Origin of the sequence: Pseudomonas sp. H3(2019) (assembly GCF_007713465.1) — a bacterium.
Taxonomy (GTDB): domain Bacteria; phylum Pseudomonadota; class Gammaproteobacteria; order Pseudomonadales; family Pseudomonadaceae; genus Aquipseudomonas.
The window spans coordinates 288,358-403,700 of sequence record NZ_VMSG01000002.1; the positions used below are offsets into that span (position 1 = coordinate 288,358).

General features: G+C 57.9%; 94 protein-coding genes, 1 tRNA gene and 3 pseudogenes (2 of these 98 only partly in view). 44 read left to right on the forward strand and 54 right to left on the reverse strand.

The annotated features are described in order from the left end of the window. The 5 genes from FPT12_RS03550 to FPT12_RS03570 form a co-directional block, all read right to left on the reverse strand. On the reverse strand, nt 1-10,544 hold the 5' portion of the coding sequence (locus tag FPT12_RS03550; RefSeq protein WP_145014668.1) for a non-ribosomal peptide synthetase. It extends 2,077 nt beyond the left edge of the window; only the first 10,544 of its 12,621 coding nucleotides appear in the window; the start codon lies at nt 10,542-10,544; its stop codon lies beyond the left edge, outside the window. Between the two features lie 397 nt (nt 10,545-10,941). After that, nucleotides 10,942-11,304, reverse strand: a complete 363-nt coding sequence (locus tag FPT12_RS03555) for a nuclear transport factor 2 family protein (RefSeq protein WP_145014669.1) — start codon at nt 11,302-11,304, stop codon at nt 10,942-10,944. A gap of 13 nt (nt 11,305-11,317) precedes the next feature. Continuing rightward, nucleotides 11,318-11,758: an SRPBCC domain-containing protein gene (locus tag FPT12_RS03560; RefSeq protein ID WP_145014670.1), complete on the reverse strand. Its 441-nt coding sequence runs from the start codon at nt 11,756-11,758 to the stop codon at nt 11,318-11,320. Between the two features lie 13 nt (nt 11,759-11,771). After that, a complete protein-coding gene (locus FPT12_RS03565; protein ID WP_145014671.1) occupies nt 11,772-12,656 on the reverse strand; it encodes a DUF6039 family protein in 885 nt (294 codons plus the stop codon). 29 nt (nt 12,657-12,685) lie between these two features. Then, a complete protein-coding gene (locus FPT12_RS03570; protein WP_145014672.1) occupies nt 12,686-13,603 on the reverse strand; it encodes a DUF6039 family protein in 918 nt (305 codons plus the stop codon). Nucleotides 13,604-13,908: 305 nt separating this feature from the next. On the opposite strand from FPT12_RS03570, the gene FPT12_RS03575 reads away from it, so the two are divergent. The 3 genes from FPT12_RS03575 to meaB are packed head-to-tail and all read left to right on the forward strand — an operon-like array spanning nt 13,909 to nt 17,796. Next, complete coding sequence (locus tag FPT12_RS03575; RefSeq protein WP_145014673.1) at nt 13,909-14,667, forward strand: SDR family NAD(P)-dependent oxidoreductase; 759 nt, start codon at nt 13,909-13,911, stop codon at nt 14,665-14,667. Nucleotides 14,668-14,684: 17 nt separating this feature from the next. Further along, entirely contained in the window at nt 14,685-16,835 is a 2,151-nt protein-coding gene (gene scpA / locus FPT12_RS03580) for a methylmalonyl-CoA mutase (protein ID WP_145014674.1), read from the forward strand. Beyond that, nucleotides 16,828-17,796, forward strand: a complete 969-nt coding sequence (gene meaB / locus FPT12_RS03585; protein ID WP_145014675.1) for a methylmalonyl Co-A mutase-associated GTPase MeaB — start codon at nt 16,828-16,830, stop codon at nt 17,794-17,796. Before scpA ends, meaB begins: the two co-directional genes overlap by 8 nt. A gap of 146 nt (nt 17,797-17,942) precedes the next feature. On the opposite strand, the gene FPT12_RS03590 is transcribed toward meaB, so the two are convergent. The 5 genes from FPT12_RS03590 to FPT12_RS03610 are packed head-to-tail and all read right to left on the reverse strand — an operon-like array spanning nt 17,943 to nt 26,669. Continuing rightward, nucleotides 17,943-21,035 (reverse strand): efflux RND transporter permease subunit, encoded by a 3,093-nt coding sequence (locus FPT12_RS03590; protein ID WP_145014676.1) that lies wholly within the window; start codon nt 21,033-21,035, stop codon nt 17,943-17,945. A gap of 8 nt (nt 21,036-21,043) precedes the next feature. Further along, a complete protein-coding gene (locus tag FPT12_RS03595) occupies nt 21,044-22,177 on the reverse strand; it encodes an efflux RND transporter periplasmic adaptor subunit (RefSeq protein ID WP_145014677.1) in 1,134 nt (377 codons plus the stop codon). 16 nt (nt 22,178-22,193) lie between these two features. Then, nucleotides 22,194-23,642 (reverse strand): efflux transporter outer membrane subunit, encoded by a 1,449-nt coding sequence (locus FPT12_RS03600; RefSeq protein ID WP_256676595.1) that lies wholly within the window; start codon nt 23,640-23,642, stop codon nt 22,194-22,196. After that, complete coding sequence (gene fabD / locus FPT12_RS03605; RefSeq protein ID WP_218570711.1) at nt 23,635-25,914, reverse strand: ACP S-malonyltransferase; 2,280 nt, start codon at nt 25,912-25,914, stop codon at nt 23,635-23,637. Before fabD ends, FPT12_RS03600 begins: the two co-directional genes overlap by 8 nt. Continuing rightward, nucleotides 25,896-26,669 (reverse strand): enoyl-CoA hydratase/isomerase, encoded by a 774-nt coding sequence (locus FPT12_RS03610; protein ID WP_145014679.1) that lies wholly within the window; start codon nt 26,667-26,669, stop codon nt 25,896-25,898. The genes fabD and FPT12_RS03610 overlap by 19 nt, the downstream gene beginning before the upstream one ends. A gap of 170 nt (nt 26,670-26,839) precedes the next feature. Between FPT12_RS03610 and FPT12_RS03615 the strand changes: the two genes are divergently transcribed. Next, a complete protein-coding gene (locus FPT12_RS03615) occupies nt 26,840-27,583 on the forward strand; it encodes a 4'-phosphopantetheinyl transferase superfamily protein (protein ID WP_145014680.1) in 744 nt (247 codons plus the stop codon). Nucleotides 27,584-27,605: 22 nt separating this feature from the next. Continuing rightward, nucleotides 27,606-28,325 (forward strand): hypothetical protein, encoded by a 720-nt coding sequence (locus FPT12_RS03620; RefSeq protein WP_145014681.1) that lies wholly within the window; start codon nt 27,606-27,608, stop codon nt 28,323-28,325. 7 nt (nt 28,326-28,332) lie between these two features. Here FPT12_RS03620 and FPT12_RS03625 read toward each other — a convergent pair whose 3' ends face one another. From FPT12_RS03625 to FPT12_RS03670, 9 genes and pseudogenes are all read right to left on the reverse strand, one after another. After that, entirely contained in the window at nt 28,333-29,865 is a 1,533-nt protein-coding gene (locus tag FPT12_RS03625) for an amino acid adenylation domain-containing protein (protein ID WP_145014682.1), read from the reverse strand. Between the two features lie 17 nt (nt 29,866-29,882). Next, nucleotides 29,883-30,560: a Crp/Fnr family transcriptional regulator gene (locus FPT12_RS03630; RefSeq protein WP_145014683.1), complete on the reverse strand. Its 678-nt coding sequence runs from the start codon at nt 30,558-30,560 to the stop codon at nt 29,883-29,885. 557 nt (nt 30,561-31,117) lie between these two features. Further along, nucleotides 31,118-31,394, reverse strand: a pseudogene (locus FPT12_RS03635) (IS630 family transposase); the annotation flags it as partial. Nucleotides 31,395-31,821: 427 nt separating this feature from the next. Next, nucleotides 31,822-31,897 (reverse strand) — tRNA-Gly (locus FPT12_RS03645). Nucleotides 31,898-31,960: 63 nt separating this feature from the next. Continuing rightward, a complete protein-coding gene (gene pgsA, locus FPT12_RS03650; protein WP_123583870.1) occupies nt 31,961-32,521 on the reverse strand; it encodes a CDP-diacylglycerol--glycerol-3-phosphate 3-phosphatidyltransferase in 561 nt (186 codons plus the stop codon). Between the two features lie 33 nt (nt 32,522-32,554). Next, nucleotides 32,555-34,378, reverse strand: coding sequence for an excinuclease ABC subunit UvrC (gene uvrC, locus FPT12_RS03655; RefSeq protein ID WP_145014684.1), 1,824 nt, complete (start codon nt 34,376-34,378; stop codon nt 32,555-32,557). 2 nt (nt 34,379-34,380) lie between these two features. Next, nucleotides 34,381-35,022: a UvrY/SirA/GacA family response regulator transcription factor gene (uvrY, locus tag FPT12_RS03660; RefSeq protein WP_019690936.1), complete on the reverse strand. Its 642-nt coding sequence runs from the start codon at nt 35,020-35,022 to the stop codon at nt 34,381-34,383. Between the two features lie 135 nt (nt 35,023-35,157). Then, entirely contained in the window at nt 35,158-35,592 is a 435-nt protein-coding gene (locus tag FPT12_RS03665) for a GNAT family N-acetyltransferase (protein WP_145014685.1), read from the reverse strand. A gap of 9 nt (nt 35,593-35,601) precedes the next feature. Then, complete coding sequence (locus FPT12_RS03670; protein ID WP_145014686.1) at nt 35,602-36,360, reverse strand: carbon-nitrogen hydrolase family protein; 759 nt, start codon at nt 36,358-36,360, stop codon at nt 35,602-35,604. Between the two features lie 626 nt (nt 36,361-36,986). Between FPT12_RS03670 and FPT12_RS03675 the strand changes: the two genes are divergently transcribed. After that, the gene (locus FPT12_RS03675) at nt 36,987-38,078 is read left to right on the forward strand and encodes a 3-deoxy-7-phosphoheptulonate synthase (protein WP_145014687.1); all 1,092 of its coding nucleotides are present in this window, start codon (nt 36,987-36,989) and stop codon (nt 38,076-38,078) included. Nucleotides 38,079-38,161: 83 nt separating this feature from the next. Here the strand turns inward: FPT12_RS03675 and FPT12_RS03680 are convergent, their stop codons facing one another. Then, a complete protein-coding gene (locus tag FPT12_RS03680) occupies nt 38,162-39,286 on the reverse strand; it encodes a hypothetical protein (protein WP_256676587.1) in 1,125 nt (374 codons plus the stop codon). A gap of 344 nt (nt 39,287-39,630) precedes the next feature. Between FPT12_RS03680 and FPT12_RS03685 the strand changes: the two genes are divergently transcribed. The 10 genes from FPT12_RS03685 (at nt 39,631) to FPT12_RS03730 (ending at nt 52,543) form a co-directional block, all read left to right on the forward strand. Then, entirely contained in the window at nt 39,631-40,512 is an 882-nt protein-coding gene (locus FPT12_RS03685; protein WP_145014688.1) for a triacylglycerol lipase, read from the forward strand. Nucleotides 40,513-40,643: 131 nt separating this feature from the next. Further along, complete coding sequence (locus tag FPT12_RS03690; protein WP_100939307.1) at nt 40,644-40,925, forward strand: peptidylprolyl isomerase; 282 nt, start codon at nt 40,644-40,646, stop codon at nt 40,923-40,925. 137 nt (nt 40,926-41,062) lie between these two features. Further along, a complete protein-coding gene (locus tag FPT12_RS03695; protein ID WP_145014689.1) occupies nt 41,063-42,931 on the forward strand; it encodes an extracellular solute-binding protein in 1,869 nt (622 codons plus the stop codon). Next, nucleotides 42,931-43,989, forward strand: a complete 1,059-nt coding sequence (locus FPT12_RS03700) for a microcin C ABC transporter permease YejB (RefSeq protein WP_145014690.1) — start codon at nt 42,931-42,933, stop codon at nt 43,987-43,989. Before FPT12_RS03695 ends, FPT12_RS03700 begins: the two co-directional genes overlap by 1 nt. After that, a complete protein-coding gene (locus FPT12_RS03705; RefSeq protein WP_145014691.1) occupies nt 43,989-45,011 on the forward strand; it encodes an ABC transporter permease in 1,023 nt (340 codons plus the stop codon). Before FPT12_RS03700 ends, FPT12_RS03705 begins: the two co-directional genes overlap by 1 nt. 27 nt (nt 45,012-45,038) lie before the next feature. After that, nucleotides 45,039-46,619, forward strand: coding sequence for an ABC transporter ATP-binding protein (locus FPT12_RS03710; RefSeq protein ID WP_145014692.1), 1,581 nt, complete (start codon nt 45,039-45,041; stop codon nt 46,617-46,619). 46 nt (nt 46,620-46,665) lie between these two features. Beyond that, a complete protein-coding gene (locus tag FPT12_RS03715) occupies nt 46,666-48,081 on the forward strand; it encodes a sigma-54-dependent Fis family transcriptional regulator (RefSeq protein ID WP_145014693.1) in 1,416 nt (471 codons plus the stop codon). 252 nt (nt 48,082-48,333) lie between these two features. Continuing rightward, on the forward strand, nt 48,334-49,725 hold the full coding sequence (locus FPT12_RS03720; protein ID WP_145014694.1) for a GntP family permease: 1,392 nt from the start codon (nt 48,334-48,336) through the stop codon (nt 49,723-49,725). Between the two features lie 7 nt (nt 49,726-49,732). After that, nucleotides 49,733-50,506 (forward strand): 3-hydroxybutyrate dehydrogenase, encoded by a 774-nt coding sequence (locus tag FPT12_RS03725; RefSeq protein ID WP_145014695.1) that lies wholly within the window; start codon nt 49,733-49,735, stop codon nt 50,504-50,506. 81 nt (nt 50,507-50,587) lie between these two features. Continuing rightward, nucleotides 50,588-52,543 (forward strand): acetoacetate--CoA ligase, encoded by a 1,956-nt coding sequence (locus FPT12_RS03730; protein ID WP_145014696.1) that lies wholly within the window; start codon nt 50,588-50,590, stop codon nt 52,541-52,543. Nucleotides 52,544-52,562: 19 nt separating this feature from the next. Here the strand turns inward: FPT12_RS03730 and FPT12_RS03735 are convergent, their stop codons facing one another. Then, nucleotides 52,563-53,681 (reverse strand): PilT/PilU family type 4a pilus ATPase, encoded by a 1,119-nt coding sequence (locus FPT12_RS03735; RefSeq protein ID WP_145014769.1) that lies wholly within the window; start codon nt 53,679-53,681, stop codon nt 52,563-52,565. Between the two features lie 144 nt (nt 53,682-53,825). On the opposite strand from FPT12_RS03735, the gene FPT12_RS03740 reads away from it, so the two are divergent. Both FPT12_RS03740 and FPT12_RS03745 read left to right on the forward strand, forming a co-directional pair. Beyond that, nucleotides 53,826-56,363: a PAS domain-containing protein gene (locus FPT12_RS03740; protein ID WP_145014697.1), complete on the forward strand. Its 2,538-nt coding sequence runs from the start codon at nt 53,826-53,828 to the stop codon at nt 56,361-56,363. Between the two features lie 52 nt (nt 56,364-56,415). Next, complete coding sequence (locus FPT12_RS03745) at nt 56,416-56,691, forward strand: peptidylprolyl isomerase (protein ID WP_019690952.1); 276 nt, start codon at nt 56,416-56,418, stop codon at nt 56,689-56,691. On the opposite strand, the gene FPT12_RS03750 is transcribed toward FPT12_RS03745, so the two are convergent. From FPT12_RS03750 to FPT12_RS03785, 8 genes are all read right to left on the reverse strand, one after another. Next, the gene (locus FPT12_RS03750; protein WP_145014698.1) at nt 56,679-57,632 is read right to left on the reverse strand and encodes a sugar kinase; all 954 of its coding nucleotides are present in this window, start codon (nt 57,630-57,632) and stop codon (nt 56,679-56,681) included. The two genes, FPT12_RS03745 and FPT12_RS03750, sit on opposite strands and share 13 nt — an antisense overlap. Nucleotides 57,633-57,777: 145 nt before the next feature. Further along, nucleotides 57,778-58,995 (reverse strand): amino acid deaminase, encoded by a 1,218-nt coding sequence (locus FPT12_RS03755; RefSeq protein WP_145014699.1) that lies wholly within the window; start codon nt 58,993-58,995, stop codon nt 57,778-57,780. A 37-nt stretch (nt 58,996-59,032) separates the two neighbouring features. Beyond that, complete coding sequence (locus FPT12_RS03760; protein WP_145014700.1) at nt 59,033-59,797, reverse strand: IclR family transcriptional regulator; 765 nt, start codon at nt 59,795-59,797, stop codon at nt 59,033-59,035. A 131-nt stretch (nt 59,798-59,928) separates the two neighbouring features. Then, complete coding sequence (locus FPT12_RS03765; RefSeq protein ID WP_145014701.1) at nt 59,929-60,315, reverse strand: RidA family protein; 387 nt, start codon at nt 60,313-60,315, stop codon at nt 59,929-59,931. A gap of 29 nt (nt 60,316-60,344) precedes the next feature. Then, nucleotides 60,345-61,142: an amino acid ABC transporter ATP-binding protein gene (locus FPT12_RS03770; RefSeq protein ID WP_145014702.1), complete on the reverse strand. Its 798-nt coding sequence runs from the start codon at nt 61,140-61,142 to the stop codon at nt 60,345-60,347. After that, nucleotides 61,139-61,801 (reverse strand): amino acid ABC transporter permease, encoded by a 663-nt coding sequence (locus FPT12_RS03775; RefSeq protein WP_145014703.1) that lies wholly within the window; start codon nt 61,799-61,801, stop codon nt 61,139-61,141. Before FPT12_RS03775 ends, FPT12_RS03770 begins: the two co-directional genes overlap by 4 nt. A gap of 10 nt (nt 61,802-61,811) precedes the next feature. Beyond that, complete coding sequence (locus tag FPT12_RS03780) at nt 61,812-62,474, reverse strand: amino acid ABC transporter permease (RefSeq protein ID WP_054596802.1); 663 nt, start codon at nt 62,472-62,474, stop codon at nt 61,812-61,814. A gap of 53 nt (nt 62,475-62,527) precedes the next feature. After that, on the reverse strand, nt 62,528-63,376 hold the full coding sequence (locus FPT12_RS03785) for a transporter substrate-binding domain-containing protein (RefSeq protein ID WP_145014704.1): 849 nt from the start codon (nt 63,374-63,376) through the stop codon (nt 62,528-62,530). 359 nt (nt 63,377-63,735) lie between these two features. Here FPT12_RS03785 and FPT12_RS03790 point away from each other — a divergent pair, with 359 nt between their 5' ends. The 6 genes from FPT12_RS03790 (at nt 63,736) to FPT12_RS03815 (ending at nt 73,800) form a co-directional block, all read left to right on the forward strand. Then, nucleotides 63,736-64,188, forward strand: a complete 453-nt coding sequence (locus FPT12_RS03790) for a co-chaperone YbbN (RefSeq protein ID WP_145014705.1) — start codon at nt 63,736-63,738, stop codon at nt 64,186-64,188. 116 nt (nt 64,189-64,304) lie between these two features. Then, the gene (gene wecB / locus FPT12_RS03795) at nt 64,305-65,456 is read left to right on the forward strand and encodes a non-hydrolyzing UDP-N-acetylglucosamine 2-epimerase (protein ID WP_145014706.1); all 1,152 of its coding nucleotides are present in this window, start codon (nt 64,305-64,307) and stop codon (nt 65,454-65,456) included. Then, nucleotides 65,453-67,627: a cyclic di-3',5'-guanylate-activated glycosyltransferase NrfB gene (gene nrfB, locus FPT12_RS03800; RefSeq protein WP_145014707.1), complete on the forward strand. Its 2,175-nt coding sequence runs from the start codon at nt 65,453-65,455 to the stop codon at nt 67,625-67,627. The genes wecB and nrfB overlap by 4 nt, the downstream gene beginning before the upstream one ends. Beyond that, nucleotides 67,624-70,785, forward strand: a complete 3,162-nt coding sequence (locus tag FPT12_RS03805; RefSeq protein ID WP_145014708.1) for a phage receptor — start codon at nt 67,624-67,626, stop codon at nt 70,783-70,785. Before nrfB ends, FPT12_RS03805 begins: the two co-directional genes overlap by 4 nt. Continuing rightward, nucleotides 70,785-71,654 (forward strand): DUF4434 family protein, encoded by an 870-nt coding sequence (locus FPT12_RS03810; protein WP_145014709.1) that lies wholly within the window; start codon nt 70,785-70,787, stop codon nt 71,652-71,654. Before FPT12_RS03805 ends, FPT12_RS03810 begins: the two co-directional genes overlap by 1 nt. A gap of 121 nt (nt 71,655-71,775) precedes the next feature. Then, complete coding sequence (locus tag FPT12_RS03815) at nt 71,776-73,800, forward strand: hypothetical protein (RefSeq protein ID WP_145014710.1); 2,025 nt, start codon at nt 71,776-71,778, stop codon at nt 73,798-73,800. Nucleotides 73,801-73,870: 70 nt separating this feature from the next. Here the strand turns inward: FPT12_RS03815 and FPT12_RS03820 are convergent, their stop codons facing one another. The 4 genes from FPT12_RS03820 to FPT12_RS03835 all read right to left on the reverse strand — a co-directional run bounded on the left by FPT12_RS03820 (nt 73,871) and on the right by FPT12_RS03835 (nt 76,255). Beyond that, nucleotides 73,871-74,308 carry a DUF3995 domain-containing protein gene (locus FPT12_RS03820; protein ID WP_145014711.1) on the reverse strand — a complete coding sequence of 146 codons (438 nt, stop codon included), beginning with the start codon at nt 74,306-74,308 and terminating at the stop codon, nt 73,871-73,873. 139 nt (nt 74,309-74,447) lie between these two features. Continuing rightward, nucleotides 74,448-75,461: an ABC transporter substrate-binding protein gene (locus FPT12_RS03825; RefSeq protein WP_145014712.1), complete on the reverse strand. Its 1,014-nt coding sequence runs from the start codon at nt 75,459-75,461 to the stop codon at nt 74,448-74,450. A gap of 119 nt (nt 75,462-75,580) precedes the next feature. Next, entirely contained in the window at nt 75,581-75,784 is a 204-nt protein-coding gene (locus tag FPT12_RS03830; RefSeq protein ID WP_123583364.1) for a hypothetical protein, read from the reverse strand. Then, on the reverse strand, nt 75,785-76,255 hold the full coding sequence (locus FPT12_RS03835; protein WP_371922481.1) for a hypothetical protein: 471 nt from the start codon (nt 76,253-76,255) through the stop codon (nt 75,785-75,787). It lies immediately after the preceding gene. On the opposite strand from FPT12_RS03835, the gene FPT12_RS27585 reads away from it, so the two are divergent. From FPT12_RS27585 to FPT12_RS03845, 3 genes are all read left to right on the forward strand, one after another. After that, a complete protein-coding gene (locus FPT12_RS27585) occupies nt 76,229-76,393 on the forward strand; it encodes a hypothetical protein (RefSeq protein WP_019691004.1) in 165 nt (54 codons plus the stop codon). The genes FPT12_RS03835 and FPT12_RS27585 overlap by 27 nt on opposite strands. Before the next feature lie 273 nt (nt 76,394-76,666). Further along, a complete protein-coding gene (locus tag FPT12_RS03840) occupies nt 76,667-76,858 on the forward strand; it encodes a hypothetical protein (RefSeq protein WP_145014713.1) in 192 nt (63 codons plus the stop codon). Between the two features lie 159 nt (nt 76,859-77,017). Then, nucleotides 77,018-77,248, forward strand: a complete 231-nt coding sequence (locus FPT12_RS03845) for a hypothetical protein (protein WP_145014714.1) — start codon at nt 77,018-77,020, stop codon at nt 77,246-77,248. A gap of 129 nt (nt 77,249-77,377) precedes the next feature. Here FPT12_RS03845 and FPT12_RS03850 read toward each other — a convergent pair whose 3' ends face one another. From FPT12_RS03850 to FPT12_RS03860, 3 genes are all read right to left on the reverse strand, one after another. Continuing rightward, nucleotides 77,378-77,956 carry a hypothetical protein gene (locus FPT12_RS03850; protein WP_145014715.1) on the reverse strand — a complete coding sequence of 193 codons (579 nt, stop codon included), beginning with the start codon at nt 77,954-77,956 and terminating at the stop codon, nt 77,378-77,380. Then, on the reverse strand, nt 77,949-78,560 hold the full coding sequence (locus FPT12_RS03855; protein WP_371922486.1) for a hypothetical protein: 612 nt from the start codon (nt 78,558-78,560) through the stop codon (nt 77,949-77,951). Before FPT12_RS03855 ends, FPT12_RS03850 begins: the two co-directional genes overlap by 8 nt. Nucleotides 78,561-79,055: 495 nt before the next feature. Beyond that, nucleotides 79,056-79,460 (reverse strand): TraR/DksA C4-type zinc finger protein, encoded by a 405-nt coding sequence (locus FPT12_RS03860; protein WP_019691009.1) that lies wholly within the window; start codon nt 79,458-79,460, stop codon nt 79,056-79,058. Between the two features lie 466 nt (nt 79,461-79,926). On the opposite strand from FPT12_RS03860, the gene FPT12_RS03865 reads away from it, so the two are divergent. Continuing rightward, nucleotides 79,927-80,847, forward strand: a complete 921-nt coding sequence (locus FPT12_RS03865; protein ID WP_054596731.1) for a MurR/RpiR family transcriptional regulator — start codon at nt 79,927-79,929, stop codon at nt 80,845-80,847. Here FPT12_RS03865 and FPT12_RS03870 read toward each other — a convergent pair. Continuing rightward, a complete protein-coding gene (locus FPT12_RS03870) occupies nt 80,820-81,722 on the reverse strand; it encodes a patatin-like phospholipase family protein (protein ID WP_145014717.1) in 903 nt (300 codons plus the stop codon). The genes FPT12_RS03865 and FPT12_RS03870 overlap by 28 nt on opposite strands. Before the next feature lie 132 nt (nt 81,723-81,854). On the opposite strand from FPT12_RS03870, the gene FPT12_RS03875 reads away from it, so the two are divergent. After that, the gene (locus FPT12_RS03875) at nt 81,855-82,466 is read left to right on the forward strand and encodes a glutathione S-transferase (protein ID WP_145014718.1); all 612 of its coding nucleotides are present in this window, start codon (nt 81,855-81,857) and stop codon (nt 82,464-82,466) included. A 191-nt stretch (nt 82,467-82,657) separates the two neighbouring features. Here FPT12_RS03875 and FPT12_RS03880 read toward each other — a convergent pair whose 3' ends face one another. Continuing rightward, nucleotides 82,658-83,725, reverse strand: a complete 1,068-nt coding sequence (locus FPT12_RS03880; RefSeq protein WP_145014719.1) for a diguanylate cyclase — start codon at nt 83,723-83,725, stop codon at nt 82,658-82,660. Between the two features lie 243 nt (nt 83,726-83,968). Here FPT12_RS03880 and glcD point away from each other — a divergent pair, with 243 nt between their 5' ends. The 6 genes and pseudogenes from glcD to FPT12_RS03910 all read left to right on the forward strand — a co-directional run. Continuing rightward, the gene (gene glcD, locus FPT12_RS03885; protein ID WP_145014720.1) at nt 83,969-85,468 is read left to right on the forward strand and encodes a glycolate oxidase subunit GlcD; all 1,500 of its coding nucleotides are present in this window, start codon (nt 83,969-83,971) and stop codon (nt 85,466-85,468) included. Further along, nucleotides 85,468-86,526: a glycolate oxidase subunit GlcE gene (gene glcE, locus FPT12_RS03890; RefSeq protein WP_145014721.1), complete on the forward strand. Its 1,059-nt coding sequence runs from the start codon at nt 85,468-85,470 to the stop codon at nt 86,524-86,526. Before glcD ends, glcE begins: the two co-directional genes overlap by 1 nt. A gap of 3 nt (nt 86,527-86,529) precedes the next feature. Next, nucleotides 86,530-87,747, forward strand: a complete 1,218-nt coding sequence (gene glcF / locus FPT12_RS03895; RefSeq protein WP_145014722.1) for a glycolate oxidase subunit GlcF — start codon at nt 86,530-86,532, stop codon at nt 87,745-87,747. Nucleotides 87,748-87,857: 110 nt separating this feature from the next. Next, complete coding sequence (locus tag FPT12_RS03900; RefSeq protein ID WP_145014723.1) at nt 87,858-89,255, forward strand: VOC family protein; 1,398 nt, start codon at nt 87,858-87,860, stop codon at nt 89,253-89,255. Between the two features lie 143 nt (nt 89,256-89,398). Further along, nucleotides 89,399-89,965, forward strand: coding sequence for a MepB family protein (locus FPT12_RS03905; RefSeq protein ID WP_256676590.1), 567 nt, complete (start codon nt 89,399-89,401; stop codon nt 89,963-89,965). A gap of 205 nt (nt 89,966-90,170) precedes the next feature. Then, nucleotides 90,171-90,362: pseudogene (locus tag FPT12_RS03910) on the forward strand (DUF6124 family protein); the annotation flags it as partial. A gap of 212 nt (nt 90,363-90,574) precedes the next feature. Here FPT12_RS03910 and FPT12_RS03915 read toward each other — a convergent pair. Together FPT12_RS03915 and FPT12_RS03920 are read right to left on the reverse strand one after the other, a co-directional pair. Further along, nucleotides 90,575-90,895 carry a plastocyanin/azurin family copper-binding protein gene (locus FPT12_RS03915; protein ID WP_145014724.1) on the reverse strand — a complete coding sequence of 107 codons (321 nt, stop codon included), beginning with the start codon at nt 90,893-90,895 and terminating at the stop codon, nt 90,575-90,577. A gap of 13 nt (nt 90,896-90,908) precedes the next feature. Then, nucleotides 90,909-91,880 (reverse strand): metallophosphoesterase, encoded by a 972-nt coding sequence (locus FPT12_RS03920; protein WP_054596721.1) that lies wholly within the window; start codon nt 91,878-91,880, stop codon nt 90,909-90,911. A 148-nt stretch (nt 91,881-92,028) separates the two neighbouring features. Here FPT12_RS03920 and FPT12_RS03925 point away from each other — a divergent pair, with 148 nt between their 5' ends. Beyond that, complete coding sequence (locus FPT12_RS03925) at nt 92,029-92,541, forward strand: sigma-70 family RNA polymerase sigma factor (protein ID WP_103315170.1); 513 nt, start codon at nt 92,029-92,031, stop codon at nt 92,539-92,541. Then, nucleotides 92,534-93,292 carry an anti-sigma factor gene (locus FPT12_RS03930; protein ID WP_145014725.1) on the forward strand — a complete coding sequence of 253 codons (759 nt, stop codon included), beginning with the start codon at nt 92,534-92,536 and terminating at the stop codon, nt 93,290-93,292. The genes FPT12_RS03925 and FPT12_RS03930 overlap by 8 nt, the downstream gene beginning before the upstream one ends. A 303-nt stretch (nt 93,293-93,595) precedes the next feature. Here the strand turns inward: FPT12_RS03930 and FPT12_RS03935 are convergent, their stop codons facing one another. From FPT12_RS03935 to FPT12_RS03950, 4 genes are all read right to left on the reverse strand, one after another. Then, the gene (locus tag FPT12_RS03935; RefSeq protein WP_145014726.1) at nt 93,596-94,669 is read right to left on the reverse strand and encodes a lipocalin-like domain-containing protein; all 1,074 of its coding nucleotides are present in this window, start codon (nt 94,667-94,669) and stop codon (nt 93,596-93,598) included. Then, nucleotides 94,659-97,136 carry an FtsX-like permease family protein gene (locus tag FPT12_RS03940; protein ID WP_145014727.1) on the reverse strand — a complete coding sequence of 826 codons (2,478 nt, stop codon included), beginning with the start codon at nt 97,134-97,136 and terminating at the stop codon, nt 94,659-94,661. Before FPT12_RS03940 ends, FPT12_RS03935 begins: the two co-directional genes overlap by 11 nt. A gap of 1 nt (nt 97,137) precedes the next feature. Next, nucleotides 97,138-97,806: an ABC transporter ATP-binding protein gene (locus FPT12_RS03945; protein WP_145014728.1), complete on the reverse strand. Its 669-nt coding sequence runs from the start codon at nt 97,804-97,806 to the stop codon at nt 97,138-97,140. 142 nt (nt 97,807-97,948) lie between these two features. Beyond that, a complete protein-coding gene (locus tag FPT12_RS03950; protein ID WP_371922483.1) occupies nt 97,949-98,152 on the reverse strand; it encodes a hypothetical protein in 204 nt (67 codons plus the stop codon). Nucleotides 98,153-98,658: 506 nt separating this feature from the next. Here FPT12_RS03950 and FPT12_RS03955 point away from each other — a divergent pair. The 5 genes from FPT12_RS03955 to FPT12_RS03975 all read left to right on the forward strand — a co-directional run bounded on the left by FPT12_RS03955 (nt 98,659) and on the right by FPT12_RS03975 (nt 103,729). Beyond that, entirely contained in the window at nt 98,659-98,946 is a 288-nt protein-coding gene (locus FPT12_RS03955; protein WP_145014729.1) for a hypothetical protein, read from the forward strand. 34 nt (nt 98,947-98,980) lie between these two features. After that, complete coding sequence (locus FPT12_RS03960) at nt 98,981-100,402, forward strand: undecaprenyl-phosphate glucose phosphotransferase (RefSeq protein WP_145014771.1); 1,422 nt, start codon at nt 98,981-98,983, stop codon at nt 100,400-100,402. A gap of 34 nt (nt 100,403-100,436) precedes the next feature. After that, nucleotides 100,437-101,579, forward strand: a complete 1,143-nt coding sequence (locus FPT12_RS03965) for a hypothetical protein (RefSeq protein ID WP_145014730.1) — start codon at nt 100,437-100,439, stop codon at nt 101,577-101,579. Between the two features lie 83 nt (nt 101,580-101,662). Further along, a complete protein-coding gene (locus FPT12_RS03970) occupies nt 101,663-102,769 on the forward strand; it encodes a glycosyltransferase 61 family protein (protein ID WP_145014772.1) in 1,107 nt (368 codons plus the stop codon). Between the two features lie 459 nt (nt 102,770-103,228). Next, entirely contained in the window at nt 103,229-103,729 is a 501-nt protein-coding gene (locus FPT12_RS03975) for a hypothetical protein (RefSeq protein ID WP_145014731.1), read from the forward strand. A 2-nt stretch (nt 103,730-103,731) separates the two neighbouring features. Here FPT12_RS03975 and FPT12_RS03980 read toward each other — a convergent pair. The 10 genes and pseudogenes from FPT12_RS03980 to FPT12_RS04025 all read right to left on the reverse strand — a co-directional run. Next, nucleotides 103,732-103,863 (reverse strand): annotated as a pseudogene (locus FPT12_RS03980) (transposase); the annotation flags it as partial. Then, entirely contained in the window at nt 103,862-104,614 is a 753-nt protein-coding gene (locus tag FPT12_RS03985; protein ID WP_145014732.1) for a WecB/TagA/CpsF family glycosyltransferase, read from the reverse strand. The gene FPT12_RS03985 and the pseudogene FPT12_RS03980, both read right to left, overlap by 2 nt. After that, a complete protein-coding gene (locus FPT12_RS03990) occupies nt 104,614-105,801 on the reverse strand; it encodes a glycosyltransferase family 2 protein (protein ID WP_145014733.1) in 1,188 nt (395 codons plus the stop codon). The genes FPT12_RS03985 and FPT12_RS03990 overlap by 1 nt, the downstream gene beginning before the upstream one ends. Then, nucleotides 105,798-107,000: a glycosyltransferase family 4 protein gene (locus tag FPT12_RS03995; protein WP_145014734.1), complete on the reverse strand. Its 1,203-nt coding sequence runs from the start codon at nt 106,998-107,000 to the stop codon at nt 105,798-105,800. Before FPT12_RS03995 ends, FPT12_RS03990 begins: the two co-directional genes overlap by 4 nt. Nucleotides 107,001-107,258: 258 nt before the next feature. Then, entirely contained in the window at nt 107,259-108,194 is a 936-nt protein-coding gene (locus FPT12_RS04000) for a DUF535 family protein (RefSeq protein WP_145014735.1), read from the reverse strand. A gap of 7 nt (nt 108,195-108,201) precedes the next feature. Further along, a complete protein-coding gene (locus tag FPT12_RS04005; RefSeq protein ID WP_145014736.1) occupies nt 108,202-109,179 on the reverse strand; it encodes a glycosyltransferase family 2 protein in 978 nt (325 codons plus the stop codon). 49 nt (nt 109,180-109,228) lie between these two features. After that, a complete protein-coding gene (locus FPT12_RS04010) occupies nt 109,229-109,753 on the reverse strand; it encodes a serine O-acetyltransferase (protein WP_145014737.1) in 525 nt (174 codons plus the stop codon). Nucleotides 109,754-109,761: 8 nt separating this feature from the next. Further along, nucleotides 109,762-110,718, reverse strand: a complete 957-nt coding sequence (locus FPT12_RS04015) for a glycosyltransferase family 2 protein (RefSeq protein WP_145014738.1) — start codon at nt 110,716-110,718, stop codon at nt 109,762-109,764. A 93-nt stretch (nt 110,719-110,811) separates the two neighbouring features. After that, nucleotides 110,812-111,903, reverse strand: a complete 1,092-nt coding sequence (locus FPT12_RS04020; protein ID WP_145014739.1) for a glycosyltransferase family 4 protein — start codon at nt 111,901-111,903, stop codon at nt 110,812-110,814. A gap of 127 nt (nt 111,904-112,030) precedes the next feature. After that, nucleotides 112,031-113,407, reverse strand: coding sequence for an oligosaccharide flippase family protein (locus FPT12_RS04025; protein ID WP_145014740.1), 1,377 nt, complete (start codon nt 113,405-113,407; stop codon nt 112,031-112,033). Nucleotides 113,408-113,503: 96 nt separating this feature from the next. Here FPT12_RS04025 and FPT12_RS04030 point away from each other — a divergent pair, with 96 nt between their 5' ends. Continuing rightward, nucleotides 113,504-115,030, forward strand: a complete 1,527-nt coding sequence (locus FPT12_RS04030; RefSeq protein ID WP_145014741.1) for an O-antigen ligase — start codon at nt 113,504-113,506, stop codon at nt 115,028-115,030. Between the two features lie 5 nt (nt 115,031-115,035). Next, nucleotides 115,036-115,343, forward strand: the beginning of a protein-coding gene (locus FPT12_RS04035) for a cellulase family glycosylhydrolase (RefSeq protein WP_145014742.1). Its footprint extends 2,371 nt past the window's final position; the window shows 308 of its 2,679 coding nt (coding positions 1-308); it begins with the start codon at nt 115,036-115,038; its stop codon lies off the right edge, out of view.

Here is a 115,343-nt window from a genome sequence, read left to right on the forward strand (position 1 = left end):
CGATCCATGCAGACATTGGCGGCGGCATAGTCGCTGACACCCGCACCCAATGCCCCGACGACAGCGCTGATGGAGGAAAACGCCAGGAAAAACTCCAGACGATCCGGCGTGCACGCCTCGGCCAAACAGCACAGCCCGGTGAACTTGGGCGCGAATGAAGACTCGATTTGCGCCGGGGTCTTGTGCACGAATGCCGGACGGCCTTGCGAACCGTTGCCAGCGCAATGAATAACCCCACGAATCTCGCCAAGCGAACGACGCACGTCCGCCAGAAAGGATTGCAACCGCTGAACGTCGGTCAAGATCGACGCCGCCGTCATGACTTGTGCACCCGCAGCCTCCAGGGCACGGACATTGGCAACAGCCTCACGCTGCCAGGTTGGCAAGTCGGGATCATCCCAGCCGGCGCGCGGCGGCAATGCCCGCGAGCCGATCAATGCCAGCTTGCGCGCGCCGCGCCGCGCCCATTCGAGCGCGATCATCGCTCCCAGGCCACGCAGGCCGCCGGTGATCAGATAGACCGCATCCGGGTCGAGACGGTAGGTCTCGGCGGAAACGGGAGCAATCGGCTTCAAGTACGGCACATAACGCTGACCGTGCCGGTAGCACACTTCGACCGACTGGCGCACGTCATGCCATTCAGTCAGCAATGCCTGGATCTCTTGCCCGCCGTCCGGATCCAGGTCGATGGTGCGCAGCGTGATTTTCTTATGCTCGGCGGCCAACGTTTTGATGAAGGAAGCCATCTGCACCCCCAGCAAATTACTGGCTTCGCCCTGCACGGAGTGCAACCCGTTGCTGGCATGCATCACCCGTAGCAACTGGCCGGCAGGCGCTGTCACCATCACCTGTTGCAGCAGTGCGAGGCGATCCAGCCAGCTGTTCGATGCCTGTCCGGCGTCCAGGTCGCAAAGGTCGATCCAGCCTGCAATGGGGACCTGGCTCCGTATCAGCTCAGCCAGTTGCGTCCGGGTACGCTCGATGCCGACGGCCCTGTCCGCGTCACCGCTCTGTACGTCGATGCCTAACACGCTTGCCGTCTGAGGGCCTAGCCGCTCCACCAGACGTCGAGCCATGTCCAGGCTGCCTTCAGAGGCCAGGCAGACGATGCGCCCGGTCAACAGCGGTGCCATACCAGCGCCGCCAACCTCTTGCCGCCAGGCCTGCGCAAACAGTGGCATGTCATCAGTCAACGGCTGCGCCGCTATGGGCGCCGCCTGCGGCGCCAGCCAGCAACGTTGCTGCGCGAACGGATAAATCGGCAGAGATGTCAGCCCGCAACGCACAGGGCGCTGCAGTTGGCTCCAGTCGGCCTCACCACCCGCCACCCAATAGCGCGCCAGCTGCCGCAGGGCGGCCCGGTCGCTCGCCAGTTCAGGACAGGACGATGCCGGTTCACGAGCATCGTCGGCATTGGCGCTCAGCCAGGCCGACGGTCTGTCTTGCAGGAACGCCTCCAGCTCGTCGCGCAGTTGCGCAACGCTATCGACCACCAGAGCCAGCCGGTGCTTCATTGGCTCCCGGCCGATTTGTGCGGTGTAAGCAAGATCTGCCAGGCGTTGCGGTAGATCGAGTATCTCCAACCAGTGGCCGGCCAGGCGGCGCAACGCATCCGAGGTCTTGGCCGATATCAGGATCAACTGCGGCGCGTCATCGTTCATACCGACCGTTTCAACTGCGTCGAAGGACTCTACGATCAAGTGACCATTCGCCCCACCCGCCCCGAACGAACTGATGCCGGCGCGTCGCGGTGCACCGCCTTGCGTGATCCAGTCCGCGCTCAAGCGCTGCAGGCGGAATGGAGCGCTTTCCCAGGCGATGTTCGGGTTGAGTGCTTGCGCATGTAACGAGCAGGCAAACCGCCGATGCTTCATCTGCAACACCAACTTGGTCAGCCCGGCAATGCCGGCGGCGGCTTCCAGGTGGCCAATCTGCGACTTCACGGAGCCGATCGCGCACGCACCGGCTGCCAGGCCGGAACCCTCGAAGGCATAGGTCAGCCCGTTGATTTCCACCGGGTCGCCAAGCGCCGTGCCGGTGCCATGCGCCTCTATGTAGGAAATACTGCCGGACTCAACCTGCGCGTCTTGCAGTGCGCTGCGGATCAGGCGAGCGTGGGCCAGCGGATTAGGCACCATGTAGCCATTGGTTCGGCCACCATGGTTGATCGCACTCCCCTTGATAACCGCATGAATACGGTCGCCATCGGCCAGGGCTGCGTGCAACGGCTTGAGCAATACGGCGCCCGCGCCTTCCCCGGGAATGAACCCGTCGCCGCCGGCACCGAAGCTACGGCAACGGTGGTCGCTGGATACCATCTTCAGCCGATCGAGGGCAATGTACTTGTCCGGGTGCAGGCTCAGATTGACCCCGCCTGCCAGCGCGACCGCGCACTCGCCACGACGCAGGCTTTGAATCGCCAGGTGAATGGCCGTCAGTGAAGACGAGCACATTGTATCGACGGTCAGGCTCGGCCCTTGCGCGCCGAGGAAGTAGGACACCCGGTTGGCGATGTCGGCAAGCGCAGAGCCGGATGACACAGGCCCTCCGCGCAGCGTCTGCTCCACCCCGAAGTAGTGATACTCGCTGTACATCGAACCGACGAAAACCCCGCACCCAGCTTCATGGGCGCGACGCAAACGCTCTGCTCCGTAGCCGGCATCTTCCAGGGTGTGCCACATGACCTGCATGAACAAACGGGTCTGTGGGTCGAGCAGATCCGCGTCACGCGGAGAAATGTTGAAGAACAGCGGATCGAACAGATCGACCCGATCCAGAAAGCCTCCCCACATCAGCTCGACAGGCCAACCTGTCTCGGTGCGCTCTGGCGGAAGTTGCCGGATGCAATCGGTGCCAGCCTCGAGATTGGCCCAGAACCGGTTGAGGTTATCGGCGCCGGGGTAACGCCCGGCGATGCCGATGATCGCGATATCCAAGTCGGGACGCTGTCCCGCGTCACTCACCGGCCCAGTCGCCGGTGCCGTGTCCAAATGCCGCCGCAAGGCCTGCCCATGTCGATCGCTCAACGCCCGGGCTACCGAGCGCAGATCGGCATGTTCGAATAGCAATGTCTTGGAAACGCCGCCAAGATCGCGTGTCAGCATCGCGTTGATGTCGGTCACGATCAGCGACGACAACCCCAGGTGTTCGAGGGGCTGCTCGGCACGCACGCGCTCGACCGGCAAGCCGGAACATTCGGCATACAGGCCGCACAGGTAGCGCTCAGCGGCGGCCTGCACATCGTGGGGCGCCTCCGTGTGTTCATCAGCGGCCTTGGATCGCTCGGCATGGTCCAGCCAGTGGCTATCGCCTGAGAACGGGTATGTCGGCAGTGACACGCGCCGAGGCGGTCGTCCCTGCCATAGGTTTTCCCAGTCAACCCGCGTGCCGGTAAGCCAGCGCGCGCAGACTTCGTGCGGATGTACGGGAGCGACGGCCTCGTCAGGCTGGTCCGTTTCAACGTGTCCAAGTGCATAAGCGGCATCGTCCCGGCGCTGCAAATAGGCCGTGAGCCCGCGCCGCAGATCCGACAGGGTGCGGCAACGCAATAGAAGACGATGGCCCATATCGACACGCCCTGTCTGCAGGGTATAGGCAAGCGCGTCCAGGGGCGTTTCGATTTCGTTCGCCAACTGCTCCAACACTGCCTGGGCCAAGCTATCCAACTGTGCCACGCTGGCAGCGGACAATGGCACGGCCAGCATTTCATCCCCCAGCCTCGACAACCCGCCTTCGCTGCGCGTACTCGGTGCCGCGCGCAACAGCGCAAAAGCATGGGTACCTGATGCCCCCACGGCGTTGATCAGCGCGGTGTGCCCCGACCAACGCTCGACCTGTTCGGCGACACGCAAAATGCTCCCCTGCAAGGCGCTCAGCCTGTGCGCAGGATCAGCCAACAGCGTGGGGGCGACCTCACCATGGCGCATCTGCAGCAGTACCTTGATCACCTGCGCCATTCCGGCTGCCGCCTCAAGGTGACCGATATTCGGTTTGAGCGTGCCAATGGTCAGCTCGCGCCCACGCGTCGAGAACACCTGCTCCAGCGCTTCAAGTTCGGCACTGTCGGCGATGCTGGCCCCGGCCGCCGCGCACTCGACATAATCGACCTCTTGCACGCTGACACCCGCGCCGTCGAGTAACGCACTCAACGAACCGGCCAACGCGGCCGAATCAGGTGCGCCGTAACGCGCCACCTTGCCTGCATGCACGACATGGCAAGCGTCCAGCAAGGCATAGGTGTGATCATTCCCGAGTTGCGCCGCAGCCTGCGGACGCAGCAAAACAGCGCTGCATCCCTCTCCTGGCGTCCACCCCGAGGCCTCACCATCGAACGCACAGGGGACGCTCTGCCCAGACAACAGGTTCAGCCCTGTCAACAGCCCTGCGTGATACGGATGAGCAATCAGATTGACCGCTGCCACGATTGCGGCATCGCATTGCCCGCTGTCCAGGCTGTTCTTCGCCAATTGCAGCGCGCTCAACGAAGACGAACACGAGGTATTGACGGCCAGGCTCGGACCGTTGAAATCGAAGAAATGCGAAATGCGGTTGGCTATATCGGAAGCCGAGCCCGCCACCGCAGCCAACCCGCTATCACGCCATGTGTCGGCGCCCTGCTGCTGGTAGTCGTGCCACATCACCGCCACAAAGACACCGACCCTGGGCGCCTGGTTGCGCAATGACCGGGCGGTATGACCCGCATCCTCCAGGCATGCCCACACCGTTTGCAGCAACAGTCGGGTCTGTGGATCAAGTGTTTTGGCCTCGCGGGGCGAAACATGGAAAAGCGCGTGATCGAACTGATCGATCCTGTTTATGAAGCCTCCCTGCAAATCGGGAAACTGCGCTGCCCATTCGCGTGTACTCGGCACGGAGCCGATCGCGCGTCGACCGTCGCGCAAGCATTGCCACAGCTTGTCAGGCGTATCGGCGCAAGCAAATTGCCCCGCCATACCGATAATCGCCACCGGTGCGGTGATAGTGGTCGATGCCGGCGAGGCCGCGGGTGCCGCCTCCCCGAACCATGGCACGGCATGACCGCCACCCGGCGTCCTCGCCATGCTTCCTCCCAGGAACCCATACAGGAACCCATGGGACTCGCTCAGGCAGAAAGCTGCGCGCAAGGCATCAACATCCATCGCGCCTATGCCACACAGACCAATGCGGCTGTCAACCTGTCCCATGCTCAACAGCTGGGCCATATGCCCGGCTTCCAGCTGCAGATAGCGTTGGCTCTGGTCGCCGTACAGCGGCTCGATTCCCTTGCTTTCGCCAATCAGGAACAGGCCGATGGCGGCGCGATCGTACAAGGGCCGGTTATAGTAGAAATGCTGCTCGCGGTTCAGTCCGTGGGCATCGTCGACGCGCACCAACCGATGTTGCAGCGGATGGTAGTAGTACCCCCCCTCCTCCAGCCCGGTCACTGCGCCAGCTTTGACGTGCAGATAGGTCTGCACCGCGTAGGTGCTACCAGCCGAAGCATACAAGGAGGCCTTACCGTCATCGCGGCTGACCGTGCGCAACAGGCCCAGCAGACGGCTCATATCCTCAAGTGCGATGGGCGCCGCGCCGAACTCCCGATGGCTGGCACGCCAGTCATAGTAGTCATCATGCAGCACCCTTTCCGGCAGAGCGACGGACGATAAGGCCGCAGCGCAGACACGCAGATTCTGTTGGCGCGCCTTGAACTCAGACACGGCCCCGGCGTCAAGCAGGTCAACCGCAACCGGTTTCTGCGCAGGGCCGACCGCAGCATCGCCACGCGGATCGTGAGCCGGCACCGGTGTTGGAACGGGCTCCGCAATCGGCCCGGACAGCAAGCCATGCAACACTCGCGCAATGCCTTCCACACTCGCATGGGCCACCAACGCAGAAACCGGTACGCGGGTTCCGTACTGTCGCTGCAAGGCGTTCGAAACCTGAATCATGGTGAATGAAGACGCCCCCAGATCCCACAAGTCGGCACTGTGGGCCACAACCGTCAGCGACAACTGCTCGGCGAATAGACCTTCAAGCACCGTGCGTAAGGTCTCCTCGCTCGGTCCAGTCTGTGCAATCGGCTGTGCCGTCACGGGTGAGGCGTCCTCTTCCCGCGGAATCGGCCAGGGCAGTGCTGCGCGATCGACCTTACCGTTCGAAGTGCATGGCAGCGCATCGATGAAGCAGATGAAGTTGGGCACCATATAGACGGGCAAAGTCTTTGCGACATGTTCGCGCAGCGTTTTGACGCCCGGTCGCTCCGACCTGGCAATGACATAGGCCACCAGCTTCCGATCCCCGGTATGGTCGTCTCGAGCCAGTGTCAGTGCCTCCTTGACGCCAGGGTGCGAGCGCAACTGGAAGTCGATCTCTTCCAGCTCGACCCGATTACCACGAATTTTGACCTGACCGTCGATGCGGCCGATGAAGGTCAGGTTGCCGTCTGGCAGATAGGCTGCGCGGTCGCCTGTGCGGTATAGCCGCTGGCCAGGAGTGCGGCTGTAAGGGTCGGGAATGAAGCTTGCCGCAGTCAGCGTCGAGCGTCTCCAATAGCCCACGCTCAGACAATCACCGCCAATAAACAGGTCGCCCTCTACGCCCACTGGACAGGGGTCGAGTGCATCATCCAGTACGTGGTAGCGCGAATTGTCGATCGGCACGCCATAGGGAATGCTGCGCCAGGTCGGATCGATCGCACCGACGTGAAAGTAATTCGACCACACAGTGGCTTCAGTTGCGCCGCCCAGGTTGATAATCCGCGCATATGGGAAAACGCCACGCACCTCATCGGGCAAACTCAGCGGGGTAAAATCGCCGCTCAGGAATACCACCCGAAGATGGCCGCCCTCCCCGGTCATCCGGGTCTGCGTCAACAGTGGGCTGAGTTGATGCAACGCTGCCGGCGATGAGTTCCAGAAACTGATCGGGTGGCGTAGCAGAATATCCATCAACAGCCCGGGATCCTTACGCTCGCAAACGTCTGCAATGTAAAGCCCGGCACCGCAGCCCAGAAGCCCGAACAGATCGAAGACCGACAGATCGAACCCGAGAGAGGCTACCGCCAGACCGACGTCGTCCGGCCCGAAGGCAAAGTTCTTGTTTGCCCAATTGAGCAGGTTGAGCAGAGCCTTGTGCGCGACCAGCACGCCTTTGGGTTTTCCGGTACTGCCCGAGGTATAGATAATGTAGGCAGAGCTGTCCACGCGTGCCGTGCGCTGCGGATCACGCTGCGCACGCGAGTCATCGCCTGGGCATGTCTGCCCTAACCCGAACACCCGGCATGGCAGCCCGGCGGTGTCCGGTCCATCGAGTGACTCAACGATCATGTGCCGCGCACCGGCATCGCTAAGGATGGTCTCCATTCGCTCCTTGGGCAGGCCGGGATCAAGCGGCAGGTAGGCGCCGCCCGCCTTGTGCACCGCCAGCACTGCAGCGACCATCAACGGACTTGGCTGCACGCTGATGGCCACAAGCACTTCAGGACCGACGCCTGCGTCTTTCAATTGCCAGGCGATGTAGTTGGCGAAGCGATTGAGTTCGGCGAAATTCATATCGCCATGCTTGCCCCGCAACGCGATGGCCAGCGGGCGGATTCGCGCTTGCGACTCAATGAACTGATAAGGCAGAAGGTCTGTTTCGTAGGCCGCCTCTGTATCGTTCCAGGCATACAGAATGGTTTCGCGTTCCGATTGACTCATGCCTGTACATGCTGCTTCGGCGCCCACATGCTCCCAGTCGTCAGCGCAAGCCAGCGTCTCGATCAAGTGCTGGTATTCAGCGAACATGGTGCGTAACTGTCCGGCTTCGAAATCGCCCTCCACCGCATCCCAATAAAAATGCAGCGTGTCCGACTCCAGCACGCTGATGGCGTCAAGCGACACATCTGGCGTATAGGTGATCCACGGTCCGACACTCACCTCGGTAGGCACGTCTGGCAACTGCCCGTCAAAAATGCCGGTGTAAACCACCGGTAAAGCGAAAGCATCGTCTCGCCGATGCTTCATGACCTTCTTGCGCAGCTCCGCCAGCCCCGATGCAGACACCAAGGGCGGCTCTGCATTGAAGTCCGCCTGATGCCGCCGTGCGCGTTCAAGCAGAGAACACGCGGCGGCGGCGCGCAACCAACTCAAGCCGGTGTATTCGCCCGGCCGATAGGCATTGTATGCAGCACTCCAGCGCACCACCGTTATCGAGAAGTCGCGTTTCTGATAACCGGCCAGCACCGTCATGAACGCTGCACTGAGCAGTGCATCTGCCGACAAGTTGTGCTGCTGTAATCGCTGCTGCACCCGTGCCCACCGATCAACTCGCCCTTCCAGACGTACGCGCAGACGCTCGACCGGACGCAACTCGACCGGCTTGAGCACCGGACCGGCGGGAAGGTCTTGCAGCCGCTGCACCCAATATGCGCGCGCAGCATCACTCACCGGAGACATATGAACCAAGTCGCGCGCGCGCTCAAAATCGGTGTGAGATATCGACGTTGGCAATATGTACGAAGGGTCGGCATACAAACAGAGCAACTCACGCGCCAGACGCAGAATGCTGACGGCATCCACTAATGCCAGATCAATTGCGCAATGCACCGTCGCCACATCGCCGCCGTTCGTTGTCACGCGAATATCGAACGGTGGCCAGTGGTCGAGCGCAAAGCTCTTCCCCGCCATGCCATCGCGCAACGCGGCGATGGCACCCGCGCCATCCGCCACAGTCGACAGGTCGTAAACCGGGATGCAGAGCCCTTTCGGCGCAGGCGCCAGCACATGCAACAGCCCATCGCTGCCATAAACGCTATGCAGCACCTCGTAATGGCCTATCAGCTGCTGCCAGGCGTTCTCCAAACGCTCCAGAGCGAAATTACGCACCTGGAAACTCTGGTAGACCTGGCACCCTTCGTCACCGAGTGTGCGCGCCACCCAATAGGCCTGTTGCAGATCGCTGGGTTGCCTGGAGTGCAGGTTGCCGCACCGGCCGTGAAAGCTGTGCAGGCCATTGATGAAATGCGCGAACAAGGCGTCTGCCAGATGCTGCGGAAAATACCGCTCATCGATATCCCAATGCACCTGCAGGGCGCCTTCTTCTTCCTTGATTTCGTGTTCCAGATACACACCGGACGTCACATTGCTCTCATGGCAAAGCAACTGCTCGAAGCTTGGCCCATGCTCAAACTGATCCGCCAAGTCCAACAGGCTGGAAAACACTACCGGTAATGGAGGCACGGCGTGCCCGCCGGCCTGCTTGCGCAACTGCCTGACGGCAACCACCCCGTCCACTCCGGCATGGCCGATGTCTTGCCACACGGCACGATGAGTCTGGCGCGCATAATCTTCGGCGGAGTCTCCTGGCACACCTGCGACAAACACCATGCTGCCGGTAAACGGCCCAACCAGGCCTCGCGCCTGGCGCTCCAGCCAAGGCCGGTTATTGGTCGTCAACACCAATGAAAACGGCTGCTCGGGGCCGGTCCGATACAATGCCTGTGCAAAGACGCTGAGCACCAGGGATGACGGTGACACCTCCAATCGGGTGGCCAGTTGTTTCAACGCCTGCCAGATCGGCGCCGCAATGCGCGCCCGCAAGCTGCGTCGGACACTCTCGCTGCCGGTCGGCCTCGGTTGTGCCAAAAGACAAGCAGGCGCACCAGGGAGGTTGCTCAGCCGCTTCCCCCAGTAGGCAAGATCAGCGTGGAAACTGTCGTCACGTGTGCGTGCCTCCAGCCCCTCCAGCGCCCGGCTCAAATCCAGGCTGATCGTCGGCAACGGTGAATCAGGGTGGTGGTAGCTGCGCCACCATTGTTGCAGCAAAATTGCCAGTCCGATGCCATCGGTCAGCATGCCATCAATGCAGAAATGTACGTGCACAGCCCCCTGCGTCAGGGTGGCTTCGATGGAAAAGTAAGGGGGGGCATCAGCGCGAAAACGTGTGCCGCACAGGCGGGCACGTACCCTATCCAGATGTATCTGCAATGTCGCGGGCGTAAATTCACGCGCGTCATGGACTGCGATGCCCCACGGGGCAGTATGCGGCAGAATACCTTGCGTGCCATCCGGCCCCACCACCACACGCAGCATCTTCTGATGCGTCACCACCTGCTGCCAGGCACCCTTCAGGCGAGCCACATCCGCGTCCGGCAACACGAACTCTCGGTACAAATTGCAGCCGACAGCGTCCGGATTTTCTTCGTCCAGTCTCGACATGAAATAGGATTGTTGAATCGGGGTCAGGGCGAATGACCCGCTCCGCCCGTCAGCAGGAATGCTTCCGGTGACGGGCGCCAAGTGCTCCTGTCGCTGCGCGATATGGGCCTGGATCAAGTCCAGCATGGCCTCCAGCGAAGGGGTTTCGATCAGTTGCTGCATTTCCATACTGATCTGGAATGTCTTCTTTATTGCCAGCCACAAGGACACCATTTGCAACGAAGACAGCCGGTACTGACTGAGTGGCCCGCGCCAATCCAGTGAGTGATTGGGCCTGCCAATATCGCCCAATATAGCGGCGACTCTGGCTTTTAAGTCTTCAGTGCCAACACCAGACACCTCCTGCGTAGTTCCTTGCTGGTCAAACATATTTCCCTCACGCCGACTTAGATCAACAGTTTATAAATTAAGTGCTAAAGGGAATAAATAATGCTCAATATTGGCCACCCATGAAAAATCTGAATGAGGCGCCAAAATCCGAACAAGTAATTGACGTTGCCCAGGCAAGCGGCCTGGGCAAAAAAGATCATGAGGGAAATGCGAGGGGATTTTCGTTCAGCGAATTTTGTCGTTAACAAGAACAGCATCAAGACCGGTATCAACATCACCGGCTTGATGCTTTCTTATGAAATACGACATTACGAGTGGCGAGCGATGTGAGCGTGCACAACAGGTAGCTTTTCATTCAGCAGGAACACAGCATTCAGCCTTTGAATTGTATTGCCTCAAGAGCGTAGTCTGTATCGCGGCCTCCACGAAAAAAATATTAGTGCACGTACGTCCGCATCCCGCCTTCCACTGCGCCGGTTTGTCGCCATATCTTTCCATCACGAATGACATAGATGCCGAATGCAACTTCGGTATGCCCCTGAACTTTCATGGTCGAGCGGACCATCACCACATCGTCGCCGTGAATATATTCATTCATTTCAACGAACTCCAGGTCCAACTTCATATACTGCTCGATGGTCTCCCGAATTTTCTCGCGCCCTTCCAACACACCCTGAAAACGAATCCATACCGCCTCGGGATGATAAAGCTCCATCAGGCCATCGAGATCACGATTGGCCAGGCACTGCGCTTGTCGCATAAAAATATCATGAAACTGTGGAACGGCTGACTGATCCATTGCCTCTCCTTAGTCATTCTGCCTGCGGAATTTTGCAAGCATCCGGCGTAGCGCCCTGCACTTCCCCACTCGCCAAATACTGTTGTATTGCATTGAAGTATTTGCGCCCAAGCCCAACCCCCAAGTGCTCTACTTCATTCGTCGGTACACCATGCTGAGTCCAGGACATCCGGGTCCCATCCTCGACTTCGTCCAACTGAATGTTGACGATCGAATAGATGCCCTCCTCCCAGCTATAACAATCACGCCAGGCCATCACCAGGCGATGCTCCGGGTGCAATTCCAGAAAGTAGCCCTTGATGTAGCCACCGAACAACGAGAAATGCGCCCCAGGCCGTGCATCCATTTCCGCAGACATACCGGTGAAGTTCGCAAACTCCACCGGATCTGTCAGACAGCGATAGACAGCACTTCGGCCCGCAGTAAAAACAAACTGCTTGCTAACTTTATGCATGACCGAACCTTAACTAGACGTTGCGCTTGAACTGGACAGGCGAAAATGCGAAGTCGAACATACTGCCTTCCACAAACATCCGGCTCCAGTTGCCACCGCCCTTTTCCAATGGGAGCGTTTCGCGGAAGTACAGCTCGCGCACCTCAGGATCAGTCGCATGAAGCTTGATCAATGGATAGTACGAGCCGATATCTTTCATGGCGATGAGCCAATGCAGCGTATCGGAAGCACCGAACGCGTCCTCGTACAGGAAGCATGTCGCCTCGCCGCGCGCCTTGCTATTGATTGAGTCCACCACATCGCGCGCAAACTGCCGCCCTTCAGAGCGGAACTCGTACTTGAGCTGGGCGCTGCGGTGAAGCATCAGGCCAGCGTTTGCCGAGTGGATGATCTCGTTCAGCGGGAAGGTAAATTGATGGTACGCCGGCGGCAAACCGATAAGCGGCTGGCTGGGCTTCACTTCAACGACAGCCGCTGCGGCACCGTACATGCCACGGAACTGCGGGAGCATCACCGTCGCCTTGATCGATCCGTCGATGAACATCGTATCCCAGGCAGCACCGCCCTTGGAGGCAGGCAGCGCATTCTGCTCCAGTATTTTGCAGAAATGGTCATCCCGCGTCGCCATTTCGCACAACTCATTGTAGTCATTCAATGAGCTCAAATGCAGGAGCACATGCAGATGACCCAGAGTGCCCAGCTCTTGAAAGCTCAGCATGGTGACGCGATCTTTCTTCACCTCATTGATATACGACGCGGTCTCATGCAAAAGGCGCAGCGCCTCGTTGCGATAACCGTTTTTCAACTGGGCGACCACTTCTACGACAACGCCGGCATTGGAACTCTGCAAGCTATTCCAGGGAGCCGAGCCAGTCTGGTACTGCGCTGATTCAATCATGGTTAGTCCTTTAGCGTCGGAGTGAAAGATTAAAAATCTTTAGTTGGATGCTGCGGGCAAAGCAGAACCTCACTGATACTGCCCGGTACGAACAAGCGGCTCCAATCAGAGTGAGAACCGCCTCCCTCGACCCAACTCCTGGTCAACACGTCCCGCATACCGCTGTCTTGCGCCAGGAATTCGATGAGATGTTGATAATCTTCGTAGCACTCGAGATGAATGAGCCAATGCAGGCGGTCAACCGCGCCGAAATGTTCCTCATAGACAAAACACGTTACATAGCCCGCCAAATGCCGATTCAGGTAATCGGCATAGGCACGAGCAAAAACGCGTGCCTCCGAGCGATATTGAAAGTCGACCTGCGCTTGACGCATGATGATCATTCGCGCATTGCTGGAGTGCAGGAGTTGCGCTGCAGGCTGCTTGGACTGATACAGGGCCAAACGGGACTCTGCATCGGGAACGGGTTGAGGGCTGTGCGTTCCATTGAAACCCCAGTAGTGAGGTGTCAGCACCCTTTCCTGGAACGTGCCTGAGAATAAGGCTGTCCAATCGCCACCACGTTCACTCTCCGGTGCGCGGTTGCGCATGAAAATCTCGCCGAATGCCGGATCAACTGCAGCGAGTCGATGGAAGCGCATGTAATCTGCAAGGCTACGCAAATGAATGAACCAGTGGATTCGATCCTGCTGGCCGAACGTTTCTTCGTACAGGAACGAGCTAATAAACCCTTTTTGGGTTTTATTAGTATGTTCGCAAATCTCCAAGGCGCACTCGCGGGCCTGGTTGCGGAACTCATTTGTTACCTGGCCGCTGCGCTGCACAATCACACCACAATTGGCGCTATTCAACAGTTCGTCAGCAGCGACACTGGTCTGCTTCAACGCCGGAGGAATATATGCCTGCAGTTCAATTTGCTCCGGTGTAAATGGCGACTTACTCTTCATTGTCTCGGGACCCTTTGACTAACACTCTATATCAAACCCGTGCACTTCATCACAGCATGACCAAGATACTCAGCAGTCATCTGTACCGATCGACACCCTAAAATCAAATCCAATCGACGTGCGCTCAATTGTGAGCGCATTTCTCAATTTAGTTATTCAACAGGCCACGCCCCACGCTTAGCTGGCGCGCTGTACGACTGAAATGAATACCGAACTTTCGCTCAGATTTGAGCAACCGTTAACACCCTCAGTCTCTACCATCGCGACAAATCTGAAGCTCAACTAAATCACGCCAGCCTACTTATATGACTATGAATAATCACTCGAAATGGGTTGTTTTGACCGGCGCAACACGCGGAATTGGCCGCGCTATCGCCGGGCATCTAGCCCAGGCTGGCTATGACCTGATTCTGCCAACCAGAGATCCCGCGACTGCCGAACATGTCGCGCTAGAACTGAAGATGCTGGGCGCTCGCGCAGTTGTATACCCGTGCGATCTTTCCATTGCGCAGCAAGTAGAAGACTTTGCCAAGACCGTGCTAAAGGAAATGGGGACGCCCTATGGTTTCGTTTCATGTGCAGGCATGACATGCGACGGGCTGAGCTTTCAGCTCGACATCGCCAAAGTCCAGAAAACTTTCCAGGTCAATCTGTTTTCCACCATGCAGCTGACAGGACAGTTCGCCATGCCCATGGGACGCGCGGGCGGCGGCCGTATTGTGTTGATCAGCTCGGTTTCCGCCTGGCTCGGCAATCGTGGCAACGCAGCCTATGCAGCGACCAAGGGCGGACTCCAGGCCTATATGAAATCGGTTCTGGAGGAGTTTTCGCGCCGGGGAGTGACGATCAACGCGGTACTACCAGGTTTCATCAACACAGACATGACACAGGGTCGCGACGAATGGATCGAGCGTATGTCCAAGCGAATCCCCGCACAAAGAGTCGGCACACCAGATGACGTCGCCAATGCCGTCGGCTTTCTCTTGGCGCCAGGTGCTTCCTACATCAACGGCGCTGAGCTGGCCGTCGACGGCGGCATGTCGGCGACATTGGGACTGAATTAATCAAGGAAGCCCGACCCATGACAGTGAAACCGGCCGAAGGTGCCACGCTTGAGGACTGGCAAGCAACCATTGAGCGTCAGTTTGGCGCTGACCATCTAGAGTGGCAGACGGAGGAAGGTATCCGTGTCAAGGCGCTGTACACCGCGGACGATATCCAAGGCCTGCCGCATATAAACTCGCTGCCGGGTTTTGCTCCATTCCTTCGAGGGCCGCAGGCAAGCATGTACGCGGGCCGCCCTTGGACCATACGCCAATACGCAGGCTTTTCATCGGCGGAGGAGTCCAATGGTTTTTATAAACGCACGCTGGCCGCAGGTGGTCAAGGCATCAGTGTTGCGTTCGATCTCGCCACCCAGCGCGGCTACGATTCAGATCATCCAAGGGTGTTCGCCGACGTCGGAAAAACCGGCGTCGCCATCGACAGCGTCGAGGATATGAAAATCCTGTTCGACGGAATCCCGTTGGACAAAGTATCTGTGTCGATGACAATGAACGGCGCGGCCCTGCCCATTCTAGCCTGCCTGATTGTTGCGGCCGAAGAGCAAGGCGTGGATCAAGGTGCACTGTCCGGCACGATACAAAATGATGTTCTCAAGGAGTTCGTGGTACGCAACACGTATATCTATCCATTGAGGCCTTCGATGCGCATTGTGCGCGACATCATCGCATACGCCTCAGAGCATATGCCGAAGTTCAATCCGATCTCGATTTCCGGCTACCATTTCCAGGAGGCCGGTGCACCGCCTGCGCTGGAATTGGCCTATACCTTGGCCGACGGAAAGGAATACATCAAAACAGCGTTGTCGGCCGGACTGACCATCGATCAATTCGCGCCGAGGCTGTCGTTCTTCTGGGGCATCGGGATGAACTTCTATGTCGAGATCGCCAAGCTACGCGCTGCGCGCGTACTGTGGAGCCAGATCGTCGATGAGTTTTCTCCGACGACCCCCAAATCGCGCATCCTGCGAGCACACAGCCAGACCTCAGGCTGGTCGCTCACCGAGCAAGATCCATACAACAACATTGTGCGCACCACGTTAGAGGCCATGGCGGCGGTTTTTGGCGGTACCCAGTCTCTGCACACCAATGCGTTCGACGAAGCCATCGCCCTGCCCTCCGAAACCAGTGCGCGGATCGCGCGAAATACCCAATTGATATTGCAGGAAGAGAGCGGCATCACAAATGTGATCGACCCATGGGGAGGCTCCTACATGATGGAGTCACTGACTCAGGCCATGATCGATCAAGCGAGCCAGCTAATAGCCGAGATCGACGCGGCTGGCGGCATGACGCAAGCCGTGGAGCAGGGACTTCCGAAAATGCGCATCGAGGAGTTCGCCGCCAGCCGACAAGCCCGGATAGACCGAAATGAACACGTGATCGTCGGCGTCAACAAGTTTCCACCTCCCGACGAGGCGCCGCTGGAAACTCGCGAGATCGATAATGCCGCAGTCCTGGAGAACCAAATCCGCCGCTTGGCGTCACTGCGCGCAAATCGCGATGAACCGGCCACCCAGGCAGCACTGGCGATGCTCCAGCAGGCGGCCCAAAACGATGCCAGTAATCTACTGGTGGTCACTATCGACGCGATTCGCGCCAAGGCGACCGTGGGTGAGGTTTGTGAGACGCTTGAGCGGGTATGGGGACGCCATCGTGTGACAAGTGCAACGATTTCCGGCGTCTATGCCTCGGCCTATCGCGACGATCCAGACTGGAATACGTTGGTACGCTCGGTCGAACAGTTCGAGCGCGACCAGGGCCGACGACCGCGCATGCTGGTGGGCAAGCTGGGTCAGGATGGCCATGACCGAGGCGCCAAAATAATCGCCACGGCCTTCGCCGATATCGGCTTCGACGTCGATATGTCGCCAATGTTCTCCACACCGCGGGAGTTGGCCAAGCAGGCAGTGGAAAATGACGTGCATGTTGTCGGAATCTCTTCGTTGGCCGGCGGACACAAGATCCTGGTCCCTCAAGTCATGGAGGCCCTGCGCGAGTTCGGCGCGGACGAAACACTGGTTGTGGTAGGCGGCGTCATTCCACAAGCCGACTATGCATTCTTACTGTCGCTGGGCGTTGCCGGCATATACGGCCCCGGCACACGGATTCCCCAAGCCGCGATCAGCATCATGGACGCCATCCAGCGCCAAACCCAATCCCATGCCTGACATCGATCCTGCGCGCTTGCGAGCGGGTGATCGCCGCTCGCTCGCACGCGCCATTACCTTGTGCGAAAGCAGCAATTACGCAGACATGGAAAAGGCGCAGTTGCTGCTGGATGCCATCATGCCCTACACCGGCAACAGCCTGCGCATCGGTATTTCAGGTGTGCCGGGGGCCGGCAAATCAACCTTCATCGAAGCATTCGGCCTCGACTGGGTTGAGCAAGGCAAAAAGGTCGCCGTACTCGCGATCGATCCCAGCTCGCCGCTGGTCGGCGGTAGCATCCTGGGCGACAAGACGCGCATGGAGGAATTGGCCAAACTGGATGCCGCCTTCATACGCCCATCACCAAGCCGGGGCTGCCAAGGGGGCGTTGCCGAACGCACACGCGAGGCGATATTGCTGTGCGAGGCCGCCGGCTTCGACATCATCATTGTCGAAACGGTTGGCGTCGGTCAGTCCGAGTTCGATGTTGCGCGCATGGTCGACTTTTTCATGGTGCTGCTCTTGCCCAATGCCGGCGATGAGCTGCAGGGCATCAAGCGCGGCATTCTGGAACTGGCGGATCTGTTGATCATCAATAAGTGCGATGGCCCGAATCGGGCGCAGGCGCAGTCGGCCAAAGCCAACTACCAATCCGCTCTACGCCTGTTGCGCTCTGCCGCGCACGGGAGCGCAGAGGTTGTCACATGCTCGGCCTTACTGCGTGAGGAAATCGGCTTGATCAGACAGCGCATCGAAGACTTCGCCAAAATGGGTCAGCAAGCAGGTTGGTTTCAAACCCGTCGGCAAAGCCAGAACGGCGAATGGATGCGCTACATTTTGCAGCGAATGCTGGAAAACAGCCTGTATTGCCACGAAGGCGTCCGTCACCGGCTACCCGAGCTGGAGAACGCTGTCATCGAAGGTCTCATCACACCGCTGACCGCAGCGCGCCAGTTAATGACAATCCTGCGCTCTGACTAAAAAGAGTACCTGGCCACTCAGGAGGCGAAACGCGCGGTCCCCCTCATCCTCCATAGCCGAATCGGGCATGCCGCTGACGGCGAATTGCAGCCCGCCCAGGCGATAACCTGGGAGGGCTGCGACCCGTAACATAGCCTTGAAGCACATCAGATCGAGTAGGACTCTTCGCGAACATCGACCTTGTTTTTGCCTTTTAGCAACCGTCGCAGCGTTCGCTTAAGATCGTCGAAGCAGGTGAATACCACCGGTACAACCAACAGGCTCAGCACAGTCGACGTCACCAGCCCGCCAATCACTGCGATGGCCATCGGTGAACGGAAGCTGGGATCGATGCCTATTCCCAATGCGACCGGGAGCATTCCCGCCCCCATTGCAATGGATGTCATCACGATCGGACGCACCCGACTGCGGGCAGCCATCAGTAGTGCGTCATTCCGGCTGGCGCCGTTGCGGATTGCCGTGATTGCATAGTCCACCAGCAGAATGGAGTTCTTGGTTGCAATGCCCATTAACATGATCAGTCCGATCATAGTCGGGAGTGACAAGGAACTGTGCCCCACCAATAGCGCTACGAACGCGCCACCGATCGACAAGGGCAGTGCCACCATAATGGTCATCGGCTGCATAAAATCACGGAACAGCAATACCAGGACCATGTATATACATACCACTCCGGTCAGCATGGCCAGCAAAAATCCGGCAAACAGCTTCTGCATCTCCGCAGTATCGCCAAACGATGCGCGGGAAATGCCCGGCGGCAGATGTGCCACGCTTGGCAACTCGTCGACCGCCGCGCTGACGTCCCCGAGCGAGCGTCCATTGAGCTCCACATCGAACACCACCACGCGAGCGCCGTCATAACGGTCAATCTGGCTCGGCCCGCTCGACAAGCTGATGTCCGCCACCTGGCTGAGCATTACTTTTGAGCCGTTAGCGGTTGGAATCTTCAACTGGCGCAAGGCATTCAGGTCGTGCTGCAGCCCCTCCGGCAATCGCACCACAATGGGAACCTGGCGCTCTGGCAGGTTCAGCTTCGCCAGCGCGATGTCAAACTCTCCCACCGTGGAGACGCGCAGCGTGTTGGCTATGTCCGTGGCCGTCACGTCCAATTCGGCGGCGCGTGCGTTATTAACCGTGATACCCAGTTCCGGACGGATCAGGCTGGCACTGGAACTGACGCCTCCGACGCCGGGCAAGGTGCGCAGATCCCGGGCGATCGCCTGGGCCGCCGATTGCAGCGCGACACTGTCGCTGCTGGTGATCGCCAGCTGGTACTTCTCGCCAGCCGCCCCCAGACCGATGGCCAGCCTCACGCCGGGAATCGACTGCAGAGCCTCGCGCAGGTTTCCTTCAATAGCCGACTTGCGAACCTGACGGTCCTGGCGGTCTGCCAGCATCACGATCAGGCTGGCCTTGTTCACGCCGGACATCGTGCCGCCGTCAAGTGGATTGCTGCCCGCGGCCCCACCACCAATCGCGGTATATACACGTGTCACGTAAGGCTGCTGAAGAATAATTGCGCGCGCCTGCTCTGCTGCCGCAGTCGTATCGGCCAACGTCGCGCCGGGCACTAGCTCCAGCTTGACCATGGTTTGCGAACGGTCATCCGGTGGGACGAAATCGCTGGACAACAGGGGTGCCAGCAACAGCGACCCGATAAAGAACATCACCGACATCGCGATTGTCGACTTGCGGTGGCTTAGGCACCAACTCGCCACTTTCAGATAAGCCTTCGTCAGCCGCCCCTCCTCAGGGGCCTTCGACGCAACTGGCTTCAGTAAATAGGCCGCCAGCATCGGCGTCAGCATGCGCGCCACCAGCAACGAGGCCAGCACGGCCATGGCCGCAGTCCAGCCGAACTGCATGAAGAACTTGCCCGGCACACCGCCCATAAAAGCGGTCGGCAGAAACACGGCCACCAGGGTGAGCGTCGTGGCGATCACCGCCATACCGATTTCGTTGGCACCTTCCATGGCCGCTTGATAAGGCGTTTTCCCGGCGCGTAGATTGCGGTAGATGTTTTCGATTTCAACGATGGCGTCGTCCACCAGTACGCCGACCACCAACGCCAGCGCCAACAAGGTAACGGTGTTCAACGTAAAACCGAGGCTCGCCATGCCGATGAATGTTGGAAGCAAGGACAGCGGCAATGCGGTGGCGACGATCAAGGTTGCCCGCAGGTTACGCAAGAACCACAACACCACCAGCACCGCGAGCAATGCGCCCTCGTAAAGCACGTTCATCGATCCGCGAAAAGACTCCAGCACCGGTACTGCCGTGTTATAGGCTTGCGTCACGATGAGCGTCGGACGCTCGCTCTGCAAACGCTCGAGCGACTTGCGCACGCCATCCGCCACCTCGATCTCGCTGGCATTGCGGCTGCGTGTAATTTCCACGCCGACCACCATATGCCCGTCGAGCATCGCCAGCGAGCGTCGTTCGGCAGTCGTATCGCTTACCGTCGCCACTTGATCCAGCCGGATGCGCCGCCCGCCGCCTATCGACAGCTCCATCCGTGCCAATTGATCGACCGATTGCGCGGTGGCGATGGTACGCAACGCCTGTTCTCCACCGACAATATAGGTACGCCCACCCGAGGCTTCACGCTGAGTCTTTGCCAACTGATCGGATATCTCGGCTGCAGAAACGTTCAGCGACGCCATTGCAACGGGATCAAGTGCCACACGGATTTCCCGGTCGAGTCCGCCGACTCTGCTCACGCCTCCAATACCGGACACTGAGCGCAATGCCTTGATCATTGTATTGTCGATGTACCAGGACAACTGTTCCTCATCCATGCGCGAGTCCGCCACGGTATAGATCAGAAACGGCGTGCTGGTGAACTCGACTTTGCCAATCACCGGGTCGTTGACGTCCGCCGGCAACGTGGAGCGCACGCCGTTAACGGCGTTGCGTACGTCCTCCATCGCCTGCGAAACGGATCGGTCCATCAGGAACTCGACAGAGAGCAGCACCAAACCGTCCTGCACCTTGGAATAGACATGCTTGACACCTTGCAAGCCGATGACCGCGCTTTCCAACTTGCGCGCGACCTCCACTTCAAGCTGAGCCGCCGCCGCGCCCTTGAGCGTCGTAGTGATGGTAACGGTGGGCAGATCGACATCGGGAAAGTCTTGTACTTTCAAGCTGGAAAATGCCATCAAGCCGATCAGCGCCAACAGCACAAACAGCATGATGACCGGAACAGGATTACGGATAGACCACGAAGAGAAATTCATAGGGAGCCTTAGTTTTCCACGCGAACGAGATCGCCATCTGCCAAAAAGCCCGCCCCCTTGCTCACAACCAATGCGTTTGGCGGCACCCCTTCTACTTCTATCATGGCGCCCTCCTCCCGCCCGGGACGCACCCGCACCTGCCGCGCCACGTCCTGACCATCAATGACAAACACGCTAGACAGACCATCGCGCAAAACCAGCGCGCTGCCTGGGACCATCAGTGCCTCGCTGTTGCCAACCGGTATTTCACCAGCGACAAACATACCTGGCTTCAAATACTGGGAATGGGCTTCGTCGTTCGGCAGATCGATGTAAACCAATACATTGCGGCTGCGAGTATCGACAGTGGGGGCAACCTTGCGGACCTTGCCCGTCACCACGACACCACCGGGCGCGAACACGGATACGGCGACGTCGGGGTGGATGGTCGCACTGTCATTGGCGGTTACCTCTGCATGCCATTCCATCCTTCCCTGGCGGACCATGCGGAATAGTTCTTGGCCCGCCTGGCAGATCGTTCCCACTGCAACGCTGCGCGCGGAGATCACGCCATCGTCAGGCGCGACAATAAGTGTCTGCTTCAAGCGCAGCAGTTCTGCCGCCAGCCTGGCCTGCGCCAGTTGCACGCGTGCAGCGCTGGAACCTTCCTGCGTCACCGCGAAGGTGATCTGCTGCTTGCTCAGCGCGCCGTTATCACCAAGCGCCTGAACTCGCGCCAGGTTCTCCTGTGCATCCTGATGAAGCGCTGCGGCTTCCGCGACGCTGGCTTGGCCCTGGGCAATGAGGATGCGGATTTCCTCGTCGGCGAACGTAGCCAGCACCTGGCCCTTCTTCACCCGATCACCGACATTGGCGCGCACATCGGTCAGGCGCAAATTGCCCAGGTTCGTGCCGATGATGGACTCCTGCCAAGCCACGACATCGCCGTTCGCCGAAATACGCTGGGACAGTGGCAGAGTTGCCGGTTTGACGACTGCTACCGTCAATGATGCCTTAGGCTGCTTCGGCTCGCTGTCCTGCGGTGTCTTGTGGCCCGCCGAGGCGAATGCGGCCACCGCTGCAGCTGCGACCATCAGCGAAATGGCCAAGCGTTTGAAACGTGACACCTTGAAGCGAAGTTTGTCGGCATATACGCGAAACATCGATTTCCCCGGGATATCAAGAATTGGACGAGTCGTTCGGGGCCCATTGGCCGCCGACCGCTTTGTAGAGGATGATCCAGTTCGCCAATTGCTCGCGCTGCTGATCAAGCAGTCGTAACTGACTGGAAATCAGCATGCGCCGCAGCACTTCAAACTCGATCACATTGATGGAACCGACGCTCAGGCGCGCCTGGCCGGCGTCGAACTGCGACTGGTACTTAGCGACCGCCTGACGCAGGCTTTTTTCGCTCGGCCGCCCGGCATCGAGCCGGACCATCGTGGCCTCAACCTCGCGCACCGCTGCCCTGACCGTGCGCTGGTATTCGCCCACGGCCTGGTCGTAACGTGCCTGGCTCTGCTCGACCTCCGCCTTGAGTTGCCCGCCGTTGAAGATCGGCACAGACAAGGTTGGCCCGAACGACCAACTGGAGCCGCTCAATGTGCTGTTCCCACTGGAGGAACGGTTGCCCCCGATGCTGCCCAGGAGACTGAGCGAGGGATAGCGTCGCGCCTGCGAGACATGAATCTCCTCCTGCGCCACCACTACATGCTGTGCCGCCACTCGGATGTCGGGACGCTGGCTCAAGACGTCGGCAGGGACCGCATGCACTGCAAAGGCTCGTGGATGAGGTAACTCCGCCGCCGCGGGGCCCAGACGGCTGCGCAAAACGCTTTCGTCGATATCCGTCAACTCAACCAGTACCTTGAGGAGTACATCGGCCTCGGCCCCCGCCAGGATCAACCGGCTTTGTGACTCTGCGGCTCCGGCATCCAGTAACCCGGCCTCGTCATCGCTGGCCAGACCAACGTGGTGCAGAGTCCGCAATATTCGGGCACTGCTCAGCAACGATTCCCGGGTGTTCTCCTCCAGTCGCTGCCGTATTTGCAGCGCGCGCAGGTTTAGGTAAGCATTGGCCACTTCAGCCGCCAGACTTGTCCGCGCGTCGTGCCATTCGATTTGACGCGCGGCTTCTCGCGCAAGCGTGGCCCTGCGCTGGCTGGCGACGCCGCCCCACAGATCGATCTCCCAACTGGCATCGATGTTGGCATAGCCGTTGGTAGCCGTCACTGCAGGTTGAACGAACGCGTTGGTACTGCGTGCGCGTTCATAACCGGCATTGCCCGAAATGCGCGGCCACAGTTGCGCGCCGACCACCTTCGCCTCGGCGCGAGCTTCATCGATCCGCGCCTGGGCAATCTGCACGCTGGGGCTGGCTTGCTGAGCAGCGCTCAGCAACTTCAGCAGAACGTCATCATCACAGGCGCTCCACCACTGCTGTAATGCAACCACCCGTTCCGATGAGGGGAGAGGGGCATTCCACTGCTTTGTCCTGATCTGAAGTTGTGACACCTGTGCTGCATCTGGCGGGTAAGCCGTGCATCCTCCAAGTGCCAGATAGATTGTCAGGATGGGAGTAATGCACTTTCTCTTGGGGTGAATGGGTGTCCTATTTACCTTAAACATGGCTGAATGCACTCAGCCGCTGATTGATCAGGCTGGCAGTCTCCGCCATCAACCACAGGGCGATCGAGTCCACATGGCGCTTGCGCCAATCCTGCAACGGAGTGCCGCGCACCACTGAATTGAATGCGCCAAGTGCGGGACCGCAGTGAACCTGATAATTCGCGCGATCAGCAGTCTCGCCATTGACTGCGAGCCGGATTGAGTGGGCGAAATACCAGCGGAAGACCAGCGCCATCTTGTGCTTAGGATCGCGGGTAGCCTTCTCAATCTCGTCATGCTTTCCAAGCGACGCGAAATAGCTGTGGGTTTCTTCCCACACCTGTTCGAAGCTTCGATTAAAATAGAATTTCTCAATGCTCGCCCGCGTTTTTCCGTCGATCTCGTCCAGCGAGTTGCATTGCTTGTATAGCTGATGCAACTTGTTGCCCCGAGCCGAAAACAGCGTGCCCTTCTTCAAGACCTGTACCCGCGCACCCAGCTCGAACATGTCCCCTGCCGGTGCGTATGCCGTGTCTTGTACCTCCACCTCCGACAACATGTCTTTGACGCTATCCGAAGTATCTGCCTGCGGCGAACATTGATTGATCGACCCCGTTACTATGAAATCCGCACCCATTACAAAAGCCGACATCGCCGCATGCGGCGTGCCGATGCCGCCAGCTGCACCGACCGCGATACGGTACGGATAGCCATGTTCGCTCATCACCTGGTCGCGCAAAATCATCATTTGCGGTAGCAGTACGTTCAGATTGCCCCCATCGGTATGGCCACCTGAATCCGCCTCCAGGCAGAGCGCATCGCATACCGGATGGGAGCGTGCCAATTCCGCTTCCGCAGGGCTGAGCCGCCCTTCTTGCAACAGCTTGTCGACCAGGGCCGCTGGAGCCGGCTGCAAGAATTGCCGTGCGATTTCCGGGCGCGATACTTTGGCGACCACGTGTCGCAGAGGCTGAGCCCGACCTTGATCATCCTGCTCCATATGCTTGAAGCGGAACTCGATCAACGGGGCCGTCATGCGCAAGTAACCAGCCGCCTCGACATACCTGACGTCGTGCTTAAGATACAAATCAACCGCGGCCTGTTCCCGCCCTACGTCCTCCGGTGCGTGCAGAAGATTCATTCCCCATTTGGCATCTGCGGGCAACGCCACTTTCAACCGCAAGATCGCCTGCTCAATGCGTTCAGCCGATAAGCCTCCCGCGCCAAAGAATCCAAGCATTCCGGCTTGTGCCATCTTGCTCACCATCGCGGTGGAACCAATGCCGCGAAACATCGCGCCGGCGATGTAGGCGAAACGCAGACCATAGCGGCGGCGGAAGTCGGAGCAGCCCAGCGTTTGCGCATTCAACGCTAAACCCGCAGGGGACTGCGGCACGGATGTCGGCGGCGTATACTCAGCCTCAATCTCTCTCCAAAGACCGGTCAGAACCTGGCCGGTACCCGCCTCGCGGATCCTGCCCACACCCGCCTGTAACAGGTAGTTCATGCTGTCGAACCAACGCACCGGGCTGTAAATCTGACGCGACAGCAGCGCCTGGATTTCTGCATGCTGCAACACACGGCCGGTGACATTGGAAATAATCGGGCATTTGGGGGGATTGAACCGGATAGCCTGAATAAAGCCTGCAAACTCATCTGCGATCTTGCGCATGTAGCGCGAGTGGAAGGCTGCGCTCACATTCAGCGGCACACAGCGCACCCCCTCAAGTGTCATCGCATGGTGGCCGAAGCGGTCCAGACTGTCTCTTTCCCCCGACAAGACAAGCTGTCGCGCACTGTTATGGTTAGCCACATCCACGTCAGCAATCTCAAGCTGCTCCAGTGCACGCCCTACCGAGACTCTATCGAGTCCGATCACCGCCAGCATCCCGCCGCCATTCACGGTGCCCATCAGTTCGCCGCGCTTTTTGACAATACGAAGGCCGGTCTGAAAGTCATAGACGCTGCTTGCGAACAACGCGTTGTACTCACCCAAGCTATGGCCTGCGACAAAATCAGCGGCGAAACCTTCCTGCTCCAGGGCCATCCCTGCCAAGGCATTGACGAAATAGATCGCCGGCTGAGCGTATTGCGTCAACGCCAGGCGGCGTTCGCGGTCCTCCAGACACAGTTCAGCTATCGAATAGCCGAGTATGCGATCTGCCATCGCAACATGCTCAGGGAAGCGCTCGAATAAACCGGCTCCCATCCCTTTGCGCTGAGATCCTTGCCCGGGAAAAAGCAATGCTGATTTGCTGCCCGTTACTCGCGCCATCAATTTGATTTCTCCCAAGGAAAAAGGCCATGCTCGACAAAGGTCTTGATATTGCCAACCACGGTTTGCGACGAGAGCAGCCTGGTATATTCCTGCAACGCGACGGTCTCACTGGCTTCGGAAATCGGCCACAAGCGATGGGCAAATTGCTTCATGTCCTTGATTGTCTGCGCATTCAGATTGCCGATCCGATTCAAGTGCTTCTTTACTGCACGCTCCGGCTCGTCGCTCAATTCGTCTACTAAGTGCAATCTATGGGCTTCATCAGACTTGATGGTCTGTGTGGTCAGCATCAGGCTGTAAGCCTTCTGAAAACCGATGCGCCGCCCCAGAAACGGCAATACGCAGCATGGCAGCAGCCCCCACAACGCCTCGGGCAGGCTGAATTGGCTTCGCTTGGAGGCCAAGACCAGATCGCATGCCGCGACAATGCCGACGCCGCCAGCAGACACGCGGCCATCGACCAGGGCGATGGTGATCTTTGGCAAGGTGACAATCCGATGCATCAGATCCCAGAATTGCTTCCCGCCTTGCGAAAGGGTTTGCGGATCGTAGTGAGCAGCCAGCTCACGAATGTCCATTCCCGTGCAGAAACACTCTTCCTGTCCCCGCAATACAATCAAACGGCAATCATTATCGTGTTGCACGGCGTCAAGCACCGCATGCAATTCGCTTAACATCGTTTCATTGATGGCGTTGTCTCGATCCTTGTTCGCAAGGGTGACATGCGCGATACCTTCGGATCGCCTAACCTGAATAGTCTGATAGCTCACATAGCACCTGGTCTTGGTTACCCTTAATCGGCGTACAGATACTAAAGAGCTATTTCATCAGCACATGCTCAATATTGAACTGTTTCCTTTGGAAAACTACGCATAATCAGGCACCGCACAATTGGCAGATACCCTGCCATTATTGCGACCACACCTGTGGAAAGTTTTTCATGCTGAATGAGAATGAAGCCCACGTCTGGATCGTGCGTGCGGAGCAAATAAGCAGTCCGTCATGGACACATGCCTGCAATAAAGTGCTGGTGCAGGAAGAGCGTGCGCGTATGGAAAAGTTTGTCAGAGCGCGCGACAGACAGAACTTCATGATCGCCCGCGGCTTGACCAGAATTGCCCTTACCGGCTGTATGCCATCTGTCGCACCACAGGCCTGGCGCTTCCGCCAGACGCGGCACGGACGTCCTGAAGTGGCGCAACCCGCAAGCAAGACACCACTTCGATTTAACATCTCGCACACCCAGGACCTGATTGCCTTGGTCATCGTCTCGGGCCTGGATTGCGGAATCGACGTAGAACGCATCGATGGAAAGGTCAAGGTGAGTGAGCTCTCACCCCATGTCCTGTCGCACAACGAGCAACATCATCTGTCGGGGTTGCCGGATGAATATCAAACTACAGACTTTTTCAGATACTGGACATTAAAGGAGGCTTACACCAAAGCAATCGGGCTTGGGCTCTCCTTCCCCTTTGATGCTCTTGAATTCGATCTCACACTTGCGCCAGCGGCGTTAGTTTCACACGCCGGAAATAACCAGAATGGCCACTGGCAGTTTGAACAGTGGTTCGCCTCACACGAACACCTGCTGGCATTGGCCATCCGCCACGATCACACAATCGGAAGGCACATCATTAGATTACACGACAGCCCTACCATCCAGACTATTCGGTCCATGCTGTGACTTTTAATAACCGGAGATATCCATGCAAGCTACCAAAACAGAATTTCACGAAGCCTTACCGCACTCGGCAATCAAAGAGGTTTTTGAAGGCGTCTACATTGTTATGGGCACCTATATAGCGACCTATGGGGAAGAACAGTGGCAGTTCAGCCGAAACATGACCATTGTCAAGGAAGGGAACGAACTGACGCTAATCAACGCGATCAGGCTTGACGACGCCGGCCTAGCCGCACTGGAACGACTCGGCGACGTCAAGAACATTATCAAGCTCGGCGCCGCGCATGGTATCGACAATGCCTTCTATGCCGACCGTTACCGCGCCTCCATCTGGGCGCTGCCGGGCGACGAGCATGAAGACGGGCTCCACATCACGGAAACGCTATCCCCCGACCATCTGCCTTTCATAGACGCGGCCCTGTATGCCTTTCACTCGTCCAAACCCGAGGCCATTCTTGAGATCAAGCGTAACGGCGGAATCATCGTCAGCTGCGACTCCATCAAGAACTGGTCGTTTGCAGATGAGTTTTTCAGCAAGGAAAGCGCTGAGAAGATGGGTCAATACGGCATGCTCCGACCTGTCGATATCGATCGTAACTGGGTGGCGTCTTGCAGTATCAGCCAAAGTGACTTCGAGGGCCTGCTGTCGCTGGAATTCCAGCATTTGATTCCAGGGCACGGCCAAATTGTGCAAGGCACCGCGCATGAAAAAGTCAAAGACGCCGTAGCCGACGCCTTTGCCTGAGAGGCTGCTATAAGGCCTCAACCTCGTTGACCAAGCGTTTCTTATCTATCTTGCCCGAAGCGTTGAGAGGCAACTTCGGTAAAAAATGTACCTGGTGAGGCTGCATATAGTTCGGGATAACGGTGGAGCAGTGATCCCGAACTGCATTTTCATCGAGAATACCGCGTCCGCCTTGTGAGATAAAAACGTGAATGGCATTTTCCATCAGGGTATGCGGAACCGCGACCGCAGCGGCATGCATCACATTTGGACAGCTCATCAATGCCGCCTCGATTTCGCCAAGATCGATTCGATATCCGGCCGACTTGATGGTTTCGTTCTTGCGGCCGGTGAACGTGTATCTGTTGCCATCCGATCGCTGCACGATATCGCCAGTGTGATAACCCCGACGCCCGGCCCTCGACTCTCGCAACACCATGCTAGTTTGCTCCGTGCTCCCCCAATATCCGACCATGACCTGCGGACCAGATACGACCAATTCCCCCCTACTTGACGTTTCGTTTCCATCATCATCCACCAGCCACACTTCATGCCCTGGCAGCGGCTTGCCCAACTCGACAGCGCTCACCCCATGACTCAATTCTTCCCGGCTAAACCGGTGAAACATACAATAGACCGTCACCTCAGTTGGACCATACATATTGTAAACATCAGCAGTCGGCATCATCCGGTGGAACGCTTGTACATAGGGCGCAGGACAAGCGGCGCCACCAATGAATACCTTGCGTAGCGATGCAAAACTTTCCGCCGACAATTCGAACTGCTCATCGAACAATAGGCCGAATATAGTGGGCACTGTCGACAACACATTGATGGCATTCCGCTGAATATAACCGGCAATAGAAATGGGATCTTTATGCCCCGAGTAGACATGTAGCGTCACGCCTGAACCGATCAAAAACGCAATATCCATGACGGACTGGTCGAACGAAAAGTCGGCCATATTGAGCGCCACCATTTCGCCGGATATATCAAGGCTGTTTCTACACCAAGAGATGAAAAAGCTCAAACTTTCCCTTGATATGGCCACTCCTTTTGGCACTCCTGTGCTGCCAGAGGTAAATATCATGTACGCCAGTTGCTGTTGATGTATTGGCTCGCATGAAAAAACGGCTGAATACTCTTCAAAGGAAACAGCATTTATATCAATTGCATTTATCTCTGGATAATTTTTTCCAAAATCAGTGTTGAGCCCGCTGTCCAAAACCACCCGCCGCATATTACACACATCGAATATACTCTTCATCTTCTGGGCAGGGGCCGCCGGATCGATCGGTACATATAGAGCGCCCAACTTCCAGATAGCCAGCATACACCCCAAGGTGCGAATATCCTTATTCAAAAGCAAGGCAACGGGTTCCCCCGGCAACACGCCACGACTGCGCATCAGGTTTGCCAGCCTGTTCGAATAATATTCCAACTCAAGAAAAGTTAGGTGATCTCCCCCACAGATGATTGCCGTACGCTGCGGGTGCAACCGTACTTGCTCATGGAAATACTGGAGTACATCCGATGTACCTTGTTGATCCAAATTACTCATTCCGCTCGCACCCACATTCAGTTCTGAGTCAAGTATTCTTCAATTCGCTTTTTATTGATAACCAGGAAACAATCCGGGCAATCCTCCAAAATTCCTTGCTGCATAAAGCTATTCATAAAATACCCTACACGAGATCGCGTCGTCCCAATCAACTCCGACAGGTCCTGCAGTGATATTTTTTCATGAATTTTTATTCTGTCATTTTCACAGCACCCGAGCATCAATGAGAGCCGCAATAATGTGCTCGCTAATCGCTTCTCACTATTGCAGACAACAAAATCGGCAATCACATTCTGATACTCAAGCATTTTATTTGACATGCATTTAGCAAAGGAAAGATACAGTCCTTTTGATTGTAAACTATTGAATAACCTAGAGATTTTTATCCGCCTAACGATGCAGGAGCTCAACGCTGTGGCGGTCTCTGGAATGAGCCGGCCCGAAAGACCGCTCTCACCAAAAACGCCCCCTCTGGAATAAATGCCAAGATTACAGCCCCGCCCATCCTGCATTTGCATTGAAACCTTCACCTGCCCGCTCTCTATGAAATAAATGTACCCTCCCGCCCCGCCCACATATATGTTCTGCCTTTTTGCAAACGAGACCGGATAAAACGATTCATCGCCATTCCTAAAAATATTAATCAGTTGAGGGCAAATACCACCTGCCTCAATAGATTCTTCATAATTTTCCATTGGCCATTTCTCTAGCAACGATAAGCGCGAGTCAGTTCGTCCAGGACATACTCCCGGACAACCTATTTTCTTCAGGAACTCAGATCTGCTAACAAAACCTTAACCGACCACGTGTGGCCGCTGGCCTGCAATGCATGGCATTATTCAGAAAATTTATTTTGTTAACTTCTCGACGTCCTTTCTGCGTAAACGCACAAGGAATTGCTGCTAGCGGCTGGCTGAAGACTAGAAAGTTATGAACTCTACTTCGAGCAATCAAAATCGTATGGGGAACACTGGCAGTGCCAAACTGCGTGGCAAACGAATGTGCAATAGGTGAGTTTTCCATAGCCAATAGGCTACGCAAATGTGAGCTCCATGTTCTCATTATAGTCATCCATGTCACGAATGGTTAGATTGGGGGTCTATAACCACGACCATTCAAGAGCAGGCTGATGGAATTCCCTCTCATCTCCGGCTCTTGTCACTACAATACAGCTGAGGTTTTTCGTCCTTGCTGTTGCCGACATTATTAGTCTATGCGCAACAAAAATCCACATGCAGGATGCGCTCATCCATTAATTTATTTTTATCACGCTCAGCTTCTCCTTATGCACCGAGCTAATGATGGACTCAGCCGTTTTATTCCACTTGAACGGCTTGGCCGAATGCTCATTGTGAGCCTCGATAAATTGGCGGATAGCCGCCTTCAGGTCGGCGACGCTGGTGAACGCATCCCGGTACAGCGCTCGTCTTTCCAGTACCAGCCTTCCACACGTTCAGCCAAGACGCACCGGTCGGTGTGGAGTGCAATTTGAAACGCGGATGCTTTTCCAGCCACTGCTTGATTGCAGCCTGTTGGCGCTGATTGAAAACTGATCCAGGGCGGATTGCTGATTTTTGCATCAGCAATTGAGGATAAGCTTAGCAGCAGTGTCCCGGTTGAAGACGCATCAGGCCCCACCCATGTAGGCATACGGCGAGGCCGTTGTAGTCAGGGAGGGTGTAGTCCTTGGCACGGGGTTTGGCGTGCCGGACTGCGGTATTCGTAAGCGCCACCGTACAATCTCCGTCTCGTTTGGATGGCGGAGGTTTGTACGGTTTGCGATGAGACTGGCACCACAAAAAACCGATCTGCCGAGCACGGGATTGATGCACTGGAAAATGTGCCCATTAGGGCTGGATCTGAGTGTTTTCAGGGAGGGCGCGGCAAAAGCCAAAGAAGGACTTTTCTCTGGACGAAAAAAATGGACCTCTTTTCAGAGATCCATTTTTTAATGCTTGGAGCGGGAAACGAGACTCGAACTCGCGACCCCGACCTTGGCAAGGTCGTGCTCTACCAACTGAGCTATTCCCGCGTCTTGGTGTGGCGCATTTTATAGAATTTAGAAGTCTCGTCAACCCCTTGATTCAAAAAAGTTTTATTTTTTTTCTACATCGGTTTTCAGGTGCGGCCAGGCAGCACGCAGATATTGCACCATGGACCACAACGTCAGGCCTGCGGAGACCATCAGCAAGGTATAACCCACCAGAACCCAAAAGCTGAAGTCCGACGGATTGGCCAGCAGGATCACCAGCGCCAGCATCTGCGCAGCGGTTTTCCATTTGCCCAGGTTCGAGACGGCAACATGTGCACGCGCGCCCAGTTCGGCCATCCACTCCCGGAGAGCGGAAACGACGATTTCACGACCGATGATGACCGCTGCCGGCAATGTCAGCCACACGTTGCCGTGCTCTTGCACCAGCAACACCAGCGCCACTGCGACCATCAGTTTATCGGCTACCGGATCGAGAAATGCCCCGAACGGTGTGCTTTGTTCCAGGCGGCGGGCCAAATAGCCATCCAGCCAGTCGGTAGCCGCAGCGAACGCGAAGACCGAGGCAGACGCCAGGTAGCTCCATTGGTACGGCAGGTAAAACAGCAAAATGAAGATCGGGATAAGTAGAACGCGTAGAACGGTGATCAGGTTAGGGATATTCATCGGCACAACTGGCTACGAGGTGAGTTAGGCATTCTACTCGCTGTGCAGGTTTGCATAAATCAACTCAGCGAGCTTTTTACTGATCCCCGGTGCTTTGGCGATCTCTTCGATGCTTGCACGAGACAGCTCCTGCAATCCACCAAAATGTTTCAACAGGTCACGCCGCCGCGTCGGCCCTACCCCGGCAACGCCTTCAAGCGTTGAAGTGCGGCGGGTTTTGCCACGTCGCGCGCGGTGACCGGTAATGGCAAAACGGTGGGCCTCATCGCGGATCTGCTGGATCAAGTGCAGCGCCGGAGAATCCCCGCGCAAGGTGAACTCATGGGCGGCGTCATTAAGATAAAGCGTTTCAAACCCGGCCTTGCGCGTTGCACCCTTGGCCACGCCCAGAAGAATCAGGTCAGGCACGGCCAATTCGTTGAGCACATCACGCGCCATGGACAACTGCCCTTTGCCGCCGTCCACCAGCAGGATGTCCGGCAGCTTACCCTCGCCGTCCTTCAACTTGCTGAAGCGTCGAGTCAGCGCCTGATGCATCGCCGCGTAGTCATCGCCCGGCGTGACTCCTTCGATGTTGTAGCGACGGTAGTCGGACTTCAGCGGCCCTTCCGGGCCGAACACCACGCAAGACGCCACCGTCGCTTCGCCGCTCGAGTGACTGATGTCATAGCATTCCAGTCGTTGTGGCGGCTCATCCAGGTCAAGCACTTGCGCCAAGGCTTCAAACCGCGCGGCAACGTGCTGACGGTTGGCCAGGCGCGCCCCGAGCGCCTGCTCGGCATTGGTCACGGCCAGTTGCTGCCAGCGTGCTCGCGTGCCCCGAACCCGATGACTGATGATCAACTCGCGACCGCGTAGCTCTTCAATGGCCGCGATCAGGGTCGGAAAGTCTTCGTGGACCACATTGACGATCAACTCGCTCGGCAAGTCGCGTTCGGGACTGCTGATGAAGTACTGGCCAAGAAACGCCGCCATCACCTCGGCAACATCCTCTTCAATACCCACCTGCGGGAAAAAGTTCTTGCTGCCCAGCACCCGTCCGCCACGCACACTGATCAGATGAACACAGGCACCGCCCGGGTTGATGAACGCCGCGATGACATCGACATCTCCCGTTCCGCCTTCCATGCTCTGTTGATCCTGCACCCGGCGCAGCAGGGAAATCTGATCCCGCAGCTCGGCCGCCCGCTCGAAATCGAGGGTACTCGCCGCCTGCTCCATGCCTGCGGACAGCTCGTCTGTCAGCGCATTGCTGCGACCTTCGAGGAACATCACCGAGTGACGCACATCCTCGGCGTAGACCTGCGGTTCGACCAGGCCGACGCAGGGCGCCTTGCACCGTTTGATCTGGTACTGCAAGCACGGTCGCGTGCGGTTCTTGTAGTAGCTGTCTTCGCACTGACGAACAAAAAAGGTCTTTTGCAGCAGGCTCAGGCTTTCACGAATCGCACCGGCACTCGGGTAAGGACCGAAGTACTTGCCCTTCAGCTTTTTCGCACCGCGATGGATGCTCAGACGTGGAAAATCACCATCCGAAAGAAACACATACGGATAGGACTTGTCGTCTCGCAGGAGGATATTGTAAGGCGGCCGCCACTCCTTGATCAGCGTCTGCTCAAGCAGCAGCGCTTCGGTTTCGTTGGCGGTGATGGTGGTTTCAATTTGGGCGATTCGGCCAACCAATGCTGCCGTTTTGGGTGCCAGGCCGGTCTTGCGGAAATAACTCGCCAGACGTTTCTTCAGGTTCTTGGCTTTGCCCACGTACAGCAGGCGCGCATCGCTGTCGAACATGCGATACACACCGGGGCGCCCACTGACGGTCGAAAGAAAGGCGCTTGGATCAAACGGGTCGGTCATTGTCAGAGGCTGGCATCGACCATGCCGTGACGAACCGCCAACAGCGTCAACTCAACATCGCTGCTGATCGAAAGCTTCTCGAAAATGCGGTAACGGTAGGTGTTCACGGTTTTTGGCGACAGGCATAGTTTGTCGGAAATGATCTGGACCTTCTGGCAGCCGACAATCATCAGCGCGATCTGGATCTCCCGCTCTGACAGTGCGTCGAAAGGCGAATCATTGCTCGGCTGGAACGATTTTATCGCCAACTGCTGGGCAATTTGCGGACTGATATAACGCTGTCCGGCAAATACCTGGCGAATCGCCTGCACCATTTCATTAAGCCCTGCGCCCTTGGTCAGATAGCCGGCGGCACCTGCCTGTAACAGTCGGGTAGGAAACGGATCTTCCTCGCACACGGTTACGGCGACGACTTTGATGTCCGGGTGGCTGCGCAACAACTTGCGCGTAGCTTCAAGACCGCCGATCCCGGGCATCTTGACGTCCATCAGCACCACATCCGGTTTCAACTCACGCGCTTTAAGCAGGGATTCCTCCCCCGACTCAGCCTGGCCGACTACTTGCAGACCATCGATGTCAGCCAACATTCGTGTAATACCTGTACGAACGAGATCATGGTCATCGACTACTAGCACCCTAATCAAGCAGACACCTCGCGATATGGTCTTATTGGTTGCCGAACACCTTAGCAAAAAGCATCCGGCAGACCTAGCAGCAAGCGCTATATAAAAAGTTTCAATTCGTCTTGAATGGCTTGAGCTACACGCTTTGCAGACGTTTCAGCGCAGACATTTACGCTCCATCCTCAGGAAACAGTCGTCCTGCCCGACAATCTGCAAGCCCATGCGCTGATAAAGCGCTTGCGCGGGATTGTCCTTGAACACCGTCAAACGCAACGCCGGACGTCGCTCTGCACAGGCTTTCGAATACACTTGCTCGAGGGTCCAGGTGCCAATGCCCTGACCGCGAGAGGCCTCGACCACATGCAATTCGCGAATGTACAGGGCCTTAGAGTCGCAGCTCAGGCTGGTAAAACCCAGCACCGATGCATTTTGGCAAATAAGCCAGTTTTCCCGGCCCGCCCAGGACACATCGAAAGCCTCGTCGATCCACGGCAGGTCATGCCGAATGTAGTAGCCAAGCATGGTTTGGCAAGTCAACGCTCGCGCAAACGGCAAGTGTTCCGCCGACGCCAGCCGCAGCTCAAAATCCATCTGCCCTCCTCATACACTGGCCACGGGCACGACCTCGCCACTCCACTCACCGGAATTTCGACGGGCAATCACCAGTAAATCCCCGGTTCCCGGAGCAGCTGTGATCAGCGAACCGTCCGACGCCCAGATTGCGCTACGCCCTGCCGACTCCCAGCCGCCCGTCGCACCGCCATGATTGGCCATTAGCACCACCATCAAGTGCTTGCTGGCATAACCCTGCAGCAATGCGGTGTCCGGGGCATAGCCACCTTCGGTAATCAGCACGCCGGCGGCGTAGAAGTTTGCCCCCTTATCGGCGGCCGCAGCGGCATGACTGGCATGCGAAAAGTCCGCGCACACCGCCAGCGCGATCGTATCGTCACCCATCGTCAGCAGCGAACCGCCCGAACCCGGCGCAAACGCCGCCTCCTCGCCCGAATGCAGATGCTGCTTGCTGTAGACCCCCAGCGAACCATCAGCAGCCAGTACCAGCGCACCAATCAGTACCGGCGCATCGGCCGACAGACGAATCGGCATTCCGACGACAGTGGTGACACCCAACTCTCGAGCCAAATCCCGCAGTGGCTGCAAGACCGCTGCATCCGGTGCGATCGCCAGTTCCGCCGCCAATCCGCGCTCATACCCTGTGAGTGATAACTCGGGGAACACCAACAGTTGCACGCCCTGCCCGGCGGCGGCCTGGATGAAATGTTGATGCCGAGCAATATTGGCATGAAGGTCCCCGGCAACCGAGATCGATTGTGCGGCGGCGATGGTCAGTGTCGTCATCTGCGTTGTCCTTGATGAGTGCCCGCAAGCAATCACGAAGTGTGGCACAAAGCTACGCTGGGCTTAAGCCATAGAAACTGACCTGCGAGCCGATAGTATTTACTGATTGAATCTGCACACCCGCCTCTAGTAAGCTCGGTGCATTCATCGGAGACAGACCATGCCGCATACCCCTTCACAGCTTCGCATCGCCAGTGCCCCGCGCTCGGTTGCGGCTGCACGGGCAAATGGCGTCTGCGCACCGGTAAACTTTTATTTTGGGTATTGGTTTAGCCACTGGCGCGCCTGATACCCACACGGCGCCCACTACTCAAGGGGTCGCCTACCAGAGAATTCTCAACCCCCGGTCGGCTTCCCGACCGGGGGTTTTGTTTTTTCAGCCCCATACATTTTTAGCGACATCACTGACTTCAAGGAATCACGACATGAACTACGCCACTTATTACCGTTACGACAGTTTTTCCGCCTGGCGATTTACCAGCCTCCGCTCGGGACAGCCTGCCGCCTCCGATCGGTCACCCACAGGTGGCATGCACACACTCGAAGCCAACCCGGCCAATTGTCGAACACCCCAGTAGGGCCGAGCGCGCGGGACCGAACCCGCCGCCAGCCCAGGAAGCCCGAATATGAACTCGTCCATCTCTGCTTTGCCGCTGTCCACCTTGAGCCCGGCCAATGAAGCGCTGACCCGGCGTTTGCCCAGTTCGCTGCAACTCAAGCACCAATTGCCACTCACTCGCACACTGACCCAACAGGTCGCTGCACACCGTGAAGCGGTCCGCGCGATTCTCGACGGTGAAGACTCCCGTCTGCTGGTCGTCGTCGGCCCTTGTTCGATACACGATCCGCAATCCGCCCTCGAATACGCTGGCAAGCTCGCCCGGCTTGCGGCCGACGTCAGCGATGAAATGCTCGTGGTGATGCGTGCGTACATCGAAAAGCCTCGCACCACGGTGGGCTGGAAAGGCCTCGCCTACGATCCGCACCTGGATGGCAGCGACGACATGGTCGGTGGCCTGACCCTCTCCCGCGAATTGATGCGTGAAATGCTTCGCCTCGGTTTGCCGATCGCCACTGAACTGCTGCAACCCATGGCCGCCAGCTACTTCGATGATCTGTTGAGCTGGGTCGCCATCGGCGCACGCACCACCGAATCACAGATTCACCGTGAGATGGCCAGCGGCCTGAGCATGCCGGTCGGTTTCAAAAACGGCACCGATGGCGGTGTCGGCGTCGCCACTGATGCCATGCGCTCGGCAGCTCATCCGCATCGGCACTTCGGTGTCGACAGCCAGGGGCACCCGGCGATCATTCAGACTCAGGGCAACCCGGATACGCATCTGGTACTGCGCGGCGGGCATCGTGGGCCAAACTATGACGTCCAGAGCGTCGCGCACATACAGGCTGACTTGCAGAAGCTGAAGATCGCGTCGCGGATCATGGTCGATTGCAGTCACGCCAACAGCGGTAAAGACCCGCTACGCCAGCCTGCCGTATTCAACGAAGTACTTGAGCAACGCCTGAGCGGCAATCACTCGCTGATCGGCATGATGCTTGAAAGCCATTTGTTCGAGGGCTGCCAACCGTTGAGCAAGACTCTGCGCTATGGGGTGTCGGTGACTGACGGCTGCCTGGGCTGGGAGGCGACCGAGCAGTTGCTGCACAACGCCAGCCTGAAACTGCGCGAGCCTGGCCACGAAACCAAAGTGAGCGTCTGAACGTCCCTGCAACACGAGCGATCACCACCCTGCGCTGCCGCTCCCTGTGAGTATCTGGAGCGGCAGCATGGCCCCGAGTCTGGCTACAGCGGCAGGTCACCTGAACGAACATACATCTCCAGCACCTCCGACGCCTGACTCGTGTCATCGAGGCGCTCAACGCTATAACTCACCCGAACCGTAGAGTCTTGATGCTCTCGCCAAAAGCGGTAAGGCACAATGAAGACTATTGCGGTATCGCCTGAGACGTCGAAATGCTCACGATGACTGAAGTTGGCACCGTCACATTTCAAGTAGACCCGTTCTCCCTGCTCAATCCCCGGATCATCGATCACGACAGTGACGCCATCCAGCGCATCTCGCAGGTCCAGTTCTGTTTCATCGGCTTCCAGCACGTTGGGGAGCGCAAGAGAGGCGGGCTCACGAATACCGATCATCACCTGCGCGTGTTCTGAATAGCGAATCGTCTGTCCTGGACATCCGACGAAGTAACTGTAAGTGACCAAGGAGCCAAGATTCGGCGTGATGTAGTGCGGATCAATCCAGAACGAAATATCGCTCCCGACAGCGAATCGTTCAATTCTCAACGAATCACTAAAACCATGACCCGGCGCGTTGCCCACCCACGACAAAAACACGGTGTCGCCCTCTGCCATTCTGGCGTAGGGGCGAATGGTGACTTGCGTCCCTTCAGCTACCCGCCCGGGAGCAAGCCAGCCACCTATGGCGTCATCCACCAGCGCCGCAAGCAACTCTTGCCTGACATCTCCCACCTCCAATTGCAGTCGCCGGGATTCAACGGGGCCGCTCAGTTCGGCACTGCTCAAGGTGTAATACACCTCAAGTGAGCCGCCATCGAGCGCCGCAATATGGGGTGCACGAACAATGAACACAATTTTCTTGCCAACCTGAGCGTTGCTCACAAAACGCTCTGCCTTATGAAAATAAGCAGCGCCATCAGCATCGATACCACTCCACGACAGCACGATCTTGTCTCCGCAGGCCATGCCCGGGTAGGGTTCGACGTTGAGCACCGCACGGTTTTGGGAGGGGTCGAGGACACTGTGCTGAAGGAGTCGCGCGACTTCCCTCCTGGGCGCAATCAAAATCGGCTCAGCAAGCTGGCCGACATGAATGTGCTGCCTCTCGGTGCACTCTGGTACAGCCTTTTTAGAAACGCTATCGCCACACATTGTGTCTGTACCCATTCACCTTCCCCTTTCCTTGGAAAAACGCTGTCCGATAGTTTGGAAGCAGCGTTGAATGGATCTATTGGAGCCTAAATGTCAGCCCGTTGATGTCAGCTCCTCCTCCAAAACAAAGAGGTCAATGATCTGACTCGAGTAGGACGAAAACCGCTTTTGAGCTTCATCGCCCGCATGAAGACGTCGAAACGTTCCGAGCAATGCCTCGTCAATATCTGATTTTTCCCGCCATTTTTATTCCGTTTTCAACTGTTTACAGCGGTTTTTTCGCACAGCGCTCGCCTACCGGCCTGCATTAGAGTGAAGACGTGAACCCTCACTCGAACTTACGGAATACAGGTACGCACATGCAACGGAATGCAATCACGCAGCACCCTATCCTGCTGGTCCACGGCCTCTTCGGTTTCGAAAGCATCGGCAAACTGGAACTCTTCCATGGCGTGAAACAGGCACTGAGGAACACTGGCGCACAAGTGTTCATACCCCACCTCTCGGCTGCTCACTGCAATGAGGTTCGTGGCGAACAACTGCTGGCGCAAATCGACCGGGTGCTGGCCGGCACCGGCGCGAGCAAAGTCAATCTGATCGGCCATAGCCAAGGTGCACTGACCGCTCGTTATGCTGCAGCGATAGCGCCCCAGAACGTCGCTTCGGTGACCTCGGTCAGTGGGCCAAACCATGGCTCCGAGCTCGCCGATTGTTTGCGCAAGGCGTTGACCCCCGGTCACCTGCCAGAACACGTCGCGGTGGCGGTCTCGACGCTGTTCGTCGAGTTCCTGTCGTATATCAGTGGCAACCCGAATATTCCGCAAAACGCCGTCGCCGCCCTCAACGCATTGACGACTGAAGGTGTCGCTGCATTCAATGCCAAATTCCCTCAAGGCCTGCCGAAGACCTGGGGTGGCGACGGCGAAGGACAGGTCAACGGCGTTCGTTATTACTCCTGGAGTGGCACATTGCAGGGCAATCTGCTGGATGCAGGGCTGCATGCGCTTGATCCACTGCACGCTTTTTGTCGAGGGTTTTCCAGGTTTTTCACCCGCGAGACTGAGCAAAATGACGGAATGGTCGGCCGCTACAGCTCGCATCTGGGCACCGTCCTGCGCTCCGATTACCCGATGGACCACCTGGATGCGATCAATCAAACGGCAGGGCTGGTTCGCAAAGGTATCGATCCCATCGAGTTGTATCTGCAGCATGCCGAACGCTTGAAAAGCGTTGGTCTTTGAGCAGGTCTTTTTCGAACAACGGCAAGATGAGGTGAAAACCGGCAATCGATTGACCGAACTTTGACGAGAAATAGGTCACTGAATCCGGTAGGCTCAGCACCTTACCTGAACATTGAATGGAGATTTTTCCCATGGCCAAAGCCACTGCCCGCCACATCCTGGTTGCCAGCGAAGCCAAGTGCAACGAACTGAAAGCCCAAATCGAAGGCGGCGCTGATTTCGCCGAAATCGCCAAAGCCAACTCCACTTGCCCGTCGAGCCGTGACGGTGGCAACCTCGGTTCGTTCGGTCCTGGCCAGATGGTCAAGGAATTCGACACCGTGGTCTTCAGCGCACCGGTCAATACCGTGCAAGGCCCGGTCAAGACCCAGTTCGGTTATCACCTGCTGGAAGTGACCAGCCGCCAGGACTGATCAATCCGCGATTTGCTCAAACAACGGCCCGCCTTCTGGTGGGCCGTTGCGTTTGTATCGAATGATTATGGCTGGCGAGTCACGCGCCGCTAGCGTACAAATTGTGCTTATCGATCATCCGGCTCTTAAGGCTGACAATGCGACTGGCTTTCCCCTCATTGATCTTCACGGCCCTGGCCTTGCTGCTGAGCACCGCAGCCGTGAACGCTGCGCCACAACACGCCTTGACCGTATATGGCGAACCGGCCAAATACCCTGCCGGCTTCAGTCACTTTGCCTACACCAACCTGCAAGCACCCAAGGGCGGCAGCATGCGCCGCTCGGCGATTGAAATCGGCCACTTTGACCACATGCTGCCGTACATCGACAAGGGGATTGGCGTGACTCAGGTCGACGGGATGATTTACTCGCCGCTGGCCCAGCGTTCGCTGGATGAGCCTTACACCGTGTACGGGCTGGTGGCCGAGAAAATGGAGCGCGCCGACGACGGCCTGTGGCTGCGTTTCTACCTGAACCCCAAGGCTTGTTTCGCCGATGGCACACCCATCACCGCCGAAGACGTGCGCTACACCTACGACCTGCTGATGACCCAGGGCAGCCTGCGCTATCGCACCCAATTCGCCGACGTCAAAAGCGTCGAAGTCGAGTCGCCGCGCACCATTCGTTTTGACTTCAAGAACAACGAGAATCGCACCCTGCCGCTGGACATCGCGACCTTGCCGGTATTTCCCGAGCACTGGTGGAAGACCCGCGACTTTGCCAACGGCGGCGGTTATGAAGCACCGCTGGGCAGCGGCCCGTACCGCGTCGGGAAGGTTGATTCGGGGCGCAGCATTACCTTCGAGCGCAACGCCGACTGGTGGGGCAAGGACTTGCCTGTCAGCCGTGGCCTGTACAACTTCGACCATTTCAGCATCGAGTACTTCGGCGACACCGACGTCGCTCGTCAAGTCTTGCGCGGTGGCGCCTATGACTACAACCGCGAGTTCTCGGCCACCGCGTATTCCATCGGTTACGAAGGTCCGGCGTTGAACGACGGCCGCCTGCAAAAAGCTCATCTGGCGAAACAGGCACCACAACCTTCCCAGGGTTTTGTGTTCAATCTGCAAAAGCCGATGTTCCAGGACCGCCGCGTACGTCAGGCACTGGCAATGCTCTGGGATTTCGAGTGGAGTAACCGGCAGATGATGCGCGATATGTACATTCGCCAGCAGAGTTACTTTTCCAATAGCCTGTTGGCAGCCAGGCAACTGCCCGATGCCGGCGAACTGGCGATTCTCGAACCCTTGCGCGGGCAGGTTCCGGACGAGGTCTTTACCCAGGTCTTCGAAGCACCGAAGACCGACGGCAGCGGCCTGATTCGCGACAAGCAATTGCAGGCACTGGCGCTGCTCGAACAAGCCGGCTGGAAAGCCGATGGCGATCGACTGGTCAACGCCGAGGGCGAGCCACTGGCGTTTACCTTCCTGATCAGCCAGAACGGCATGGACCGTCTGCTACTGCCGTACAAGCGCAACCTGGCGCAAATCGGCGTCAATCTGGACATCCGCCGGATCGACTCGTCGCAGTACGTAAACCGCTTGATGAGTCGTGACTACGACATGATCGTCACCGGTTATCCGGTGACCACCTCTCCAGGGAGCGAGCTGTACAACTACTTCGGCTCGGTCGCCGCCACCGACCCCGGCTCCAATAATTACATGGTGCTGAAAAATCCGGCCGTCGACACGCTGATTACCGGTCTGGTCAAAGCCACCACCCAGGCCGACATGCTGCGCTATGCCCACGCACTGGACCGGGTGCTGCAATGGAACTGCTACTGGATTCCCAACTATTACCCGCCAGGCTCCTCGACCGTGTGGTGGAACCGTTTCGGCATTCCGGCGATACAAGCGAGCAATGACGAAGCCATCGAGAGCTGGTGGGAAATGAGCCCAACGCCGCTGACCAACGAACAGATGGCCGTCGAACGCATCAGTCGTGGCAAACCCGGAGGGCCGCATTGATGCTGGCTTATATAGTTCGACGTTTGCTGCTGATCATTCCGACGCTGGTGATCATTCTGCTGGTCAACTTCGTGATCGTGCAGGCTGCACCGGGTGGCCCGGTCGAGCAGGCCATCGCTCACCTGCAAGGCATCGGCGGCGCAAGCATCGGGTCTTCCGGTGACGCCATCAGCCACGGCTCGCGGGCCAGTCGCGGTCTTGATCCGCAACTGATCAAGGACATCGAAAAACAGTATGGCTTCGACAAACCGGCACCGGAACGCCTGTGGCTGATGATCACCAGCTATGCCCGACTGGACTTTGGCAAAAGCTTCTTTCGCGGCGCCACGGTCACCGACCTGATCCTTGAAAAGATGCCGGTGACCATCTCCCTCGGGCTTTGGGCAACACTGATCACGTACCTGGTATCGATCCCGCTGGGTATTCGCAAAGCCGTGCATCACGGCAGCCTTTTCGATATCTGGAGCAGCACCGCAATCGTTATCGGGTACGCGATGCCGGCGTTTCTGTTTGCGATGTTTCTGATCGTGGTATTTGCCGGCGGTACATCGTTGAACTGGTTTCCGGTACGGGGACTGGTCTCGGAGAATTTCGATCAGTTGTCGACACTGGGAAAAGTGGCCGACTACTTCTGGCACCTGGTGCTGCCGGTGACGGCGCTGGTAGTCGGCGGTTTCGCTACCTTGACCATTCTGACCAAGAACTCCTTCCTTAACGAGATCACCCGCCAATACGTGGTCACCGCCCGCGCCAAAGGCCTGAGTGAGCGCCGAGTGCTCTACGGCCACGTGTTTCGCAATGCAATGCTGCTGGTGGTTTCGGGCATTCCGCAGGCGTTCATCAGCGTGTTTTTCGCCGGTTCCCTGTTGATCGAGGTAATTTTTTCCCTCGATGGCCTGGGGCGGATGAGTTACGAAGCAGCGGTGTCCCGGGACTACCCGGTGGTGTTCGGCTCACTGTTCATCTTCACCCTGTTCGGTCTTTTGATAAAACTCATCGGTGACCTTTGCTACACCCTGGTCGACCCGCGCATCGACTTCGCCGCGAGGAACGCCTGATGCTCAATCTCTCGCCCCTGGCGCGCCGACGCCTGGAACGCTTCAAGAAAAACCGTCGAGGCTGGTGGTCGCTGTGGCTGTTCATCGGCCTGTTCGTCCTGACCCTCGGTGGTGAGTTGATCGCCAACGACAAGCCGCTGGTACTCGGTTATCAGGGCTCGCTGTACTTCCCGGCGTTCAAGCGCTACACCGAACAGGAATTCGGCGGCCAACTGCCGTTCCAGGCCGATTACCGCAGTGACTACGTGCAGAAACTGATCCACAAGGACGGTGGCTGGATGCTCTTCCCACCGATTCCGTTCAGCGACGACACGCCAAATTACGACCTCAATCGGCCGGCGCCGAGTCCGCCGTCAAAGGTCAACTGGCTGGGCACGGACGATCAGGCACGCGATGTCTTGGCGCGGGTGATTTTCGGCGCCCGGGTGTCGATATTGTTTGCGTTGGCGCTGACCTTCATCAGCGCACTGATCGGCATCGCCGCCGGCGCCTTGCAGGGCTACTACGGCGGTTGGGTCGACCTGCTCGGTCAGCGTTTGCAGGAAGTCTGGTCGGGATTGCCGGTGCTTTACCTGCTGATCATCCTGTCGGGTTTCGTCGAGCCGAACTTCTGGTGGCTGCTGGGGATCATGGCGCTGTTTTCCTGGCTGGCACTGGTGGACGTGGTGCGCGCCGAGTTCCTTCGCGGGCGCAATCTGGAGTATGTCAAAGCGGCGCGCGCGCTGGGCCTGACCGACCGCAAAGTGATCGTGCGGCACATTCTGCCAAACGCGATGAATGCGACCTTGAGTTACCTGCCGTTCATTCTCACCGGGGCGATCTCGACCCTCACCGCCCTAGACTTCCTCGGCTTCGGCATGCCCGCCGGCAGCGCCTCGCTGGGCGAGTTGATCGGTCAGGGCAAACAGAATCTGCAAGCACCGTGGCTTGGGCTGACGGCGTTTTTCACCCTGGCGCTGATTCTTTCCTTACTGGTGTTTATCGGTGAAGCATTGCGCGATGCATTTGATCCACGCTCTTGAGCCGCGATCTTGAAACGGACATTGAATATGAGCGACAACCTGATCGAAATCCGTGACCTCAACGTGACCTTCAGTGGTCAGGCCGCGGTGCGTAACCTGTGCCTGGACATCCGCCACGGCGAATGCCTGGCGCTGGTCGGCGAATCCGGCTCGGGAAAATCGGTGACCGCCCATTCGATCCTGCAACTGGTACCCGACAGCGGCACCAAAACCTGGGGCAGTATTCGCTACCGAGGCCAGGAGCTGCTCGGTGCGGACGTCGGGACGTTGCGAGCCTTGCGCGGCAATCGCATCGCGATGATTTTCCAGGAGCCGATGACCTCGCTCAATCCGTTGCACAGCGTCGAAAAACAGATTGGCGAAACCCTGCTGGTGCACAAGGGGCTCGGTGGCAAGGCGGCGCAAAAGCGCACCCTTGAACTGCTTGAACTGGTGGGTATCCAGAAACCCGAAGAGCGCCTCAAAGCCTATCCGCACCAGCTCTCCGGTGGCCAGCGTCAACGGGTGATGATCGCCATGGCACTGGCCTGCGAACCCGAGTTGTTGATCGCCGATGAGCCAACCACCGCACTCGATGTGACGGTACAGCGCAAGATCCTGCTGCTGCTCAAGTCACTACAACAACGCTTGGGCATGTCGCTGTTGCTGATCAGCCACGACCTCAATCTGGTACGCAGTATCGCCCAACGTGTCTGCGTCATGCGCGGCGGCGAGATCGTCGAGCAAGCCGCTTGCGAGACGTTGTTCAACCAACCGCAACATCCCTACAGTCGCCTGCTGCTGAACGCCGAGCCGGAAGGCGAAGCCTTGCCTCGTGACGAGCGCGAAGCCGTGCTGGAGGTCAACGACCTCAATGTGCGCTTTCCGCTGGGTGGCGGATTGTTTCAGCGCAAAACCTGGTTGCATGCAGTCGACGGCATCAGCCTGAGCATTCAACGCGGCAAGACGCTAGGCATCGTCGGCGAATCCGGTTCCGGCAAGTCCACTCTCGGTCAGGCGATCCTGCGCCTGCTCGATTCCGAAGGCAGCATCTGTTTTCAGGGCCAGTCGCTCGACAGTCTGAACCAGAAGCAGTTGCGGCCCTGGCGCAAGCAGATGCAGGTGGTGTTCCAGGACCCGTTCGGCAGCCTCAGCCCGCGAATGTCGGTGGCACAGATCATCAGCGAAGGGCTGGAAGTCCACAGCCAGTCGAGTGCTGCCGAGCGCGAGGCGCAGGTCATTCAGGTGCTGAAAGAGGTCGGCCTTGACCCGCAAAGCCGCCACCGCTACCCGCATGAATTCTCCGGTGGCCAACGCCAACGGATTGCCATCGCCCGCGCTCTGGTACTCAAGCCCGCGCTGATCTTGCTCGACGAACCGACCTCGGCACTTGATCGCACGGTGCAAAAACAGGTGGTCGCCCTGCTCCGCCAGCTTCAGGAAAAATACGGCCTGACCTACCTGTTCATCAGCCATGACCTGGCAGTGATTCGCGCCCTGGCCCATGACATGATCGTGATCAAGGACGGTAAAGTCGTGGAACGCGGCGCCAGCCATGACGTGTTCGCCGCGCCGCAGCACCCCTATACCAAAGAGCTGTTGGCCGCGGCACATCCGGGCTGGGTATGATCGCGAAGGGGCCTGCATAGGCAATACACATTCTGGAAATGAAACCATGAACACCACCGAAGGCCTCAGGGATTACCAACGTGTGCGCATGCTGGCGATCCGCTCGTTGTTCGAGATCATCGAGCAATCCAGCGAAGGCACGGTGATCGTTGACCGTGATGCGAACATCGTCTGGATGAACGAACGTTATGCCAAGCGCTTCGGTCTGGCGTCAGCTGAAGTGGCAATCGGCAGGCCTTGCGAAAGCGTGATCCCCGGCAGTCTGTTGCGCGAGGTGGTGCGTACCGGTCGACCGATCCTGCTGGACATGCAGGACACGTCCAAAGAGCCGCTGGTGGTGATGCGCCTGCCGATTCACGATGACACCGGCGCGGTTATTGGCGCCATCGGCTTCGCACTGTTCGATGAACTGCGCAGCCTGTCGCCAATGCTTAAGCGTTACCTGAGCATGCAGGAAGAGCTTGCGTCCACGCGTTCGCTACTGCGGGCCCGGCAAGCCAAGTACACCTTCGCCCACTTCATCGGCACCAGCGCCGCCAGCCTGGAGGTCAAACGCCGCGCCCGACGTAGCGCCAGCACCGAATCCCCGGTCTTGTTGCTGGGTGAAACCGGCACCGGCAAAGAACTGCTGGCCCAGGCGATTCATGGGGCCTCGCCTCGGGCGCACAAAGCCTTCGTCAGCATCAACAGCGCGGCGATTCCCGAAGCGCTGCTCGAAGCCGAATTTTTCGGCACCGCGCCCGGTGCCTTCACCGGTGCAGATCGCAAGGGCCGCTCCGGCAAGCTGCAGATTGCTCAGGGCGGGACCTTGTTTCTCGACGAAATCGGCGACATGCCGCTGCCGTTGCAAAGCAAACTGCTGCGGGTATTGCAGGAGAAAGAATTCGAACCGGTCGGCTCCAACGAAGTGATTCAGAGCGATGTGCGGGTGATCGCCGCGACCTCCACCGACCTCGAAGCGGCGATCAAACGCGGCGAGTTTCGTGCCGACCTGTATTACCGCCTCAACGTGTTGCCGATCCAGGTGCCACCGCTGCGCGAGCGCCTCGATGACCTGCCGGCCCTGAGCGAAGCAATCCTGGAAGAACTGCGCAGTCAGCATGAGCTCGACAGCCAGGCGCTGGAATTGCTCGGCCAACACGCCTGGCCGGGAAATATTCGCGAACTGCGCAACGTGCTGGAACGGGCCGCGCTGCTCAGCGACGACCTGATCCTCAATGCTGCGGAAATTCGCGCGGCAATTGGCAGTTTTGTTCCGGTGCAGCGTTCTGCGTCATCGGCCATTGAAACGCATGCCAATGAGACCTTCAGTGCTGCACGCGAACGCTTCGACCGGCAGTTGATTGAAAGCACACTCGCGCACTGTAATGGCAGGGTTATCGACGCGGCGGCTCGGCTGGGGCTTGGGCGTTCGACGCTGTACAAGAAGATGGTGGCGTTGGGGATTGCTGAGTCTCAATAAAGAGATATCGTTCTCTCTTTATAGATATGACGTGAAATCGCGTCGCGGTCATCGCGGGCAAACGGAGCGCCGCCCGCGATGGCGTCAGTTCGAACAGCACAATCTCAAAACAGAGACAAATATTTTAAAAATCATTGTCATAGATAAAAATATCATTATTTTTCAATAACTTAATGATATGGCACAAAACTCGCTATAGCCCCTCCACACCCGCTCTACCCCCAAAAAAAATAACAATCTAGGAGACACACCATGAGTGTGATCATTGCCTTGGCAGCCCTCGCGCTGCTGATGCTGGCTGCTTACCGTGGCTACAGCGTCATTCTCTTCGCTCCGATTGCCGCCCTTGGCGCGGTCCTGCTCACTGACCCTTCTGCCGTTGCGCCCGCCTTCACTGGCGTGTTCATGGAGAAAATGGTCGGATTCGTCAAACTGTACTTCCCGGTGTTCCTGCTCGGCGCGGTGTTCGGCAAGCTGATCGAGCTGTCGGGCTTCTCACGTTCGATCGTCGCCGCTGCGATTCGCCTGCTCGGCACGCGCCAGGCGATGCTGGTGATCGTGCTGGTCTGTGCCCTGCTCACCTACGGCGGCGTGTCGCTGTTTGTCGTGGTATTCGCGGTGTATCCGTTTGCCGCGGAGATGTTCCGTCAGAGCAATATCCCGAAACGGCTGATCCCGGCGACCATCGCCCTCGGCGCGTTTTCCTTCACCATGGACGCCCTGCCCGGCACCCCGCAAATCCAGAATATCATCCCCAGCACCTTCTTCAACACCACCGCCTGGGCCGCGCCGTGGCTGGGTTTGATTGGCACGATCTTCGTCTTTTGCGCCGGCATGCTGTTCCTCCAGCGTCAGCGCAACAAAGCCCAACGCAAGGGTGAAGGCTACGGCACAGAGTTGCGCAACGAGCCGGAAACCGCCGAAGACGTGAAGCTGCCTAACCCGTGGATCGCGCTCTCGCCATTGCTGCTGGTGGGCATCATGAACCTGCTGTTCACCCACTGGATTCCGCTGTGGTATGGCAAGACCCACAGCCTGAGCCTGCCGGGCATGGCCGCGCCGGTGACCACCGAAATCGCCAAGCTAACCGCGATCTGGGCGGTCCAGGCCGCGTTGCTGGTCGGCATCATCATGGTGCTGGTGTTCGGCTTCCAGGCGATCCGCGGCAAGCTCGCCGAGGGCAGCAGAAGCGCGGTCAGTGGCGCCTTGCTGGCGGCGATGAACACCGCATCGGAATACGGTTTTGGCGCGGTCATCGCCTCGTTGCCCGGTTTTCTGGTACTGGCCGACTGGCTCAAAAGCATCCCCAACCCGCTGGTCAATGAAGCGATCACCGTGACCCTGCTGGCAGGTATCACCGGTTCGGCCTCGGGCGGCATGAGCATCGCTCTGGCGGCGATGGCCAATGACTTCATCGCGGCAGCCCATGCGGCGAACATTCCTCTGGAAGTGCTGCACCGGGTCGCGGCCATGGCCAGTGGCGGCATGGACACCCTGCCGCACAACGGCGCCGTCATTACCTTACTCGCGGTAACGGGCCTGACCCACCGCGAAGCTTATAAAGACATTTTCTGTATTACGCTGATCAAGACCCTGGCGGTCTTCGTAGTCATCGGTACTTTCTACGCCACCGGCATTGTGTGAGGCATTCATGACAACTCTTTCGGGCAAAACCGCACTGGTCACCGGCTCCACCAGCGGCATCGGTCTGGGCATCGCGCTGAGTCTGGCCAAGGCCGGCGCCAACCTGATCCTCAATGGTTTCGGCGATGCCTCCACCGTCATCGCGCAGGTGCAGCAGTTTGGCGGCAAGGTCGGCCATCACCCGGCCGATGTCAGTGACCCCACGCAAATTGCCGAGATGATCGCCTACGCCGAGCGCGAGTTCGGTGGCGTCGATATTCTGGTGAACAACGCAGGCATCCAGCACGTGTCTGCGGTAGAAGACTTCCCCGTGGAGCGTTGGGATTCGATCATTGCGATCAACCTGTCGTCGGTCTTCCACAGCACCCGTCTCAGCCTGCCAGGCATGCGTGCCAAAGGTTGGGGACGGATCGTCAACATCGCCTCGGTACACGGCCAGGTCGGCTCGGTGGGCAAGGCCGCCTACGTCGCCGCCAAGCACGGGGTGATCGGCCTGACCAAAGTGGTCGGCCTGGAAACCGCCACCAGCAACGTCACCTGCAACGCCATTTGCCCAGGCTGGGTCCTGACGCCGCTGGTGCAGAAGCAGATCGACGACCGTGCCGCAGCAGGGATTGACCCACAGCAAGCGCAACATGATTTGCTGGCCGAGAAGCAACCGTCGCTGGAATTCGTGACTCCGTCACAACTGGGCGAACTGGTGCTGTTCCTGTGCAGTGAAGCCGGCAGCCAGGTGCGTGGCGCGGCGTGGAATATTGATGGCGGGTGGCTGGCGCAGTAGCCTCTACTTGATGATCGTTCCCACGCTCTGCGTGGGAACGATCCGACAAGCGTATGTGCAGTCATAAAAAAGAGGCAAGCCATGTCAGAAGTTCTTTGGCAACCCAGCGCCGAACGCATCGGCAAGACCCGCATGGATGCCTTCCGGCGCTTCAGCAATCAGCGGTACAACCTGACACTCGCGGACTACCCCACTCTGCATCGATGGAGCATCGATCAACGCGAAGATTTCTGGCAGGCCATCGTCGATTTTTTCGAGATCAACTTTCACCAGCCACCGAGCGCGGTGCTGCGTGAGGGCCCGCAGATGCCCAGCGCCGAGTGGTTTCCCGGCGCCACGCTGAACTTCGCCGAACACCTGCTGCGTCGTCGCGATGACGCAACTGCCGTAATTGCCATCGCCGAGAATGGCCAGCGCGAAAGCTTGAGTTACCGTGAGCTGGCCGAACACGTCGCCGGCCTGCAAAAAAGCCTGAGAGCCGCTGGCGTCGGCCTGGGTGATCGAGTCGCGGCATGCATGCCGAACACCTGGCAGACCCTGGTGGGCATGCTCGCGACCACCAGTCTGGGAGCGATCTGGTCCTGCTCGTCACCGGATTTCGGCACGCACGGAGTGGTCGACCGCTTCGGCCAGATCGAACCGAAAGTGCTGATCACCTGCGCCGGTTATCGCTACGCCGGGAAAGAGATCGACCAGACCACCAAGGTCAACGAAATCCTCGAACGCCTGCCATCACTGCAGCAACTGATCATCGTCCCATACGCCCGGCCGCAAGCCCGTATTGAAGACTATAAAACCCAAACCAACGTTGCGTTGTGGGACAGTTTTTATCGTCCGGGCGGCGAGCCCGGGTTCGTCGCGGTGCCCTTCGCTCACCCGCTGTACATTCTCTACTCCAGCGGCACCACCGGCGTGCCTAAATGCATCATCCACGGCGTCGGCGGTGTGCTGCTGCAACACGTCAAGGAACACGGTTTGCACGTCGACCTCGGGCCTGACGACCGACTGTTCTACTACACCACCTGTGGCTGGATGATGTGGAACTGGCTGGTCTCGGCATTGGCAGTCGGCAGCAGCGTGGTGCTGTATGACGGCTCGCCTTTCCACCCCGACCCGCAACGCTTGATCGACCTGATCGACAGCGAAGCCATCAGTGTCTTCGGCACCAGCCCGAAATACCTCGCGACCCTTGAAGGCAATGAGATCCGGCCGCGCCTCAGCCACGACCTGGGCAGCCTGAAAGCCTTGCTCTCGACCGGCTCGGCACTGTCGCCGCAAAGCTATGATTATGTTTATCGCGAGATCAAAGGCGAGCTATGCCTGTCGTCGATGTCCGGCGGTACCGACATCATTTCCTGCTTTATTGCCGGCAATCCGGTCCTGCCGGTCCGCCGTGGCGAGATGCAGTGCAAGGGCCTGGGCATGGCGGTTGAAGTCTGGAATGAGGCCGGTCAACCGGTGATCGGTGAAAAAGGCGAACTGGTCTGCACCCGGCACTTCCCGGCGATGCCGATCGGCCTGTGGAACGACCCGCAGCAGGAAAAACTCCGCGCCTCGTATTTCAGCCAGTTTCCGGGCGTCTGGGCTCAGGGCGACTACGCCGAACAACGGCCCAATGGCAGCTGGCTGATCCACGGGCGCTCTGACGCAGTACTCAACCCCGGCGGCGTACGCATCGGCACCGCGGAAATCTACCGTCAGGTGGAAAAAGTCCATCAGGTACTGGACTCGGTCGCCATCGGCCAGCAATGGCAGGATGACGTGCGCGTGGTGTTGTTCGTGCGCCTGCGTGACGGCGTAACGCTGGACGACAACCTTGAGCAGGAGATTCGCCAGGTCATCCGCGCCAACACCACGCCTCGGCATGTGCCGGCAAAGATCGTGGCGGTGACGGATATACCGCGAACCATCAGCGGCAAGGTTGTCGAGCTGGCCGTCAGAAATGTCGTGCACGGCCAGCCAGTGAAAAATACCGATGCACTGGCCAACCCTGAAGCGCTGGAGCAATTTCGGGATCGACCGGAGCTGGCGAACTAAAAATCCGCGTAGGGTGATGTCAATCCATCAGCCCCCATTCACCGGTTTCGGTGGATGGGGGTTCGGCATTCGGCACATTGTCCGCGTGCAACTTCAGGCGCAAGCGCAAGTTATTCACCGAGTCGGCGAATTTCAACGCCTCTTCTTCATCGATCGCGCCCTCGACAACCAAATCGAACAACGCCGTATCAAACGTCTTCATTCCCGACTCTGCCGACTTTTCCATGATCTCCTTGAGCTGGTGAAGCTCATTGCGCCGTATCAGATCGCCAATGGTCGGCGTACCCAGCATCACCTCCACCGCCGCCCGACGCTGCCCATCGCGAGTGCGTACCAGGCGTTGGGAAACGAAGGCCTTGAGATTGTTGCCGAGATCATTGAGCAACTGCCCACGGCGTTCTTCAGGGAAAAAGTTGATGATCCGGTCCAGCGCCTGATTGGCGTTGTGGGCGTGCAAGGTGGAGATCACCAGGTGCCCGGTGTCGGCGAATGCCAGCGCATGTTCCATGGTTTCGCGATCGCGGATTTCTCCGATCAGCACCACATCCGGAGCCTGACGCAGGGTGTTCTTCAAGGCGGCGTGAAAACTGCGCGTATCGACACCCACCTCACGCTGGTTGATGATCGACTGTTGATGGCTATGGATATACTCCACCGGGTCTTCGATGGTGATGATGTGCCCGCTGCTGTGGCGATTGCGGTAATCGATCAGCGCTGCCAGCGATGTCGACTTGCCCGAATCCGTGGCGCCGACAAACAGCATCAGCCCCTGCTTGAGCATCACCGTTTCAAGCAACACGGTCGGTAGTTTAAGGTCTTCAAAGCGCGGGATATCGAGTTTGATGTTGCGCGCCACGATCGACACGTCATTGCGCTGCTTGAAGATGTTGACGCGAAAGCGTCCGACTCCGACCAGAGAAACCGCCAGGTTCATTTCCAGCTCGCGGTCGAACTCTGCACGCTGCTCGACGTCCATGAGGGCCTCGGCAATCCGGGCGATCTCGCCGGGCTTGAACACTTCGGGGGCCAGTGTTCGAAGCGCACCCTTGAAGCGCCCGGTAGGTGGTGCGCCAGTCGACAGGTAAAGATCGGAGCCATCCTGGCTGGCCAGCATTCTTAGCAGCGAGTGAATGTCCATGGCAAAAAAAATATCCATTGAGCCTTCCATTGAACGAAAATTGCCAAGGCACGCCACTTTTCACGCGTCCGAGCGTCTACTCCCTCGAAGAATAGTAGATGCGCCAGTACTGACAGGTAGCACCGCCCTAATGCAGGAACCCCAATGAACGGATCCCCTACCGGCAGCGATGCCCAGGCCTTGATCGCCCGAATCGACTGGGCACAAAGCCCGCTGGGCTCTGCCAGCCACTGGCCGCAGAGCCTGCGCACCGCCGTGGACATCGTGATTCACTCGCCCATGCCCATGCTGTTGTTATGGGGGCCGGAGCTGTCGCAGATCTACAACGACGGCTTTGCGCTGTTGGCCGGCAACAAGCATCCGCAGGCTTTCGGACAACCCACGCACCAGATATGGCCAGAACTCAAAGACTTCACCGACCCCATTTATAGCGCTGTCCTACAAGGCCAAGTGCGCTCCTACAGCGAGCAGCGTTTCAGCCTGCAACGCGATGGCGGTGAATCGGACTTCTGGCTGGACCTGACCTACAGCCCGATTCGTGACGAACGTGGGCAGGTGTCCGGGATCCTGGTCACTGCGATCGAAACCAATGAGCGCCGACGCATCGCCCTGGAGCTCAAACAACACTCGGAGGCCAGTCTCAAGGCCCAGCACGAAACCGAAGAGCGTCTGCAATTGGCCCTCGCCGCCACCGACGCGGTGGGCACCTGGGATTGGGATATCGGCGAAGATCGCTTTATTGCCGATGCCCACTTCGCCCAGTTGCACAGTGTTGATCCGGCACTGGCCAGCCAACTGCCCATCACCGAATACCTCAACGGCGTGCACCCGGAAGACCGGGCCATGGTCGCCCGCAGCATCAAGCATTGCATCGCCCATGGCAGCGAATACGCCGAGGAATACCGGCTACTGCAAGCCAGTGGCGAAGTGCGCTGGGTCTTTGCCCGAGGCCGCTGTTACAAGGATCACCACGGTCGCCCCCTGCGTTTTCTCGGTGCCGCTCTGGACCTGACCGAGCGCAAGCACACCGAACAGGCGTTACGGCAAAGTCAGACCGAGCTGCAGCTGATCATCAACGCCATGCCGGTGCTGATCGGTTATGTCGATCATGAACAATGCTTTCGCCTGAACAACAGCGCGTACCTGGACTGGTACGGCATGACCCCGCAGGAGCTGTACGGCAAAACCATTCGCGAAATTCTCGGCGATGAACTCTATGCCACCCGCGTCGAGCACATCAGCGCCGCGCTGGCGGGCAAAGCCTGCAGTTTCGAGGCCTATTCGCCACACCGTGACGGCCGACCGCGTTATGCACTGATGAAGTACTTGCCACGCTTTGGTTCTGACGGCGCGGTCAATGGCTTCTACATTTTCGTGATCGACGAAACCGAGCGTAAACAGACCGAGGAAGCCTTGCGCAACCTCAACGAGACGCTGGAAGAACGTGTCGACACACGCACCAAGGCACTGGCTGAAGCCAACCATCGCCTGCAAAACGAAATGTTCGAGCGGGAGCGCGCCGAAGATGCGTTGCGTCATGCGCAAAAAATGGAAGCCGTCGGCCAACTCACGGGGGGTATTGCCCACGACTTCAACAACATGCTGACCGGGATTATTGGCAGCCTGGACCTGATGCAGCGCTACATTGCCGATGGGCGCAGCGATGAAATCGAGCGCTTTGCCGATGCGGCCGTGTCGTCAGCCAATCGGGCAGCAGCCCTGACTCACCGGCTGCTGGCATTCTCCCGCCGACAATCGCTGGACCGTCGACCGCTCGAGCCCAACACGCTGGTACGTTCGCTCGAAGAGCTGTTGCGTCGCACCAAGGGCGAGCATATCGAGCTGAAGTTCCAGCTGGCACCTGAAGTCTGGCCGGTCAACACCGATGCCAACCAACTGGAAAACGCCCTGCTCAACCTGGTGATCAACGCCCGCGATGCGATGCCCGGGGGCGGCGAGCTGGTGATTGAAACCGCCAATAGCTACCTCGATGGCAACGACATCAGCACCCTTGAGCCGGTCAAGGCCGGTGACTATGTGATGCTCGGCGTACGCGACAACGGTACCGGCATGACCCCGCGCGTATTGGCCAAGGCCTTCGATCCGTTCTTCACCACCAAACCTATCGGCCAGGGTACCGGGCTGGGGTTGTCGATGATTTATGGCTTCGCTCAGCAATCCGGTGGCCATGTAACCCTCAGCAGTGAACCGGGGCAAGGCACGACGGTGCGCCTGTATTTGCCGCGCCTGCACAACGCGCCTCAGCACAGCTCGCCGGCAACAGTCAGCCTGGGCAGCTCCTATGCGGCGGCGGGTGAATCGGTGGTGCTGGTCGAAGACGACCCGGCGGTGCGTATGCTGGTGCTCAATGTGTTGAACGAATTGGGTTACATCACTCATGAAGCAGAAGATGCAAAAAACGCCCTGCCGTTGCTGGAGTCAGACCTGCGCATCGATCTGCTGGTGACCGATGTCGGCCTGCCCGGCATGAATGGCCGGCAACTGGCAGAAATCGCCCGTCAGCATCGACCCGGGCTCAACGTGCTGTTCATGACCGGTTACGCGGAAAAAGCCGCCGAACGTCAGGGCTTTCTCGACGAGGGCATGGACCTGCTGGCCAAGCCCTTCACCCTTGAACAACTGGCCGGCAAGATTCGCCACATGATCCGCCGAACCGGATGATTTGAGGCATAATCGCGCCCCGCCGCCACCACCGCTCCAAGGTAACTGCCCAATGAAAGCTCAAGCCCGCCATATTCTGGTGAAAACGGCCGAAGAAGCCGAACAGCTCAAACAACGCATCGCCAAGGGTGAAGCCTTTGATGTGCTGGCCAAGAAGTATTCCACCTGCCCGTCCGGCAAACGCGGGGGTGACCTGGGCGAAGTTCGGCCCGGGCAGATGGTCGGCGCCATCGATGCGGTGATCTTCAAGAAACCGCTGCGTGTCGTGCATGGGCCGATCAAAAGCAAGTTTGGTTATCACCTGGTGCAGGTGTTTTACCGCGATTGATTCTTCACCCCCCTTGGAATCAACGCCCCCGGCACCTGAATCACCCGGCTCGCCAACCGATGTCCGGCCTCTGCGGCTTCTGCCGGGCTTGCGCCACGGAGCCGACTGGCCAGATACGCCGCGCTGAACGAATCCCCCGCCGCTGTGGTGTCCACCACTCGTTCGACGCGCAGCGCCGGAACCTCGAACGACTCACCGCCACAGCGAATCAGACACGGCTCGGCGCCGCGCTTGAGCACCACTTCCGGTATGCCGATCTGCTCATAGGCCGCGAACACCGCCGCATCATCGGAAAAGTCGAACAACGCCTGTTCATCCTCCACTGTCAGCAGTGCCAGATCGACATAGGGCAAGACTTCGCGGTACACCGCCCGGGCCTGTTCGACGCTGCTCCACAAACGCGGCCGATAGTTGTTGTCAAAGACGATCCGCGCATCCCGCTGACGGGCTTCGATCAGTGTCTCGATGAGCTTTTTGCGCCCGGCTTCGCCCAGCACCGCCAGGGTGATGCCACTGAAATACAGCACATCGTAATCCGGCAGCGCCGCAAGAATCGGTGCCGCCGCCGGCGTGGTAAAGCAATCGCGCACAGCGGCTTCGTTGCGCCAATAGAGGAAACGACGTTCACCCGACGCATCGGTCTGGATGCAATACAAACCGGGCAAACGTCCCGTCAACCGCTGGACCATGCCCAGGCCAATGCCTTCTTCGGACCAGCTCTGGCACATGGCATCGCTGAAACTGTCATCGCCCAGCGCGGTGACGTAATCCACCGTGGCCCCATCGCCCATTTCACGAGACAAGTAGACCGCGGTGTTCAGGGTGTCGCCGCCAAAACTCTGTTGCAGACTGCTGTCGGCGAGCTGCTGCAACTCGATCATGCACTCGCCGATCAGCGCGATGCGCGGGGTATCGGGGCCGAGATTGCTGAGGGTGTTCATGGTTGTGGGCTCTCAGTCATTCAATCGTTTCCACGCTCTGCGTGGGAATGCATCCTGTGACGCTCTGCGTCACTTCACGAATGGACGCGGAGCGTCCGTGGCGGCACATTCCCACGCAGAGCGTGGGAACGAGAACATGGAAAACCTAGAAACAGGTTTCCATGCTTTCGATGACGTTCAACTGCTCATCCACCAGGCAACCGGTGCGCCATTTATCGAAGGTCAGGCACGGGTGAGACGTACCGAACGAAATGATGTCGCCCACGCGCAACTGAACCCCGGGCGCGACCGTCATGAACGCATGCTGATCCATCACCGCCGTCACTTTGCAGGCACTGACGTCATCACCGATCGCGGGCAGCACACCCGCCCGGTAACGCAGCAACGGCACCGGCAGCCCCGCGTCATACGCTACGTCGCGCTTGCCCAGGGCAATCACCGCAAACCCCGGCTCCGGCAACGACTGCACATGCGCCCAGACTTCCAGTGCCGGACGCAAGCCTTCATGCAAGTCGCTACGACGATCGAGCACGCAGCATTGCGCTTCCTTGTAGATGCCATGATCGTGAGCCACGTAACTACCGGGGCGCAGCACGCTGAGGAAACGTCCGGCAGCGTTCTGGGCTTCGAACGACTCGGCGATCAGGTCATACCAGGCCGAGCCCGACGCAGTGATAATCGGCTTGGCGATGGCGAAAGCGCCGCTGTCTTGCAACTGCACCGCGAGGCGCACCAGGGACGCAGCAAATTCGCGGATTCCACTGACCGCCTGGTCTCCGTGAATCACCCCTTCGTAGCCTTCAATGCCGGTCAACGCCAACCCCGGCTGCGCCTTGATCGCTTCGGCCAGCGCCAGTACTTCGGCTTCGCTGCGGCAACCGCAACGGCCGCCGACCACACCGTACTCGATCATCACGTTCAGACGCAGACCGCGCGCGGCGAAAAAGGCCCCAAGGTCCGCGACATTGTCCGGGTGATCGACCATGCAGTGAAAGTCGAAAGACGGATCTGCCAGCAACTCGGCGATCAGCGCCATGTTCGGCGCCCCCACCAACTGATTGGCCATCAACACCCGGCGCACGCCATGGGCGTAGGCGGCGCGAGTCTGCACTGCAGTGGCCAGGGTGATGCCCCAGGCACCCGCCTCCAGTTGGCGGCGAAACAGCGACGGAGTCATGCTGGTTTTGCCGTGCGGCGCCAGCTCGGCACCGCTGTTGCTGACGAATGCCTGCATCCAGCGAATGTTGTGTTCCAGGGCTTCGCGGTGCAGCACCAGCGCCGGCAGGCTGACGTCACGCACCAGGTTGGCGCCGGGGTGGCCGGCGCCCTTTTCCACGGCGGCGATGTTCAAGGCAGAAGGCATGTTCTAACTCCTCACACGCGGCCGCGAACGGCCAATGTTATTCGTTGATGCGACGGGCCAGGTTGTTCGCACTGTCGATCAACACCCGGCGATAGTCGTTGTAGTTGTTCTTGGCATCGGCCCTGGGGGCGACGATGCACAGGGTCGCAATCGCGACGCCGCTCGGGTCTTTCACCGGGGCGGCAAAGCAATGGGTAAAGGTGTCGGCGACGCTATCGAAGGAGAAGAATCCGTCGATAGCGGCCTGACGGATTTCCGCCAGAAAACGCTCCAGCGGCAGGCGTTCGCCGCCTGGCAGGATGAAGTCATCTTCATCGATCAGGTCGACGATTTGCTGGTCGCTCAAGTGCGCCAGCAACAAACGTCCGGAAGCCGTCCACGGAATCGGCGCGTTCTCGCCAATGTCCGAGGAGATGCGAAAATGCCGCTCGCCCTCCTTCATCAGCGCCACCGTGTATTTGCGCCCGTTGAGCAGGCACATCTGCGCGGTTTCGCGGGTCTGGCTGACGATCTCCTGCAAGGCGTGATCGGCCTCGCGGCTCAGGTCGAAATGGCGCAGATGCGCTTGCCCCAGAAAGTACAGTTGCCGGCCAAGGTAGACGTGACCTTCCTTGCCCACCGGTTCGAGAATCCGTCGCTCAAGCAGGGACGCGACCAGCTCGTAGACCGTGGATTTCGGACTGCCGATACCACTGGCAATATCGTTCGGACGCAGCGGCTGGCCGATTTCCTTGAGGAAATCGAGGATATCGAACGCCCGGTCCAGACCGCGGGCCCGGCGCTTGATGGTGTCTTCGGTCATGTCAGTGGGTTCCCTGATCGTTCCCACGCTCTGCGTGGGAATGCCTCACTGGACGCTCTGCGTCCGCTTTTTGATGTGACGCTGAGCGTCACTGGATACGTTCCCACGCAGAACGTGGGAACGATCAATCATCACTTCTTCTTGTACGCCACACAATCAATCTCGACCTTGCAGTCGACCATCATGTTCGCCTGCACACAGGCCCGGGCCGGTGCGTGTTCCGGGTTGAAGTATTCGGAGAAGACTTTGTTGAAGCTCCAGAAATCCCGCGGATCTTCCAGCCATACGCCCGTGCGCACCACGTCTTCGAGGCCATAGCCGGCTTCTTCGAGGATCGCGATCAGGTTGCGCATGGTCTGGTGAGTCTGCTCAACGATCCCGCCGGCAATGATTTCGCCGTCCACCGCCGGCACCTGGCCAGACACATGCAGCCAGCCATCAGCTTCGACCGCACGGGCGAAAGGACGAGGCTGGCCGCCACCGGCGGTGCTACCTGTGCCGTAACGAGTAATGCTCATGGGTATTTCTCCTGATTCAAAATTGAGTGTTAAAAACGCGTGTTCTTGAGAAATTCCGCCAAGCGCGGAGATTGCGGGCGTTCGAACAACTCCTTGGGTGGCCCCTGCTCTTCGATTCGCCCCTGATTCATGAAAACGATCTTGTCCGAGACTTCAAAGGCAAAACGCATCTCATGGGTCACCAGCAGCATGGTCATGCCATCCTCGGCCAGGCCCTTGATCACGTTCAATACTTCGCCAACCAGTTCCGGGTCGAGTGCCGACGTCACTTCGTCGAACAGCATCAGACTCGGGTTCATCGCAATCGCTCGGGCTATCGCCACGCGCTGTTGCTGACCACCCGACAGCTGACCCGGATAGTGGTCGCGACGTTCCAGCAGACCGACACGCTCCAGCCATTTTTCCGCCAGCACCACCGCTTCGTCCTTGTGCAGCTTTTTGACTTTCAGCAGGCCAAGGGTGACGTTTTGCAATGCCGTGAGATGCGGAAACAGGTTGAACTGCTGAAACGCCATGCCGGTCATGGCCCGGTGCTGGGCAATGACTTTTTCCGAGTGGCGCACGCGTTTGCCATTGACCTCGTGGTAACCGATGGACTCACCATCGAGCAGGATCTGCCCGCCCTGGAACTCTTCGAGCATGTTCACGCAGCGCAGCAGCGTGGTTTTGCCCGAGCCGCTGGAGCCGATCAGCGTGACCACGTTGCCACGCTGCATGCTCAGGTCGACGCCCTTGAGCACTTCGAGCGGGCCGTATTGCTTGTGCAGACCGCGAATATCCAGCAGGGCCTGGCTAGCGTTTTGAGTCGAAACTTGAGCTTGAATCATGGCAAGGCCACCCGCTTTTCAATATGCCGGCCGAGTAATTCGATGGCGTAGTTGATGATGAAAAAGAGAAAACCGGCAAACAGGTAGAACTCCAGGGTCATGAAGGTCCGGGCGATGATCTGCTGGGTACTCAGCAGCAACTCGGCCACACCGATCACCGATAGCAAGGTCGAGGCCTTGACGATTTCGGTCGATGAATTGACCCAGGTCGGCAAAATCTGCCGCAGCGCCTGAGGCAGCAGTACGTAACCGAGGGCCTGATAAAACGTCAGGCCGATGGCCTTGCTCGCTTCCATCTGCCCGCGTGGCAGCGCTTGCAACGCACCGCGAACGATCTCGGCAACGTGCGAACCGCAGAACAGCGTCAGCCCCAGCACTCCGGCCTGGAACGCATCGATCTGCCAACCCAGCGCCGGCGCCATGTAGAAGCAGGCCAGCACCAGCACAAACACCGGTGTGCCACGGATCAGGTCAACGTAAAAACGAAACGGCGCACGCATCCAGAACTTGCCGTAAGTCAGCACCAGCCCGGCAACGATGCCGATCAGGGTACCCAGCATGATCGCCAGGACAGAGCACTGCACACTGGTCAAAAAGCCCGACCACAGGGTTTCGCGGGCGACCCATAACTCATGCAACCAACTTGGGGACTCGTACATGGCTGCGCTCCTAACGGCGAATCGCCAGACGCTGCTCGAGGTAACGCAGCAGCATCGCGATGAGATAACAGGCCGCAACATAGAGCGCCGTTGTCACCAGCCAGGTTTCGATCACCCGGTAGCTTTCAACGTTGATCTTGCGCGCGTAATAAGTCAGCTCCGGCACGGCAATCGCCGCCGCCAGCGAGGTGTCCTTGAACAGCGAAATGAAGTTGTTCGAGAGCGCTGGCAACACGTTGCGCAACATCACCGGCACGGTGACGTAGGCCTTCACCTGCCATTCCCCCAGACCAATCGCCAGCCCGGCTTCACGCAGGCCTTTAGGGATGCTCAACAACCCGCCGCGGAACACTTCGGTCAGGTATGCCCCGGCATACAACGACAGGGTGATGATGAACGACGGGAGCTTGTCCAGCCGAATGCCCAGGCTCGGTAGCGCAAAGTAGATCAACAGAATCAACACCAGAATCGGCGTGTTACGGATCACCGTCACGTACACCGACGCCAGCACCCGCAATGCGCGGTGCTTTGAGAGCAAAGCAAACGCCATCAGCAGGCCGATCACGCAACCGATGGCGATCGACACCAACGCCAGTTCAAGACCCAGACCGAGCCCCGCCAGCAAGGTGTCGAAATCGCGCCAGACGGCGGCAAAGTTCAACTGATAGTTCATGGTCAGCAGTACCTTGAGCGGGGCGCATTTAGAGGCGCCCCACTCTCACGGGATCATTTGAATTCGACGGGGAAACCGATTGCCGGGGTAGGAAGGTCTACACCAAACCATTGTTTGAAGGACGCCGCGTAAGTCGGGAACTCAACGCCGGTCATCGCTTCATGCAAGACGGTATTGACGAAGTTCAGCCAGTCCTGATCGCCGCGCTTGACCGCACAGGCGTAGGTTTGCGGGCTCCAGGCGTAGGTCGGGCTGCGATAGCGACCAGGGTTCTGCACCATCAGGTATTTGACCGAAGACTGGTCGGTGGCAGCCGTGTCGGCACGGCCAGAGTTGACTGCCTGGTACATCAAGTCGACGCTGTCATATTGGTCAACCTTGGCCTTGGGCAGCGCCTGGTGCACCAGTTCTTCGGCGTAGACGTTTTGCAGTACTGCCACGGTGACGCTGTCGCCGGCCGCTTTCAGGTCCTCGATTTCCTTGTACTTGCTGTTGGCCGGCAACAGCAGGCCAACGCCTTCGCGGTAGTACGGCAGGGTGAACGCCACTTGCTGCGCACGGCTGGCGGTGACGGTAATGAACTGGCAGCTCATGTCGACCTTGTCGGTCAGCAAATTGGGAATCCGCGCGTCTGACGACTGCACCACGAACTCGACCTTGCTCGGGTCATTGAACAAACCCTTGGCGACCATCCGCCCGATGTCGATATCAAAACCCTGCAATTTTCCGTCTGCCCCCTGAAAGTGCCACGGTGCATTGGTGCTGCCCGTGCCCACGATCAAATGCCCGCGCTTCAATACGCTGTCGAGCTTGCTGTCCGCCGCCTGGGCAATGCCCACGGCAGAGGCCGTGGCCGCAAAGAGAAAAACACACGCTGTAAACAAGGAAAGTCGACGCTGCATGACGGGCACTCCAGGATGATGTTTATTCCGCTATACCGGAACACGGTATGTAACAACGGAATAGACAGCAGAAAGTGTGCCATAGCCCGGAAGACAAATCCCCCAGAAAATGAAATATGAATTGAATCAAAGAGATGCGAAAAAACACAAAACAGGCGTTACCAAACGACGCAGCGCACAAGCGCTACCGTTGGCTACAGGCACGGGTAGTGGGGCCACATTTGAGGTCAGGTGCGCTTCAAAACGAGACACGTCAGCGCCCTGTACCTGTCAACTCTGACAGTAGACGCACCCTGCAGACCGCATTAGCGTTATCACGCGCTTTCACTTCGTCTTGCGGCTGAACAAGGAAGACTTCAATGAGCCCGACAACCCACTCTCTCGCGCCGCAATACCGCCGGGCATTGAGGACCTACCGCCTGGTCGTCCTGTATTTCGGCAGTCAGTACTGCTGCGCCTGTGAGTTTGCCGGGCCGAAATTTCGGGCGACGGCCGAGGCCTATAAAGATCGTGCCGAAAGTTACATGCTCAATACCGGCGAATCCCCCCGCCACCCAGAGGTCAGCGGTACCCCCACCGTGCTGTTCTATCGCAACGGGAAACTGCTGAAAAAACTCAAAGGCTTTGAAAGTGCAGAAGCTTTGAACGCTGTCTTTGCCAGCCTCATCGGTAAGGCCCGACGCAAATCTGTCGTGCGCAAACCTCGCCATGATCTGTCATGGTTGCGGCATACCCTAGGCACCTTGCGTACCGTCCCACGGGCACATCGACTGGTCGATCGTCGAGCCACCGTCATCAGCAAAAGTCGCTGAGACGCTCAAAGGCGTATTGGACAACCCCCCGATCCACTGCTTTCCTTTAATGGACCGATTGAAAAGCGTTCGCTCAAACCGCGAGGCTCGAGCAACGTATCGGTTCGGGAGGGGCAATGTCGTTCAAAGTCATGATGGTTTTCGGTACTCGGCCGGAGGCCATCAAGATGGCCCCGCTGGCCAGAGTTCTGCGTCAGTGGCCTGGTATCGAGCTGAACATCTGTTCCACTGGCCAGCACCTGGAGATGCTCAAACAAGTGCTCGACTCGTTCGAGTTGACGGTCGATGAAAACTTGCAAGTGATGACCCAGGGCCAGTCTCTCAACGGCTTGTCCCAGCAACTGCTGATGAACCTGGATAAAAGTTATGAACGCCTGCATCCAGACATCGTGCTGGTACACGGCGATACCACCACCAGCTTCATCGCCGCCCTCGCCGCCTTTTATCGTCACTTGCCAATCGGCCACGTCGAGGCAGGTCTGCGCACCGGCAACCTGCGCGCACCGTGGCCGGAAGAAGCCAACCGACGCCTGACCGGGGTGATTGCCGACCTGCACTTTTCACCGACCCGTAACGCCCAGGACAACCTGCTGCGTGAAGGTGTGCCGCTGGAAAGCATCGAGATCACCGGTAACACAGTGATCGATGCACTGTTGTGGATGCGTACCCATCAGCAGGAAATCCACTGGCACCCCGCCGCCGGCTCCCCGCTGGCAATGCTCGACGACAATCGGCGCATAGTGCTGATCACCGGCCACCGTCGGGAAAACTTCGGCGAAGGCTTTCGCAATATCTGCCAGGCCCTGGCTGACCTGGCCCTGCGCTATCCCGATGTCCAGTTCGTCTACCCGGTGCATCTGAATCCGCGGGTGCAAAACGCCGTGTATGACATGCTTTCGGACAAGCCGAACATCTATCTGATCGCGCCCCAGAACTATCAGCATTTCGTCTGGCTGATGGGCCGGGCACACATCATCCTGACCGACTCCGGTGGCATCCAGGAGGAAGCCCCCGCCATTGGTAAACCGTTGCTGGTGTTGCGCGATGTAACCGAGCGGCCATCGGTGCTCGAAGGTGGCACCGTGTTGCTGGTGGGTACCGACACCACGAAGATCGTCAAAGAAGCCAGCCAGCTACTCGATGACGAGGCCACCTACAAACGCATGAGCCGCATCCACAGCCCTTATGGTGATGGGCACGCCAGTGAACGTATCGCCAAACGTCTCTGCACCTGGTTGAGCGCGCACTCGGCGAGTAGCCCGTTATGAGCCTGGCGTTTGTCGATTTCTTTGCATACGTACTGTTTGGCCTGAAATACCTTGCGATCACCCTGGCCTTGTTGATGTTCGTGCTGGGGCTGGATGACCTGTTCATCGACCTGATGTACTGGAGCCGCAAGTTGATCCGGCGCTGGCGGATCTACGAAAAGTTCAAGCGTGCCGATGAACAGCGACTCTATGAGATCCCCGAGAAACCCCTGGCGATCATGGTTCCGGCGTGGAACGAAGTCGGCGTGGTCGGTGAAATGGCCCGGCTCGCGGCCTCGACCCTCGACTACGAGAACTACCAGATCTTCGTCGGCACCTACCCCAACGACGCCGAGACCCAGGCCGACGTCGATGCCGTATGCCGGCACTATCCCAACGTACACAAAGTGGTCTGCGCCCGCCCCGGCCCGACCAGCAAAGCCGACTGTCTGAACAACATCATCGACGCGATTTTGCGCTTTGAAAGCGAAGCCAAAATCGAATTCGCCGGGTTCATCCTGCACGACGCCGAAGACGTGATTTCGCCGATGGAGTTGCGCCTCTTCAACTACCTGCTGCCGAGCAAGGACCTGATCCAGATTCCGGTCTACCCTTACGCGCCGGAGTGGAACGGTTTCACCGCCGGGCACTATGTCGATGAATTCGCCGAGAACCACGGCAAGGACGTCATCGTGCGCGAGGCGCTGACCGGACAGGTGCCAAGCGCCGGCGTCGGCACCTGTTTCAGCCGCAAGGCGATCAGCGCCCTGCTGGAGGACGGTGATGGCATCGCCTTCGACGTGCAGAGCCTGACCGAAGACTACGACATCGGTTTCCGCCTCAAGCAAAAAGGCATGAAGTGCATCTTCGCCCGCTACTCGGTCACCGACCCGAAACTGGCGCTGGAGCAGAAGTGGGTCGTGGGTATGAACCGCGCGTTCTCCCAGGTCATTTGCGTACGCGAACACTTTCCGCGCGATTTGCAGCACGCGATCCGGCAGAAATCGCGCTGGATTGTCGGCATCGTGTTCCAGGGCACCAAAAACCTCGGCTGGAGCCCCCAAGGCTTGCTGAACTATTTCCTCTGGCGCGACCGTCGAGGACTCATCGCCTATCTGCTGAGTTTTATGGTCAACCTGCTGTTTCTGGTGCTGCTGGCAATGTGGCTGGTCACCCTGATTTCACCGGACGCCTGGCGCTTCCCGTCGATTCTCTCGGACAGTGTCCTGCTTTCAGCGCTGCTTTGGCTCAACGGCCTGATGCTGCTCAACCGTCTGTTCCAGCGCGCCTGGTTCGTCACCCGTTTCTACGGTCTGGGTCAGGGCTTGCTGTCGGCGCCACGGATGATGTGGAGCAACTTCGTGAATTTCTTCGCCAACCTGCGCGCCCTGCGCCAGGTCATGGCGATGGGCGACTCGCGCCGCGTGGCCTGGGACAAGACTACCCACGAGTTCCCGGCACTGGCCAAGGCCCAACGCACACCGCTGGGCCATCGACTGGTAGAAAAAGGCCTGCTGACCGAGGAGCAACTGGAAGCGGCGATCACCAACCCGGTGCGTCGTCGCCTCGGTCATGAACTGCTGCTGCGCGAGCACATCAACAGCACCCAACTGGTCGAAACCCTGGCCGAGCAACTGGATCTGGAGTGGGCGCCACTCAATCCGTTCAAGCTCGACAAACAGCTGATCGACCGTGTGCCACGCAAAGTCGCCACCCACTACGGCGTGTTGCCGGTCGCAGAAGAAGGCACAACCCTGGTGCTGGCCTCCGAAGGTCCGGTCAGTCAGGTTTCGCTGGGGGCCATCAGCCGTCAATTGAAACGCCCGGTTCGCTGCCGCCTGGCACCGCAGGGCCGAGTCACGCTGGGTATTCGCTACTGGTACCCCAGCGCGCTGCAAAACGAGGATGTCCGTCACATGCTGCAAATGCTTGAGCGTCATCAGGATGATGAAGCCCTGCTGGAGCGCGTAGGCCATCACCAGGTATTGCTCGGCAACCTGCTGCAAGTGCGTGGCATGGTCCCGACAACACTGTTCAATCAGGCGCTGATCGACTTCGATGCCGAGCGCATGTCGCTGGGCGATCACCTGATCGAACGCGGCATGATCACCCCGGAGATTCTGCAACAGGCACTGGCCGAGCAATCGACGGAACAACAAGCAGCTTTCCGCATTGCCCGGGAGGTCGCATGAGGCCGGGTACTTGTCAGCAACTGGTGCTCGCCAGCCTGTTGCTTGGCCTGAGCGCTGCCAGTTGGGTTGACGCGGCGCCGCTGAGCGATTTCGAGCAGTTCCGCAGTTTCCCGTACATGGACCGCAGCTACCGCGAAGCGAAAAAAGGTAACTGGAGTGAAGTCGAACGGCTGATGCGCCACCTGCTGACGGAGGTGCCCAACAACGAAGAAACCCGTGCAATGCTGGTCGAGTCCCTGGCCAAACAGCATCGATACAAGGACGCGGTGCAGGCCCTGCCAGATACCCCAGGCAACAGTGACACCCTGCTCGAACTGCGCCTGACCTGGATCGAACAGGATCCGCCCTCGGCCGGGGAAGTCGAAAGCTGGATCGCCAACAGCCCTGCGAATCAGCGGGTCCGTCTTTGGCAGGCCTACAGTTTGAGCTTGGCCAAACAGAGCGGCGCGGCCCGTGCCTATGACTGGCTTGCCCACCTGCCCATCCAGGGCGACGACAATGTCCTGCACCTGGCTCGTGCCAACTGGGCCGAGCAATTGCGTAACTGGGACGGTGTCATCCAGGAGTTGGCACCTCTGGCCGCGCGCAAACAACTGGACGCCGAAGATTGGCAACGACTGGCCAACGCCTATGTGCAACGTCTCGAAGAACAGCCTTTGGAAGATCTGTTGCAACAGGCGCCAACCCCGGAAGCGGCACGCAAGGTGCGGCTGGCGATGGTCGACCGAGCGGTTGCCATGGGCCATCTCCAACAGGCTCAACGCTGGATGCAATCACTGCCGGCCGGCGACCTTGCCGACCCGGCCCAGCGCCAACGACTGTGGGAACTGGCACGGCAAACCGGCGACACGCAGGCCGTGCAACGCTTGAGCGGCGAGTTGCAGCGCCCGTGCCTGGAAACCGCAGAATGGCTGTCGCCTCGCGACCCGCACGCCGCGCTTGCCCAATTACGTGGTTGCTCGCCCAGCGCTGATCCACAGACCTGGCTGGTTCTCGCACAACGCCTTCAGGCCACCGAACTGCTGCAAAACCAGCGTCTGCCCGAACCCTGGGACAGTAAACGCCGCGAACGCTTGCTCGATATCTGGCAGCAACAGGGCCAGAGCGACAAAGTCATGGCCTGGCTCGCCAGCCAACCGCAAACCGCCGATGTGCTGAAACGCCGTGCCGAACTGCTTCAGGCGCTGGGCCGGAACGGCGAAGCGGCCACCCTGTGGGAACGGCATTACCAGCAGACCGGCAATCTTGACTCACTCAATCAAGCCACCTACCTGGCGCTCAACAATGGCCAGCGTGATCATGCGCAGCAATTGCTGGAAGACGCCTTTGACCGCCACGACGCACGTTTGCCGGCGGCCATGTTGCAACGTCTGGCCGGGCTCTATGGCTCGTCGTCGACGACAACCCCCGCTCAGCAAAAACGCATGGCCTTGCTGTTGAATCGGGTCGACGCCGCGACGCGCGGCCAATTGCTCGGACAACTGGCAGAGAACGGTCAGTGCGACGCGGTACGTCAGGCTATCGGTGCACAACCCAAAGAAGCCGGAGAATTCCGCGCCCTGGGTCGCTGCACTTTGCCCAACCTGCCAGGTGAGGCGGCGGTCTATTACCAGAACGCGGAGAAACTCGGTGATCGCGGCAGTCGCTTACCGCTGGCCTACGCCCTGGAGGCCGCTGGCGACTCCGCCGGCGCCTTGCGTATCTGGCGCAGCGTGCCGGACAGCCAGCTCACCGAGAACGCCCGTCTCACTGCCAGCCGCAGCGCATTGACCGTCGGCGACACCGACGACGCTGAACGCTATTGGCAGCAAAGCCACACTCGCGGCAGCAACGAATGGGCCCTCGGCGCGGCCATCGCCCAAGCCCGGGGCAATAACGTACTGGCCCTTGAGCGTCAACGTCAGGCGTTGCAGCAATCCCCTGACGCCGGGCACTTTTATGGCGCTTCGGTGACCGCGCAAAAGGCCGAAGATTTGCCGCAAAGCACGGTATGGCTGGCCGAAGCGGTACACCGCGACCCGAATAACCCACGCTACAGCGCCGACTACGGCATGCGCCTGGCCGGGGCCGAAACCCGCCAAGAGCGCGCCAGCGCGATCCCCTACCTGCAAACCGCCACCCACAACTTCCCCGAGGACTATAACCTCGGCGAGACCCTGGCCTGGCGCTACGACGAAGTCGAAGACAGCGCCTCGGCGCGCAAAGAGCTACGCCGGGTCATCGATCTGGAGCAAAATCCGGTGGGCGACGACAGCGACAGCCTCGAAGCGCGCCGTTATCGCCAACGTCGCGCCCATGAAACCCTGTCCAGACGCGACAGCGTGACCCTCGCCAGCACCTGGTCGCCGGCCGGGGTTTCGACCAACGACATCCTGCGCCCCGACAACACCCAAGGCACTGCCCGTCACGCCGCCTCGCAAAATGTGCAGGTCGCCATGTGGGACCATGCCCTGGGTGATGAGCCCAGCCGCGCCGGCAGCACACTGTCGGTGTATGGCCGGGCATTGCTGGGCGGCACTGGCCGCTCCAGTTACGCAGAATCCGTCGGCACGGGCCTGGGCCTGCGCTACAAACCCTGGGGTACGGCGAACATCAACTTCTACGCCGAGGTCTACAAACAGAACACCTTCGACGATCAGAACAAGCAAGGCCTGAATCTGGGTGAGTTTCTCAACCCGAATCAGCTCTGGGACCAGCTCAACGACCACCGTAAAGACGGCCACACCAGCACCGATTATTTACTGCGCACCACCGCCTCGTTCCTCGATCAAGGCCGCTTCCGCAACGACTGGCGCATCGATGAAAGCGACTGGGAGGAACGTTTTCTCTACCTCGATGCGGCATGGTGGACCAAGGCCGGTGACCATCAATGGCTGTCGCGCTTCCAGCAAGGGCACGCCTGGAAGCTACCGTTCAACAGCGCGCAAACCCTCATGCCGTATGGCTTCCTCGAGTTTGCCAGTCAGGACCCGAACAACGACTGGCGCCAGGACCTGCGCACCGGTCTCGGCCTGCGTTGGCAATGGTGGTTCGACGACGACACTTACAACGCCTACCGCGCGCACCTGACCGTGCGCACCGAGTATCAGCAATCGCTGGGCGGCAATTTGTATGAAGGTGGCAATGGCGTGCTGCTGGGCGTGGAGTTGAACTTCTGATGAGTCGACTGATGCTTGTTCTCTGCTTGCTCATGCTGGGTAGCCAACAGCTCTGCGCTGATGAGCGGATTTTCTATCAACCGTTGAATGTCGACGCCAGCCTGAGTCAGGCGCAATGGCAACAGGTCTGGCAAGCCAGCGCCGAACAAGGCGCGACCACCGTCATCGTGCAGTGGACGGCGTACGGTGACTCGGCCTTTGGCGGAGCCAGCGGCTGGCTCGCCAACAGTCTGCGCCTGGCTCAGGCGCTGGGCTTGAAACTGGTGCTCGGGCTGTCCATGGACCCGGCGTATTACCAGCGTATCGACCAGCTCGACAGCGCCGGGCTGGCATCCTACTGGCAAGCGCAACTTGGGCAGTCACTGGCCCAGCAGCAAAAACTGCGCAAGGACTGGAAATTGCCCGTCAGCGGCTGGTACTTGCCGCTGGAACTGGATGACGCGCACTTCACCGCTGTCGACAGGCGCGAGCAACTGCAACGGCAACTCCAGAGCTTCGCCCGCCAACTCGACGCGCCGCTGCACATCAGCGCCTTCAGTGCCGGCAAACTCGCGCCGCAGGTCAATGCAGACTGGCTGGGCGAGCTGGCCAGCAACGGGATTCAGGTCTGGTGGCAGGACGGCGTCGGCACGGGACGCTTGCCGCCGGTGGTGCGCAACAGTTACGCCAGCGCACTGCCCTGCTCGGTCGGTATCGTGCGTGAAGCATTCCGTCAGCTCAGCGCCGAAGGCCAGCCGTTCCGCGCTGAACCGGCAACCCCGGACGCCACCTCGAATGGCTGCCATCCGACAGCCGTATTCGACTTGCGCTACCGTCCGTGGGGACGGGTGATTCTGGACAATCAACGTAAATACCAGGCAGGCGATTAATGGATGGCTGCACAGTAACAGCGTGATAGCTAACTGGCATTCCCGCGAAGTTCAACAATACTTCGACGCGAACGGATTTCGCTGTCCACCTGCAAATGTGGACTCAAGGAGCAACCGCCTCATGGACGTACCTGGCCTTCTGCGCGCCACCCTGATTGGCAATCTGCTACTGGCCGGACTTCCCGTTGCCCAGGCCCACACCCTGGGCCACGGCGCGACCGAGAACCTGAAAAGCTTTGCTCCCGCACCACCCGACATGCCGTATCTGGAGGTGCTGCATCAGTGCGTCAGCCAGCAGGACACCGACAACGCTCACCTGCTCTCAGGACTCGGTGGCACACGCTATCCACTGGTCAGTCTCAAAGACGCCGATCAGGTCGAAGCCTTCTACAGCCAGGGCATCGCCTTGCAATACGGCTTCAATTTTTCCGAGGCTATTCGAGCGCTCTACCAGGCCAGCCGTTTCGATGAAGGCGCGGCAATGCCCTATTGGGGCATCGCGCTGTCGGCCAACTCCAACATCAACAGCGACGCCACCACTGACTGTGATCGACTGGCCTACCGCTCGGCACAAATAGCCCTGGACAACGCCACAACTCGCCTCAAGGACCCAGTCGCCAAAGAGCGCTTCAGCGAACGGCAATTGCAGCGCGAAGTCGATTACGCCAAGGCGTTCCTGACGCTCTACAGCGAGAAGGACGGTAAGCTCAGCCTGCCCGACGAAGGCAAGCGGCGCTACGCCGACGCGATGAAATCCTTGTCGGAAAACTATTTCGACGACCTTGACGCCGCCACGCTGTATGCCGACGCCCTGCTCAACCTCAGTCCCTGGAAATGGTGGGAGGGCGATGAAGCGGTGTCCGATGAAGTCAAACCCACTTCCGCCGCCTACGAGGCACTACAAGTGCTCAACCGGGTGCTGGTGCAGGACAAACTGCACACCGGCGCCAACCACTTCTATATCCATGCCATTGAAGAATCGCCATTCCCCGCCAGCGGCCTGCCCATGGCCGAGCGCTTTCGCGACCAGAACCCGGCGATCGGTCACCTGGTGCACATGGCTTCACACATCTACCAGCGCACCGGCAACAATGCCCTGGCCAGCGTCGCCAACTACACGGCGGTATCGGTCGACCGCGCCTACACCCATCAGGTTGACCTGCAAAGCCCGTACCCGCTGCACTACCTGGGGCACAACATTCACTTCCTGACCTGGACGTTATCCATCGAAGGGCGCCAGAACGAAGCGCTGAACATGGCCGAAGAGTTGGTGGAAAACACCACCCGCTACGCCGCTCTGGATTTCCTCTGCAAGCAGTACCCCCAGGAGATCGCCACCAAGTCCGACTACTTCTACGCTGTGCCCTATTACTTCGCCGTGCGCTTCGAAGACTGGGATGCCCTGAAACGGATCGAACCGAAAATAAAGGCCGGCCTGGAAACCATCAATCAAACCTGCACGGCGGCGACCAAAAACAGCCCTGCCCCGTGGAAACCGTTGACCGCGCCTTACACTCAGGTCATGGCGGCTTACGCCAGCGCCTATCAAAAACTGAGCGCCGACGGCCTCGACGGCAACGCTGCTCGTGATGCCTTCAACGGTTATTGGCAGGCTGTCAACGCAGCCTTGAGCGCGAATCCGGACTTGAGGTATGGCAGTAATAAAGCCGTGGAGCTGTTGCGCATTGCCAACCTGATCCTGCTTAACAAAGCTCAGGGCAGCAGCCATGGAACACTCGATATCGCGGCACTCAGAGGCGCCAGCACAGAGGTGTTCGGCAAGGATCAAAAACAGGGGTTAAGCGCCGACCTCCGAGCCCTCGAGGGTGACAACAATGCGCAGATCATCGCGGCCTGGCGCAAGGCTGTGCAAATCCAGGATGCGCTCAACTACAACGAGCCGCCGGACTGGTATTACACATTGCGCGAGTCGTTGGGTTATGCGTTGCTGGCCCAGGGGCAATACGTCCAAGCCGAGCGGGTGTTCCGTGAAGACCTGGCGGGCAATCGCCTCAGTGGCCGCTCACTCAATGGCCTGAAAGTCAGCCTGGAGAAACAGCCGGACAAAACCGTACCGGCACTCCTGAACGAGCAACTGCAAACCGCCTGGAGCAATGCGACCGTCAGCCCGGGGCCCAAAAACTGATGGTTTACGCGACCTGTGCAAGAGCTGCCGAAGGCTGCGATCCTGACGCTTTTGGTAGTGAAAAAAGAACTCACCCCCACGCCACAGACAACAACCCCACCCCCAGTACCACACACAACGGTGAATAGGCCCAGGTGTCGAGGCGCGCGAACTTCGACCCGGCCTTTTCCTTGAAAAAACCGACCAGGTTCGAATCACCAATCGCGCGGGCAAACATCAGCAAGGCAATTGCGCTGATCAGCCATTGCAGCGACCAGTGCCCGACTGCCGGCACAAACAGGCCGACCCTCAGGCACACCATCAAGGCTATCAGCAGCAACCCGACGGCTACCGCCAGGGTTCCCAGTGCAGAAGGTTTGAAAGCCGGCCGCAGCCCTTCCTCTGCACCGTCTTGTACCTGTGGCACCACGGCGTCACTGGCCCAACGGCCGCCGAGCGCCCAATAAAGATGAATCAGGCTGATCAGCACAAACGCGACGACGATCCATTGAGCAAGCACAAACGTCATGAGCGGGGTTCCGGGAATCGATGGCAGAAGGAACAGCCTAGACCAGAGTTTTTGTCAGTGCGTTGTTCCACGGCAATGTTGCAGTCACGCCGCATGGAATTCGCCTGAACCCTGACCGCTCATTAATCGATTCGCTGTACTACAGACCGGCAGACACCTTGTCTGCGACATCCTTGGACAGCCACACCCGCCAGACTTCCGGGTGCGCCTTCATGAAGGCCTCGGCAGCCTGGCGCGGCGCTGTGTGATTCTCGCTGATTTCGGCCAGGGCCTTGTTCAGAGGCCCGATAGGCAGATCAACCTTGCTGAAAAACGCAGTCACCTGCGGATACTGTTTCTGAAACGGTGCAGACACCCCAATCGACAGTTTCGAGGGCAGCGAACGTGTTGGTTTCGGATCGGGATTATCGGCATCGGTCAGGGTTTTCCAGGCCTCGGCATCGAACGGAGGCTCTTCCAGCTGAATCAGCTTGAAGCGCCCGAGCAACGGGGTTGGCGACCAGTAATAAAACAGCACCGGTTTGCCACGGCGAATGGACGAGGTGATCTCTGCGTCCAGCGCCGCGCCGGAACCGCTGCGAAAGTTCACATAGCTGTCCGTCAGGCCATAGGCCTTGAGCTTCTGCTTGTTGACCACTTCCGAGGTCCAGCCGATCGGGCTATTGAGAAAACGGCCTTTGCCGGGGCTTTCCGGATCGCTGAAGACATCCTTGTAGCGCGGCAGGTCCGACACGCTGCGCAAGTCCGGCGCCAATGGCTTGATACCTTTGGCCGGATCGCCCTTGATCACGTATTCCGGCACCCACCAGCCTTCGGTTGCGCCTTTGACCGTATCGCCGATACTCGCCACCTTGCCTTCAGCCTCGGCCTTGACCCAGACCGGACTGCGACCGGCCCACTCTTCGCCAATGACCTGAATGTCATTGTTGGCCAGCGCGGTTTCCAGGGTGATGGTGGTGCCCGGCAAGGTATCGGTCGGCAGGCCGTAACCCTTCTCGACAATGATCCGCAAAATGTCGGTGATCAGACTGCCGCTTTCCCAGTTCAGATCAGCGAAGTGGATCGGCACCGGGGCGGCCGTTACGGTCACGGGCGACACCAACAGACCAACAGTGGTTAGCAGACTTCCCAGCAGCAGTCGAAAACCTTTCATGCATTACACCTCGTGCTGTTCACAGCCATGGCAGGACGGCTTTGCGCACAAAGGCCGCGCACCTGCGAATACTCAGTCAACTGACTGTAGTAGAGGTTTGTGCGTTCGAGGTCCAACGATCAACTTTCAGAAGAGTCCTGCAAGTGCTGCAACTCCCTTCGCACCATGCTGGCGTATTCCGCCGGACGCAAGGTGTAGATCTGTGATGCCACCCAGCTTAGCCAGGCGCCTTGCAGAACAGCCTTTTGAGCGAACAGGCGCTGGGCTTGTGCACGAGCACTGTCGAGGTTTTGCTCATGGAAGTCGGCCCGGGACAGGCTCATTTATTCGCTGGCCTTGAACGTCGTGAGTTCGCCCTTGCGCCACTTGGCAGCTTTGCCGGTCACCGCTTTCAAGGTTTTGGTCAGGCCTTCCTGCAGCTGTTGGTGAGCGGCAAACACCGTCACTACGCTATGGCCTTCCTTGAACAGAATGGCATGGCCATCTGCCGTGGTCACGAACGCGTAATCACCGAGGCCGTAGACCGTCAGTTTGATCTCGCGAAACTTGATTTCGAATTTGCCACCTTCGCGACTCGGCAATACCGCCGCGCGGAAATGATCGCCGACTTTGAGCTCCAGGCGAGGCTTGTCGTCCACCACCAGTGCCGACTCGGTGTCGATCTCGGCAACGTAAATACCTTCAGGGGTCTGCTCGGTGATGTAAACGAAACGTGATTGAAACTGCTTGACCAGCTTTGCGCGCAGATCACCCAGCACGAACAAAGCATGCATATCGAGATTACTTACTGCCAAGGAAACATCCCCACATCTGAAAATGACGCTACCCGCAGAAAAAACAGGCAGCAGAAAAACGGTCATACCGAAAATGTCGCAACAATGACCCAAGCTGAAATCGTGAAGCGAGCAGAAAGCTCCTTCATCGCAGGGTAGGAAAAGACTACTGGAATGCCCATCCTCCCGTCTTCCCTGGCGGTCGTCAGATGCTGAAGGAAATCGCCCTCCTAACGGCCAGAGAATACTGGACTATCTACTTTAGGGAGAAAACTCCTTAAAAAAAGCACTTTTCTGACATATCGCCAGAAAAAAATTGCTTTAGATAAGCATGAACCTCCAACCCGTGGAGGCGATTCTAGAGCAGCCATGCGCCCCTAGACTACCTAAAGCGACGTGTATCCGTCGGCAAACCATAGAAAAGGAATTCATATGAGCACGCTGACCCTCCCTGCCCAGCACACCAACACCCCGACCTATAGCCCTCACCTGCGTTATCAGGTGGTTCTGGCGGGTAATCGTTTTTTCCATATCAAAGAAACCGCTACAGGTCGTGTAAGAGGTTTCCGTGGTGACCACAACGAAGCCTGCGCCCTCGCCAGAAACCTCGAAACCCGCTTCTGACACCCCGGATTGTGTTTGCCTGCGCTGTCGTTTCGTCACACCGATGACTTAACTGCGCCACCGGCAAGCAACAACTGCCATACTGCCCGGCCATTGAAACTCAGCCCCTTCGGCGGACCGAGTTGAATACAACAAAATAATTTCCAAGGGAAGGCGCACGTGACGGAATTTGATATCGGCGAATTTTTTATTTGGGGCGAAGCCAGAGACGTCGACGGCGAATTCCAGGCGGTCATTGTCATGCGCGCCAAGCCGCCGCTGGCTTCCGTGACTTACCACCAGGTCGAGAAAGACCGCTGGTTCAAGACCAAAGACGTTGCCGCAGCGGCGGCCATGGAATCTGCCAAGGCGCTGAAGCTTGCCGTTGATGAGGGCGCGCTGAAGGCGTGATCAACAGGTTGCGAGATATGGGCGGGCACTCTTGAACGAGCGCCTCGATTATGGAACTGAATCTGCAAATACATCTGGCGTGCTCCGCGCTTGCGCTGACCGAGCACGCGTTTCTCCATCAATGCCCGATCAAATCAACTTGCGCTTGACTGCCTCGTCCAGTGTGCTCTGAGTCAGGTGCTTGAGTACTCCGTCTCCGCGCTCATTGAACGGTATACCGACGACCAACAGGAGCTGCATCCAGGTACGGGTGCTTTCCTGCTTCACGATTTTGCCGAGCACTTTACCGTCCGAATCCTTGAACACTGTTTCCAGGGTAAAGGTATTGCTGAACGTCGTGGGAATCACAAAGAGCGTAAATCCAGTCAAAAAGGCACTGGCCACATTGCCCTGTTCGTTGTTGGTCAAGTTAGCGGTGATGTACAGATTGGAGTCGACTTTCTGGGTCGTCACGCTCTGGAACTGACCGGACTCCTTGAACGTCTCCAGCAAACTCTTTTCCACCAGGATCTGATTGACAGCCGAACCCGACAGCTCACCGTTGAACTGCGATTGCGTGGTCACGTGCAGATAGGCATTGGGTTTTTCCTGCCGGGCTTGCACTGGCGGCCATTGTTCAAGGGGTGGCAAGTTGTGCTGGGAGTAGGAGATGCAACCCGTCAGTGTGCTGCTCGCCAACAGCAGTAAGGTCAGGAGAAACTTATTCATGAGCAGCCAGATCCCTGGATGGATTACGCAGTTGAGGGGTCGCACTGGCGAGCAACTGAGCGATGAGATCGCGCAATTGAGCCGCGCCCAGGCGAGTGTTCATATAGTCGGGATTCCATAGGCCGACGTTCTTGTCGAGCTTCACCTGCTCAACCGATTTGGCCAGTTGCTTGCCATTTCGATCTTCGATCACCAATTCACCGGCCAGATCATACTTGTCGACATAAATCGGCCCGTTCGCCCAGATCCAGATGGTTAACGTCAACACAGACCCCGGAATATAAGCCGGGTGCATGGTGCGTTTTCCGGCCAGTGACGTCAGGTTGAACTTGAGAATGACGTCGTCTTCACCGGCCTTGACCGGAAACACCACGGTCTTTTTGAAGTAGTCACTTCTCTCGACATACGCACTGATCTGCTCGGTCAGATGTTTACTGCCCGCCGCGCGGACGTTGTCATTGAGTGCTGGCGCAGAAATCACCACATCGCCGATCTCGGCGCCGCGATCCAGTGTCGTTGTCGCCTTGCTGACGGGTTCGCCAATCGGCCCCAGGGGCGTAAACGACACACAGCCTGTCAGCGACAAGCCAAATACAACGGTCATTGCATAGAAAATGCGCTTCACTGCTTATATTCCTTTGCGGCTCTAGATAAGGTCAGGCACGTCAAAGGCTTGCAGGCAGGAGCCGCAAAAGCGGCACGTAACGATCCTCGCCGGGCACATCAGGGAGCGTTCAGGCGAGTCAGTTTGAGGAAAGAAAGCTGCAGGACATACAGGCGAAAAGCATGCATGACGGGAAACGGCTTACATCCATATATTCATGACAAACAGGACAACTCAATGACGCCAAAAACGCGACGGCAGATTAAGGGCTGAACGAAGGATTGGCAATAGCCTATCGCCATCACCGATGGCAAATGAGCCACCCGAGACAGGGGTGAGGGGTTTCGGTTTTGTCATTGAAGACTGCGTTTGCTCCCACCGAAACGCAAAGATCGCAGCCTGCGGCAGCTCCTTGGTATATGCAATACCGCAAGGAGCTGCCGCAGGCTGCGATCTTTCAGGGCCGGCCAAGGGTGAGTTGGCCGTCACACAGAATCAGGCCTGACGCTGGTGCTTGTCGATTTGCTCGTGACGCTCTTGAGCTTCGATGCAGTACTTGGTGGTCGGGCTGATCAGCAGGCGTTTCAGGCCGATCGGCTCGCCGCTGTCGTCGCACCAGCCGAAGGTGTCGTCGCCGATACGTTCCAGCGCTCTTTCCAGCTGAGGCAGCATGCGCTGATCGCGATCAATGGCGTTGACCAGCCAGGTGCGCTCTTCTTCGACCGAAGCCGCGTCAGCCGGGTCAGCCGGGGTATCCAGGCTCTCAATGGCGATGCGGTTCTGTTCGATGCGCTCGTGGGTTTCCACTTTCATGGCTTGCAACAGCTCGGTGAAAAAAGCCTGTTGCTCGGCATTCATGTAGTCATCCGCCGGCATGGCCAGCAACTTTTCCTTTGTCATTGATTTCTCTATAAAAAATACGTGCATTAAGGCGAATCAGGGAGCTTTCCGGTCGACCTGCAAGGCCTCGGAAAGGCGCCGTACATTCCAAGCGCCACCCGGCACTCAATTTACGAGGGGCGGCAGTCTAAGGCCGACTTGCAACCTCAGCAACTGAAAAGACAGGGAATTTGTCCGACACAGCCCTTAAATTGCTCTATGGCAAGCTTTGAGGCGGTCATCGGAGTGCGTTTATAGCAAGAAATTCAATCGAACGGCTGTATATAGAAGACAAACGGCGACGCCACGCCTGCCTGCGTGGCGTAATTCACCGCGAAAAGTGCTTTCAGAGTTTCAGCACATGCCTGGCTGACCCACGGCTCAAGATTTTATTCACGCCTACCCTGTAGACTGCGCACAGCCAACCTATTGTCATGGACAACGCTTCACCGAGCGGCCCAATAAGAACAAGCCAGGAGGATCATTTATGTCCCGCACCGATCAGCCGGCTACCGCCGAGACCACGCCGCAAAGCGACCTCGCCAGCCCCCCGATCAATGCCGAACGCTTGCTGCAGCTGATCACCAACGAATACGAAAGCCTGCCGCGGCAGCTCAAACGCATCGCCAGCTACATGAGCCAGCAGAGCGACCGGATCATGGTCGACCGCATCAGCGACATCGCCCGCGAATGCGAAGTGCACCCTTCGGCCATCGTGCGTTTCTCCCAGCGCTTTGGTTTCAGCGGTTTCAGCGAAATGCAGGCGTTGTTCCGCGAGGCGTACACCCACAAGACCACGCCGGTGCAGAACTACCAGCAGCGCATTCGCAGCATGATCGCCAACAAATCGCAGAAGGCCAGCGGCGGCGACCTGGCGCGCGAGTGCATCAACGCCACGCTGTCAGGCATCGAACGCCTGGGCCTGGAGCTGGATGACCAGTCCTTCGAGAAAGCCGTGGACCTGGTGGTGAATGCCGACAACATCTACGTGGTCGGGGTCCGCCGTTCGTTCGCGGTGGCCGATTACCTGGTGTACAACCTGCAACACACCAACAAGCGCATTCACCTGGTCTCGGGACTGGGCGGCAGCTACCGCGAGCAAATGCGCAGCGTGCGGGCCAATGACCTGGTGATTGCCATCAGCTTCACGCCCTACGGCAAGGAAACCCAACACTGCCTGCGCATCGCCCAGCACCATCAGGCAAAGACCCTGATCATCACTGACAGCAACCTGTCACCGCTGGCCAAACGGGCGAATACGGTGCTGCTGGTCAATGAAGGCTCCTCGTTTGCATTCCGCTCCTTGAGTGCGACCTTGTGCCTGTGCCAGGCGCTGTTCATTGCCGTGGCCTATCGCCTGGAGCTGAAGATGGATGAGATTCACGAGCAGGTCGGGTTCGAGGACTGACCCTCACCGCCATGATGGGTATGGGTGTGGGCTTGCAACGAGCCCGGCACCCCGGCCCGAAGCAGCCCGCCGCCCTCGATCCAGGTCAGGGTCGACAGATAAGCGCGCTGCAGCAGTTGATCGGTCTGGGTGAAATCGAACACCGAGATCCCCAGCGGACACAGCGGCGCGACCACATGGATCGCCGCTCGCGGTGAATACAGTTCAATGTCGCGCACCAGTTGACGCATGCTCATCAGGTTCAAGGTGTGCAGCGCCAACGCCACCAGCCCCGAGGGTGGACTGGGGCAGTCACAACCAAAACCGGTCGGCACCACTACAACCCGCGTCGCGCCAAGGTACACCGCACTGGCAATCGGCGTATTGCTGGCCACGCCGCCGTCGATCAACAGCTTGCCGCCGATCTGCACACACGGAAACACCAATGGAATCGCCGCGCTGGCCAGCAACGCCTGCTCGACACTGCCGCTGGACAGCAGCTCTTCGGCGCCGGTCAGCAAATTGGTGGTGACGATGTGCAGCGGCAACTCGGTGTCTTCGATCTGCTTGAAGGGCAACGCCCGCCGCACCAGATGCTCCAGCGCCGCAGACTGCAACAGAAAACCCCTGCGCCGAAAAATTGCCGACAGGCTATCGAGCAACGAAAACGGAAACACATCGGCCTTGCGCAAACCACGCCAGAAGTCCGCCAGCTCGGCCACCCCTTGCACGTTCGGACGCGCAGCGAAGTACGCACCGTTGATGGCACCGACCGAGGCACCGATCACCATATCGAACGACACACCCGCTTCGACCAGCGCCTGCAACATGCCGACCTGAACCGCACCGAGGCTGCCGCCACCGGCAAGGACGAGCGCAGTGTTTTCGGCGGGCATGACAGACCTCCAGAAACATCCGGGTACCTAGACTCTCAAGCATAGCGGCTGAGCCCGAGAGCACTGGCGAAGGTCATGGGTTTACCGCTAAATTGGCGGCGCACTGTCTACGCATTATCAAAGGAGCTGTACATGAAGCTGATCGGAATGCTCGATTCACCTTATGTAAGACGCGTCGCCATTAGCCTGAAATCGCTGGACATCCCGTTCGAGCACGCCTCGGTATCGGTGTTCCGCCAGTTTGCGGAATTCCAGCAGATCAACCCGGTGGTCAAGGCCCCGACGCTGGTGCTGGACAACGGCGAAGTGCTGATGGATTCGACCTTGATCATCGACTACCTGGAAGCCTTGAGCGGACCAGACAAGAGCCTGATGCCCGCGCAACTGAACCAGCGCGCGCGTGCATTGCGGCTGATCGGCCTGGCCCTGGCGGCCTGCGAGAAGTCGGTGCAGATCTATTACGAGCGCAATTTGCGACCTGCCGAGAAACAGCATGAACCGTGGCTGGAACGCGTCGGCGGGCAGTTGCTGGCGGCGTATTCAGCGCTGGAACAGGAACTGGACAAGCAGCCGCTGAAGACCGACGGTTCCCTCGACCAGGCCGGCATCACCCTCGCCGTGGCCTGGAGCTTCACCAATCTGGTGGTGCCGGATCAGGTCAGTGACGCGCAGTTCCCGAAAATCCGCGCGTTCACCGCCTACGCCGAACAGCTGCCGGCGTTCGTCAGTACGCCGATTACCTGAGGACCTCTACCCATCCGCCCATAGCAGTTGTCAAGCCCGCGAGGCTGCGTTCGAGGACGCAGTCCTCGCCAATCCTGCATACGCGGTTTACCTGAAAGAGCGCGTTGCCGGATTTTACGACCGCTTCGCAGCCGAACGCAGCCTCGCGGGCTCGGCAGCTGCTACGACGGTCCGCGCTTGTTTATGCGTATTCAAACCATCGCCACCCGCTGCACCAGCCCATCGGCATGGCAGATCACCCGGTTACGCCCGGTGGTCTTGGCCGCATACAGCGCCTCATCGGCATCGTTGAGCCATTGCATGGCTTCAGTGTGCATTGGGTCGAACGCAGCCAGGCCGATGCTCAGGCTGACTTTCAACGCCGGATTCTGCTCGTAACCCAGCCCCGAAAACCGATCACGCAAGGCGTCCATCGCCTGTGCAGCGTGGGCCAGTGGCACGTCGGGCAGGATCACGCAGAACTCGTCACCGCCATAGCGCCCGGCCACATCACTGGCGCGCAGGTTTTGCTTGAGGATTTTGCTCAACTGACGCAACACGATATCGCCGGCCACATGACCGTAGGTGTCGTTGATGATTTTGAAGTGGTCGATGTCGATCAAGGCAATCGCACCGCCCCGCTGCTGGCGCTGGCAGCGCTGGAACTCGACCTCCAGCGCATCTTTCCAGGCCCCGTGGTTCAACAGCCCGGAGAGGCTGTCGGTGCGGCTCAGGGCCAGCAGTTCGCGTTTGTGCTTGCCCAGCGTGTGGGCCTGGCGAAAGCAGATCCAGCCCAGAAACATGGGATACAGCGTCAGCAGCGGCAAACAGGCATACAACTGAACAGGGCTGGTTTGCGGGATGAACACCGGAAAGAAGATCAGCAGCCCGACACCCATACCCAGCAACTGAGCCACCGTGCCGACGAGCAGAAAACGCAGGCCTCCAATGGCGACGTTGTTCATCGCCATCATCGACAACGTGGCAGTGCTGGGTAAGGGGTTGAACTGGATGGCAGCGACCCAGAATCCGCCCATGAACGCGTCGATCAGAATATTCCGGTGTTCGGCGTGATAAGGCGTGGGCGAGCGGCGCGCCCATTGATAGGCCAGGTGCGGCCAGACAAGGCCGTTGAACAGCATCAGCGCCAACAGCCAATGGGGCGGATTGAGTGGAATGATCGCCGCGCCCACGCAGAGCAGGCCCAGGACCATCCCCAGGGTTCGCGATGTGTAAAGCCTCCTTGCCAGTGAAAGTCCCTTTCCTCCGTTATGGTGCATAGGGGGACAAAGCTCCTCTTCACTACTACTGACCTGAAACTTCGAGTAACTCGGACAGGGATGTCTGGAAGTCTATCAGGGCGCAATCAAATAGCCATCACCGCTTGGCGGCCCGGAATAGCCCTGTCGGCAGGCCCACTGTCGAAATCTTGACTATAAATGACAAGGGACCCGGGATTGAACACACACCCGTAGCAGCTGCCGAAGGCTGCGTTCGGCAGCTGCTACGAGGCTTGTCATCTGATGAACATTCTCTACGACGAACGCATCGACGGTGCCCTGCCTCCGGTCGATAAGGAAGCCTTGCTCAACGCCTTGCGCGAGCAGGTGCCGGAACTGGACATTCTCTACCGCGAAGAAGAACTCAAACCCTACGAGTGCGACGGGCTCTCAGCCTATCGAACCACGCCGATGCTGGTACTGCTGCCGCGTTATTTCGAGCAGGTTCAAGCCGTGCTCAAACTCTGCCACGCCCGTCAGGTGCCAGTGGTGGCGCGTGGCGCCGGCACCGGGCTGTCCGGCGGCGCGCTGCCGTTGGAAAAAGGTGTGCTGCTGGTGATGGCGCGCTTCAACCAGATCCTGCACATCGACCCCGCCGCCCGCACCGCCCGAGTTCAGCCGGGGGTACGCAACCTGGCGATTTCCCAGGCCGTCGCACCGCTTGGCCTGTATTACGCGCCGGACCCGTCCTCGCAGATCGCCTGTTCGATTGGCGGCAATGTCGCGGAAAACGCAGGTGGCGTGCACTGCCTGAAATACGGCCTGACCGTCCACAATGTGCTGAAACTGGAAGTGCTGACGATCGAAGGCGAACACCTGACCTTGGGCTCGGACGCGCTGGATTCAGCGGGGTTTGACCTGCTGGCGCTGTTCAACGGCTCCGAGGGATTGCTGGGCATCATCACCGAAGTCACGGTCAAACTGCTGCCCAAACCACAGGCTGCCAAAGTGCTGCTGGCGAGTTTCGACTCCGTGGAAAAAGCCGGAGGCGCCGTGGCGAATATCATCGCCGCCGGGATCATCCCGGCAGGCCTGGAGATGATGGACAACCTGGCCTTGCGCGCCGCCGAAGACTTCGTTCACGCCGGCTACCCGGTGGATGCCGAGGCAATTTTGCTGTGTGAACTCGATGGCGTCGAAGCCGATGTACGCGATGATTGCCTACGGGTTCGCGCCGTGCTGGAGCGGGCCGGTGCCAGTGAAGTGCGCCAGGCGCGTGACGAGGCTGAACGGGTGAAGTTCTGGGCCGGACGCAAAGCGGCGTTCCCGGCAATCGGGCGCTTGTCGCCGGACTATTACTGCATGGACGGCACCATCCCGCGACGCGAGTTACCTCGGGTGCTCAAGGGGATTGCCGAGCTGGCCAGTGAATACGGCTTGCGAGTGGCCAACGTGTTTCATGCCGGCGACGGCAACATGCACCCGCTGATCCTGTTCGACGCCAACCAGCCCGGCGAGCTGGAACGCACCGAAGCCCTCGGCGGCAAAATCCTCGAACTCTGCGTCAAGGTCGGCGGCAGCATCACCGGCGAGCACGGCGTCGGTCGGGAGAAAATCAATCAGATGTGCGCACAGTTCAACAGCGACGAGCTGACGGTGTTTCACGCAATCAAAGTCGCGTTCGACGCCAAAGGCCTGCTCAATCCCGGCAAGAATATTCCCACCCTGCACCGCTGCGCCGAGTTCGGTGCCATGCATGTCCACGGCGGGCAACTGCCCTTCCCCGACCTGGAGCGTTTCTGATGCGTGCCGAACAGGACCGGGATGCCAGCGCCGAGTTACTGGAGCAGATCAACCAGGCCCGGGAGAACGCCACGCCGTTGCGCATTCAAGGCGCCAGCAGCAAAGCCTTCCTTGGCCGCGAAGTCGCTGGCGAGGTGCTCGACACCCGCGTCCATCGCGGCATCGTCAGCTATGACCCGACCGAACTGGTGATCAGCGCCCGCTGCGGCACTCCGCTGAGGGAATTGCTGGCGGCGCTGGATGCGGCCGGACAAATGCTCCCCTGTGAACCGCCCTGCTTTGGTGAAGATGCCACGGTCGGCGGCATGATCGCCTCGGGGCTATCAGGTCCGCGTCGCCCGTGGGCCGGCGCGGTGCGCGACTTTGTGCTCGGCACCCGGCTGATCACCGGCAACGGCAAGCCGTTGCGTTTTGGCGGTGAGGTGATGAAAAACGTCGCCGGTTATGACCTGTCGCGGTTGTTGACCGGCAGCTTCGGTTGCCTCGGCGTGATCACCGAAGTTTCGCTCAAGGTTCTGCCCAAACCGCGCCAATGCCTGAGCATCAGCCTGGAACTCGACAGCGCCCGAGCCTTGAGCAAACTCGCCGAATGGGGCCAGCAACCGCTGCCCATCAGCGCGGCGTGCCATGACGGCCGGCAATTGCACCTGCGGCTGGAGGGCGGCGAAGGCTCGGTCAGCGCCGCTCATCAGCGCCTCGGCGGCGAGGTGCTGGACGCTCAATACTGGGAGGCTCTGAATGAACAACAGCTGGCATTTTTCGATGAAGGGCTGCCGTTGTGGCGTCTGTCATTGCCGAACAACATCGGCCCGCTGACGCTGCCCGGCGAACAGCTGATCGACTGGGCCGGCGCGCAACGCTGGTTGAAATCCGAGGCGCCGGACATTCAGTCGCTGGCCGCGGATCTGGGTGGCCACGCCACCTGTTATAGCCACGGTGTCAGCGACACGCCGTTCCAGCCGTTGGCGCCAGCGCTGTTGCGTTACCACCAACAGCTCAAGGCCCAACTCGACCCTCGGGGGCTGTTCAACCCTGGCCGGATGTACGCGGAGTTCTGAAGCATGCAGACCACCCTCAGCGAACAGGCCAAACGCCTGCCCCGCGCGGCAGAGGCCGAAAGCATACTGCGCACCTGCGTGCATTGCGGGTTCTGCAACGCTACCTGCCCGACCTATCAGTTGCTTGGCGATGAACTGGACGGCCCGCGTGGGCGCATCTACCTGATCAAGCAAGTGCTCGAAGGCCACCCCGCCACTGCCCAGACCCAATTGCACCTGGACCGCTGCCTGTCGTGCCGCGCCTGCGAAACCACCTGCCCGTCCGGGGTTGATTATCACAACCTGCTGGACATTGGCCGCGCCGTGGTCGATCAGGCGGTGCCGCGCTCGGCGAGCCAGCGCCTGTTGCGCCAGGGCTTGCGGGCGATGGCGCCGAACCCCGGACTGTTCAAGGCCTTGTTGCAGATCGGTGCAACCTTCCGGCCGCTGATGCCGCGTGACCTCGAAGCCAAATTGCCGCACGACGTGCCGCCAGCGGGAGAATGGCCAACCACGGTGCATGCGCGAAAAGTGCTGATGCTCGAAGGCTGTGTGCAGCCGGGTTTGTCGCCGAACACCAACACCGCCGCGGCGCGGGTGCTGGACCGACTGGGGATCAGCGTCATCCCCGTCACTCAGGCCGGATGCTGCGGGGCGCTGGACTATCACCTTGATGCTCAGGAACAGGGACTGAATCGCGCCCGCCAGAACATCGACGCCTGGTGGCCCGCGCTGGAAAACGGCGCCGAAGCCATCGTGCAAACCGCCAGCGGCTGCGGTGCGTTCATCAAGGACTACGGCCATTTGCTCAAGACCGATCCCGCCTACGCGGCCAAAGCCAAGTGGGTCAGCGAGATGAGCAAAGACCTGGTGGAAATCCTGCGCGACGAACCCTTGGAGCGAGTGTGCGCGGCCACCGAACGACGCATCGCCTTCCACTGCCCATGCACCTTGCAGCACGCGCTAAAACTCGGCGGTGCAATCGAAGAACTACTGACCCGCCTCGGTTTCAATCTCACCAGCGTGCCCGACAGTCATCTGTGTTGCGGCTCGGCCGGGACTTACTCATTGACCCAACCGGTGCTCGCCCGGCAGCTTCGCGACAACAAGCTCAATGCTCTGGAAAGCGGCCGGCCGGAGCTGATCGTCACCGCCAACATCGGTTGCCAGAGCCACCTCGCCAGCGCCGGACGGACGCTGGTTAAGCACTGGATCGAGCTGGTGGACCAGATGTTGCGCTGAATGCAGCAGTCATTTGCAGAATGAAGTTCAGAAGAAACTTCGTTTGTCAGCATCGCCTGTGCCGAACAGAATCGGCCTACTCCACTGTCACTGCGCCGGGATTCGTGTTTATGAGCAACCACAACGTCGTCAGCCCAGACCTGATCCGCCAACGCTTCTCGCGGGCGATGTCAGACATGTACCGCGAAGAAGTGCCGCTGTACGGCGCCTTGATGGAACTGGTGGCGCAGACCAACGCCCAGGTGCTCGACAGCGATCCGGCGATTGCCCGACAGTTACGCAGCACAGGCGAAATCGAGCGCCTGGACCTCGAACGCCACGGGGCGATCCGCGTCGGCACTGCGCAAGAGCTGGCGACCCTCTGCCGCTTGTTTGCGGTGATGGGCATGCAGCCGGTCGGCTATTACGACCTGACACCGGCCGGGGTGCCGGTGCATTCCACGGCGTTCCGCGCCGTGCATGAAAGCTCCTTGCAAGTCAGCCCGTTCCGGGTGTTCACCTCGCTGCTGCGCCTGGAGCTGATCGAAAACCCCGAACTGCGCGCGTTTGCCGAATCGGTGCTGGCCAAGCGTTCGATCTTCACCGCGCAGGCGCTGAAGCTGATCGAGCAGGCCGAACAACACGGCGGACTCAACGAGCAGCAAGCCGAGGATTTCGTCGAACAGGCTCTGGAAACCTTCCGCTGGCACCACCACGCCACCGTCACCGCCGCGCAATACCAGCAACTCAGTGCCCAGCATCGGTTGATCGCCGACGTGGTCGCCTTCAAAGGCCCGCACATCAACCACCTGACGCCGCGCACGCTGGACATCGACATCGTGCAGGCGAAAATGCCCGAACACGGCATCACCCCCAAAGCGGTGATCGAAGGCCCACCGCGCCGCCAGTGCCCGATCCTGCTGCGCCAGACCAGTTTCAAAGCGCTGGACGAGCCGATTGCGTTCACCGATCAGCAGCAGGCTCATGGCAGCCACAGCGCCCGCTTCGGTGAAATCGAACAACGCGGCGCCGCACTCACGCCTGAAGGCCGCGCACTCTACGACCGCCTGCTCAACGCCGCTCGCGATGAGCTCAAGGACTTCCCCAACGAAGCCAACGCGGCGCGCTACAACAGCCTGATGGAGCAGCATTTCAAAGCCTTCCCGGACAGCTACAACGAAATGCGCGAACAGGGTCTGGCCTACTTCCGCTACTTCGTCACTGAAAAGGGCCTAGCAGCTGATAGCGACGAATTGGGGTCAGCGTCGTTGCAAGACTTGCTCAAGGCTGGGTACATCCGCGCAGAGCCGCTGGTGTACGAAGACTTTCTGCCGGTCAGCGCGGCGGGGATTTTCCAGTCGAACCTGGGTGACGCCGCGCAGACCCACTACGCCGAGCATTCGAATCGGCAAGCGTTTGAAAAAGCATTGGGGCGGTCGACTATTGATGAACTGGCGTTGTATGCCGATACGCAGCGGCGGTCGATTGAGGAGTGCCGTGCAGCGCTCAATCTGCCGCGGCTGACCTGATAAGTCGGCGGATCATGCGAGAGAGGGTTGTCAGCTATTACATGAGCGTCCGACGTCGACAAAGCACCGGTACAACAGGACACATTTATTACCGTGGATGCCTTAGTCTATGAATCCGTCCCGACGCTCAGTGATCCCTCCCGTTGAAATCCGACCTCGCTGCCCCACCCACAAAATCGGCCCACACCTGCCCTTCTCCTCTTCCACGCGATCTGGTCGCCGCTATCCAGAATGTCTATGAACCCGCTGGCATGACGGTGACGCAAACAGCGCTATGCGAAGCCGAGAGTACCGAGTACGGTGCCGCGCGTTTTGGTCTCGACGGCCGCACGATTGTTTTTCGTGTGGCGAAGACCACGCCGACCAAGGTTGGACAGTTCGTTACCTTATGGAAGCGACCAACGCCAGGCAGTGTCATTGCGCCGCTTGACAGTGCCGATGGCGTAGCCTTTGTGGTGGTGAGCGTGTGCGATGCGACGCATCGCGGGCAGTTTGTGTTCGACCCGCAGATATTGGCCTCGAAGGGCATCCTGTCGCTCAACGGGAAAGGCGGAAAGCGCGCTATCCGCGTCTATCCGCCGTGGGTCCAACCCGTCGCGAAAGACGCGGTGAGGACGCAGCACTGGCAGCTTCGGTACTTCCTGTCGTTTGATCACAACGGCAACGCCGATGCCGAGCAGGTGCGTCGACTCTTTGGCCTGAATACATAGGGCTTCGGAAGTTTCCTTCACGCTGTAGCGGTTTTGGTGAACTTGTGCCGAATGGGTCAGGCGAATAGCCTTCGTCTGTCGCTGCAAAATCAGTGGCAAGGGTGTGGAAGCCCTTCAAAAGATCTAGGTGCACAAGCGCCTCTAAATTCAAGCAGGCGCTTTTCCTTGATTCAGTTTCAGGAACAAGCCAATGAAAAAGATCACCCCCAATCGCCCCGCCCCCATCAGCTCCATCTTCGCCCTCACCCCCGACGTCGACACCGAAACCCTGCTGATCCACACCTCCGAAACCCTCGCCTCGCTCAACGCCATGGCCACCGATCTGGCCTTTGAACTCGAAGGCTCGCGCCGCAGCGTGGCGTTGGCGATTCAGCAGTTGACCGTGCTGGCCGAAATGCATTCTGTAAAACAAAGCAGGTCCACTGTGGGAGCGGGCTTGCTCGCGAAAGCGTCATATCGAGCGACATATTCGTCGCGTCGTAAACCGTCTTCGCGAGCAAGCCCGCTCCCGCATTTGATCTTTGCTGTTTCGAACCTTGTGTTCGCTTAATTGATGGGCATTTACCTCGGGTCGCCCATTTTTTTCACTGAGTTGCACCTGCCCTCCTCTCACTTCGCCCCACTGACAATAATCTTACCAACCATCTGCGGGTGCAGTGCACAGTAGTACTCATAGGTCCCCGGCGTATTGAACTGATAGGAAAACTTGTCGTTGGTGTCGAGCGCCGGTGAGTGGAACACCTTGTGGGTTTCCATCACCGTATGGACCGTTTGATCGTCGTTGACCCAGGTCACGGTGGTGCCCACCGCTACCGTCACGTCCTTGGGAGCAAACATGAATTCCTTGATATCGATTTTGGTCCCTTCTGCCCACACCGGAATCGACACCATCAGCCAACCCAAGGCCAGAACCCGCAGTAAATGCTTCATCTCAGCGCCTCCCCTAAACGAGTGTTGAATCGATCAATGCCAACGGATGATCGCCCTGCGTCGCCTTGACCTCGGTAATCCCCAGGTAGTTGCGCAGTTGATCGGCTGCCACGGTCATCGGTCCCGGTGCTGGCCCGACACCGGGTGCGGGTTGCGGGTAAGCCGTGCCGCGTGCGGTGTGGAAGGTGATGTTGCCCTCGACTTTCTGGATGACCTGATGAATGTGGCCATTGAGGACCGTCACCGAACCGTATTTGCGCAGCATGGCGATGGCCTGATCGCCGTCTTCGGTGCCCCAGCCCCACGGCTGATAGATCGTCCACAATGGAATGTGGGTGAACACCACAACCGGTGTGCTGGTGCTCACCGCCTTTAAATCATCCTGCAGCCAGGCCAGTTGCTCGGCACCAAGCGTCGCCTCGTGGCCCGCCTGGAAGTTGAAGACGTTGACCAGCGCGATGAAGTGCACGCCGTGGTCGTTGAAGCTGTACCAGCCATTGCCTTTGGTGCCTTTGCCATAGCGCTCGAGATAGAGCTTGCCACCGCCCTCATCGAGGGTGTCGTGCTCACCCGGTATGTAGTGCACGGTTGAAGGCAGGCCTTTGAGCACAGACGCGGCAGTATCGAATTCCTCCGGTTTGGAGAGGTGGGTGATGTCCCCTGTGTGCAGGATCAGCGAAGGCCTTTTCGGCAGCGCGATGACTTTGTCGATGGCGACTTGCAAGGTCTTCAGCGGTTCGGGATTGGCTTCCTTGTTGAAACCGATGTGCGAGTCGCTGATTTGCACGAAGTGGAAGGTGCTGTCCAGCGCTTTCGGGTCCTTCACCTGGCCATCTTCGCCCAGGGCGAACGCTCGGGGAATGCCGCCACTCAATGCCCAGATGACACCGGCACCCGCCCACGCCGAGCACTTGAGCAGGTGCCTGCGGTCGGGGTCCAGGGGGCCATCTGTACGTTTTTCATGTGATGCCGGACGAATGTTCATGGGAACGCCCTCGTAGCGGTCTACATTGATGAACTGACAGGATGTACAACCGAGCCGGTCGGGGTTTTATTCCCGGGAAAAAAACATTTTTCATTCCGGGAATAAAACGCAGCGAATCCGGGTTATAGGGGGCAAAGGCTGGGGCACTATGAAGCGATTTGAGGAGCTGCTTGCACCGCATATGGATGCCGCTTACAACCTCGCGCGCTGGCTCACCGGCAGTGACAGCGCGGCACATGATGTGGTGCAGGAAAGTGCGCTCAAGGCGTTTAGATTTCTGCATCGCTTTGCCGATGGCAATGCCAAGGCCTGGTTCCTGACGATCGTCCGCAACGAGAGTTACAACTGGCTAAAGGGCTCGGCCAGCCATCGTTGGGTCGCCATCGGCGATGAAATCTCGCAGGACAACTTTGCCCTGAGCCACAGCCAGACACCGGAACTGCTCGCCATGCAGGCCGAAGACGCCGCACGGGTTCAACAGGCACTGCGCGCCCTGCCCCCGGCCTTTCGCGAAATGATCGTCCTCAAGGAATTGGAGGACATGCCTTACAAGGACATCGCGAAGGTGGTCGACATACCTCTGGGAACCGTCATGTCTAGACTGGCCAGGGCTCGCGCCATGCTCAAGCTGGAACTACTGAAGTTGCAAGGCCATGAATGAGATCAACTGCACGGTCTGCCACGAATTGATTCATGGCTACCTGGACCATGAACTGGATGCAACGACCACTGCGAACGTTGCCGGGCACCTGTCGCACTGCGCCGACTGCCAACGCGTGCATGATGAAATGCAACGGCTGATCACCAGCGTCAAGGCCTATGCGCCGTATTACGCGGCGCCCGATGCGCTGATTCAACAGGTTTTCGTCAATCTCCCGTCACCGACCTCTCCTTGGCAAGCGTTGAGAGAGACCACGCAAAAGTGGCTGGCACCGGCTTTTTCCGCGGTCGCGCTGGCCATGGCCCTGGCGTTGTATGTGGCCACGCCTTCGCCTGAGCAACCCTGGCTGGAGGAAGCGGTGTCCAGCCATGTGCGCTCGCTGATGGCTGAGCACCTGAACGATGTCGTGTCGTCCGACCGGCACACGGTCAAGCCCTGGTTTACCGGCAAGCTGGACTTTTCGCCACCGGTGTTCGACTTCTCGGCACAGGGTTTTCCTTTACTCGGCGGGCGCCTGGATTACCTGCAACACCAGACGACCGCTGCGCTGTCTTACGGGCGGGCGAAGCACATCATCAACGTGTTCATGGTGCCGACGACAGAAGCCGATCAGCCCCGGAAAAACCAGTTCATCCGCGGTTACAACGTTGTCGCGTGGCAACACAATCACATGCGTTTTATCGTGATATCCGATCTGGAAAAAACCGAACTGGAAGTCTTCAGCCGATTGCTTGAACAGGGAGCTTTTTAACGAGAGGCGTTACTTGAAGGCTATCGGTGCGATGAGATGCGCGATGGAATGTTGTTTATCGCGTCTGGTGACAGGTGCTCGCCCAGTGTTATGGCCTGGCAATCCATGCACCGGTAAAGAGCCCCGACACTGGGCGAACGGGGAGATTTTAATGGAACGTAAACAATCTGTCCGTTCACAAACTCTGAATAAATCTGGACACAATGTTTCCACCAAATTGTTTGTAACGAAAAAAAACCAAACCAGTCCAACCACCCTTGCCTCCCTGAGCAGGAGCGCAAGGATACCGGGCGGCGCTCTGGATCAGTACCCGGTCATTTCCAGATATCCATTGCCGGCATGGCTGCCGCTCACCTGCACCGGCCCCTCCCAGTAGGGAATGCGCAAATCCATCCAGGCCCGGGGGTTCAAGGCGCTGCTGGTGATGTCCAGGCCTTTGCGCGGAACCTTGATCGACCAGCGTGTCGGTAAACGCCGTCCGGCCACCTCGGAAGACGCCAACGGCGTGAGGCTGATCTCGTCTCGCGAGAGTTGCACCGCGCTGCCGTCCGGGTTGATCCAGGTGCCAGTCAGGTATGCCGCTCCTCCCTTTTGCCGCATCCGATACAGCATCAACTGCGCGCCACCGTCCAGGTGCAGGGAAAACCAGTCCCAACCGGTCTGGTTCGCCGTCAGCGGCTGGCTGCTCCACTCACGGTCGAGCCACGCCGGGCCACTGACCTGATACGTTGCTCCGTCGATTTCCAGGCTACCGCTGGCCTGGAAGAACGGCTGGCTGTAGTAGTACGACGCCTGGCCCTGTTCGGATTTTTGACTGAAGCCTTGCTCGCCTTGCAGCACCAACGGTCGACTGGAAGTGAGTCGCAGCCGATAGTTGAAGCCCTTGCCGCTGGCCTGCATCTGCATCTCGGCCAAGGGGTTGGCGGTGTCGGTTTGAGTGCTCAGGCGCCAGTCATCGATCCACGCCGCAAACGGCACGTTCTGAACCCCGGCCTGGCCGACGCCACCGCGGGCATAACGCTCGGCGGCGTGGTGAACGGTCGCCGAGGTCACCGCCGCGTGACCGAGCCAGATGATCTGGCTGGCCCAGTCGGGCTGCTCGGGCCCAGCCTTCAGGGCATTGCGAAACAACGTCCACTGCACGCCAAATTCCTGGCCCTGCGGGTCCTTGAGGTTGGCGGTGATGTACCACCACTCGACGCGGTAACCGTCATGGGCGCTGTGATCTGCCGGGAAGCTGAATACCCGGCCCGGCGTCACTTGCTGGAACGAAGCCGCTTCACTGCCCAGCCCGGCGAAACTTTCGTTGTGCGTCGATGAGTCATCGCAACCCGTCAATGCCAGCAACAACACGCCAACGGCCCGGTTAATCCTCATGGGCAAAGCTCCTCAGCAGGTCTGCCGGTTGCGTACGATAGAGTTTGAACAATGGCCAGGCCGAGGCCAGTAACGTCGCCAACATCGCCAGCCCCATCAATTCCACGAGTTGCAACGGGAACACCCGCAACGGCAGGCGCCAGCCAAACGCCTGAACGTTGATCACCGTGTCCAGGCACCAGGCCAATGCCAATCCCAAGGGTAACGCCACCACCAGCGTGAGCAGTGCCAGCAACCAGGTCTGCCCGAGGTTGAGCAGCATCAATTGTCGGCGCGTCACGCCCAGTGCCCACAATGGCGCCAGTTGCCCGAGACGGCTCTGACTCTGGGTCAGCAAGCTGATGAACAGCGCCACGCCAGCCACGCCGAGGGTCAGGCTGTTGAGCGCCGCAGTCGCCGCGAAGGTCCGTTCGAACACCTGCGTCGACCAGCCCTTGAGCCGGGCTTGATCAACGATGCGGCTGTCGTCCAGGGCAAAGCGCGTCTGTAGCGCCGTCAGCAGCGCGAGGGTTTGCGCCGGATCGATACGTAAATTGAAGCGACTCGGCGTCAGTTGCGGCCAGTAACGCAACAGGTGTTCGGCGTTGACCAGCAAGTGCCCCTTGGGGTTGCCGTAGTCGGCATAGATTCCGATCAGTTGCGGTGACCATGTGCCTTGTGGTGTAGGAATGCTTAGACGGTCACCGAGCCGCAGCTTGAGTCGGCGGGCCAGTTGCTCGCTGAGCATCACCGTGTCATGCGCCACCAACTGATCCCAGGGGCGCTCACCCAACGCTTCAAGTAACGGCCAATGCTCGCGATAGGTCGGATGGTCGATCACCCCGTAAAGGTCCGCCGGCCAGCCCTCCAATGACACTGCAACCTGCCAGCTCGGCAACACCGCGCTGAGTTTTTGTTCCGGCAGCCATTGCTGCAGTTCGGTGGCTTGCGCCGGGTTCTGCGGGTTGACGTATAGCTCGGCGGTCAACCGTTGCTCCAGCCAGTCACTGAAGGTCTGACGAAAACCGGCGGTCATGCTGCCGGCACCGATGTTGGCTGCCAGCGCCAACAACAGCGCCATCAAGGCCAGGCTCAGGGCCGGCAGTTGCTGACGGCAATCGGCGAGAAACCATTGCCCCAGCACCGACCGGCTACGCCCCACGAGTCGATTCAATACGGCGTCGAGCAGCACCGGCAAACTCAATGCAGTACCGATCAACAACGCGGCCATCAACACAAAACCGCTGGCCAGGCTGTCACCCCACAGCAACGCGATCAGGCCGATCGCCGCAACGACCGCCGCCACCCAACCCTGACGCCGCAACCAGCGCGCGTGAGCCTGATGCCAGGCTTGCGGGTTGGCCAACGCCAGCAGCGGCAGTCGCGCCGCTCGCAGCAAACTGTTCGCCCCGGCCAGCAATGCGCCGAGCAGGCTCAAACCGAGCCCGCTGAACCACCATAGCGGGCTGAGGCTCAACTGCCCCGCCACTTCGGCGCCATACAAACCACGCAAGCTGGCGGCAACGTCCGGCAACAGCAGGCTGGCCAACAGGTAGCCGCTGACTACCCCGGCCAACCCGCCGAGCAGTGCCAGCCCACCCAATTCGAGGCTCAGGCAGAAGATCAGCGTCCGCACGCTGACCCCACAGGCGCGCAAGGTTCTGAACAGTCCACGACGTTGCTCCAACGCCAGGCCGATGGCCGCGTGGACGATAAACAAGCCGACCACAAACGACAGAAACCCCAGCGCATCAAGGTTCAGGTGAAAGCTCTCGGTAAGCCGCGCCAGATTGTTCTCCTCGCCGCTGCGCTTGAGTTGCAACTGTCCCGTCAATTCGCTGGGCAGCTGCGGCTCGGTGGCTGCGAAGTCCCTGGGCAACAACAGGCGCGACAGCTGTGCCGGCAACCCCAGCACCCGCTGGGCAACTCCGATGTCCACCAGCAGCACGCCGGGGGCCATGTCGACCTGGCTGTGCAACGGTGGCAAGGTCTGCCCGTTCAGGCTTTGTGGTTGGTCGCCCTCACGCAAACCGAGCGCCTGCAAGGTTGACGGGGCAATCCAGGTACGGCCCGGCGGGCCGACAAAATCGACCATCTGCGCCATGTCGAGGTGTTGTCCGGCCAGCGCCGAACCGCTGGGCAACGACAACGGCTCGATGCCCATCAACTGCAAGCGCAGGTCTTCACGCCCCTTGAGTTGAATTCGTGCCTGCAACACCGGTGACACCGGCCAACCGGCCCGGCGCAGGTCGACGAACACTCCCTGAGAGAAGGTCGCGCCATTCGGCGCACTGAGGCTGGCCTGGGGTTCACCGCCAATCAGCTGACTGGCGCGAGCGTAACTTTCTCGCGCCTGACTGTTCAGCGCCTGCACCCCGGTCAACAGGCCGGTGGCCAGCCAGAGCCCGGTCAGCACACTGAAAAACTGCACCGGGTGCTGACGCCAATGGCTGAGCAGCGCTCGCAAGGTTTCACGCAAAACGTCCATATCAGCGCTGGCCTGCGTCGACCAGGCGTCCACCGTGCAACAGCACTTTTTCGGCGAGCCGTGCGGCGACCCGTGGGCTGTGGGTGACCATCAACAAACTGCAGGGGCTGTCATCGAGCAGCTCCAGCAGCAAGTCGAGCACCTCGTCGCTGGTGTGTTCATCGAGACTGCCGGTCGGCTCATCGGCCAACAGCAGACGCGGACGCGACGCCAGCGCCCGACCGAGCGCAACCCGTTGCTGCTGGCCACCGGACAATTGCTCCGGATAACGTTGGAGTAAATCCCCCAGCCCCAGCCGCGCCACCAGGTGCGCCTGCCAACGCAGGTCATGGCGCCCGGCCAAGCGTGCCTGGAATGCCAGATTGTCCTCGACCCGTAGGCTGCCAATCAGGTTGTACTGCTGGAACACCAGGCCGATTTCAGTACGCCGCCAATTTGCCAGCTGCCCTTCGTTCATCTGCTCGAGGCGCTGATTGCCCATACGGATGCTGCCGCGATCGACCTTGTCGAGCCCGGCAATCAAATGCAGCAAGGTGCTCTTGCCACTGCCCGATTCGCCCATCAGCGCCAGGCTGCTGCCTTGCGCCAGGTGCAAGTCGACACCCTGCAACACCGCCAATGGGCCTTGGGGAGTGGCGTAGCTCTTGAACACGCCGTGCACCTGAAGCATGGGAACGCTCGTTCGACAGAAGGTGAGATCAAGGATAGCGGACAGGATTGAACGGTCTGGTCTGGTCTGGTCTGGTCAACTGGACGAATTCGTCGATATCCTTGCGCTCATGTTGATGTCCAGGTAGTTGCCGAACACGCTTTCATCGATGATCCAGACGATGTCGTGACTGATTGGCGCATTCACCCGCGTCAGGCTGACCGGCCCGCACAAACAGCACTGCGCTCAGCAGCTTCACGCCGGCCAGCGGCGCCGCTATCAACGCATAGCCTGGCATTGCCAGACTCCGACGCGGCTTGAGGCCAATCCCGGACAACAGCAGCAGTTCCTTCAGGTATCTCGTCATGAGTCCTCTCTCGCTCAGGATCGGTATGGCGAGTTAGTGACTGGCCATTTTTTGGCACTAGCAGCACGCACTTAAAGCGCAGGAAATGTCATCTAACGTGCAAAAGCGTCAAAAAACAGATGACTCAAAAATGACACACCTACATCTTGTCAACACTTGTAAGTCAAGCTTTACGACCGTTTATCGCTTTCTTTACAGCGTCTGAAACGCCTCAACCATAGGCAGAGCCGCTGTCTGACGGCACTTGATGGCTGATCGCCTAACTCCTGACCATTTTTCAACATGAGGAACATGTCAGTTTGCTGACATGGTTTGTCCACGCTGGGCTATACCCCGGTCTAGGGCTGGATGAATATGTGATCGCGGATTACCGTCGTGGCAAGACGGATGTGGAGAGCCTGCGAAGCGCCTACTGCTGCAGATAAGCGCTTACAAGATTTTATGAGATTGGCTGTGTCACGGCTGGCGGCTCATATTCCGCATTGACCTCCAAGGGGGTGAATTCGATGAAGATGTATTTGAGCAAAGTTGGCAAAGACGCCTGGGTCGCGCTCCTTGCAGTCTGTTCTGTTGGCTTGGCGGCCTGCTCCTCGCCGGCTGAGAAGGCCAGCAAGTATTACGAGAAGGGTCTGGCGCTGATGGTTCAGGTCGACTTGCTCAAGGCTCTGGCACTAGGAGAGCTGTCAATGTGGTGCGAATCATCGAAGCTGCGGTGCACCACTGATGGATCATTCAACGCTGACAAGTTAATTAATAATTATATTTTCATTGCCTTTTTATTATTTGATAGATAAGCGTTTTGGATTCTCGATTTAATGAGGTCTAATGATGATATTCGAACCCAGCAGTAGCCGCTCCATACTTCAGCGACGAAGCAGTACCAGTAACGCTATTCAGGCCGGTCTCGATTTTGTTGCGGTGATCGGTGTCGCATGGTATCTGATCGATTATCATATCGGCGTTATAACGCAGGCTTATGTCATCATGCTCCTGTTGCTGCTTGGGGCGTTGGCCGTCGTCTACGACCATTATGCTATTTACCGAAGCAATGTTGGATTTACCGTCAAAGCATTTAAGCTTTTAAAGGCGTGGCTTGCGGCTTTTGGCTTTCTCGTTGTCATGGCCTTTCTGACCAAACAAAGTGAACAGTACTCGCGCCTATTGGTTGCGCAGTTATTTATTGTTGGATATTTCGCTCAGTTGCTTTTGCACCTGGCGACACTCGAAGTGCAAAAGAAACTCTTGACCCACCCGAATCAATTGGAAGCCGCTCTTATTATTGGCTCGGGGGAGCTCGCCAGCTTCCTTCACCAGAAAATAAGCAATAATCCCTGGCTTGGTGAACGGGTGGTCGGTTGTGTGTTGATTGAGGCGGGTGATGATCGGGGGAAGGAGGGCTCAGAAAGCACGCAACGTTTGTCAATACTGGGTAATATTTCCGACCTTGATAAATTAATCATGCGACACTCCATTCGTACCGTATATTTCGTTACACCTCTGGATGGCTCGGAGGTCATTAAGGATGTTTACTTAAAGCTGCTTGATAAGCACATTGCTATTAATTGGGTGCCTGACATTTTTTCACTGCGCTTGATCAATCACAGCGTTCGTGAAATTGCCGGTATTCCCGTGCTGACTTTGTCTGAAACTCCGCTGATGGGGATGCGTCTGTTTCTGAAGAATTTCGAGGACAAAGTCTTGGCTTTTCTCATCTTGCTTCTTGCGGCTCCTTTGCTGGTGGCTATAGCGGTTGCCATTAAGGTCGATAGCCCTGGACCGGTGTTCTTTCGACAGGAGCGCATGGGGTGGAGTGGAGTTTTTCGTATCTGGAAGTTCAGAAGCATGGTCGTCCATCAGCCGGAAGACGGCATCGTCAAGCAGGCAGAAAAGAATGATCCGCGCATGACCAGGGTTGGAGCCTTTATTCGGCGAACTAGCCTGGATGAGCTACCACAGTTGTTCAACGTTTTGATGGGGGAAATGTCCCTGGTGGGGCCTCGCCCGCATGCTATTCAGCATGATGCGCAGTACTCGCCTGGCATCGCAGACTACTTTGCGCGTCACAATATCAAGCCAGGCATCACAGGCCTGGCTCAGGTGCGTGGCTTTCGCGGTGAAACGAGAGATATAGAGCAGATGATTCAGCGTGTTGAGTCTGACATTGAGTACATCAACAACTGGTCGCTCTGGCTTGATTTCGTCATTCTTCTGCGAACGCTGTTTGCCTTCACCGGCAAGCGAGCCTATTAGCCAGTCTGAAGGCAAGTGAAAAAGAGTGCCGAAAATGAAAGCGTATTTAGCGGTACCGATCCGAAAACTCATATCCCCCTCAATACGATTTGAGCTAAGAAAAACTGCAGCCTGGCTGCGAGACATACTTGGGCGAGCCTGTTTCTGGCGCTGGGAGATTGTCAGATTCAAACTGCGCAACGACAGTCCTTACGACATCCTCTATGTGGGAAGAAGAGCACAGCGGGAGATGGCCAAGGTTATCCTGGGGGTGGAGTCTCCTGTGGCCGACAGCAAATCGGAATCGGATAAATCGAACCGTACGGTTCTGGTCAGTGAAATGCCAACTTTGGGCGCGTTGTATGTGCCTCACTTTCTGAGTGCTATCGTGCCGCTGGGTCGCTCCATTGACGATATCACGGCGGGATACGATAGTAAGTTACGTCGAAACATACGCAAGAACCAGTCGCACTACCGAATGAGGCAGGCGCTGACGGACGACGAAATTGAAAGAGCCGACAGGGAAATGCTTCAACCCTATGCCATCGCAAGGCATGGCACTGCCGCCTCGCAAATTGCCACACATGAAGTTTCAAGGATAGCAAAGACGTTCGGCCGGCTCGATCTAATACTGCTGGAAGACGAAATTGTTGCATGCCAACTTGCGTGCGTAATTACCCGGGCCGGAAAGCGCTACTGGAGCATGATACGTGCCGGCTATCCTGAGGCGGTTTTTTCAGATACCAAAAGGCTGAATGAAGTCAACTCGATCACTACATTCATGGAGCTTGAGTGGGCAATAAATAATGGCTTTGACTATTATGATATCGGTACTTGCCTGGCCCGTCCCGACGACGGACTTCTCGAATGGAAAAGAAGACGTGGCGGTGATATTGATACGCTGGGTAACCACGCTTATATGTTTGTCCGACTACCCAAGGTGGGGGCAGCCCAACTCCTTTGGCATACACCGTTATTTGCTGTCGAGGGAAAAAAGCTGACACTTCATCTTGGCTTGCCGGACGGGAAAAACGATGAGGAAGTGGCGACTCGTTATATTAACATGGGGTTTGGCGGGCTATACAAAATTTATCTCTACTGTGCCAAGAGCCCAAGCGAATTTCTTCTCGACAGGTTACGTAGTCGTTATGCTCATTTGAAATCCCCACCCATTGTGGAGAGAATCATATCTACCTGAGCAGCTTTCTGATATTAAAAATGCAGTTCAGGCGCTTGCGCCATTTACTGTTTTTTGTAGAGGCGGATGAGAGTGAACATGATATGTCGGAATTACGCGTGTTAACGAGCAGTCACCGGACAACATGGAGCCTTGCGGCATACCGGCATATTGTAAGAGCGCGGGTTATGCGAAAGCCGGCGGAAACCCCGCAAAGTGCAGCGGTGAAAAGCTGGACTATTGCGCCTGGCGAAACATCAATTTCTCCACCGGCTTTTTTCCTGCCCAATCAACTCGAACGTGTGACAGGATGGGAGGAAGAACGCTTTTTTCCTTACGAACACCCCCGTCGTACAATGGAAGGAATCGGCAGCGTTGATCATGGTCCAACACGGGGCCACCTGCTTAAAGATGTCTGGCTGATAGATGGAACACTCTACAAGGGCAACGCAAAATCCTGCTTATCTCCTAGATCTGGTTGGCTTCCAAAAATCTCCGTGGAAACCGAGATGGAGCGCGGGGCGATTTACTGTACAGCAGGTGGAAACAAATGGTTTGGCTCCTGGCTGATGGAAGACTGTGTCACTTACCCATTAGCATGCGACGAAGGAGTTCCGGTGACGACCGCGCCATCCATCAGGTCTCCTCTATTTCCCCAGACTCCCGAATATGAGGACTGGCTTGGCATAACACCGGTTCGTTTGCGCAATGCGTTTTTTCGTGAGCTCGTGATATTCGATGATCTAAGTCAAAATCGAAATAGGCATTTACGCTTTCGCGCGATGGGTGAAAAATTACTGTCACACGTAAGGTATAGCTCTCACCCCGGAGTTTTCATTCTGCGAGGCGGCAACGGTGAATTGCGACGGTTACACAATGAAATGGAACTCGCTGAACGTCTACATAACCGCAGAGGTTTTCGCATTCTCGACCCTTCGAAAACCGATGTTCCGACCATCGTAGCGACCTGCGCTGGAGCAAAAACCGTGGTGGGGGTCGAGGGGAGTCATCTCGTACATGGTGTCAATGTACTTCAGCCTGGTGGCTCATTGCTGGCTCTGCAGCCCCCGAATCGTTTCATCTGTTATTACAAGTACTTAACGGATCGCGATCACCAGAATTTTGGCTTTGTGGTGGGAACGCCAGAGGGCGATGGCTTTACAATCGACCCCGATGAGGTTGAGCGCACTCTAGACCTATTCCCTTCTTGAAGACTTGATCTGAACCACGCTCCTCGTGTCAAGGTCGAGCCCCCATTCCGCGCGATCAAGCGCCAATTTGGGTATCAGCAACGCACCCTGGATCAAATTTCAATCGGCAGGGAGAGTCAGTTTTCCGTATGCGCTCCAGCATCCGCGGCCGCCCCGTTTCACGTTGAGCGGAAAGGCCAAAGGCGGTGCGGGGCGTGTGTTGCATTTGGTCTTTGAGACCGCCCTGTAGCGGGCGATGCTCAAGCCTGAAGCTATTTCATGCGGATAGAGCCCGCTTGATTGATGACTGACGTGTTTGCCGTGACGTTATTTTGACGAAATTACACTGATTTTCTATTTATATTTATCGTGATGACGCACTATTGACGCGACAGCTATGTGCCTACTATGCTCAATTTAACTTGATAAAGATTCCTTCGTCCGACAAAAGAATACTCCTCTGCTCAGGGAGGCGATGTTATGCACCCGACACTTTTTATTAATTCCGTTTTGTTATTGATGCTCCTGAGTGGTGCGACTTTTTCTAGTGCTCAGGCGGCCAGCTTGGTCTATAAACCTAGTTGCATGAGCAACTCTGGCGAGGATTTAGGGCCTCCACCAAGCATGCTGATCGAAGAGCGCGCGGGTGGCAACGCCATTGGCTTTCACACCGACTTCTCCGGTGATTCTCACACGCAGAGCATTGCTCCCATGGAAGTGCTTAACAATGGAGTCAACGCTCTCGGCAAGTGGGTCAACTTCCTTGGGCCGTGCGCCAATACTTCTTCATTTAACAGTTTGATTGCGGCGCTTGCCAATGGCCAGTTCAGGGTTGGTCGGCATGTCCAGGGTATAGGTCTGGCTGGGACAGCTAATTCTTATATCAATCAACGGAGTGCGGTACCGCTTCCTGCGGCAGCTTGGTTATTTTCTTCCGCGTTGTTTGGATTTATCGTGTTTGCCAATCGACGGAAGGTGTAGGTAGTGCTTTCGTACAATGCCTCCCCATGGTTGGATCGCTGTAACCGAACCAGTTCTGCAACAGATGCACGCGCAGCATCGCCATCAACGCAGAGGCCGGACGAACCGCCCTCCCCCTTCGGGCAATGTATTTCAGGACTTTCTTAATGTAGGCACATCTCTGCAGATCAGCGTACGCAACAAGAACATTGGGTTACCAACCACATAGCGACTGAATAACCGCTTTGGCTCACACATCAGCCTGAATACCCACTCACAACCGAGACGACGCACCCATTGCGGAGCCCGAACAACCTTGCCACCGAGAAAATCCAGGATCGCCCCGCCGCACACTATCAGGCATGGCACGCCGCTGGCAGCCAGCCTGGCAGCAACGGCTTCTTGTCTGGGCATGCCCATGCCCAGCACAATCAATTCTGGCTGCAGTTGCTGGGCAAGGTTGATGTAGGCATCCACCTCAGCAAAACCATGGTGAGCAGAAACTACATTGACCGCAAATACCGCTTCGCTACGCTGCACCGCATTCGCTAGAAAGGGCTCTGTAGTGCCCCAAAAAGCCACGCGCCGGCCCTTGAACGCGGCCAGTAATTTGGGGATAAAATCCGTGCCATTCATATTTAGCCCCGGCACCAAGCCGAGTCGGCGAAACAGGATAGCCATGCCGGAGCCATCCCGTAATAACACGTCAGCAGCGGACAGCGCGTTATAGTAATCGGCGTTGCCCGCCACCAAGTTCATGGCAAAGGCATTGACGAATCCAAGTACTGTCGTCGCCTCAGGCTTGGATAAAGCATCAATCAATCCCTGTTCATCAACGAGATCACTGACCACCCTGAGTTTCTGGATAATCGCTTGCCAGTTGTGCTGCCAAGCAAAAGCGCGCATTAATTGTCATCTCGCTTCGAACGCACCCACTCAACTTGGCGCTTAAGTAAAAAGCCTAGATACAGGGGTATTTTTTTCACCGCGTAGAACGGCGCATACAACAAGGCTGAAAAAGATATAATCTCGCGACCAAATTGGCTCCATGCCAGCAAAATAGTCACATTCAATATTGCCACCCCGGCAGAAGCGATTAATGCTGGAGCCAAAGCTCCACACAGCATAAACACCAACCATGACAGACTAAAAACAGCCCCCAACGCTAAAGTCAATAAGGCCAACGGAGGGACCAATAAATCCAGCGTCATAGCCAGGAGGTTCCAGTTACGCCGGCTGATCGACTCTACAAACAACTTTGGCGCATCACCAAGGATTACCCCCAGATGACCATGTTCCCAGCGCGTACGCTGGATACTTAAGCCTTCATCACTGCGCGGAAAATAACTGGTCACCAGGGCATCGGGGCAAAACAAAGGCGGCTTGCCGCTGCGGCAGAAATCGAAGCCCATCTTCAAATCTTCGACGATGTGGCCACTGGCTAAATCGATCAAAGCCAGATCCCGCCAGACGAAAGCCATTCCCGTACCCATTAACTGACAGGGCAAACCAAGCCAAGCCCAACCTTGCGGCCGCACCAGATTCTTCACACGCCAGGCAAACTCGGCAAACCGCACTTTTAGCTCGGAACCTGCTGGAGCACGCATTAAATTAAGTGCCTGCGTTGGCCGCCCTGAGTCGATGCAACACATTGCCAAACGCTCAATAGAGCCCTCACCCACCTGGCAATCGGCATCGACAACGATCATGACGTCCGGCGCATCGCTCGCTAAATGACGCACCCCAAAGTCCAGCGCATAACCCTTGCCACACTGCTGATCATTGCTGCGCTCCACCACCTCGGCTCCCGCCGTGCGGGCCAGCGCGGCCGTGTCGTCAGAACAGTTGTCCGCCACCACCAATAAGCGATCGCCCTCTAGCAACTGCGGCCGAATGCTATTTAACGTCGCGACGATCATCGAGGATTCGTTGTATGCCGGTACCAACACCGCCACCCGCAGCCGCGATCTTTGCGCCGACGAGCGCAACCGCACAGGCAGGCAGGCCAGCAGCACCTGCAAAAACAGCACCAACACCGGCAGGACCATGAGCACCAGCAGTGTGCTGAACAGCCAATCAAGTAACGTGATCATGCTTGCGCCCTAAACAAATTAGCCAACTTGGCCGCTTCAGTATCGATATCGTGTCGCTCCAGCACTCTCTGATAAGCCGCCTCGCCCATCCGCTGCAACACCTCGACGGGTTGCGCGAGGCAGTCCGCCAGCACCGCCGCCAACTCATCCACAGCTCCAGCGGGAAACAACCAACCGTTCTCACCCTGACGCACTAACTCGGGAATGCCCGCCACATAGGTCGTCAGTACTGGCCGGCGCAAGGCCATGGCCTCCATAATTACCACCGGCAAGCCCTCGGCGAAGCTCGGCAACACCAAGGCCCGCGCCGCAAGAATTTCCGCCCGCACCTGCTCACTGCTAATCCAGCCAGTGATTCGCACCTGCGCCTGCAAGCCATGCAGTGCAATCAGGGCTTCGATTTCCGCACGTATTTCCCCATCGCCGGCCAGTACTATCTCGAACACCACGGCTTGCGCTGCCAGGATACGGGCGGCCTCAAGCAACAACAGTTGGCCCTTCTGCTCACACAAGCGACCCACGCAGACCAACCGCGGTACGGACGGCACGGCAACTGCAGGTACATCGTGAAACGCCCGCTCCAGACCACAATGCACCACCTTTACCCTTGACCAGTGCGCATGAGCTACCCAGCGAAACAGCTGGCTGCGCCCATAAGAGCTGATAGCCGCGACAAAAGCCGCGCGCCGGACTTTCTCGCCCAAATGAATAAACTGCGGTTTGTCGAACTCTTCCGGGCCGTGCACCGTAAAACTGTACGCTGGCCCGCCGAGTGCATTGGCCAGCATTACCACCTCGGTTGAGTTAGTGCCGAAATGCGCATGCACATGCTCGGCGCCGAACGCCTGCAACGAAAACAGCAGGCGGCATGCCTCGGACAAATAGACCAAATGGTACGGCCAGGGCCGATCGGCATGCCGGCTCATACGTAGCGCCAGCCACAACGCCGAAAAAAAGCGTCGCGGCTGGGCGCGCAGTACCTGCAGCACAGGCACTAACAGCTCTTTGACTCCGCCCTGCAGCACATAGAAAGTTTTACTGCGCTCGGACACGTCCTCGGCATCCACCAACTCGGCATCCCAACCACGCAGAGCAATGCGCTGCACCACAAAGCCCTGGCGCTCTAACGCCAAAATCTCGCGACGAATGAAGCTATGGCTGACCTTGGGGTATTGATTGATCAAATAAGCGATACGCATAGGAACCAGCTTAGATGTCGTCGCAGTGAATTATTACTACAGGTACTTTCACAGTAGTACAATTATCAAGAACGTCAACAAGCACCACGGTGTTTATTCCGATCCTTGCATTTTATCCGAGCAATGCCCCACCTGGAACTTTCGCTCCAGCACCTTATATAAATTTCCAAATCAATAGTTGAAACAGCGCCACCCGCCAACTGACCAAAAGTGACTACTGCAGTTTCATGCCACCAGGCCCGACAGTTAAATATCGACCTAATCAGCGCTTGTGTTAGTTGCACAACTGCCCATTAACACACCATCTATTCTTGTAAAAATATCATTTAGAAGCTCATAACGCCTGCGGTACATGGCACGTTTTTTTGAAGGAATACAATCAAGTGCTTTTTTGGACAACACCATGGGAATTTCAAAAAAATCTTCGCGCCCGGACGGAATCGCTCCATGTTCCAACCATATGACATCATAATTAGCGGCCAGGTTTTGAGCTTTTTCAGCCCCAAAATACGGATGACGATGATGACGATATCCATCCCCTATCGCATAAATCTTTTCAACACCAACACTTCTTGCAATATACTTAATGGCTTCGATCAGAAGACTTCTTGGGCGAAGGCCTTCAAAATCTTTTGTCAGTGCTCTATAAATATCCAAAGACCTATCACTCTCTACGCCTTTATGTATCCCTTGAACGGCACCGATAAAAATACATAACTCAACTTCCGTGCGACACAAGGTGAACGCTATTGATGCAATACGCAAATCACCCTGAAACAAATTCAGCACCAGCTCCCCTTCACGCATAAACCATACCGGACGATCTAGAACCAAGGAACAACCAACAGAGCACTCCGACAAGTCACTCAATATCAAGCTGTCATTTCGTCCCAGAAGTAATAGCTGCGGACAGCTTTTTGTAACGACTTCGTAATGCGAGGCCAACACACCAAGTCTATCCTGAGATCTCCAGCATCGACTGATGTACGGCCAATGAACAACACCCACACAATCACCTCCCAACTTCTCAAAACCGGTCTTGCCCAGGGCATTCGACATACGCCACAAAAACAACTTTAGCTCGGACCAGTTTTTTCCAACTAAAATCAGTAATACAAGCTTATTTTTCAACGCTCTAAAGGAATACCCGGCATGTAAAGAAAACACGCTTTTTAGTATCAGCCAATCATTCATAGACGTCTCACTTGTATTCGATCAACGCCGTCTTGCCGGCGCCAAATCTGTTCAACAGAAACTTGACTTGCCCGAGCATCTCGGGAAATTTGCTCAGCACCAGAAAGAAGGCCTGCAGCCAGTTTTCGCGCGCTGATCTATCGCCCCGACGAGCCAAGCGCACCACCTGCAGTGGATAGACCAGCAGCAGAAGCAGCCCAAACCATCCCAGCATCAAACTCGCGATCATAGTCGCCAGCGGGACACCCAAGCCCCAGAGCCAGGCCCGGCGCGACTCACGCTGCCAATGTTGCTCCGGTGCGGCCCCATGCAAAAATGCGCCCTCGGCAAAGGCATAGCCACCACGCAGGGTACGCCGCCACCATTGGCCGAAGCAGGTCATGGCCGCATCGTGCAAGGTCATTTCGTCAACCAGGCGCCAGACCTTCCATCCATTCGCACGCAGACGCACACACAACTCAGGCTCTTCCCCGGCAATAAGATCCGCTCGAAAACCAGACACTGCGGCGAAGGCGTCAGCCCGTATCAACGCATCGCCACCACAAGCCTTGGCCTCACCTATCGGGGTATCCCATTCAAGATCACACAATAAGTTGTAAATCGAACGCTGTGGAAAACGTTCACGGCGCCGTCCACAGACCACCGCAACCTCAGGCTGTGCATCAAGAAAGGCCTGCGCCCGGGGCAGCCAACCACCGACAACCTCGCAATCGCCATCGACAAACTGCACATAACGCATCGCCGGCAATAAACGTTGCACGCAGGCAAATCCTTCATTGCGCGCACGTGCAGCCGTAAAGGGAATCGACATATCCAACTCAACCACCTCGACCCCAAGCCGCCGTGCCATCTGGACTGAACCATCCGTTGATCCAGAGTCGACATAAATAACCTTCTGCGCCGCACTGCCCAGCGAAGCCAGGCAACACTCAAGCCGCAGGCCTTCATTGCGACCGATAACAACGACACCAATACCAGTAGCCATTGAGTTCACCCAGCAATGTAAAACCGCTCGATATCGTCCACCGGAGGGTTCATAAGCATTCCCTTGCTTCTGCGCGCTGCCTTTTCTTGATAGTCGCAGGCACGCCCACTGCCACCGAGTCATCCGGTACATCTGTCAGCACCACGGCATTGGCACCAATCACGACGTTGTTACCAATACGGATATTGCCCAGCACCTTGGCCCCGGCACCGATATCAACATTGTTACCCATCACCGGGGCAATCGGCTCATTCACATTCTTGAGCCCCACGACCACGCCATTGCGGATGCGGCAATCATCGCCGAACTGAGCATAACCACTGATCACGATTCCGCCGAAATGGTCGATGACGAAGTTGCGCCCGATCACCACCTCACACGGCAGCTCGACACCCGTCACGATCTGCACCAATTTGAAGAGCACTTTGTATATAAAGGAGAGCAACTTACGCAACAATGCCGGGCGCACACCGTAGCGCCAGCGCCCAAAGCGATAAACCAGCATCACCCAGAACCCCTGAGCAGCCCAATCACCAGCATATGCACGCAAGTCCGCACGTATATTTTCGAACATAAGTAGACCTACCGTGTTGGTCGGCTAGCAAATTGGGTATCGCGCAGCAACGCCCAGGTATCACGAGCATGCTGCCAACACGCCCCTATGGCGGCCAGGCCGCGGCCTTTCAATAGAGCCTTGAGCGCCAGAATCAGATCACCCAGGCTCACCAGTAACATATGTGAGGCCAAACCCAGTAGACCGTGGTGCTTGCGAAAGTACAAAAGCTCGCTTTCGATTTGTAACCTGGGTATCTGTCGACTGACCACATTGAGTTCGACAACCGATTTGGCACTTTCACCGCCGATATGCACCACCGTGGTATGCGGGTAATAAACCACCTTCCAACCGGCCTGTTTAACGCGTTTGCAGTGATCGACCTCCTCGTAGTAAAGAAAGTAGCGCGGGTCGAACAAGCCAACCTGATCGATGACTTCACGGCGGATCAAGTAATAGCAGCCGGGCACCCAGTCGCACTCACGGACCGAGGCATGATCCCAGTCCATGTCGTCGACCCTCTTCACCACAGGGAAAAAGCGTTCAAGCCCTGTACGCGAGAGGAAGACATTCAACGGCGTCGGAAAATAGCGACAGGAGGGTTGCAAATCACCCTCTCGCCCAACCAACCGAACGCCGAGGACTCCGCAATCAGGGTGAGCCGCCATGTAATCGAGGGTCTTGCTCAGGGTATCAGCAGCAACAAAGGCATCGGTATTGAGAAGCAACGCGTACTTGCCCTGCAGGTGCTCAACCAATTGATTGTTGGCACGACCAAAGCCGACATTATTTTCATTGGCCAGCAGAAATGCCTCTGGACAAATAGTTGCCAGGCACTCCAGTGAATTATCGGCAGAGGCATTGTCCACCACTAAATAGCGCGTTCGACCCGCACTATTTGACTCGCGCAACGCATTAAACATGGGCTGCAGCAGAGTCGCTGTATTGTAGTTAACTACTAACACATCAAGAGGGGCACTAATCATTAGATTGCCCCCCAAGAAACTGCTGAACTCTCATCGTCGGATTACAAAACCATTTATAAATCGACATCATTCAAGCTCCGCTCAAAACAACCGCTATCCAGGCAAATTCCTCACACACGCATTATTAAGTGCCGCTTCAAATAATTTTGCAGAGTGCTCCCAAGAACTTGAGACCACCGTTTGATATGCCATCTCTGAAACCGCACGCCACTCCAACTCGTCTAAAGTCAATAGCCATTCAACACCACGAGCCAAGGCAACAGTATCATCAATATCGGCCAGTACGCCGTTTTTGAAACAAGATATTGCCTCTAACGGCCAGCCAGTACGCGTTGAAACTACCGGCGCCCTACATGCCATCGCTTCCATCGCCGTCAGATTAAAGCCTTCTTCACTCCGGCTTGCTGCGAGCCAGACATCACATTGAGCATATAAATCACGAATACGATGTTGATCGGGAGAAAGATAAAACTCAAGACTCTCTGGAAGCTTAAAAAGACCACTAGGAGGAGCACTTCCAAAGGCTATAACTCGAAGTTTTGAAAATTTCTTCTCGAGCAAAGAAACTACCTGAAGTGCAACATCAACCCCCTTAAATGGCGCTTCATGATACAAAAACCCGATTGTTGGGCAACGCTGTTTTCCCCTCGGCGCGGAAAAAAATTGCTGATGATCGACACTATTCCCAACCAAGCTAACATCAGAATCGCCATACATGCTCATCACATCAGCCAACCACTTCGAAATGGTTATCTTATGCAAAGGCATTTTATACGTCGCCACAACCCTATCCACCGGGCAATAAGGAAACACCTCATGCCCCTGCACAAAATACACTTTTACACCCTTGGCCTGACCTAGAGAACTCACCCACTCAGCCGTTTCCCACCACGTTGCAATTACAACATCTGCATCTGGAACATCCGAATCCACAATAGGCCTATATTTTTCTATCACCCGGTGATCAAGACCAAGACCGTCTAAATGAGATGGACTTCTTTCGCTTATCGGCCACCCCTCACCCGTGATGAAACTCTTCATCTTCTTATCCAACGGAACAGGAGGTGCAGGCGGGGAAACGAGCGTTACATCATGCCCCATTTCAAACAATGCCTTAGCGTAAATTGCAACGACGCGAATTCCACCCGACATGTTCACCACCGGCAACACAAAAGTCACTTTCATTAGATCACCTCCAAAACCGCTGAAAGCCTATTCAAACTCAATGCACTTCCAGCCAAGCAATTTCCATCAATCAACACATCGTGACGGTCTGTCACAGCATTGGAAACAGCAAGAGACATAGATCGAATCAAAGCCATTTAGCAACGCCCAACGCTAACTCTCCACACAAAGCCCCCACCGCCAGCATTGGCAGCACCACCAGTTCACGCTTGAGATCGAACAACCCCACCTGACGATTGACATAAACAATCAGGATAAGCGTAGGGAACGTATGCAGGGCAACGCCCCAAATCGCATACTTTACCCCGCCAATCGCCAGCAGCAGCGGCAGTAGCACCCATAACGAAACAATGCGAATAATGTTATCCATGGCTTGGTACTTTGTGAGTCCCAAGGCAAGCCAAACTTGATGCGCCACCGTGTAGCGCAATGTGAAAAAAGAAGTTGAAAGAATGGCCATCATGGTGCCGGCAGCGGCATAACGCTCATCGTATAACCCACCAACGATGAGCGGACTGACGGTCAAGAACAGTCCACAGACAAACAGCAAAGCAAGATCGAAAATCAATCTGAAGCGGTAATACAAAACGCGCAGCCGCGCGGTGTCATTACTTCTTGAGGCTTCACTGAAGGCCGGCAGGGCCACGGCCCCGGCCAACCTCAGCACTGCGGTTTGAAGAGTGCCCAAAATCAGCACCGCTATGGAGTAGACGCCCAGTTCAGTGGCCGACATGCTGCCGCCGAACCAGATGCGATCACCATACATGGCCAATACTCCCACTGCCGAAGACAACAGTATCCAACGGCCGAAGACGACTAACTCTTCAAGCGCAGAGCGGTCCCACTGTAGACGGTTAGGCGGGCCCTGAAACCATAGATGACCAATAACAGTGCCGACCATGGCCGAGACCAGACCTGCAATCACTAGCGACCAGACAGACCTGGTGAAGTAACCGATGCCCAGCATCACCAGCAGGCCTGCAAGCTGGGACGCAAAGTCGAGGAGCACCACTTTCTTTTGCTGGAAATCGCGAACTGCCAAGTCGATTTTCGTCGACTGGAACCCAAAGATGATCGCGGTAAAACCGGTAAAGGCCAACACCAGCGGCAACTCCGGTGCGGCATAGGTGGAATTGGCCGACCACAGATTGATGACTTGCGCAAACCAGCTGAAGCCTGCGATTAGAAGTGTCGAAGCAAAAAGGACAACGCCACGCAGGATCTGCACTGTCCAGGCGGTATTGAGAAACACTGGATCGTCGCCACGCGGGCTCTGGATAATGTTCTGGCGCAAACCGACATCGGAAAGCAAGTGCAGAACCACCGAAACAGTGGTGGCGATGATCATTACGCCGAAAATTTCCGGCATCAGCAGACGGGCCATGACAAGGTTGCCGCCCAAGCGAATTGCTTGAGAGGCAACAAGCGCACCCAGATTCCATGCCCCAGCAGATATCGCTCGCCTGCGAAGGCTCAACGATGGCGATAAATCAATTGGAGGCATGACATCAACCCCGAACTCAAATGGTACGCACGTTACTATAGCTACAATTGGTCATCTCACTAGCCGTTGCTCACCAATCCATGAGTTCAAGAATCCATGCCTGAGCACTTTCGCGCTTTAATCGTCATTCTAGTTTTAGCTGGCATCGTTTTTGCCTTTGCGCGTCGACCAGCAGTAGACCTGATCCCACACCACGACTTCACTCGTCGCCGCAATCTGTGGTTCGCATTGACGCTACTGGCCTTTGTCTCGCACAGTTTCTGGGTGTACGCGGGCATTGCCGCTATCATTTTGACCGTCGCACGACAACGCGAGCGCAATCCTCTGGCACTGTTTTTCCTTCTGCTGTTTCTCATCCCGCCGGCCCCGGCAGAGATTCCCGGCTTCGGCCTGATCAACTATTTTTTTGCACTTAACCATATTCGTCTGCTCGCATTGTGTCTGTTGTTGCCGGCTTTTTTCATGCTACGCAGGCAAGCAAGCACACTGAGCTTCGGACGCATCTGGTCTGACAAACTGCTAGCGGCCTACCTCTTGCTGACGAGCCTGCTTTACCTGCGTGACACCACGCTGACCGACACCTTGCGCCAGACGCTCTACCTGTTTACAGACGTTTTTTTGCCTTACTACGTTGCCAGCAGGGCGCTGAAGGAACTCAGCGACTTCAAGGATGCTCTGTTGGGATTTGTACTCGCCGCCATGGTGCTGGCGCTTATTGGTCTCGTCGAATTTACCCGCCATTGGCTGCTGTACAACGCGCTGATTGTCGCCCTGGGCATGCACTGGGAAATGTCCAGCTACTTGAATCGTGGTGATTCATTACGCGCCAGCGCCACCACCGGCCAGGCAATCGCACTGGGTTACGTCATTAGCGTGGCCATCGGCTTTTACCTGTTCTTGCGCGAGAGCGTACGCAGCCGATTGCAGCAATTCCTCGGCGCGCTCTTGCTGGCTGGCGGTCTGTTTGCACCGCTGTCGCGTGGCCCCTGGATCGGTACGGCCGTCATGATCACCGTGTTCATCGCCACCGGCCGTGCAGCTGTCAAACGCCTGATGCTTCTGGCACTCGCCGGAGTGCTCGCCCTTCCCCTGCTGACCATCGTGCCTGACGGGCAAAAAATCCTGGATCTACTACCGTTCATCGGTACGGTAGACGTAGAGAACATCACGTACCGGCAGCGCTTGATTGATAACTCAGTGATCGTCATCCAGCGCAACCCTTGGCTGGGCTCTTTCGATTACCGCAACACGCCTGAGATGCAGTCCATGATTCAGGGCGAGGGCATCATCGATATTGTGAATACCTATATCGCCCTGGCGCTGGACATCGGCCTGATCGGATTGACGCTATTCGTGGTTTTTTTCGCCACTGTGCTGGTCAGCATCCGCAGAGCAATGCGTTCGGTCCCCAACAAAGACGATGAGGTGCGCCGACTCGGACGTGCGCTGTTGGCGGTACTGGCCGGGATACTGGTGACCATCGTTACCGTTAGCAGTATCACGGTGATCCCCGTGGTGTATTGGTCGGTGGCCGGACTGGGTGTGGCCTATGCTCAGATGGTGCGCAGGCTCAAGCGCACTGAGACTGCAAGCACCGCGAGCGCCAACCTTCAACCCTGGTAACGCTCATGACCTCTTTTGTTCACCGCGCCCATATGCTGCTAGTGGTTCTCCTTGCTGTTTGGCCGTTTAGCACCTGGGCGTCGGACTGGGTCTCCAGCGTGGATGAGCGCAGCGGTCTGCCAATGTTGGCGCGCGGTGGCAACCCTGTAGTTTCTTCTTCATTCGCCTTCTGGGGGAGCAACTGGGAATGGACGGATTTGCCGACCGCGTTCAAGGTGAACACCGCTTATAGCTACTCCCTTGCAGGCAAGAACAAAAACCTGGACTTCGACGTGACTGCGCAGATTCAGAAGGAAGACGAGCAGAAGTTGAC

Excerpts from the sequence above, each read along its gene's own strand:
- FPT12_RS03555 (WP_145014669.1), bottom strand. The coding sequence starts at position 11,304 with ATGGATCAGTCAGCCGTTCCACAGTTTCATGATATTTTTATGCGACAA.
- FPT12_RS03560 (WP_145014670.1), bottom strand. The coding sequence starts at position 11,758 with ATGCATAAAGTTAGCAAGCAGTTTGTTTTTACTGCGGGCCGAAGTGCT.
- FPT12_RS03565 (WP_145014671.1), bottom strand. The coding sequence starts at position 12,656 with ATGATTGAATCAGCGCAGTACCAGACTGGCTCGGCTCCCTGGAATAGC.
- FPT12_RS03570 (WP_145014672.1), bottom strand. The coding sequence starts at position 13,603 with ATGAAGAGTAAGTCGCCATTTACACCGGAGCAAATTGAACTGCAGGCA.
- FPT12_RS03575 (WP_145014673.1), top strand. The coding sequence starts at position 13,909 with ATGACTATGAATAATCACTCGAAATGGGTTGTTTTGACCGGCGCAACA.
- scpA (WP_145014674.1), top strand. The coding sequence starts at position 14,685 with ATGACAGTGAAACCGGCCGAAGGTGCCACGCTTGAGGACTGGCAAGCA.
- meaB (WP_145014675.1), top strand. The coding sequence starts at position 16,828 with ATGCCTGACATCGATCCTGCGCGCTTGCGAGCGGGTGATCGCCGCTCG.
- FPT12_RS03590 (WP_145014676.1), bottom strand. The coding sequence starts at position 21,035 with ATGAATTTCTCTTCGTGGTCTATCCGTAATCCTGTTCCGGTCATCATG.
- FPT12_RS03595 (WP_145014677.1), bottom strand. The coding sequence starts at position 22,177 with ATGTTTCGCGTATATGCCGACAAACTTCGCTTCAAGGTGTCACGTTTC.
- FPT12_RS03600 (WP_256676595.1), bottom strand. The coding sequence starts at position 23,642 with ATGTTTAAGGTAAATAGGACACCCATTCACCCCAAGAGAAAGTGCATT.
- FPT12_RS03615 (WP_145014680.1), top strand. The coding sequence starts at position 26,840 with ATGCTGAATGAGAATGAAGCCCACGTCTGGATCGTGCGTGCGGAGCAA.
- FPT12_RS03620 (WP_145014681.1), top strand. The coding sequence starts at position 27,606 with ATGCAAGCTACCAAAACAGAATTTCACGAAGCCTTACCGCACTCGGCA.
- FPT12_RS03625 (WP_145014682.1), bottom strand. The coding sequence starts at position 29,865 with ATGAGTAATTTGGATCAACAAGGTACATCGGATGTACTCCAGTATTTC.
- FPT12_RS03630 (WP_145014683.1), bottom strand. The coding sequence starts at position 30,560 with ATGGAAAATTATGAAGAATCTATTGAGGCAGGTGGTATTTGCCCTCAA.
- pgsA (WP_123583870.1), bottom strand. The coding sequence starts at position 32,521 with ATGAATATCCCTAACCTGATCACCGTTCTACGCGTTCTACTTATCCCG.
- uvrC (WP_145014684.1), bottom strand. The coding sequence starts at position 34,378 with ATGACCGACCCGTTTGATCCAAGCGCCTTTCTTTCGACCGTCAGTGGG.
- FPT12_RS03665 (WP_145014685.1), bottom strand. The coding sequence starts at position 35,592 with ATGGATTTTGAGCTGCGGCTGGCGTCGGCGGAACACTTGCCGTTTGCG.
- FPT12_RS03670 (WP_145014686.1), bottom strand. The coding sequence starts at position 36,360 with ATGACGACACTGACCATCGCCGCCGCACAATCGATCTCGGTTGCCGGG.
- FPT12_RS03675 (WP_145014687.1), top strand. The coding sequence starts at position 36,987 with ATGAACTCGTCCATCTCTGCTTTGCCGCTGTCCACCTTGAGCCCGGCC.
- FPT12_RS03680 (WP_256676587.1), bottom strand. The coding sequence starts at position 39,286 with ATGGGTACAGACACAATGTGTGGCGATAGCGTTTCTAAAAAGGCTGTA.
- FPT12_RS03685 (WP_145014688.1), top strand. The coding sequence starts at position 39,631 with ATGCAACGGAATGCAATCACGCAGCACCCTATCCTGCTGGTCCACGGC.
- FPT12_RS03690 (WP_100939307.1), top strand. The coding sequence starts at position 40,644 with ATGGCCAAAGCCACTGCCCGCCACATCCTGGTTGCCAGCGAAGCCAAG.
- FPT12_RS03695 (WP_145014689.1), top strand. The coding sequence starts at position 41,063 with ATGCGACTGGCTTTCCCCTCATTGATCTTCACGGCCCTGGCCTTGCTG.
- FPT12_RS03700 (WP_145014690.1), top strand. The coding sequence starts at position 42,931 with ATGCTGGCTTATATAGTTCGACGTTTGCTGCTGATCATTCCGACGCTG.
- FPT12_RS03705 (WP_145014691.1), top strand. The coding sequence starts at position 43,989 with ATGCTCAATCTCTCGCCCCTGGCGCGCCGACGCCTGGAACGCTTCAAG.
- FPT12_RS03710 (WP_145014692.1), top strand. The coding sequence starts at position 45,039 with ATGAGCGACAACCTGATCGAAATCCGTGACCTCAACGTGACCTTCAGT.
- FPT12_RS03715 (WP_145014693.1), top strand. The coding sequence starts at position 46,666 with ATGAACACCACCGAAGGCCTCAGGGATTACCAACGTGTGCGCATGCTG.
- FPT12_RS03720 (WP_145014694.1), top strand. The coding sequence starts at position 48,334 with ATGAGTGTGATCATTGCCTTGGCAGCCCTCGCGCTGCTGATGCTGGCT.
- FPT12_RS03725 (WP_145014695.1), top strand. The coding sequence starts at position 49,733 with ATGACAACTCTTTCGGGCAAAACCGCACTGGTCACCGGCTCCACCAGC.
- FPT12_RS03730 (WP_145014696.1), top strand. The coding sequence starts at position 50,588 with ATGTCAGAAGTTCTTTGGCAACCCAGCGCCGAACGCATCGGCAAGACC.
- FPT12_RS03735 (WP_145014769.1), bottom strand. The coding sequence starts at position 53,681 with ATGGACATTCACTCGCTGCTAAGAATGCTGGCCAGCCAGGATGGCTCC.
- FPT12_RS03740 (WP_145014697.1), top strand. The coding sequence starts at position 53,826 with ATGAACGGATCCCCTACCGGCAGCGATGCCCAGGCCTTGATCGCCCGA.
- FPT12_RS03745 (WP_019690952.1), top strand. The coding sequence starts at position 56,416 with ATGAAAGCTCAAGCCCGCCATATTCTGGTGAAAACGGCCGAAGAAGCC.
- FPT12_RS03750 (WP_145014698.1), bottom strand. The coding sequence starts at position 57,632 with ATGAACACCCTCAGCAATCTCGGCCCCGATACCCCGCGCATCGCGCTG.
- FPT12_RS03755 (WP_145014699.1), bottom strand. The coding sequence starts at position 58,995 with ATGCCTTCTGCCTTGAACATCGCCGCCGTGGAAAAGGGCGCCGGCCAC.
- FPT12_RS03760 (WP_145014700.1), bottom strand. The coding sequence starts at position 59,797 with ATGACCGAAGACACCATCAAGCGCCGGGCCCGCGGTCTGGACCGGGCG.
- FPT12_RS03765 (WP_145014701.1), bottom strand. The coding sequence starts at position 60,315 with ATGAGCATTACTCGTTACGGCACAGGTAGCACCGCCGGTGGCGGCCAG.
- FPT12_RS03770 (WP_145014702.1), bottom strand. The coding sequence starts at position 61,142 with ATGATTCAAGCTCAAGTTTCGACTCAAAACGCTAGCCAGGCCCTGCTG.
- FPT12_RS03775 (WP_145014703.1), bottom strand. The coding sequence starts at position 61,801 with ATGTACGAGTCCCCAAGTTGGTTGCATGAGTTATGGGTCGCCCGCGAA.
- FPT12_RS03780 (WP_054596802.1), bottom strand. The coding sequence starts at position 62,474 with ATGAACTATCAGTTGAACTTTGCCGCCGTCTGGCGCGATTTCGACACC.
- FPT12_RS03785 (WP_145014704.1), bottom strand. The coding sequence starts at position 63,376 with ATGCAGCGTCGACTTTCCTTGTTTACAGCGTGTGTTTTTCTCTTTGCG.
- FPT12_RS03790 (WP_145014705.1), top strand. The coding sequence starts at position 63,736 with ATGAGCCCGACAACCCACTCTCTCGCGCCGCAATACCGCCGGGCATTG.
- wecB (WP_145014706.1), top strand. The coding sequence starts at position 64,305 with ATGTCGTTCAAAGTCATGATGGTTTTCGGTACTCGGCCGGAGGCCATC.
- nrfB (WP_145014707.1), top strand. The coding sequence starts at position 65,453 with ATGAGCCTGGCGTTTGTCGATTTCTTTGCATACGTACTGTTTGGCCTG.
- FPT12_RS03805 (WP_145014708.1), top strand. The coding sequence starts at position 67,624 with ATGAGGCCGGGTACTTGTCAGCAACTGGTGCTCGCCAGCCTGTTGCTT.
- FPT12_RS03810 (WP_145014709.1), top strand. The coding sequence starts at position 70,785 with ATGAGTCGACTGATGCTTGTTCTCTGCTTGCTCATGCTGGGTAGCCAA.
- FPT12_RS03815 (WP_145014710.1), top strand. The coding sequence starts at position 71,776 with ATGGACGTACCTGGCCTTCTGCGCGCCACCCTGATTGGCAATCTGCTA.
- FPT12_RS03820 (WP_145014711.1), bottom strand. The coding sequence starts at position 74,308 with ATGACGTTTGTGCTTGCTCAATGGATCGTCGTCGCGTTTGTGCTGATC.
- FPT12_RS03825 (WP_145014712.1), bottom strand. The coding sequence starts at position 75,461 with ATGAAAGGTTTTCGACTGCTGCTGGGAAGTCTGCTAACCACTGTTGGT.
- FPT12_RS03830 (WP_123583364.1), bottom strand. The coding sequence starts at position 75,784 with ATGAGCCTGTCCCGGGCCGACTTCCATGAGCAAAACCTCGACAGTGCT.
- FPT12_RS27585 (WP_019691004.1), top strand. The coding sequence starts at position 76,229 with ATGCATATCGAGATTACTTACTGCCAAGGAAACATCCCCACATCTGAA.
- FPT12_RS03840 (WP_145014713.1), top strand. The coding sequence starts at position 76,667 with ATGAGCACGCTGACCCTCCCTGCCCAGCACACCAACACCCCGACCTAT.
- FPT12_RS03850 (WP_145014715.1), bottom strand. The coding sequence starts at position 77,956 with ATGAATAAGTTTCTCCTGACCTTACTGCTGTTGGCGAGCAGCACACTG.
- FPT12_RS03855 (WP_371922486.1), bottom strand. The coding sequence starts at position 78,560 with ATGACCGTTGTATTTGGCTTGTCGCTGACAGGCTGTGTGTCGTTTACG.
- FPT12_RS03860 (WP_019691009.1), bottom strand. The coding sequence starts at position 79,460 with ATGACAAAGGAAAAGTTGCTGGCCATGCCGGCGGATGACTACATGAAT.
- FPT12_RS03865 (WP_054596731.1), top strand. The coding sequence starts at position 79,927 with ATGTCCCGCACCGATCAGCCGGCTACCGCCGAGACCACGCCGCAAAGC.
- FPT12_RS03870 (WP_145014717.1), bottom strand. The coding sequence starts at position 81,722 with ATGCCCGCCGAAAACACTGCGCTCGTCCTTGCCGGTGGCGGCAGCCTC.
- FPT12_RS03875 (WP_145014718.1), top strand. The coding sequence starts at position 81,855 with ATGAAGCTGATCGGAATGCTCGATTCACCTTATGTAAGACGCGTCGCC.
- FPT12_RS03880 (WP_145014719.1), bottom strand. The coding sequence starts at position 83,725 with ATGCACCATAACGGAGGAAAGGGACTTTCACTGGCAAGGAGGCTTTAC.
- glcD (WP_145014720.1), top strand. The coding sequence starts at position 83,969 with ATGAACATTCTCTACGACGAACGCATCGACGGTGCCCTGCCTCCGGTC.
- glcE (WP_145014721.1), top strand. The coding sequence starts at position 85,468 with ATGCGTGCCGAACAGGACCGGGATGCCAGCGCCGAGTTACTGGAGCAG.
- glcF (WP_145014722.1), top strand. The coding sequence starts at position 86,530 with ATGCAGACCACCCTCAGCGAACAGGCCAAACGCCTGCCCCGCGCGGCA.
- FPT12_RS03900 (WP_145014723.1), top strand. The coding sequence starts at position 87,858 with ATGAGCAACCACAACGTCGTCAGCCCAGACCTGATCCGCCAACGCTTC.
- FPT12_RS03915 (WP_145014724.1), bottom strand. The coding sequence starts at position 90,895 with ATGAAGCATTTACTGCGGGTTCTGGCCTTGGGTTGGCTGATGGTGTCG.
- FPT12_RS03920 (WP_054596721.1), bottom strand. The coding sequence starts at position 91,880 with ATGAACATTCGTCCGGCATCACATGAAAAACGTACAGATGGCCCCCTG.
- FPT12_RS03925 (WP_103315170.1), top strand. The coding sequence starts at position 92,029 with ATGAAGCGATTTGAGGAGCTGCTTGCACCGCATATGGATGCCGCTTAC.
- FPT12_RS03930 (WP_145014725.1), top strand. The coding sequence starts at position 92,534 with ATGAATGAGATCAACTGCACGGTCTGCCACGAATTGATTCATGGCTAC.
- FPT12_RS03935 (WP_145014726.1), bottom strand. The coding sequence starts at position 94,669 with ATGAGGATTAACCGGGCCGTTGGCGTGTTGTTGCTGGCATTGACGGGT.
- FPT12_RS03940 (WP_145014727.1), bottom strand. The coding sequence starts at position 97,136 with ATGGACGTTTTGCGTGAAACCTTGCGAGCGCTGCTCAGCCATTGGCGT.
- FPT12_RS03945 (WP_145014728.1), bottom strand. The coding sequence starts at position 97,806 with ATGCTTCAGGTGCACGGCGTGTTCAAGAGCTACGCCACTCCCCAAGGC.
- FPT12_RS03950 (WP_371922483.1), bottom strand. The coding sequence starts at position 98,152 with ATGACGAGATACCTGAAGGAACTGCTGCTGTTGTCCGGGATTGGCCTC.
- FPT12_RS03955 (WP_145014729.1), top strand. The coding sequence starts at position 98,659 with ATGAAGATGTATTTGAGCAAAGTTGGCAAAGACGCCTGGGTCGCGCTC.
- FPT12_RS03960 (WP_145014771.1), top strand. The coding sequence starts at position 98,981 with ATGATATTCGAACCCAGCAGTAGCCGCTCCATACTTCAGCGACGAAGC.
- FPT12_RS03965 (WP_145014730.1), top strand. The coding sequence starts at position 100,437 with ATGAAAGCGTATTTAGCGGTACCGATCCGAAAACTCATATCCCCCTCA.
- FPT12_RS03970 (WP_145014772.1), top strand. The coding sequence starts at position 101,663 with ATGTCGGAATTACGCGTGTTAACGAGCAGTCACCGGACAACATGGAGC.
- FPT12_RS03975 (WP_145014731.1), top strand. The coding sequence starts at position 103,229 with ATGCACCCGACACTTTTTATTAATTCCGTTTTGTTATTGATGCTCCTG.
- FPT12_RS03985 (WP_145014732.1), bottom strand. The coding sequence starts at position 104,614 with ATGCGCGCTTTTGCTTGGCAGCACAACTGGCAAGCGATTATCCAGAAA.
- FPT12_RS03990 (WP_145014733.1), bottom strand. The coding sequence starts at position 105,801 with ATGATCACGTTACTTGATTGGCTGTTCAGCACACTGCTGGTGCTCATG.
- FPT12_RS03995 (WP_145014734.1), bottom strand. The coding sequence starts at position 107,000 with ATGCGTATCGCTTATTTGATCAATCAATACCCCAAGGTCAGCCATAGC.
- FPT12_RS04000 (WP_145014735.1), bottom strand. The coding sequence starts at position 108,194 with ATGAATGATTGGCTGATACTAAAAAGCGTGTTTTCTTTACATGCCGGG.
- FPT12_RS04005 (WP_145014736.1), bottom strand. The coding sequence starts at position 109,179 with ATGGCTACTGGTATTGGTGTCGTTGTTATCGGTCGCAATGAAGGCCTG.
- FPT12_RS04010 (WP_145014737.1), bottom strand. The coding sequence starts at position 109,753 with ATGTTCGAAAATATACGTGCGGACTTGCGTGCATATGCTGGTGATTGG.
- FPT12_RS04015 (WP_145014738.1), bottom strand. The coding sequence starts at position 110,718 with ATGATTAGTGCCCCTCTTGATGTGTTAGTAGTTAACTACAATACAGCG.
- FPT12_RS04020 (WP_145014739.1), bottom strand. The coding sequence starts at position 111,903 with ATGAAAGTGACTTTTGTGTTGCCGGTGGTGAACATGTCGGGTGGAATT.
- FPT12_RS04025 (WP_145014740.1), bottom strand. The coding sequence starts at position 113,407 with ATGCCTCCAATTGATTTATCGCCATCGTTGAGCCTTCGCAGGCGAGCG.
- FPT12_RS04030 (WP_145014741.1), top strand. The coding sequence starts at position 113,504 with ATGCCTGAGCACTTTCGCGCTTTAATCGTCATTCTAGTTTTAGCTGGC.